85 protein-coding genes, 1 tRNA gene, 1 other RNA gene and 1 pseudogene are annotated in these 101327 nt (G+C 43.4%); 75 read left to right on the top strand and 13 right to left on the bottom strand.

Annotated features, from left to right (window positions below; translation table 11 throughout):
- Positions 1–57: 57 nt before the first annotated feature.
- From GMC92_RS08930 to nrdI, 3 genes are all read left to right on the top strand, one after another.
- Positions 58–1406, top strand: a protein-coding gene (locus tag GMC92_RS08930; protein ID WP_155200200.1) for an IS3 family transposase whose coding sequence is annotated in 2 segments (ribosomal slippage) — positions 58–499 and positions 499–1406 — 1350 coding nt in all. Because the reading frame shifts where the segments join, the coding sequence is not laid out codon by codon here.
- 401 nt (positions 1407–1807) lie between these two features.
- Complete coding sequence (locus tag GMC92_RS08925; protein ID WP_049471796.1) at positions 1808–2320, top strand: ABC transporter permease; 513 nt, start codon at positions 1808–1810, stop codon at positions 2318–2320.
- 61 nt (positions 2321–2381) lie between these two features.
- Entirely contained in the window at positions 2382–2837 is a 456-nt protein-coding gene (nrdI, locus tag GMC92_RS08920) for a class Ib ribonucleoside-diphosphate reductase assembly flavoprotein NrdI (RefSeq protein WP_045760033.1), read from the top strand.
- Positions 2838–3077: 240 nt separating this feature from the next.
- Here nrdI and GMC92_RS08910 read toward each other — a convergent pair whose 3' ends face one another.
- Complete coding sequence (locus GMC92_RS08910) at positions 3078–3323, bottom strand: hypothetical protein (protein WP_023919916.1); 246 nt, start codon at positions 3321–3323, stop codon at positions 3078–3080.
- 144 nt (positions 3324–3467) lie between these two features.
- Positions 3468–5156 (bottom strand): arginine--tRNA ligase, encoded by a 1689-nt coding sequence (gene argS / locus GMC92_RS08905; RefSeq protein WP_155200199.1) that lies wholly within the window; start codon positions 5154–5156, stop codon positions 3468–3470.
- A 104-nt stretch (positions 5157–5260) separates the two neighbouring features.
- On the opposite strand from argS, the gene argR reads away from it, so the two are divergent.
- Entirely contained in the window at positions 5261–5701 is a 441-nt protein-coding gene (gene argR / locus GMC92_RS08900; protein ID WP_023919910.1) for an arginine repressor, read from the top strand.
- 120 nt (positions 5702–5821) lie between these two features.
- A complete protein-coding gene (gene mutS, locus GMC92_RS08895) occupies positions 5822–8371 on the top strand; it encodes a DNA mismatch repair protein MutS (RefSeq protein WP_129824857.1) in 2550 nt (849 codons plus the stop codon).
- A 34-nt stretch (positions 8372–8405) separates the two neighbouring features.
- On the opposite strand, the gene GMC92_RS08890 is transcribed toward mutS, so the two are convergent.
- A complete protein-coding gene (locus tag GMC92_RS08890; RefSeq protein WP_021154102.1) occupies positions 8406–8861 on the bottom strand; it encodes a DUF3021 domain-containing protein in 456 nt (151 codons plus the stop codon).
- Positions 8855–9295: a LytTR family DNA-binding domain-containing protein gene (locus GMC92_RS08885; RefSeq protein ID WP_049503862.1), complete on the bottom strand. Its 441-nt coding sequence runs from the start codon at positions 9293–9295 to the stop codon at positions 8855–8857. The genes GMC92_RS08890 and GMC92_RS08885 overlap by 7 nt, the downstream gene beginning before the upstream one ends.
- A 248-nt stretch (positions 9296–9543) precedes the next feature.
- Between GMC92_RS08885 and mutL the strand changes: the two genes are divergently transcribed.
- Genes mutL through GMC92_RS08870 form a run of 3 tightly spaced genes read left to right on the top strand, consistent with a single transcriptional unit; the run spans position 9544 to position 12674 of the window.
- On the top strand, positions 9544–11487 hold the full coding sequence (mutL, locus tag GMC92_RS08880; RefSeq protein WP_155200198.1) for a DNA mismatch repair endonuclease MutL: 1944 nt from the start codon (positions 9544–9546) through the stop codon (positions 11485–11487).
- A gap of 20 nt (positions 11488–11507) precedes the next feature.
- Entirely contained in the window at positions 11508–12101 is a 594-nt protein-coding gene (gene ruvA, locus GMC92_RS08875; protein WP_155200197.1) for a Holliday junction branch migration protein RuvA, read from the top strand.
- A 9-nt stretch (positions 12102–12110) separates the two neighbouring features.
- Positions 12111–12674, top strand: a complete 564-nt coding sequence (locus tag GMC92_RS08870; RefSeq protein ID WP_155200196.1) for a DNA-3-methyladenine glycosylase I — start codon at positions 12111–12113, stop codon at positions 12672–12674.
- Between the two features lie 55 nt (positions 12675–12729).
- On the opposite strand, the gene GMC92_RS08865 is transcribed toward GMC92_RS08870, so the two are convergent.
- Positions 12730–13767 (bottom strand): S66 family peptidase, encoded by a 1038-nt coding sequence (locus tag GMC92_RS08865; RefSeq protein ID WP_155200195.1) that lies wholly within the window; start codon positions 13765–13767, stop codon positions 12730–12732.
- 377 nt (positions 13768–14144) lie between these two features.
- Here GMC92_RS08865 and GMC92_RS08860 point away from each other — a divergent pair, with 377 nt between their 5' ends.
- From GMC92_RS08860 to GMC92_RS08705, 31 genes are all read left to right on the top strand, one after another.
- Positions 14145–15413: a competence/damage-inducible protein A gene (locus GMC92_RS08860; RefSeq protein ID WP_155200194.1), complete on the top strand. Its 1269-nt coding sequence runs from the start codon at positions 14145–14147 to the stop codon at positions 15411–15413.
- A 119-nt stretch (positions 15414–15532) separates the two neighbouring features.
- Positions 15533–16678 carry a recombinase RecA gene (recA, locus tag GMC92_RS08855; protein WP_155200193.1) on the top strand — a complete coding sequence of 382 codons (1146 nt, stop codon included), beginning with the start codon at positions 15533–15535 and terminating at the stop codon, positions 16676–16678.
- Between the two features lie 87 nt (positions 16679–16765).
- Complete coding sequence (gene spx / locus GMC92_RS08850; RefSeq protein ID WP_003009108.1) at positions 16766–17164, top strand: transcriptional regulator Spx; 399 nt, start codon at positions 16766–16768, stop codon at positions 17162–17164.
- Between the two features lie 135 nt (positions 17165–17299).
- Positions 17300–17896: an SP0191 family lipoprotein gene (locus GMC92_RS08845; protein ID WP_118096155.1), complete on the top strand. Its 597-nt coding sequence runs from the start codon at positions 17300–17302 to the stop codon at positions 17894–17896.
- Positions 17897–18019: 123 nt separating this feature from the next.
- Positions 18020–18286, top strand: coding sequence for an IreB family regulatory phosphoprotein (locus GMC92_RS08840; protein ID WP_003002070.1), 267 nt, complete (start codon positions 18020–18022; stop codon positions 18284–18286).
- Entirely contained in the window at positions 18286–18705 is a 420-nt protein-coding gene (ruvX, locus tag GMC92_RS08835; protein WP_023919889.1) for a Holliday junction resolvase RuvX, read from the top strand. The genes GMC92_RS08840 and ruvX overlap by 1 nt, the downstream gene beginning before the upstream one ends.
- 22 nt (positions 18706–18727) lie before the next feature.
- Positions 18728–19033, top strand: a complete 306-nt coding sequence (locus GMC92_RS08830; protein WP_003001941.1) for a DUF1292 domain-containing protein — start codon at positions 18728–18730, stop codon at positions 19031–19033.
- Positions 19034–19190: 157 nt separating this feature from the next.
- Positions 19191–20423, top strand: a complete 1233-nt coding sequence (locus tag GMC92_RS08825; RefSeq protein WP_338324055.1) for a bifunctional folylpolyglutamate synthase/dihydrofolate synthase — start codon at positions 19191–19193, stop codon at positions 20421–20423.
- Between the two features lie 76 nt (positions 20424–20499).
- The gene (locus GMC92_RS08820; RefSeq protein WP_024055234.1) at positions 20500–20910 is read left to right on the top strand and encodes an SP_0198 family lipoprotein; all 411 of its coding nucleotides are present in this window, start codon (positions 20500–20502) and stop codon (positions 20908–20910) included.
- Positions 20911–21186: 276 nt separating this feature from the next.
- Complete coding sequence (gene cls / locus GMC92_RS08810) at positions 21187–22722, top strand: cardiolipin synthase (RefSeq protein ID WP_338324054.1); 1536 nt, start codon at positions 21187–21189, stop codon at positions 22720–22722.
- A 168-nt stretch (positions 22723–22890) separates the two neighbouring features.
- Positions 22891–24729, top strand: coding sequence for an MFS transporter (locus tag GMC92_RS08805; RefSeq protein ID WP_155200192.1), 1839 nt, complete (start codon positions 22891–22893; stop codon positions 24727–24729).
- A 122-nt stretch (positions 24730–24851) separates the two neighbouring features.
- Positions 24852–27062 (top strand): anaerobic ribonucleoside-triphosphate reductase, encoded by a 2211-nt coding sequence (nrdD, locus tag GMC92_RS08800; protein ID WP_049486300.1) that lies wholly within the window; start codon positions 24852–24854, stop codon positions 27060–27062.
- Between the two features lie 11 nt (positions 27063–27073).
- Positions 27074–27214: a hypothetical protein gene (locus tag GMC92_RS08795; protein ID WP_024055167.1), complete on the top strand. Its 141-nt coding sequence runs from the start codon at positions 27074–27076 to the stop codon at positions 27212–27214.
- 304 nt (positions 27215–27518) lie between these two features.
- Positions 27519–28019, top strand: coding sequence for a GNAT family N-acetyltransferase (locus GMC92_RS08790; protein WP_155200191.1), 501 nt, complete (start codon positions 27519–27521; stop codon positions 28017–28019).
- A gap of 4 nt (positions 28020–28023) precedes the next feature.
- Positions 28024–28629 (top strand): anaerobic ribonucleoside-triphosphate reductase activating protein, encoded by a 606-nt coding sequence (gene nrdG, locus GMC92_RS08785; RefSeq protein ID WP_155200190.1) that lies wholly within the window; start codon positions 28024–28026, stop codon positions 28627–28629.
- Positions 28630–28817: 188 nt separating this feature from the next.
- Entirely contained in the window at positions 28818–30287 is a 1470-nt protein-coding gene (gene cpsA, locus GMC92_RS08780; protein WP_155200189.1) for an LCP family glycopolymer transferase CpsA, read from the top strand.
- The gene (cps4B, locus tag GMC92_RS08775; protein WP_155200188.1) at positions 30284–31015 is read left to right on the top strand and encodes a capsular polysaccharide biosynthesis protein Cps4B; all 732 of its coding nucleotides are present in this window, start codon (positions 30284–30286) and stop codon (positions 31013–31015) included. The genes cpsA and cps4B overlap by 4 nt, the downstream gene beginning before the upstream one ends.
- Positions 31016–31059: 44 nt before the next feature.
- Positions 31060–31755: a Wzz/FepE/Etk N-terminal domain-containing protein gene (locus tag GMC92_RS08770; RefSeq protein ID WP_155200187.1), complete on the top strand. Its 696-nt coding sequence runs from the start codon at positions 31060–31062 to the stop codon at positions 31753–31755.
- 12 nt (positions 31756–31767) lie between these two features.
- Positions 31768–32460 carry a tyrosine-protein kinase gene (locus GMC92_RS08765; protein ID WP_070506022.1) on the top strand — a complete coding sequence of 231 codons (693 nt, stop codon included), beginning with the start codon at positions 31768–31770 and terminating at the stop codon, positions 32458–32460.
- A 19-nt stretch (positions 32461–32479) separates the two neighbouring features.
- Positions 32480–33856: a sugar transferase gene (locus GMC92_RS08760; protein WP_155200186.1), complete on the top strand. Its 1377-nt coding sequence runs from the start codon at positions 32480–32482 to the stop codon at positions 33854–33856.
- Positions 33857–33894: 38 nt separating this feature from the next.
- A complete protein-coding gene (gene cps2T / locus GMC92_RS08755; protein ID WP_155200185.1) occupies positions 33895–35067 on the top strand; it encodes a beta 1-4 rhamnosyltransferase Cps2T in 1173 nt (390 codons plus the stop codon).
- A gap of 2 nt (positions 35068–35069) precedes the next feature.
- Positions 35070–36218 (top strand): glycosyltransferase family 4 protein, encoded by a 1149-nt coding sequence (locus GMC92_RS08750; RefSeq protein WP_070587746.1) that lies wholly within the window; start codon positions 35070–35072, stop codon positions 36216–36218.
- A 1-nt stretch (position 36219) separates the two neighbouring features.
- Positions 36220–36870 carry a DUF1919 domain-containing protein gene (locus tag GMC92_RS08745; RefSeq protein WP_155200184.1) on the top strand — a complete coding sequence of 217 codons (651 nt, stop codon included), beginning with the start codon at positions 36220–36222 and terminating at the stop codon, positions 36868–36870.
- Positions 36871–36877: 7 nt separating this feature from the next.
- Complete coding sequence (locus tag GMC92_RS08740) at positions 36878–37852, top strand: glycosyltransferase (protein ID WP_155200183.1); 975 nt, start codon at positions 36878–36880, stop codon at positions 37850–37852.
- 18 nt (positions 37853–37870) lie between these two features.
- Positions 37871–38899: a glycosyltransferase family 2 protein gene (locus GMC92_RS08735; RefSeq protein WP_155200182.1), complete on the top strand. Its 1029-nt coding sequence runs from the start codon at positions 37871–37873 to the stop codon at positions 38897–38899.
- 36 nt (positions 38900–38935) lie between these two features.
- The gene (locus GMC92_RS08730) at positions 38936–40102 is read left to right on the top strand and encodes a polymerase (RefSeq protein ID WP_338324053.1); all 1167 of its coding nucleotides are present in this window, start codon (positions 38936–38938) and stop codon (positions 40100–40102) included.
- Between the two features lie 50 nt (positions 40103–40152).
- Positions 40153–41565 (top strand): flippase, encoded by a 1413-nt coding sequence (locus GMC92_RS08725; RefSeq protein WP_155200181.1) that lies wholly within the window; start codon positions 40153–40155, stop codon positions 41563–41565.
- Between the two features lie 11 nt (positions 41566–41576).
- Positions 41577–42677 (top strand): UDP-galactopyranose mutase, encoded by a 1101-nt coding sequence (glf, locus tag GMC92_RS08720; protein ID WP_155200180.1) that lies wholly within the window; start codon positions 41577–41579, stop codon positions 42675–42677.
- Entirely contained in the window at positions 42674–43666 is a 993-nt protein-coding gene (locus GMC92_RS08715) for a stealth family protein (protein ID WP_155200179.1), read from the top strand. Before glf ends, GMC92_RS08715 begins: the two co-directional genes overlap by 4 nt.
- 10 nt (positions 43667–43676) lie before the next feature.
- Positions 43677–44729, top strand: a complete 1053-nt coding sequence (locus tag GMC92_RS08710) for a glycosyltransferase (RefSeq protein ID WP_155200178.1) — start codon at positions 43677–43679, stop codon at positions 44727–44729.
- Between the two features lie 144 nt (positions 44730–44873).
- Positions 44874–47579 (top strand): GBS Bsp-like repeat-containing protein, encoded by a 2706-nt coding sequence (locus tag GMC92_RS08705; protein WP_155200177.1) that lies wholly within the window; start codon positions 44874–44876, stop codon positions 47577–47579.
- A gap of 27 nt (positions 47580–47606) precedes the next feature.
- Here GMC92_RS08705 and GMC92_RS08700 read toward each other — a convergent pair whose 3' ends face one another.
- A complete protein-coding gene (locus tag GMC92_RS08700; RefSeq protein WP_155200176.1) occupies positions 47607–48470 on the bottom strand; it encodes an RluA family pseudouridine synthase in 864 nt (287 codons plus the stop codon).
- Positions 48471–48573: 103 nt separating this feature from the next.
- On the opposite strand from GMC92_RS08700, the gene pbp2a reads away from it, so the two are divergent.
- Positions 48574–50808: a penicillin-binding protein PBP2A gene (gene pbp2a / locus GMC92_RS08695; RefSeq protein ID WP_155200175.1), complete on the top strand. Its 2235-nt coding sequence runs from the start codon at positions 48574–48576 to the stop codon at positions 50806–50808.
- A 328-nt stretch (positions 50809–51136) separates the two neighbouring features.
- On the opposite strand, the gene ypfJ is transcribed toward pbp2a, so the two are convergent.
- Positions 51137–52051, bottom strand: coding sequence for a KPN_02809 family neutral zinc metallopeptidase (gene ypfJ / locus GMC92_RS08690; protein WP_155200174.1), 915 nt, complete (start codon positions 52049–52051; stop codon positions 51137–51139).
- Between the two features lie 144 nt (positions 52052–52195).
- On the opposite strand from ypfJ, the gene rpmG reads away from it, so the two are divergent.
- The 3 genes from rpmG (at position 52196) to nusG (ending at position 53258) form a co-directional block, all read left to right on the top strand.
- Positions 52196–52348 carry a 50S ribosomal protein L33 gene (gene rpmG, locus GMC92_RS08685; RefSeq protein ID WP_003009043.1) on the top strand — a complete coding sequence of 51 codons (153 nt, stop codon included), beginning with the start codon at positions 52196–52198 and terminating at the stop codon, positions 52346–52348.
- A 9-nt stretch (positions 52349–52357) separates the two neighbouring features.
- On the top strand, positions 52358–52534 hold the full coding sequence (gene secE / locus GMC92_RS08680; protein WP_003002261.1) for a preprotein translocase subunit SecE: 177 nt from the start codon (positions 52358–52360) through the stop codon (positions 52532–52534).
- Positions 52535–52721: 187 nt separating this feature from the next.
- On the top strand, positions 52722–53258 hold the full coding sequence (gene nusG / locus GMC92_RS08675) for a transcription termination/antitermination protein NusG (protein WP_003002077.1): 537 nt from the start codon (positions 52722–52724) through the stop codon (positions 53256–53258).
- Positions 53259–53452: 194 nt separating this feature from the next.
- Here nusG and GMC92_RS08665 read toward each other — a convergent pair whose 3' ends face one another.
- Together GMC92_RS08665 and GMC92_RS08660 are read right to left on the bottom strand one after the other, a co-directional pair.
- Positions 53453–54211 carry a hypothetical protein gene (locus GMC92_RS08665; RefSeq protein ID WP_155200173.1) on the bottom strand — a complete coding sequence of 253 codons (759 nt, stop codon included), beginning with the start codon at positions 54209–54211 and terminating at the stop codon, positions 53453–53455.
- 145 nt (positions 54212–54356) lie between these two features.
- Positions 54357–54427: transfer RNA gene (locus GMC92_RS08660), tRNA-Cys, on the bottom strand.
- A 264-nt stretch (positions 54428–54691) separates the two neighbouring features.
- Here GMC92_RS08660 and rpsB point away from each other — a divergent pair.
- Both rpsB and tsf read left to right on the top strand, forming a co-directional pair.
- Positions 54692–55474, top strand: coding sequence for a 30S ribosomal protein S2 (gene rpsB, locus GMC92_RS08655; protein WP_003002189.1), 783 nt, complete (start codon positions 54692–54694; stop codon positions 55472–55474).
- 82 nt (positions 55475–55556) lie between these two features.
- Positions 55557–56597: a translation elongation factor Ts gene (gene tsf, locus GMC92_RS08650; RefSeq protein WP_003001949.1), complete on the top strand. Its 1041-nt coding sequence runs from the start codon at positions 55557–55559 to the stop codon at positions 56595–56597.
- 345 nt (positions 56598–56942) lie between these two features.
- Here the strand turns inward: tsf and GMC92_RS08645 are convergent, their stop codons facing one another.
- Positions 56943–57413, bottom strand: a complete 471-nt coding sequence (locus tag GMC92_RS08645; RefSeq protein ID WP_003002130.1) for a COG2426 family protein — start codon at positions 57411–57413, stop codon at positions 56943–56945.
- A gap of 169 nt (positions 57414–57582) precedes the next feature.
- On the opposite strand from GMC92_RS08645, the gene GMC92_RS08640 reads away from it, so the two are divergent.
- From GMC92_RS08640 to GMC92_RS08580, 12 genes and pseudogenes are all read left to right on the top strand, one after another.
- Positions 57583–58104 carry a Dps family protein gene (locus tag GMC92_RS08640; RefSeq protein ID WP_003001978.1) on the top strand — a complete coding sequence of 174 codons (522 nt, stop codon included), beginning with the start codon at positions 57583–57585 and terminating at the stop codon, positions 58102–58104.
- A gap of 491 nt (positions 58105–58595) precedes the next feature.
- A complete protein-coding gene (locus GMC92_RS08635; protein WP_155200172.1) occupies positions 58596–65450 on the top strand; it encodes an Ig-like domain-containing protein in 6855 nt (2284 codons plus the stop codon).
- Positions 65451–65554: 104 nt separating this feature from the next.
- A complete protein-coding gene (locus GMC92_RS08630; protein ID WP_241672899.1) occupies positions 65555–69223 on the top strand; it encodes an alpha-L-fucosidase in 3669 nt (1222 codons plus the stop codon).
- A 260-nt stretch (positions 69224–69483) separates the two neighbouring features.
- Entirely contained in the window at positions 69484–69948 is a 465-nt protein-coding gene (locus GMC92_RS08625; protein ID WP_155200171.1) for a CtsR family transcriptional regulator, read from the top strand.
- Complete coding sequence (locus GMC92_RS08620) at positions 69949–72378, top strand: ATP-dependent Clp protease ATP-binding subunit (protein WP_155200170.1); 2430 nt, start codon at positions 69949–69951, stop codon at positions 72376–72378.
- 9 nt (positions 72379–72387) lie between these two features.
- A complete protein-coding gene (locus GMC92_RS08615; protein ID WP_049485778.1) occupies positions 72388–72876 on the top strand; it encodes a hypothetical protein in 489 nt (162 codons plus the stop codon).
- Positions 72854–73261, top strand: a complete 408-nt coding sequence (locus tag GMC92_RS08610) for a DUF4430 domain-containing protein (RefSeq protein WP_049485779.1) — start codon at positions 72854–72856, stop codon at positions 73259–73261. The genes GMC92_RS08615 and GMC92_RS08610 overlap by 23 nt, the downstream gene beginning before the upstream one ends.
- A 318-nt stretch (positions 73262–73579) precedes the next feature.
- Positions 73580–74296, top strand: a complete 717-nt coding sequence (locus GMC92_RS08600; RefSeq protein WP_125826657.1) for a hypothetical protein — start codon at positions 73580–73582, stop codon at positions 74294–74296.
- A gap of 164 nt (positions 74297–74460) precedes the next feature.
- Complete coding sequence (locus tag GMC92_RS08595) at positions 74461–75522, top strand: AAA family ATPase (protein ID WP_023919820.1); 1062 nt, start codon at positions 74461–74463, stop codon at positions 75520–75522.
- A gap of 10 nt (positions 75523–75532) precedes the next feature.
- A pseudogene (locus tag GMC92_RS08590) lies at positions 75533–75724 on the top strand (hypothetical protein); the annotation flags it as partial.
- Between the two features lie 24 nt (positions 75725–75748).
- Entirely contained in the window at positions 75749–76525 is a 777-nt protein-coding gene (locus GMC92_RS08585; protein ID WP_155200169.1) for an NUDIX domain-containing protein, read from the top strand.
- A 128-nt stretch (positions 76526–76653) separates the two neighbouring features.
- Positions 76654–77340 carry a YoaK family protein gene (locus GMC92_RS08580; RefSeq protein ID WP_155200168.1) on the top strand — a complete coding sequence of 229 codons (687 nt, stop codon included), beginning with the start codon at positions 76654–76656 and terminating at the stop codon, positions 77338–77340.
- Positions 77341–77803: 463 nt separating this feature from the next.
- On the opposite strand, the gene dusB is transcribed toward GMC92_RS08580, so the two are convergent.
- Complete coding sequence (dusB, locus tag GMC92_RS08575) at positions 77804–78781, bottom strand: tRNA dihydrouridine synthase DusB (protein WP_049474202.1); 978 nt, start codon at positions 78779–78781, stop codon at positions 77804–77806.
- Entirely contained in the window at positions 78768–79640 is an 873-nt protein-coding gene (gene hslO / locus GMC92_RS08570; protein ID WP_049483457.1) for an Hsp33 family molecular chaperone HslO, read from the bottom strand. The genes dusB and hslO overlap by 14 nt, the downstream gene beginning before the upstream one ends.
- Positions 79641–79751: 111 nt before the next feature.
- On the opposite strand from hslO, the gene GMC92_RS10945 reads away from it, so the two are divergent.
- Positions 79752–79880 carry a hypothetical protein gene (locus tag GMC92_RS10945; protein WP_003002006.1) on the top strand — a complete coding sequence of 43 codons (129 nt, stop codon included), beginning with the start codon at positions 79752–79754 and terminating at the stop codon, positions 79878–79880.
- A gap of 252 nt (positions 79881–80132) precedes the next feature.
- On the opposite strand, the gene gshAB is transcribed toward GMC92_RS10945, so the two are convergent.
- Positions 80133–82388 carry a bifunctional glutamate--cysteine ligase GshA/glutathione synthetase GshB gene (gshAB, locus tag GMC92_RS08560; protein WP_023024633.1) on the bottom strand — a complete coding sequence of 752 codons (2256 nt, stop codon included), beginning with the start codon at positions 82386–82388 and terminating at the stop codon, positions 80133–80135.
- 296 nt (positions 82389–82684) lie between these two features.
- On the opposite strand from gshAB, the gene GMC92_RS08555 reads away from it, so the two are divergent.
- The 17 genes from GMC92_RS08555 to GMC92_RS08465 form a co-directional block, all read left to right on the top strand.
- The gene (locus tag GMC92_RS08555; protein ID WP_049483459.1) at positions 82685–83977 is read left to right on the top strand and encodes an adenylosuccinate synthase; all 1293 of its coding nucleotides are present in this window, start codon (positions 82685–82687) and stop codon (positions 83975–83977) included.
- Between the two features lie 214 nt (positions 83978–84191).
- On the top strand, positions 84192–84836 hold the full coding sequence (locus tag GMC92_RS08550) for an HAD family hydrolase (RefSeq protein ID WP_003002091.1): 645 nt from the start codon (positions 84192–84194) through the stop codon (positions 84834–84836).
- 541 nt (positions 84837–85377) lie between these two features.
- Positions 85378–86955 (top strand): ATP-binding cassette domain-containing protein, encoded by a 1578-nt coding sequence (locus GMC92_RS08540; protein ID WP_003016812.1) that lies wholly within the window; start codon positions 85378–85380, stop codon positions 86953–86955.
- Between the two features lie 302 nt (positions 86956–87257).
- Positions 87258–87767 carry a tRNA adenosine(34) deaminase TadA gene (gene tadA / locus GMC92_RS08535; RefSeq protein ID WP_173019416.1) on the top strand — a complete coding sequence of 170 codons (510 nt, stop codon included), beginning with the start codon at positions 87258–87260 and terminating at the stop codon, positions 87765–87767.
- A gap of 43 nt (positions 87768–87810) precedes the next feature.
- Positions 87811–87891: signal recognition particle sRNA small type (gene ffs / locus GMC92_RS08530), an RNA gene on the top strand.
- Between the two features lie 579 nt (positions 87892–88470).
- Positions 88471–89820 (top strand): glucose-6-phosphate isomerase, encoded by a 1350-nt coding sequence (locus tag GMC92_RS08525; protein ID WP_003008998.1) that lies wholly within the window; start codon positions 88471–88473, stop codon positions 89818–89820.
- A gap of 288 nt (positions 89821–90108) precedes the next feature.
- Positions 90109–91005: an LPXTG cell wall anchor domain-containing protein gene (locus tag GMC92_RS08520; protein WP_223345558.1), complete on the top strand. Its 897-nt coding sequence runs from the start codon at positions 90109–90111 to the stop codon at positions 91003–91005.
- Positions 91006–91123: 118 nt separating this feature from the next.
- Entirely contained in the window at positions 91124–92212 is a 1089-nt protein-coding gene (locus GMC92_RS08515; RefSeq protein ID WP_155200165.1) for a hypothetical protein, read from the top strand.
- A 107-nt stretch (positions 92213–92319) separates the two neighbouring features.
- Positions 92320–93027 carry a hypothetical protein gene (locus tag GMC92_RS08510; RefSeq protein ID WP_049483074.1) on the top strand — a complete coding sequence of 236 codons (708 nt, stop codon included), beginning with the start codon at positions 92320–92322 and terminating at the stop codon, positions 93025–93027.
- A gap of 5 nt (positions 93028–93032) precedes the next feature.
- On the top strand, positions 93033–93722 hold the full coding sequence (locus GMC92_RS08505; protein WP_155200164.1) for a hypothetical protein: 690 nt from the start codon (positions 93033–93035) through the stop codon (positions 93720–93722).
- 14 nt (positions 93723–93736) lie between these two features.
- Positions 93737–94642: a hypothetical protein gene (locus tag GMC92_RS08500; RefSeq protein ID WP_155200163.1), complete on the top strand. Its 906-nt coding sequence runs from the start codon at positions 93737–93739 to the stop codon at positions 94640–94642.
- A 39-nt stretch (positions 94643–94681) separates the two neighbouring features.
- Positions 94682–95920 (top strand): hypothetical protein, encoded by a 1239-nt coding sequence (locus GMC92_RS08495; RefSeq protein ID WP_155200162.1) that lies wholly within the window; start codon positions 94682–94684, stop codon positions 95918–95920.
- 65 nt (positions 95921–95985) lie between these two features.
- A complete protein-coding gene (dapD, locus tag GMC92_RS08490; protein WP_003016885.1) occupies positions 95986–96684 on the top strand; it encodes a 2,3,4,5-tetrahydropyridine-2,6-dicarboxylate N-acetyltransferase in 699 nt (232 codons plus the stop codon).
- A 53-nt stretch (positions 96685–96737) separates the two neighbouring features.
- Positions 96738–97871 (top strand): N-acetyldiaminopimelate deacetylase, encoded by a 1134-nt coding sequence (locus GMC92_RS08485; protein WP_061591265.1) that lies wholly within the window; start codon positions 96738–96740, stop codon positions 97869–97871.
- A 109-nt stretch (positions 97872–97980) separates the two neighbouring features.
- Positions 97981–98520, top strand: coding sequence for a 5-formyltetrahydrofolate cyclo-ligase (locus GMC92_RS08480; protein ID WP_061591264.1), 540 nt, complete (start codon positions 97981–97983; stop codon positions 98518–98520).
- The gene (locus GMC92_RS08475) at positions 98504–99181 is read left to right on the top strand and encodes a rhomboid family intramembrane serine protease (protein WP_024054928.1); all 678 of its coding nucleotides are present in this window, start codon (positions 98504–98506) and stop codon (positions 99179–99181) included. Before GMC92_RS08480 ends, GMC92_RS08475 begins: the two co-directional genes overlap by 17 nt.
- Before the next feature lie 413 nt (positions 99182–99594).
- Positions 99595–101327 (top strand): C69 family dipeptidase (locus GMC92_RS08465; RefSeq protein ID WP_241672900.1); only part of this gene is annotated, 1733 nt, incomplete at its 3' end.

Below are 101327 nucleotides of genomic sequence, written 5' to 3'. Positions count from 1 at the left end.
TGAACTGCACCCCAAAAGTTAGACAGAAAAAAATCTAACTTTTGGGGTGTTTTTATTATGAAATTAACTTATGAAGATAAAGTTCAGATCTATGAACATAAAAAACAAGGGCGAAGCTTCAAAGAGCTTTCAAATCAATTTGGGATAAACATTTCTAATCTTAAGTACATGATTAAATTGATTGATCGTTATGGAATAGAAATCGTCAAAAAAGGAAAGAATTGTTACTATTCTCCCGAACTAAAACAAGAAATCATTGATAAAGTTCTGCTTGAAAGTCGTTCACAAATAAAGGTATCTCTAGATTATGCTCTTCCAAGTGTTGGAATGTTGCATAATTGGATAGCACAATATAAGAAAAACGGGTATACTATTGTTGAGAAAACAAGAGGAAGGATACCTAAAATGGGACGTAAGCCAAAGAAGAAACCCGAAGAGATGACAGAACTAGAACGTCTTCAAGCAGAAAATGAGTACTTGAGAGCGGAGAATGCGGTTCTAAAAAAGTTGAGAGAACTCCGATTGAGGGACGAAAAAGAGCAAGAAGAAAAACGGAAATTGTCCTAGGATTGGTAACAGAGTTTGCTTTAGAGATTCTTCTAAAGATTATTAAGCTTGCCCGTTCAACTTATTATTATCATTTAAAACAGCTCGATCAAAGCGATAAGGATTATGATGTTAAAGTTGAAATTCAATCTATTTTTACTGAGCATAAAGGGAATTACGGCTATCGTCGAATGACTCTTGAATTGAGGAATCGTGGTTTTGTAGTGAATCATAAGAAGGTCCAACGTCTGATGAAGGTCCTTGGTTTAAGTGCTCGTATTCGTCGTAAACGGAAGTATTCTTCATACCAAGGAGAGATTGGTAAGAAAGCAGATAATCTTATTCAACGCCAATTTGAAGCAACCAAGCCAATGGAAAAGTGCTACACAGATGTGACCGAGTTTGCCATTCCAGCAAGCAATCAAAAACTTTATTTATCGCCAGTTTTAGATGGTTTTAATAGCGAAATTATCGCCTATAATCTTTCGACTTCACCGAATTTAGAACAAGTGAAAGCTATGTTAGACCAGGCCTTTACTGAGAATCATTACACAAATACAATTCTTCATAGTGATCAAGGATGGCAGTATCAACACCAGTATTATCATCGTTTTTTAGAGGATAAAGGAATTCAACCGTCCATGTCACGTAAAGGAAACAGCCCAGACAACGGCATGATGGAATCCTTCTTTGGCATTTTGAAATCGGAAATGTTTTATGGTTACGAGAATACATTTAAGTCACTTAACCAATTGGAACAAGCTATTGTAAACTATATTGACTATTACAACAACAAACGAATTAAGGTAAAACTAAAAGGACTTAGTCCTGTACAATACAGGACTAAATCCTTAACTTAAATTATTTGTCTAACTTTTTGGGGTCAGTACAAAGTCCTTCTGGCTTTTTTGATGGAGTGATGACCAAATAGTTGCGAAAAAGGACAGAATAGTTTATGGATAAGGAACAGAAATGGGTTTCAAAGACTAAATGGTGTTGAAATCAAGCAGAATACAAATAAAGGACTAAAATAGAGGGAAATCCGCTATACTAGTTCTGTTCGAATGAAAGTTTATCGGACTTCGTTAGATCTCTAATCATACAGTTGTGATATCTTTTTCATCTTTTGCACCCATTATTTTCCAAATGAATTTCATTTGAACGTATCAGTGATCAGGCAAGTGCTTCCACGGTTTTGAGGTGCTTGCCTTTCTATCTGTATCGCGATATAATAGGGTGTAAGAAATGAAAAGGAGTTTGTATGAAAAAGAAACCTATCTATCTTTACATCCTGTTATTTTTCTCTACGGTTGGAACCCTAACATCAGCTGTCTCAACCTTTGGAGCTTCAAAGAGTTTTGAGCTGACAGATGATTTTGCGAAACAACTTGGTTTAACAACGGCTCAAGACAAGGCTGACTACGTGACATATTATGAGAAATCGGCCCAACTCAATCAGTCTCCACTAACCTTTTTATTTGTTTCCCTGATTCTGATTGCTTTGCTTGCAACTTTCTATTTCCTCTTTATGAAGCAGGATCTGTTAACAGCCCATTATACTTACATGGGGCAGATTTTATTAAGTCAAGCCTTCTCTTGCTATAATTATTTTGCAGGGCGTCCACTATTAGCTAGTTTTTCAAACCCGTCCCTTCGCCAACGATATTTGGCATCTTCATCCATTGCTTTGTTACTCTTGACTGCTTTATCTCTTCTCTTCCTTGGAATTGTTTTGTATAAAACCTTGCGTTTGAGAAAAGCTCAAGCGGCATAATAGATAAGTTTGAATGGAGCTCTCTTAGAGGATAAGAGAGCTTCTTGATTGGAGAAAAAAGATGAAAGTATCCTTTGTTTATATTAGTCTGAGTGGAAATACAGAGAGTTTTGTCCGTCGCTTAAGTGACTATTTGCTGGAAGCTCATCCCGGACTTGAAATCGAGAAAGTGCATGTGAAAGACCTGGTCAAAGAGGGCCAGCCCTTCTTTGAAATGACCAACCCTTTTATCACTTTTTTGCCAACCTATTTGGAGGGTGGAAATGGTGTTGACAACGGCGATGTGGAAATTTTGACGACAGATGTTGCGGATTTTATTGCTTACGGAGATAACGCCAGCAAGTGCTTAGGAGTGGTTGGATCAGGCAATCGGAATTTTAACAATCAATATTGTTTAACCGCTAAGCAGTACAGCCAACGCTTTGGTTTCCCTATGTTAGCCGATTTTGAAATGCGGGGGATGTTGGGAGATATTAAAAAAGTAGCTGCCATTGTAGAAGATTTGTATCATCTTTAAAATAAAGAGAGTGGGACAGAAATCGGTAATTCGTTAGAATTCGATTTCGTCGTCCCACCTCCGCACAGTTGAGTAGGGCTGTAAAAGCTGATGAAATCAGCGTAGTAGAGCCCACTCAACCACTGCGTCTTGCTCGACAATCCAAAAATAATTGAGAGGCTAGGACTTTTGTCCCAGCCTCTTATTTGTTGCGACTGAATAGAAGAGGAGTCACATTTTATATGACTCCTCTTCTATGGCTTATTTTAATTTTTCAGTGATTTCTTTAGCAAGTAGGAGTCCCAATCGATAGTCTTTGTTGATGGCGTGGATGACATCGTTGATGTTGTCGGTCTCTTGGATTTTTTCCTTGATGCTATCTTTGAAAGCTTGATCTTTCAAGAGTTGCTCTTGTAAGAGCCGTTGTAGTTTTTCTCTTTCGTACTTGTTAAATAAAAAGAGGACCACTAAACTGATGAGGATTAAGATGTAAACGGTTTGATTCATAGATTTCTCCTGTATATAAAGGATCTGAAAATGTAGAGCATTGGGCATGAGAAAAGGAGTGAGAAAGAACTAAATTGAATCTCATTTAGTTTCTCCTCTCACTCCCATAAGAGATGTTCTACTTATCAATCATTAGATAAGAAATTACATTTTCTCAGGCGCATCGACACCAAGTAAGCGAAGGGCTTCTTTCAAAACAACTGCTGTTGAGTAGCTAAGAGCAAGACGGCTTTCGCGTTCTGGGCTTTCATCCAAGATACGAGTGTGTGCATAGTATTTGTTGAAGGCTTGAGCCAAGTTGATAGCATATTTTGCGATCAAGGATGGATCATAGTTTTCAGCAGCACGTTTCACGACACGAGAGAAGTCTTGGAGAAGCTTGATGATTTCCCAGCTTTCAGGATCGCTCAAGCTGTATGTCGCATCTGTAGATGGTGTGAAGTTGGCTTTGCGAAGGATGGATTGGATACGAGCGTAAGCGTATTGAACGTAAGGTCCAGTTTCTCCTTCGAAGGATACCATGGCTTCGAGGTCGAAGTCATACCCGTTGCGACGGTCTGTCTTCAAGTCGTAGAATTTAACCGCACCAACACCGACTGCATGTGCCACTTCTTCCTTGTTTTCAAGTTCAGGATTCTTTTCTTCAATCTGAGCTTTGGCACGAGAGATGGCTTCTTGAAGAGTTGGTTCGAGCAGGATGATATTTCCTTTACGAGTTGACAATTTTTGGCGGTTTTTTGTCACCAAACCAAAGTCAACGTGAACCATATCGTCACTCCAGTCAAATCCCATTTTCTTCAAAACAGCTTTCAACTGACGGAAGTGGTTGGATTGTTCTTGACCTACAGCATAGATGTTTTTCACAAAGTTGTAAGTCCGTGCACGGTAGATAGCGGTTGCGATATCACGCGTGATGTAAAGAGTGGCACCGTCTGATTTCTTAATCATAGCTGGTGGAAGGTTCACATCATCAAGTTCAACGATACTAGCCCCTTTAGATTCTTTCAACAAGCCTTTGTCTTCAAGGATTTGAACCCCTTCATCCATCTTGTCGTTGTAGAAAGCTTCTCCGTTTAAGCTGTCAAATTCAACACCGAGGAGTTTGTAGATACGGTTGAATTCTACCAAGCTTTCGTCACGGAACCATTGCCACAATTCTGTTGCTTCAGGATCTCCATCTTCCAATTTTTTGAACCATTTACGTCCTTCTTCATCAAGCTCAGGATCGTTTTCGATTTCAGCGTTGATCCGAACGTAAAGTTTTAACAATTCATCGATTGGGTTGGCTTCGACAGCTTCCTTGCTACCCCATTTTTTGTAGGCCACCATCAAGAGACCGAACTGTTTACCCCAGTCCCCCAAGTGGTTGATTTTAATCGTGTTGTAGCCCATTTTGCGGAAGATGTTTGAAAGAGCATCCCCGATAACGGTTGAGCGCAAGTGACCAACTGAGAATGGTTTTGCGATGTTTGGGCTTGAAAGGTCGATGGTAATGTTTTGACCTTTACCTTCGTCTTGTTGACCGTAGTCTGCACCTGCTTCGATGACGGATTTGATTACCTGATCAGAGATCTTAGATTTGTCTAAGAAGAAGTTCACGTAAGGTCCAGTTGCAACGACTTTTTCGAAGGCGCTTTGGTCGATCTTTTCAGCAATATCTGCAGCGATTGCTTGAGGAGCCCTGCGTTCCACTTTTGCAAGTGAGAAGGCTGGAAAAGCAATGTCACCAAGATCAGATGATTTTGGTTGTTCAAGCAAATTTAAAATAGCATCTTGGTCAAGAGAGTCAATCACTTTGGCCAATTCACTAGCAATGAGTTCTTTATTGTTCATATTAGCTCCTTAGTCCTTTTAACTATTATTTTAACACAATTCTGAGCGAATTTTCAATTTTTTTGGTATAATTTAAAGTATATTTATTCAAAAGTGGAGGTCCAATGAAAAAGACAGAACGTCACCTTTTGATTCAACAAATGATTCGAAATGAAAAATTGTCGACTCAAAAAGAGATTCAGGATCGATTAGAAGCAAAAGGAATTGCTGTAACGCAAACAACTCTGTCACGAGATTTGCGCGATCTGGGTCTAGTCAAGGTGAAACGAAAAGACCAGTTGTATTATATTTTGCCCAATGAGCCTGAGGTGGCGGAGATTTATATTATGTTGTCCAGCCACGCCAAGTCTGTCTCACGAGCGGAATTCACCTTGGTCTTGCGGACAGAGCTAGGAGAAGCAGCTCTCTTGGCCAATGGTGTAGATGAAATGTCAGATGAGCGTATTTTGGGAACAGTAGCAGGGGCCAATACCCTCTTGATTGTCTGCCGTGACCAAGAGGCGGCTATTGAAATTCAAAATGAAATTTTAGGGATGATGCAGTAGTCAAGCCCCGTTGGAGAGAAAGAGAGATGTCAAAAGGAGGAAGATAGTGAGCTATCTACTCCTGTTTTCATCTATGGAGCTTGTGTCAAGAAACGACGCAACAGTAAGGAATAAAGAAGTATGGCAGTAGAGAAAATATCCCCTGGAATGCAGCAGTATCTAGATATCAAAAAAGATTATCCGGATGCCTTTTTGCTGTTTCGAATGGGAGATTTTTACGAATTATTTTATGAAGATGCAGTGAATGCAGCTCAAATTTTAGAGATTTCCTTAACCTCACGGAATAAAAATGCAGAGAATCCGATTCCCATGGCGGGTGTTCCCTACCACTCGGCCCAGCAGTACATCGATGTTCTCATCGAACAGGGGTATAAGGTAGCGATTGCGGAACAAATGGAAGATCCCAAAGAAGCCAAGGGGGTCGTTAAGCGTGAAGTCGTACAGGTGATCACGCCGGGTACAGTGGTGGATTCGACCAAGCCAGATAGTGAGAACAACTTCCTGGTTGCTTTGGATCGTTCAGGAAATGAGTATGGGCTAGCCTATATGGATCTGGTGACAGGGGAGTTTCAGGTGACGACCCTCAATGACTTTAGCATGGTTTGTGGAGAAATCCGCAATTTACGTGCGCGTGAGGTGGTCCTGGGTTACGAGTTGCCAGAACAGGAAGAACGTGTGTTTGTTAGCCAGATGAATCTCTTGTTGTCACATGTAGAGACGGCGCTTGACGATGTTCAACTCTTAGGGGATCAGTTGAGTGAGCTCGAAAAGAAAACGGCTGGAAAACTTCTCCAGTATGTCCACCAGACACAAATGCGGGAATTGAGCCACCTCAAAAAAGCCCATCATTATGAGATTTGCGATTTCTTACAGATGGACTTTGCGACCAAGGCTAGTCTTGATTTGACAGAGAATGCGCGGACTGGGAAGAAACATGGTAGCTTGTATTGGTATTTGGATGAAACCAAGACGGCCATGGGCGGTCGTTTGTTGCGGTCCTGGATTCAGAAACCCTTAGTCGATTTGAAACGGATTCGAGAGCGCCAGGACATCATTCAGGTCTTTATGGATCATTTCTTTGAACGGAGCGATTTGACCGACAGCCTCAAAGGGGTCTATGACATTGAACGCTTAGCGAGTCGGGTTTCCTTTGGCAAGATCAACCCTAAGGATCTCTTGCAGCTAGGAGATACTCTGGGGCATGTGCCGACGATCAAGTCGATTCTACTGGGGATTGGTGATCCAGTCTTAGATGTCTTGATTGCACGCTTGGATGAACTTCCTGAGTTGCACCGCTTGATTACCTCAGCTATTGCTCCGGAAGCGTCTGCTGTTATTACGGAGGGAAATATCATCCGAACTGGGTTTGACGAGCAATTGGACCAGTACCGTGTCGTTCTTCGGGATGGTACTGGTTGGATTGCTGAGATTGAGGCCAAGGAGCGCGAAGCCAGCGGCATTACAGGTCTAAAAATCGATTACAACAAGAAGGATGGCTACTATTTCCATGTCACCAATTCTCAATTGAGTCACGTTCCTGCTCACTTTTTCCGCAAGGCGACCTTGAAAAATTCAGAACGCTTTGGTACGGAGGAATTGGCTCGCATCGAAGGAGATATGCTAGAGGCGCGTGAGAAGTCTGCTAATCTGGAATATACGATTTTTATGCGGATTCGGGAAGAAGTTGGCAAGTATATCCAACGTCTGCAACAATTAGCTCAGGCGATTGCAACGGTTGATGTTCTACAAAGTTTAGCCAGTGTCGCTGAGTCGCAACGGTTGAATCGTCCCCTTTTTCATGAAGAACGACGAATCGCAATCGACAAAGGCCGCCATCCGGTTGTTGAGAAAGTGATGGGAGCCCAGTCCTATATTCCTAATAGCATCTTTATGGATGAGGAACGGGATATTCAGCTGATTACGGGGCCAAATATGAGCGGGAAGTCTACCTATATGCGCCAATTGGCGATCATTGTGATTCTTGCCCAGATTGGCTCCTATGTTCCAGCGCAAAAGGCCGAGTTGCCAATCTTTGATGCGATTTATACTCGGATCGGAGCTGCTGATGACCTGGTATCGGGTCAGTCTACCTTTATGGTGGAAATGATGGAAGCCAATCACGCCATTCGCAAGGCAACACCCCAGTCCTTGATTTTGTTTGATGAGTTGGGACGGGGAACGGCGACCTATGATGGGATGGCCCTCGCCCAATCCATCATCGAATACATTCACGATCGAACCGGTGCCAAAACCTTGTTTGCGACTCATTACCATGAGTTGACGGCTCTCTCAGAGACCTTGTCCCGTTTGGAAAATGTCCATGTTGCGACCTTGGAGCGAGATGGTCAGGTTACCTTCTTGCACAAGATTGAATCCGGCCCAGCAGATAAATCCTATGGGATTCACGTGGCCAAGATCGCTGGTTTACCAGAAGAATTGCTGAAGCGGGCGGATGCGATTTTGACCAAGCTCGAAGGACAAGCCCAGCAAGTACCGCTTGCAGATGCAACTCCTAAAAAGGAAGTGTCTTCGCAGGTTGCTGAACAAATGTCCCTCTTTGAGGAGGAGGCAGAAAATACAGTGATCACAGAATTGAAAAATCTGGATCTCTACAATATGACTCCCATGGAAGTCATGATGGCAGTCGCCGAATTGAAAAAGAAATTATAATAAAAGATCCTCGTGATGGCGAGGATCTTTTATTTTAGTGGTTAGTAATGCTTTGATTGATTTCTTGGACTTGTTTTTTATAAAAATGATGGGAGACCAACCAGATGATCACGTAAACGAGGGTGAATTCGACAACGAGTGAGAAGTAAAATCCGAGTCGTGCTGGAAACCAGCCGGCCAAGGTAGCTAGGGGAATAAACCCAAGTAACATGAGTAGGTAATGGCTCAGAGTAGCCCGTAAGAGGCTCCAGTCTTTTTGAAAGAGGAGACTTCCGAAGCTAAAGAGGACCCCAATCGCACCCCAAACGAGAGCACAATAGAGCATGACCAGTGAGCCGTGAACATGATGCAAGAACATCCAGCGACCGACTGCAGAGTTGGGACTTAAGGGAAGGTACAACTCAGGTGAGAAGAGATAGGAAAAGAAGATGGATAAGATGAGCCCGATGAAAATCCCTTTTAGGGCGTCAGAAAAAGATTGTTTTAGCATGATAATTTCTCCTTAATGGCTTTCAAGTAACGACGGGAGGAGTAGGTCAGACTCCCGTTTTTAAGATAGATTTGCACCGATCCTCCACTAGTAAAGTGCAGGTGATCGATTTCTTTTGTGTTGATAATTTCAGATTGGGAAATTTTGAGAAAGCAGGTCGGTAAGTCTTCAGATAACTGATAGAGTGGCCCAGTCAGAATAAATTGATCTGTCATGGTCTCACCAATTACTTGCCGATTTTCAATGTAAAAACGTTGGAATAGCTGGCTTTCGATCAGGTAAGCTTCCCCATCCTTTTTGGCACGTAAGCGTCCTTTTTGATCCAATTCTTCCACAAAGTCACGGATTTTCTCTACACGCGCAGATAGTGCAGGTGCTGTGATCATCACCGCTTCTTCTTGGAAGTGGGAATCAATGTGTACTTCAACTTTCATAAGATCGTTTCTCCCTCCTTTGGGTAAAGTCGGTTGGCCTGCTAGCCCGGCTCCTTCTTTACACTACTATTAAACACTTTTTCCAAAGGGAAGACAAGGAGATTTGTCTATGTGGTCGTTTTCTTTGCCTATGCGGTTTTTAAGGAAGAAGATGGGACTGGCCTCTATTTTTTAAGAAAGGGAGTCTTGTGGATCTGTGGTATAATAGAGCTACATGTATCGGTGAAAAAATAGGTAAAGGAGCAGACATGTCACAGATTATTGAATTGCCAGAAGTCCTAGCCAATCAGATTGCGGCAGGTGAAGTGATTGAACGACCTGCTAGTGTGGTCAAGGAATTGGTTGAAAACTCGATCGATGCTGGAGCTAGCCAGATTGTTGTTGAAATCGAAGAAGCAGGATTGAAGTCGATTCGGATTACAGACAATGGGGAAGGAATTGCGCACGATGAGGTCGCTTTGGCCCTCCGTCGACATGCGACCAGTAAGATCAAGAGTCAAGCGGATCTTTTTCGTATTCGAACGCTTGGTTTTCGTGGTGAGGCCATGCCTTCCATTGCTTCTGTCAGTATTCTAACCCTTCTAACGGCGCAAGAAGGAGCTGCTCACGGGACCAAATTGGTCGCAAAGGGTGGCGAAATTGAGGAGTTGGAGCCAGCGACAAGCCCTGTCGGGACCAAGATCACAGTGGAAGATCTCTTTTTTAATACCCCTGCTCGTCTCAAGTATTTAAAGAGCCAGCAGGCAGAGCTATCCCATATTGTGGATATTCTCAATCGCTTGAGCTTGGCCCATCCTGAGATTGCCTTTACCTTGATTAATGATGGAAAAGAAATGACCAAAACAGCGGGGACTGGCAATCTCCGGCAAGCGATTGCGGGTGTCTATGGCCTTGCGTCTGCTAAGAAGATGGTGGCCATTGAAAATCGTGACCTAGATTTTGAAGTGACGGGCTTTGTGTCTTTGCCTGAATTGACTCGTGCCAATCGCAATTACATCAGTCTCTTTATCAACGGCCGTTACATCAAGAATTTCTTGCTCAATCGAGCTATTTTAGACGGCTACGGCAGTAAACTCATGGTGGGGCGCTTTCCGCTTGCGATCATTAATATCCAGATCGACCCTTACTTAGCGGATGTCAATGTTCACCCGACCAAGCAAGAGATTCGTATCTCCAAAGAACGGGAACTGATGGCCTTGATTTCCCAAGCGATTGCGGACGCTTTGAAAGAGCAGGACTTGATTCCGGATGCTCTAGAAAATCTAGCCAAGTCGACCATTCGCCGAACAGAAAAGCCAGTTCAGACAACCCTGCCTTTAAAAGAAAACCGTCTTTATTATGATCGAGAAAGTCAAGATTTCAAACTTCGACCAGAAGTGGCAGATCCTCAACTGCCTCTAACAGAAGAGGTAGCTACTGATTCTACAAGCCAAGGAAACCCAGTAGAAAAACCGACAAGCGCGATTAAGTTTGCGGAAAGAAAGGCTGTGGTTTATGATGAATTGGATCACCCAGAGTTGGATCTGGCTAGTCTAGACAAGGCCTATGATAAGTTGGATGGGGAAGAACATTCGACCTTCCCAGAGTTGGAATATTTTGGTCAGATGCATGGAACCTATCTCTTTGCCCAAGGCAATGGGGGCCTTTATATCATTGACCAGCACGCGGCCCAAGAGCGCGTCAAATACGAAGAATACCGGGAGAGCATCGGGGACGTGGACGGCAGTCAGCAACAACTGCTAGTGCCTTATATTTTTGAATTCCCTACAGACGATCTGATCCGCCTGCAACAGCGCAAGCACCTCTTAGAAGAAGTGGGCGTCTACTTAGAAGAATACGGAGCTAACCAGTTGATCTTGCGGGAGCATCCGATCTGGATGAAGGAGGAAGAGATCGAGTCGGGTATCTATGAAATGTGTGACATGCTCCTCTTGACCAAGGAAGTGTCCATCAAGAAATACCGGGCTGAGTTGGCCATCATGATGTCCTGCAAACGCTCCATCAAGGCCAACCACACACTGGATGATTACTCCGCACGGGATCTCATCTACCAACTGTCCCAATGTGACAACCCTTATAACTGCCCCCACGGCCGTCCCGTCTTGGTCAACTTTACCAAGTCGGATATGGAAAAGATGTTCCGACGCATTCAGGAAAATCACACCAGTCTACGGGAATTGGGCAAGTATTAAACAAACAATAAAGGAATCTTATGTACGAATACATTAAAGGAATTTTAACGAAAATCACCGCTAAATACATTGTGGTAGAAACAGCTGGGATCGGCTACCTTTTGCATGTGGCTAATCCCTATGCCTACTCTGGCAAAATGAACCAAGAGGTGCAAGTCTATCTACACCAAGTGGTCCGGGAAGACGCCCACCTTCTTTATGGTTTTGAAACCGAAGAAGAGAAACAGCTCTTTTTAAACTTGATCTCAGTCTCTGGGATTGGACCTGTCTCAGCTCTGGCTATCATTGCTGCGGATGACAATGCAGGCCTTGTCCAAGCCATCGAAAGCAAGAACATCACTTACTTGACCAAGTTTCCGAAGATCGGCAAGAAAACAGCCCAACAGATGGTCTTGGACCTAGAAGGTAAGATCAATCTTGATCTAGAAGATGCACCGGCTCAGTCCAAAGCCAAAGTTGCAGAAGAAAACCAAGCCTTGGAAGAAGCCATGGAAGCCATGTTGGCATTGGGCTACAAGGCAACGGAACTTAAGAAAATCAAGAAGTTCTTTGAAGGAACGACAGATACAGCAGAGAACTATATCAAGTCTGCCCTTAAGATGTTGGTGAAATAGGAGGTTCCTATGCCAAAACGTTGTGGCTGGGTTAAAATGAATAACCCGCTCTATGTAGCTTACCATGATGAAGAATGGGGTCGGCCCCTCCATGATGACCAGGCGCTTTTTGAGTTGCTCTGTATGGAGACTTATCAGGCCGGTCTATCTTGGGAAACGGTGCTCAATAAACGGCAGGCTTTCCGAGAATCTTTTCATGGTTACCATCTTCAACGCGTCGCAGAGATGACCGACTCTGACCTGGAAACTTTGTTAGACAATCCAGCCATCATCCGCAATCGTGCAAAGATTTTTGCGACACGGGCCAATGCTCAAGCCTTTCTACAAGTCCAGGAGGAATTTGGATCGTTTGATGCTTATCTTTGGTCTTTTGTCAATGGGAAAACCATCGTCAATGATGTTTCAGATTACCGACAGGCTCCAGCGAAGACAGCTCTTTCTGAGAAGCTAGCCAAGGACCTCAAAAAGCGTGGTTTTAAGTTCACCGGACCAGTCGCAGTTTTATCCTACCTACAAGCAGCAGGCCTGGTCAATGATCATGAGAATGATTGTGAATGGAAAAACGGTGATTAGTGAGTATAGGTAACTAGAGTATCTGAGAATATAGAAAAAAGCTGAGAAATTTTTCTCAGCTTTCTTTGTTATAGTCAAAGCGAATGACTTGCTCCGTTGCATCTACATGGGCGTGTACTCCGAAGGGGACAATGGCTCTTGGAGTTGCGTGTCCGACATTCAGATTATAGACAATCGGGATATTGCTATCAATGATATCCAATAGTGCTTCTTTATAGTCGTCATAGAAAGTTTCATCCATAGGTTTTCCGACTAATAGTCCACTGATGACCTCGAATATACCAGTGTCCTTTAAAGTCTGCAACATTTTTTTGAAATCATCAGGTTCAGGCTTTTCTTGACTTGTTTCTAGCAATAGAATCTTTCCTTCCCAGTCGGATAAGTCAGGGAAAAGTTTGTATTTTTGGCAGAGGTCTGTGCTATCTGCGTGTAGAGAGTTGTCAAAAATATCATAGAGAGACTCAAGACAACCACCGAGGATTTCTCCCTCAAACTGAGCATTGCCTTGTAACAAGTCAAAACCTGTATTTTCATGACTAACACGAGGTGTTCCCAGAGCCTTGGGACTAAAATCAGTCCGTTCCTCGTACCAAACGTTACTAGGGCGAATTTCTGAGATTTTTCCAGTCTCAATCAATTCTTTAAAGTAGTGGCGGCTATATGGCAACATTTCCTTGTCTAATTCACAAATATCTGCAAAAAAGGATTGCCCATAAAAAGTCTTGATTCCTAGTTTATGCAACATGAGATGGTTCATGGTCGTATCCGAGAAGCCAAGAAAAATCTTTTGTTTGATAACCTTTTGTAGTTGGTCATTTTCAAAAAGATAAGGTAGCAAGCGATAGGTATCGTTTCCACCGATGGCGCATAATATCATGTCGATACTATCATCAGAAAAGGCCTGAATCAAATCCTCCGCACGAGCTTCGGGATGTTCTTTGATAAAGTCTAAGCCTTTTAGTGAATGAGGTAAAAAGATAGGATTGAGTCCCAGGTCTTTGAGTCGTTGGATCCCCAAGTCCACTTCGTGCTTGACAAAGTCCTCTCCGATAATCCCACTAGATAAACTTATAATACCAATAGTAGAAACCATATCTCATCCTCCTAGAAAAAATTGATGCTATTGTATCACAAAAGATGAGGGGAAACAATAAGAATTAGAGTCAGAAGAAGGCTTTTAGATCAAGAAAGTAGTAAAAAAGCAACCACTCGATATGGTTGCTTCAGAATATAGATAAGCTCTATCAACAATAGAAAATAGCCCTTTTAGAAGTTGGTTACTACGTAGTTAAATCTCTTAGGAATGCTGATGTAATAGTATTTCTAAGAGTTTTTTACTTTATACTCTAAAAGAAAAAGATTGAAGAAAGTTGTCCAAAATGGACTTTATCTTCAATCTGTTTTTTAAATAATTTAGGAAATTGTGTTAAAATGAAATGAAAATTACGAATAGTATAAGTAGGAGGCCCCATGAAGGCGGAAATTATTGCAGTTGGAACAGAAATTCTAACAGGACAAATTGTCAACACCAATGCTCAATTCTTGTCTGAAAAATTGGCTAGTTTAGGAATTGATGTCTATTATCATGTGGCGGTAGGAGACAATGAAGGCCGTCTCTTCTCGACCATTGAGACAGCTTCAAAACGCAGTGATTTAGTGGTTTTATGTGGTGGACTTGGGCCAACAGAGGATGATTTGACCAAGCAAACCCTTGCTAAGTTCTTAGGGAAAGAACTGGTTTTTGATCCGACAGCGCTTGCCAAACTCGACACCTTCTTTGCTAGTCGCCCTGATTATGTCCGGACGCCCAATAATGAGCGACAAGCACAAATGATTGCTGGCTCAATCCCCCTTCAAAACCGTACAGGTCTCGCGGTTGGAGGTTTGATTGAAGTCGATGGTGTGACCTATGTCGTTCTTCCTGGTCCTCCAAGTGAGTTAAAACCTATGGTTAACGAACAATTGGTGCCTCATTTGACAACAGGGGAACAGCTCTTTTCTAGAGTTTTGCGCTTCTTTGGGATTGGGGAAAGCCAGCTGGTTACGATCCTAGCAGATATCATTGAAGAGCAGAGTGATCCGACAGTGGCTCCTTATGCCAAGACGGGAGAAGTGACCTTGCGTCTGTCTACAAAGGCGAAGGATCAGGCAGAAGCAGATGCGAAGCTCGATGTCTTAGAAAAGGAAATCTTATCCCGCCACACCTTGGACCATCAACCCTTACATGAACTGTTTTACGGTTATGGAGATGACAATTCGATGGCCAAGGTGGCCTTTGATCTCTTGAAACAGACTGGTAAGACGATTACAGCTGCAGAAAGCCTGACGGCTGGCCTCTTCCAAGCGACCCTGGCAGATTTTTCAGGAGCGTCCAGCATCTTCGCGGGTGGTTTTGTCACCTATAGTTTGGAAGAAAAAAGCAAGATGTTGTCTATTCCAGCTCAAGAGTTGGAGCAACATGGAGTAGTGTCTCATTTTACAGCTCAAGCCATGGCTTCACAGGCCCGTAAGTTAACAGGATCCGATTATGGTGTTAGCCTGACCGGAGTTGCGGGGCCAGATAGTCTGGAAGGGCATCCAGCAGGGACCGTCTTTATCGGACTTGCAACTCCAAATGGAGTAGATAGTGTCCAAGTCAATATCGCCGGACGTAGCCGGACGGATGTCCGCGAAATTGCAGTTCTTCATGCCTTTAATTTGGTACGCTTGGCTGTATTAAATGGTGAAAATTTGGTATAATGAAGCTTGTGCCAAATGAAGAATAATTCTAAAAATGGATAGGAAATGTGCCTTTCAAATGACGGGAAACGTCGGTGAGTTGCATGCATTTCCTGTATAGTAAAAAATAGGAGAAAAGAATGGCGAAAAAACAGAAAAAATTAGATGATATCTCTAAGAAATTTGGAGATGAGCGTGAAAAAGCGCTCAATGATGCCCTGAAGTTGATCGAAAAAGACTTTGGTAAGGGATCGATCATGCGTCTGGGCGAACGTGCAGAGCAAAAAGTACAAGTCATGAGCTCTGGTTCCTTGGCGCTTGATATTGCCTTGGGTGCTGGTGGTTATCCAAAAGGTCGGATCATCGAAATCTATGGTCCAGAATCATCTGGTAAAACAACCGTTGCCCTCCATGCAGTAGCGCAAGCACAGAAAGAAGGAGGCATTGCTGCCTTTATCGATGCGGAGCATGCCTTGGATCCATCTTATGCAGCAGCTCTTGGGGTCAATATCGACGAACTTCTCTTGTCTCAACCAGACTCAGGGGAACAAGGACTTGAAATTGCTGGTAAATTGATCGACTCTGGTGCGGTTGATTTGGTGGTTGTCGACTCTGTTGCGGCCTTGGTACCTCGTGCGGAAATCGATGGAGATATCGGGGATAGCCACGTTGGTTTGCAAGCGCGGATGATGAGCCAAGCGATGCGTAAACTCGGAGCTTCGATCAATAAGACCAAGACCATTGCCATCTTTATCAACCAATTGCGTGAAAAAGTTGGGGTCATGTTTGGGAACCCTGAAACCACACCTGGTGGTCGTGCCCTTAAATTCTACGCTTCTGTCCGTTTAGATGTTCGTGGAAACACTCAAATCAAGGGGACTGGGGACCAAAAAGATACCAACGTTGGTAAGGAAACCAAGATCAAGGTTGTGAAGAACAAGGTAGCTCCACCGTTTAAAGAAGCCATGGTCGAAATCATGTATGGGGAAGGAATTTCACGTACAGGTGAATTGGTGAAGATTGCAACAGATTTGGATATCATCCAAAAAGCGGGCGCGTGGTACTCATATAATGGCGAAAAAATTGGTCAAGGATCTGAAAATGCTAAGAAATTCTTGGCTGACCACCCAGAAATTTTTGACGAAATCGACCACAAGGTTCGGGTTCATTTTGGTTTGATCGAAGAAGACGAAGCAGTGAAAACCCCTGATAAAACTGAAGAAGCAGCTCCTGTCGTAGAAGAAGTAACTCTAGATTTAGATGACGCGATTGAAATTGAAGATTAATTTTTTTCAAAATAGGTCGCTAGACTGATGGTTTTTGTGTTATAATTTAATACGATAGTATTATCGTGTAGCGAAAGGAGTGCATGCATGATTAAAATTTATACAGTGTCAAGTTGCACCAGCTGTAAAAAAGCAAAGACTTGGCTCAACGCTCACCAGCTAACTTATAAAGAACAAAACCTCGGTAAGGAAGGAATCACCAAAGAAGAATTATTGGATATCCTTACAAAGACTGAAAATGGAGTGGCAAGTATTGTCTCTTCAAAAAATCGATACGCTAAAAATCTAGGAGTGGACATCGAAGACTTGAGTGTCAATGAAGTCATTGACATCATCATGGAAACACCTCGTATTCTTAAAAGTCCGATCTTGGTAGATGACAAACGTCTCCAAGTGGGCTACAAAGAAGATGATATTCGTGCCTTCTTGCCACGATCAGTTCGAAATGTAGAAAATGCAGAAGCGCGGATGCGTGCAGCTCTTTAAAGCGATTGAAAATCAGAAACAATTTGTTTCTGATTTTTTCTTGTTAAAAATCGGAATGAAAAGCAGTTTACTGCGCCATTTTACGAAATCTATGATACAATATTTTAGAAAACAATAACTAGTAAGGAATGGAAAATGAAAAGGAAAATCTTCTTATTGGGTGCGCTTGCCTTGTGTTTGACGGGATGCGGTCAAAAAAAACAAGCGAAAACGCCAAATTCAAGTGAACAAAAGGCAATCCAAGCAAAAGCAGAGCAACTGCAAAAGGATAATAAGAGTATCCTGCAAAAAGCTGAAGAAAATAAAGTCATCACTAGAACCTTTGTCTTTCCAAAAGATGACAAGGGGACACAACAGACGCAAATCGTCACCTATGTGGGGAATACCTTTAAAAAGTTGGAGACCATCAATGTGACGGCAACCGATGAGGAGTTGAAAAAAGGGATCCAACAGGTTGGAATAGAGGAAGCGCAAAAGCAATTGAGAGAATCCTTTAACAAGGACGATGCCTTTAAGGAAGCTTTGACAGTGCCAGGTTTCACAGCTGATTTAACCTTGGAAAATGAGAATGAATACAAGGTAACCATTACCTATGATTTTGAAGCGATGGATGTGAAGAAGGCCGAAGGCATGACTTACTTCAAAAACAATCACTTACCAGAGTTGTTGAAGCTGACACCGAGTCAATTTGCGGATAATCTTATCAATGCTGGAGCAAGTGAGCAAAAATAAAAAACAGTTTAGCTAAAATAGCTCAAAAATGCTTGAAAAAGCCGTAAAATCAAGGGCTTGGCCGTTGTGGAAAACTCTTAATTATGGTATAATAGTAATATTCTAAGGAAAGAGGGTGTTCTTGTGGGATTTACAGATGAAACAGTACGTTTTAATCTTGATGATTCAAATCGTAAGGAAATTAGCGAGACCTTGAAAGATGTTTACTTGTCACTGGATGAAAAAGGCTACAATCCAATTAATCAAATCGTAGGATACGTACTCAGTGGTGATCCTGCCTATGTACCTCGTTATAATAATGCACGGAACCAAATTCGTAAATATGAACGAGATGAGATCGTGGAAGAATTGGTACGTTATTATTTGAAAGGGCAAGGAATAGACCTCTAATGAGAATTATGGGATTGGATGTTGGCTCAAAGACCGTTGGGGTTGCTGTGAGTGATCCTCTCGGCTTTACAGCTCAGGGTCTTGAAATCATCCAAATCGATGAAGATAAAAAAGAATTCGGTTTGGAGCGCTTAGCTGAATTAGTGGCTCAATACAAGGTGGACCGTTTTGTTGTGGGCTTGCCGAAAAACATGAACAACACCAGCGGACCGCGTGTGGAAGCCAGTCAGGCTTATGGCGCCATGATTGCTGAAAAGTTTGGGTTGCCAGTCGACTACCAAGATGAACGGTTGACAACAGTTGCTGCAGAGCGGATGTTGATTGAGCAAGCAGATATTAGCCGTAGCAAACGTAAAAAAGTTATTGATAAGTTAGCAGCGCAGCTTATTTTACAAAATTATTTAGATCGCAATTTTTAGAAAGAAAACGAGGAAGAATAGTATGGCACATGATCATAACCACGACCATGAAGAACGTGAATTAATCACATTGGTGGACGAACAAGGAAATGAAACCTTGTTTGAAATTCTTTTGACCATTGATGGCAAAGAAGAATTTGGAAAGAACTATGTCCTTTTGATCCCTGCAAATGCAGAAGAAGATGAAAACGGCGAAGTTGAAATCCAAGCTTATTCATTTACAGAAAACGAAGACGGAACAGAAGGCGACCTTCAACCAATCCCAGAAGACTCAGATGCAGAATGGGATATGATCGAAGAAGTCTTCAACAGCTTTATGGAGGAGTAAAAACATCCAGTGGATGTTTTTACCTCAACTCCTAGAAACTAGAAAGAGTTGGTAAGTCCGATGGACTTGCTGTAAAAATGAGAAAGAAATAACTACAAAAGAAAGGAGCGCAAACGTCAGAAGAGGTTTTGTCGCTTTTTTCTTTTAGGAGGAAGATGTGAATAAGATTGAGCAATGGATGAATAGTCGGATCGGTCTGAATTTTCGATCGGGACTGGATCGTATGGAGAAGGCAGTGAGCCTTTTAGGAAGACCGGATAAGGCTTATCCGATCCTTCATGTGACAGGAACCAATGGGAAGGGATCCACAATCGCCTTTCTGCGTCAATTGTTGATGGCTCATGGGAAGAAGGTTGGGACCTTTACTTCTCCTCATATGATCAGTATCCATGATCGGATTTGTATTGGGGATCAGCCGATTTCAGATGAAGATTTTACTCGGATTGGCCAAGAAGTCCAACAAATGGAGCAGACCTTGCTTCAAACCCAGGACCAACTCTCTTATTTTGAGATTATCTGCCTCATGGCCCTCTTGTATTTTAAGGAACAAGCTGTGGACGTGGTCTTATTGGAAGTTGGTATCGGTGGGCTTCTAGATACCACCAACGTAGTGACGGGAGAGATCGCAGTGATCACTTCGGTTGGTCTCGATCACCAAGAAACACTGGGAGGGACGATTGCGGAAATCGCCCAGCAAAAGGCAGGAATCTTTAAGAAGGGCAAGAAAGCTGTGGTGGGTCCCTTGTCGGATGATGCTGTAGCTGTTTGTCAAGAAAAAGCGGAGCAATTGGCTGTGGGTCTCCACGCCTTCCAGAAAGATTTTGGCATAGAGCAGGATCGCTTTTGGAATGAAAGCGTGGAACTTGTCTTGCCGTCTCTAAGCTTGAAGGGTGATTACCAACGGGAAAATGCTGCAGTAGCTCTGGAGGCCTTTTTCCTCTATATGGAGGGCCTAGATGAAGAAGTGGATATGGAGCAGGTCAAGCACGCCTTGCAAGAAACGCGGTGGCCGGGACGTCTAGAGTTGTTTGGTGACCAGGTGTATCTGGATGGCGCTCATAATCCTCATGCTATGTTGCGCTTGATCGAGTTTGCCAATAGCTTAGCAGGAAAGCGCGTGAAGATTTTATTTGGGGCCCTCAAGCGAAAAGATTATAGCGGGATGCTCCAAACGCTTCAAGCGGGATTGCCAGAAGCTGAATTGATTTTGACGACCTTCCATTACGGAGAAGTGGTGGCACAAGGCGACCGACAAGACCTGCCCTATGTAGCAGACTACAAGGCCTATATCAAAGAATTTATGGATCAGAGTTACCCAGATGAAGTCTTATTTGTCACAGGATCCTTGTATTTTATTTCGGAAGTAAGGGCATTTTTATTAGAGGGGTAAACAATTGACCTAAAGACTTTCTTGGCGTATACTGGTGGTAGATAGTATACGGTTATGGCGAAAGGAGCCGATCTTAATGAAAAAAATCATGTCTATACTGACCTTGGCAGTAGCCCTTTTCCTGACTGCTTGTAGCCAGCAAGAACAAACGCCAAAAGCCTCAAGTAGCGCTAGCTCACATTCATCTGAGACAGTGGCTTCGACCAGTGAAAAGTCAGAGCAAGGGGTGTCCATAGATGGCAGTTATCGTGGACAGGACGAGGAAAATACGATCCTCTTAGTTGTGACGGGTCAAAAAGGCACGTTTACGGTGCAAGATGCTGATGGAGAAGAAGAGACCAAAGAGGTCAGCATTGATCCGGTCAATCAATCCATGCGTATCGGGGATGAGCCTTATCGCTATCGGATCGAAGGAGATCAGTTGTCGCTAGAAGACCTGGAGCAAGCAGAGGATGATCAAGGGATTATCGTTTTGACCAAGCAATAAGGGACGAAACAAAAGAGAGTGGGACAGAAATAGGTAATTCGTTAGAATTCGATTTCGTCGTCCCACCTCCGCACAGTTGAGTAGGGCTGTAAAAGCTGATGAAATCAGCGTAGTAGAGCCCACTCAACCACTGCGTCTTGCTCGACAATCCAAAAATAATTGAGAGGCTAGGACTTCTGTCCCACTCTCTTTTTGTTTGTCTAGAAGGGGCTTGGTTGGTCGTTGCAACGGGTAAAAAGAATTGGTATACTAGTAGAAAGAAACAAGGAGGATGCTGTGACCTTTAGAAAATTACGTCTATTAATGTCCAAATATGGATTTAGTATTTTGTTTATGGGCTTTGAACTATGGGCATCCTTTGCGGCCTTCTTTTGGCTCAATAGATGGTTCCCTCATTGGCTATCTGTTGCAGTCATTGGGCTCTTATATGTGTCGACAATCTTAGCTATTGTTAATCGAAATACCCCGCCTGAAAATAAGGTGACCTGGCTCTTAATTGCCGTCATTCCTGTCTTTGGATCGCTTTTATACCTCATGTTTGGCGAGCGGCGTTTGTCCAAAAAGGAAATGATCCAGCTGAAAAATATGGAGTCCATGAAGTTTCGAGAGGACAATAGTCATCAGTTGCGTAAGGAGCTCAAGCAAGAAAGCAAAGCGGTTTATGGCTTGGTCAAGTCGATTTTATCCATGGACCACAATGCGGATCTCTATAATGGGACGGCATCGACCTTTTACCCTTTAGGGGAGGACATGTATGAGCAATTACTTGAGGATCTAAAAGCAGCGAAAAAATTTATCTTCATCGAGTTTTACATCATTGACGAGGGCTTGATGTGGAACAGTATCCTAGAGATTTTAGAGCAGAAAGTGAAAGAGGGGGTCGAAGTCAAACTCCTTTATGACGACATCGGCTGTATGGCAACCTTGGCTGGGAACTATACCAAACGATTGCGAAAGATGGGGATTGATGCCCATAAGTTTAACAAGGTGATCCCCCGTCTAACAGTGGCTTATAACAACCGAGACCACCGTAAGATCTTGGTCATTGATGGCCAGATCGGCTATACGGGTGGTGTCAATTTGGCAGACGAGTACATCAACCACATTGAGCGGTTTGGTCACTGGAAGGACAGTGCCATTCGTTTAGATGGACGAGCTGTTAAGGCCTTAACGCGACTCTTCCTCATGAACTGGTACATCAACCGTGGGGAAATCGAGGATTTTGACCGCTACCATATTGAAAATAAGGCGGTCGAAGGAGAAGGGCTCTACATTCCCTATGGGAGTGGACCAAAACCGATTTACAAGTCGCAGGTTGGAAAGACAGTCTATCAAAATATGATTAACCAGGCGACGGATTACGTCTATATCACGACTCCTTACTTGATCATCGATTATGATTTGACAGAAGATATCCGCAATGCGGCCCTTCGTGGGGTGGATGTTCGCATCGTGACCCCGTATATTCCGGATAAAAAATTGATCCAAATCGTAACCCGTGGGGCATACTTGGATCTGATGGACGCTGGTGTGAAAATCTATGAGTACACACCTGGTTTTGTCCACAGTAAGCAAGTTCTTGCCGATGATGAAATGGCGGTTGTAGGGTCGATTAACTTTGATTACCGCAGTTTGGTCCATCACTATGAAAATGCTGTCTGGATGTATCGGACGCCTGCCTTGAAAAAGATTCGTGAGGACTTTGACCATATCTTTGAAGTGTCTCAAGAAATTACAGAGGATACCTTCCGCTTTACATGGCACCAAAGCTTAATCAAGGAAATTATGCAATTGTTCGCACCGATGTTGTAAATGTATAAAAACGAAAATCAGAGTCAGGAATCGAGATGCCTGACTCTTTTTCCATAGGACTATGTGGCAAGAGGCTGACATGGTCGGCAGAATTTGGTATACTAGAGAAGATAATGGGCTTTTTTCTAAAAGGAAAGAGCAGAGGAATAGCGAAGAAAAGGAAAAAGAATGAGCGAAAAAGAGCAAGAAATGACTTCGAAAAAGTTAGGGCTTCACGTGGGAGACAGTTTTCAGGATACACGTGAAATTCGCGAAGTGCTAGATAAATCAGTCTTTCGTGAAGAAGAGCCGACTCATAGCCAGCAGGCAGAAGTCTTGGAGGAGCCGGTTGCAATGGAGGCATCAGAGGAAATTAGTGATGCCAAGCCAGAAGCAGTAGCAGAACCTACACAAGAATCTGAACAGGAAGCGGAGCAAACGCTCAGTCGGATGAGTCGTCGTTCGCGTAAGGCGGGAGTTGAAGCGGCAAAAGCGGAAGCATCTAAGGTAGAAGAGAATACGGAAGAGCTAGAAGCAGATGTGGCAGTTGAGCCGATCCGTCGTCAATCCAAGCGTCCAGTGCCCCTAGCGATTCCTTTTGTGTTGAGTCTCTTGATTAGTTTACTGCATGTCGGGGTGCCATTTTTAACCCGTTTTGCAACCAATCAACAATCTCAAAACTTGTATGCTGGCTGGGCAATGACCAAGGGTCAAGTACCGTTTGGTGATTTTTACGGAACCAATGGTCTGCTCTATTATGCAATCAACTGGTTGGGAAGTTTAGCTGGTGGACATTGGATCTTGATGATCCTTCAAGCGATTGCCCTCTTCTTTGCGGGTACTTACCTCTATCGGGTTGTGCGCTTGCTGGTGTCTGATAAAGATACAGCGAAGAATGTCCAGTTGCTCTTTTATTTCTTGGTGCTAGGCCTTGGTTTTGGAGGGACTTATGTGACCTTCTTTAGCCTTCCAATCCTATTTGCCAGCATGAATTTCATTTTGGCTTATTTGATTGGGCATCGTAAGGATGAAGGCTTTATCCTTTATGGTGCGATTGCTGCTGTGGCTTTCTTGATTGATCCGATGACCAGTGCCCTGTTTTATTTGTTGGCCTTCCTTGGATTAACAGCCTTTAATATCAAGCGGAAGAGATGGGCGCGTGGCTTTTATCAACTGCTGGCAGCTCTCCTTGGTTTTTCACTTGTCTTTTATCCAATTGGCTATATCACCGTTTGGAATCAGACTTTTGGCTATGCCATTAACCAAGTAACCTATGTCTTTAATGCCTTGAATTTTAGCAATGGACAAACCTTCAGTAATGCCATTTATTATGGACTGTTGGCGCTTGCCTTTGGCCTAGTCTCTGCCTTTTTAATGTCCTTTACGAAGCAAAATAGCAGTGCTCGACGGATCTTCCGCTTTATGGGATGGGCAGGTAGCCTGGTAGTCCTCATTGTGTCGATTGGTCTTCCTGAACAGGGAGCTTACCAATTGTTACCGATGTTGCCATTTGTTCTTCCTTTGTTTGCGATCTGGTTCTCACGAGATGGGGAAGAAAACGATGGGATCGAACGTCGTGGTCGGAAGAAGAAAAATAAGGAAGTTTGGGCCGCTTACTTTACGAGCCAAGTTTTCTTACCGCTAGTAGCCCTCGTCTATCTCTTGGCGAATCCAGTGGTTCAAGATGTCGTGCTTCAGTCTGGTCAATCCAGTGAACGGAGCGCTATTGCCAGCTACATTAAAAATCACACCAAGTCGAAAGATACCATTTATGCTTGGGATACGACAGCTACTCTCTATCAAGATAGCGATCGTTTGGCAGCTTCTGCCTTATTGACTCCGACGTCTTATCTGGGAATTAATGAAAATCGGACCAATGTGATCCAACAAATCGATCGGTCTGAACCTAAGTATATTGTGGTCAACAATCAGGTAGAGTTGACCTCCAATATGAAGGACTTGCTCAAAGAAAATTATCGTCTAGTTGAGAAGAAATACCGTCATTTCAAACTCTATCAACGCTCTTAAGAAAATCAATATCTTGTGTTTTAGAAAGTTTTTTAGAATTTTCACCACAAGATATTGATTTTTATTTTTGGAGTGGTATAATACAACTTGTATGTAAATAAATGAAGAGAGGCATGTTTGGTATGATCACCTTGAGAGAAGAAAAACTGAGAATGGCCCCGGATATTTTTGTTGAAAAACGAGATGGCCGTCGTGTTCAATTCGATGTTGAAAAAATTTATAAAGCCTTGTTGAAGGCGACAGAAGAAGTGACTTCTCTCACTCCAGTGATGGAAGCCAAACTAGAAGCCATTGTCGATCGTGTGATCGCAGAGATTTTGGAACGTTTTCCAAATGGTGTGAAGATTTATGAGATCCAAAATGTGGTCGAACATGAATTGCTTCAAGCCAATGAATATGCGATTGCTGAGAGCTACATTACTTATCGGACGCAGCGGGATTTTGAGCGCTCAAAAGCGACGGATATCAACTTTACGATTGGAAAACTCCTCAACAAGGACCAAGCGGTTGTCAATGAAAATGCTAATAAGGACAGCGATGTCTTTAATACGCAACGGGACTTGACGGCGGGGATCGTTGGTAAGTCTATTGGTCTCAAAATGTTGCCCAAACACGTAGCCAATGCCCACCAAAAAGGGGACATCCACTACCATGATTTGGACTATAGTCCTTATACACCAATGACCAACTGCTGTTTGATTGATTTTGAAGGCATGCTCAGAAATGGCTTTAAGATTGGGAATGCAGAAGTAGAAAGTCCTAAGTCCATCCAAACTGCAACGGCTCAAATCTCGCAGATTATTGCCAATGTAGCTTCTAGTCAGTACGGGGGGTGCTCAGCTGACCGGATCGATGAAGTCTTGGCCCCTTATGCAGAAAAGAACTACCAAAAACACTTGGCAGATGCCAAAGAGTGGGTGCTTCCTGAAAAGCAAGAGGACTATGCTTGGAGCAAGACTCAAAAAGATATCTATGATGCCATGCAATCGCTGGAATATGAGATCAATACGCTCTTTACCTCGAACGGACAAACTCCCTTTACTTCGCTTGGTTTTGGTCTTGGGACCAATCGCTTCGAACGGGAAATCCAAAAGGCGATTCTGGAAATTCGGATTAAGGGTCTTGGATCGGAACATCGGACAGCTATCTTTCCAAAACTGATCTTTACCCTCAAGCGGGGGCTTAACTTGGAACCTGGAACGCCCAACTATGATATCAAGCAATTGGCCTTGGAATGTGCGACGAAGCGCATGTATCCGGACGTTTTGTCTTATGACAAGATTGTCGAGTTGACAGGCTCCTTCAAGGTACCGATGGGATGTCGTTCTTTCCTTCAAGGTTGGAAAGATGAAAATGGTGTGGAAGTTAATTCTGGCCGGATGAACCTCGGAGTTGTGACAGTCAATTTACCTCGGATTGCCTTGGAATCAGGCGGAGACAAGGAGAAGTTCTGGCAAATCTTTAATGAACGGATGAATATTGCTGAAGATGCCTTGGTTTACCGCGTGGAACGTACCAAAGAAGCGACACCAGCCAATGCGCCGATTCTCTACCAATATGGGGCTTTCGGGAAACACTTGGGCAAGTATGACCAGGTAGATCAGCTCTTCCGTCATCGCAGAGCAACCGTTTCTCTTGGCTATATCGGACTCTATGAAGTCGCAACCGTCTTTTATGGTCCAAATTGGGAACACAATCCAGAAGCCAAACAATTCACGATCGATATCATCAAGGATATGAAAGCGCGCGTGGAAGAATGGTCTGACCAGTATGATTACCACTTCTCCATCTATTCGACACCGTCAGAAAGCTTGACAGACCGCTTCTGTCGCCTAGATACGGAGAAATTTGGTAAGGTTCCGGATATCACAGACAAGGAATACTACACCAATAGTTTCCACTACGATGTTCGTAAGAACCCAACGCCATTTGAGAAGTTGGATTTTGAGAAAGTTTATCCTGAAGCAGGTGCGTCTGGTGGCTTTATCCACTATTGTGAATACCCTGTGCTCCAACAAAATCCAAAAGCCCTTGAAGCGGTTTGGGATTATGCCTATGACCGGGTCGGTTATCTCGGAACCAATACGCCGATTGACCGTTGTTACAAGTGTGATTTTGAAGGAGATTTCACGCCGACTGAGCGCGGATTTGCTTGTCCAAACTGTGGTAATAGCGATCCGAAAACGGTTGATGTGGTCAAACGGACCTGTGGTTATCTAGGAAACCCGCAAGCTCGTCCGATGGTCAATGGCCGTCATAAGGAAATCGCTGCACGGGTCAAACACATGAATGGATCCACTATCAAATCAGCTGGACACCAAGTGACAGATTAGAAAAGGACATTATGGGAAAATACCAATTAGATGATAAAGGCAAGGCTCAGGTTCAACGATTCCACGAGAAGCATTCAAAGGGTGGAATCAATAAAAAAGACCGAGTAGCCAGCCTGAGAGAACAATTTCTAAAAAAGGCTAAGAAAAAATAAAAGTGAGAGTTCTCGCTTCATATTGAAGATGAAATTCTCTTTTGAGACTTTCCTTGGGTGGGTACGGACGTCAGCGAACTTCGAAGAAGTTCCATGACTAATTATTGAGCCTAGGGTCTCAATAATTCCGGATGCCTGAAACTTGTTAGTTTCAGGCATTTTTCCCACGGGATTCTAAAAAAAGTTTAATAAATAAGCGTCACCTTATTGATTCAGTATTTATTAACTCATTTTATTAAAAATGATTGTTTATGTTGTGAAGTGAGAGTCCGCTCTCGCTTTTCTCGTATGGGGGGAGGTAAAGATGGAACTACGTAGACCAACTTTAGCAGATAAAGAAACCATTCTAAACATGATGGCAGAGTTCGAAGAGACCCAGTCGGCCCACGACGGCGGCTTTTGGGATGCTGAGAACTTTGATTATGAGGAGTGGCTAGAAACTAACCTTAATAAAGAAATGGGAATAAACTTGCCTGAAAATCGCGTTCCATCAATTCAGTTCGTATTGTTTGATGAATCAGGTCATGCTTTAGGTTTTTTGAATCTACGGTTGAGACTAAATGAGGGATTGCTGAATTATGCTGGTCATATCGGTTATTCCATCCGCCCTTCTGAAAGAGGCAAGGGGTATGCCAAGGAAGCTCTCCATCAAGGTCTGCGAGTCGCTAAGGAGAAGAACATCCATCGTGCTCTAGTGACATGTAGCGCGGAAAATCCTGCCAGTCGAGCGGTTATCTTAGCTAATGGCGGTCAATTTGAAGATGTTCGAAATGGAACGGAGCGTTATTGGATAGAAGTGGAGTAGAAGGATGACATGGAATACACCTAAACCAGGCGAATGGAAGAGTGAGGAACTGAGTCAAGGACGCATCATCGACTACAAGGCCTTTAACTTTGTGGATGGAGAAGGGGTGCGCAACTCCCTTTACGTAGCAGGCTGCATGTTTCACTGTGAGGGTTGTTACAATGTAGCGACCTGGTCTTTCAATGCAGGTATTCCCTACACCAAAGAGTTAGAAGAGCAGATCATGGCCGATCTGGCCCAACCCTATGTCCAGGGCTTGACCCTGCTTGGGGGGGAACCCTTTCTCAACACCGGCATCCTTCTGCCCTTGGTCAAGCGCGTGAGAAAAGAGTTGCCCGACAAAGACATTTGGTCTTGGACCGGCTACACCTGGGAAGAAATGATGCTAGAGACACCAGACAAACTAGAGCTTCTCTCACTGATTGATATTCTGGTCGATGGCCGCTATGATAAGACCAAACGCAACCTCATGTTGCAGTTCCGTGGCTCTTCTAACCAGCGGATCATCGATGTTCAAAAATCCCTCAAAGAAGGAAAAGTCGTCATCTGGGACAAGCTCAATGACGGTAAAGAAAGTTTTGAGCAGGTCAAACGAGATGATCTTTTGTAGGATCTTCAAAAAACCGGGTTTTTCACCCGGTTTTTTTGGGTTCTCTGCATAAGTATACAAGGGATTTCGCCTGTTTCAGAAAACGCTTACTTTTTAAATGTACATAATGGACAAAAAAGTGATAATTAATGCATTTTTTACTAAAAATATGTTACAATAAATATGATTAGGACTAATTGGAGGTATTTATGTCACAAAGGAGACGGAGTCGTCGTTCAGAACATAAGTGGGGGCAATTGCGAATCATTAATTCCGTATTGCTTATTTTTTTGCTTATGACTGCAAGTTGGGCGACCTATACCATGTTGGCCAATAACATCTTGGCTTTTCGCTATGTCAATGTTCTCGTGATGGCACTACTAGCTCTTCTCTTGCTCTTGTCAGCTTGGTTTGTGATCAAAAATCAGGCCAAAAAGACAACTTTGGTCCTGCTTCTTGTCGGCTTATTGACTAGTTCAGGAGTTTTGTTTGCTAGTCAACAGCTTTTGAATCTGACCAGTAATGTCAACGGCCACTCTAACTATACAGAGTTTGAGATGGCTGTCTATGTCAAGAAAGACAGTGACATCAAAGATATCAAAGAAATCAAGGAAGTGGTGGCACCAAAGGGCAATAATAACGAAGCCAATCTCACTGCCCTCTTGGACAACATCAAAAAGACCAAGGGTCAGGAAATTTCTGTAGTGGATGCCCCGACTTATCTAGATGCTTATAAGAGCCTGCAAGAAGGGAATGCTTCTGCTATGGTCCTCAACAGTACCTTTGAGGATACCATTGCAGCAGAAGATGCGGACTATGCGAAGAAGTTGAAGAAAATCTATTCCTACAAGATTCGAAAAGAAGTGGCAGCGACGAGCAAGGTGTCTGCCAATGCGGATGTCTTTAACATCTATGTCAGCGGGATCGATACCTATGGTCCGGTAACCTCGGTTTCTCGTTCAGATGTCAATATCATCATGACGGTCAATCGTAAGACCAAGCAAGTCCTATTGACAACGACACCACGGGATGCCTATGTACCGATTGCAGATGGTGGTAACAACCAAAATGATAAGTTGACCCACGCGGGGATCTACGGAGTGGATGCTTCGATCCATACCCTTGAGAATCTCTATGATATCAAGCTCAACTACTACGTTCGTCTCAATTTCACCTCCTTCCTCAAGTTGATTGACCTTCTAGGGGGAATCGATGTGGAAAATGACCAAGAATTCACGAGCCTTCATGGCAAGTTCCATTTCCCAGTTGGAAAGGTTCATTTGAATTCAGAGCAAGCCCTCGGTTTTGTCCGAGAACGCTACTCTCTCCAAGGTGGCGACAATGATCGTGGGAAAAACCAAGAAAAAGTCATTGCGGCCATTATCAAAAAGTTGACCTCTACCAAGGTCTTAAGCAACTACAATGAGATTATCGGAAACCTCCAAGATTCTGTCCAAACCAATATGCAGTTGCCGACTATGATGAACTTGATCAATACCCAGTTAGAAACGGGTGGTTCTTATGAGGTGACATCTCAAGCGATTACCGGTCAAGGACGAAATGACTTGCCGTCTTATGCTATGCCTGGTTACAACCTCTATGTCATGGAGTTGGATCAAGCCAGCTTGACCAAGGCTAAGGAAACCATTCAAAAAGTAATGGAAGGAAAAGAAAAATGATTGATATCCACTCGCACATCGTCTTTGATGTGGATGATGGACCAAAGACAAGAGAAGATACGCGTGCCTTATTGGAAGAAAGCTATCGTCAAGGGGTACGGACCATTATCTCCACTTCTCATCGTCGCAAGGGGATGTTTGAAACTCCCGAAGAAAAGATTTCTGAAAATTTTCAAGAAGTGAAAAAAATTGCGGCAGAGGTCGCACCAGATTTAACGATTCATTACGGGGCAGAGATCTACTTTACCAATGATGTCTTGAAAAAACTGGAAGACAAGATCATTCCACGTTTAGCTGAGACGCGCTTTGCGCTGATTGAATTCAGTATGGGAACGCCTTACAAGGAGATTCATACGGCCTTGGACCGTTTGCTCCATCTAGGCGTGACACCGGTGGTGGCCCATATCGAGCGCTACAAGTGCTTGGAGAAAAACGAGGAGCGTGTGCAAGAGATGATTGACATGGGCTGCTACATGCAGATCAATAGTTCCAGCGTTCTCAAGCCTCGCCTCTTTGGGGATGAGCAAAAACAACTGAAAAAACGAGCTCGGTACTTTTTAGAAAAAGACTTGGTCCACTTTGTTGCCAGCGATATGCACAATGTGGATAAACGGCCGCCTTATATGGCAGAAGCCTATCGCTTAATCAAGGAAGAATACGGAGAACAACGAGCACAAGCTCTCTTTGTCAGCAATCAGGAACTCTTGTTATCGGATGAATTAATCTAACCAGGAAACAGGTGGAGAGATCCACATGAAGGAGTAATTAGGAAATGAACAATCAAGAAAATCAAGCAGTGGAAATTGATGTTTTCGCTATGCTGAAGACCCTATGGAAACGCAAGTTTTCGATCGTTTTGGTCGCTCTTGTCTTTGCCATTGCAGCATTTGGCTACAGTGCCTTTTTAGCCAAGAAAGAATACCAAAGTACTAGCCGGATCTATGTGGTCAGTCGTCAAAACCAAGACAACAATGCCTTGACAAACTCTGATTTGCAGGCTGGTTCATACTTGGTTAAGGACTACCGTGAGATCATTCTTTCTCAAAATGTCTTGAGTCAAGCCATCGAAGAATTGAAACTCGATATGACACCTGCTGAGTTGTCCAAAAAGATCAGTGTATCCGTTCCAACAGATACTCGTATCCTTTCGATCACGGCTAAGGACGGAAATCCAAAAGAAGCGGCTCGTATTGCCAATGGGCTTCGGAATGTAGCAGCTGAAAAGATCATTGCTGTGACCAAGGTGTCAGATGTTACGACCTTGGATGAAGCAGAAGTGCCTCAAACACCTTCTTCACCAAATATCCGACGCAATGTCCTTCTTGGTTTTATTGCTGGAACAGGCCTCATGGTGGTTCTCATGGTCGTAGTAGAAGTCTTGGACGATCGTGTTAAGAGACCAGAAGATATCGAAGAGTTGATGGGCTTAACCTTGCTTGGTATTGTGCCAGATATTAAGAAATTGTAGACTGGGGATCGCATGAATACGTTAGAAATTTCAAAAAACAAATTGCAAGAAGTTCGGAAGGCAGAAGAGTACTTCAATGCCCTAGCGACCAATATTCAATTGAGTGGGGTGGACTTAAAAGTCATCGCTATCTCATCTGTTCAAGAAAATGAAGGGAAATCAACCACTTCAACCAACTTGGCCGTTGCCTTTGCGCGTGCGGGTTACAAGACCCTTTTGGTAGACTGTGACATCCGGAACTCTGTCATGACAGGGATTTTCCGTAGCCGTACTAAGATCCAAGGCTTGACCGACTTCTTATCCGGTCGTAGTCAATTGGACCAAATCTTATATGCGACTGATTTTCCAAACTTGGATATCATCGAGTCTGGACAGGTCGCGCCAAACCCAACAGGTCTCTTGCAAAGCAAGAACTTCACTGTGATGATGGATGCTCTGCGTGAGCATTTTGACTACATCATTGTCGATACGCCTCCAATCGGGGTCGTGATTGATGCGGCCATTATCGCCCAACGCTGTGATGGAACTGTCTTGATCACAGAATCTGGTGCCAATGGACGCAAGGCTGTCCAAAAGGCTAAGGACCAATTAGAACAAACAGGCACACCTTTCTTGGGAGTAGTGCTTAACAAATTCAACATTAAAGCTGCTGAGTATGGTTCATATGGTGGATATGGATCTTACGGAGAGTACGGGAAAAAGTAAAGAATAGGATTGAGGGAAAATGGGAGAAGAAAGAATTGAACTGGAAAAACTAAATATTGTTCTCTTTCAAAGTTTAGCTGTCCTATTTTCAGCTTACATTGTGAGTCTTTTTAAGGATGCAGAATACACGTCACAGACGATCGCCATTCTCTATCTCTTGCATTTTGTAGCCTTTTACATTAGCAATGTTGCCTATCGTTTTTATAGCAGAGGCTATCTAGATGAGCTCTTTCAGGTCTTGAAATACAACGTATTTTTCGCTGTTGGGATCACCTTTACCTCTTTTATGCTCGATGGGGTCTTTTCCATCTCTCGTCGGGGGATGATTTACTTCTTTCTTTTCAATACGTTTTCCGTCTATATCATGGATCTCTTGCTTAAGAGATACCGGAAGTCTGTTTCACCGCGGCGGAAGAGTTCGCGAAAGATTTTCTTGATCACAGCGACCAGTCGGATGGAAAAGGTATTTGATATTCTGCATTCGCCTAGCCTCTATCATGGGGAATTGATCGGTGTCACCGTCATGGACGATACGGATTTTACCCATTCGGGTGTACGGGTGGTGCAGCCGGACCAAATGATGAACTTTGTGACCAAGGAAGTGGTGGATGAAGTGTTTATCAATCTGCCAAGTGAGGACTACAATATTAGTGATTTCGTCTCGGAGTTTGAGAGTATGGGGATCGATGTATCGGTCAATCTCAATGCCTTTAACTTCGCTTCTTTGGGCAATAAACGGGTTCGAGAAGTCGGGGGACTAAGTGTCGTCACTTTCTCAACCAATTTCTACAAACCGAGCCACGTATTTGCCAAACGTCTCTTGGACATTGCAGGAGCCCTCTTTGGTCTCTTGATTTGTGGACTAGTGAGTATCGTTTTGGTCCCTCTAATCCGCAAAGATGGCGGACCTGCCTTCTTTGTACAGAAGCGGGTCGGAAAGAACGGACGGTATTTCAACTTCTATAAATTCCGCTCCATGCGCGTGGATGCCGAAGAGATTAAAAAAGATCTCATGGATCAAAATACTATGACAGGTGGGATGTTTAAGATGGAAAACGATCCACGGGTAACACCAATCGGACGCTTTATCCGTAAGACCAGTCTGGATGAATTGCCACAATTTTACAATGTTCTGATCGGTGACATGAGTCTAGTCGGAACTCGTCCTCCAACGGTAGACGAATACCAAGACTATACGCCAGCCCAAAAACGTCGCCTCAGCTTCAAGCCAGGGATTACAGGCCTTTGGCAAGTGAGCGGACGCAGTGAGATTACAGATTTTGACGAAGTGGTCAAACTCGACGTTGCATATATGGATGGTTGGACGATCTGGAGAGATATTCAGATCCTGCTCAAGACCGTGAAGGTTGTACTTAGAAAAGAAGGAGCGAAGTAGGAAAATGCCTACTTCGTCCTTTCCATGTTAGGAGAAAAATGACACAATCAATTTATATCGTTGGTTCCAAAGGGATTCCAGCAAAATATGGTGGTTTTGAGACCTTTGTTGAGAAGTTGACAGAATTCCAACAAGACAAAAATATCCAGTATTATGTGGCTTGTATGCGGGAGAATTCAGCCAAATCAGGGATTACTGCAGATACTTTCGAGCATAACGGCGCAATCTGTTACAACATTGATGTCCCTAATATTGGTCCTGCGCGTGCCATTGCTTATGATATTGCAGCCCTCAATAAGGCGATTGAGATCGCAAAAGAAAACAAAGATCAAGCACCAATCTTTTATGTCTTGGCTTGTCGGATTGGTCCCTTTATTTCAGGTATTAAAAAGAAAATCAAGGCTATCGGAGGAACTCTGATGGTCAATCCAGATGGTCATGAGTGGCTTCGTGCGAAATGGAGTCTTCCAGTCCGCAAGTATTGGAAGTTTTCTGAGCAACTCATGGTTAATCATGCTGATCTTTTGATTTGTGATAGTAAGAACATTGAAGCTTATATTCAGAAGGACTATGCTAAGTATCAGCCACAGACGACCTATATCGCCTATGGAACCGATACAAGCAAGTCTATCCTGAGTAAAGAAGACGAGAAAGTACGGACTTGGTTTGCAGATAAGCAAGTTACTGAAGGGGATTACTACCTTGTTGTGGGACGTTTTGTACCGGAAAACAACTATGAGGCCATGATTCGTGGCTTTATGCAGTCAAACTCCCAAAAAGATTTTGTTCTGATTACCAATGTAGAACAAAACAAGTTCTATGAACAGTTGCGTAAAGATACTGGATTTGATCAAGATCCTCGAGTGAAGTTTGTAGGGACTGTTTATGACCAAGAATTGCTCAAATACATTCGTGAGAATGCCTTTGCTTACTTCCATGGTCATGAAGTAGGTGGTACCAATCCATCCCTTCTTGAGGCTCTTGAGTCTACTAAGCTCAATCTCTTGTTGGATGTTGGTTTTAACCGTGAAGTCGGTGAAGATGGGGCACTTTATTGGAAGAAAGATCAATTGGCACATGTCATCGATCAAGCTGAACAATTAGACGCTCAAGCAATCGAAGATCTCAATCAGAAATCAAGTCAACGGATTGCTGAAGCCTTTACTTGGGAAAAGATTGTCACAGACTACGAGAAAGTATTTAAAGGTTAGAAATGCAGAAAATATTATATCTCCATGCTGGTGCCGAAATGTATGGTGCTGACAAGGTTTTGCTGGAGCTTATTAAGGGTTTGGATAAAGATGCTTTTGAAGCACATGTTATTTTACCCAACGACGGTGTATTAGTGGGTGCTTTAGAAGAGGTCGGTGCAAAGGTTAAAGTTATTGATTACCCAATTTTGCGCCGGAAATATTTTAATCCAAAAGGGATTCTTGAGTACTTTGGCTCCTATAACCGTTACTCCAAACAAATTGCTAAATATGCTAAAGAGAATGGGATTACTCTCGTTCACAACAATACAACTGCGGTACTTGAGGGGATTTATCTTAAACGTAAGTTGAAATTACCTTTGATTTGGCATGTGCATGAGATTATCGTCAAGCCAAAAGCCATTTCAGATTTTATCAACTTTTTGATGGGGCGCTATGCGGATACGATTGTGACAGTTTCAAATGCTGTTGCTAATCACGTCAAGCAGTCTCGTTTTGTAAAAGATGACCAAGTTCAAGTCATCTATAATGGTGTTGACAATGCTGTTTATCAGGTGATGGATGCTAGTGCGGTCCGTGATCAGTTTGGTATCGCCCAGGATGCTTTGATTATCGGAATGGTTGGTCGAGTGAATGCTTGGAAAGGGCAAGGCGATTTCTTAGAAGCTGTGACTCCAATCTTACAAGCTAATCCAAAGGCAGTAGCCTTTTTGGCAGGAAGTGCATTTGAAGGTGAAGAGTGGCGCGTGGGTGACTTGGAAAAAGCTATTTCAGAATCACCAGTAGCTGAACAAATCAAGCGTATCGATTATTATAGTAAGACAACAGAGCTCTATAATATGTTTGATATCTTTGTCTTGCCAAGTACCAATCCAGATCCACTACCAACAGTCGTACTAGAAGCTATGGCTTGTGGTAAACCTGTAGTCGGCTACCGTCATGGTGGTGTCTGTGAAATGGTCAAGGAAGGTGATAACGGCCTTCTTGCCACGCCAAATGAGCCAACAGGATTGTCTAAGGCTATCCAAGAATTAGCAGAGAATACTGAGAAGAGAGAACAATTTGGTAAGGCCTCTGTCCAACGTCAAAAAGAACTCTTCTCATTACAAAGTTATATTCGGAATTTTTCGGAGTTGTATAAGAAATATTAAAATGAATACTGAAAAAATTAAGAATAAATTAAAACCAATCATTTATCCAATTATTAACTTTATTCCTAGACGAAGACTCAAGAATAAAAATTTTACGATCATTTGTGATAATTGTTGGGCTGGAAAAGTATATCAGGAGTTGGGCTTGCCTTATCAAACACCATTTGTAGGGATGTTTGTCTTTTCGCCTGATTATATCAAGATGCTCAAGAATTTAAAACACTATTTGAGTGGAAACATCCCCTTGAAATTTGTTCAGGAATCGAAATATATCAAAGACTTTGATAACGCCTACCCTCTTGCAATTCTTGATGATATTGAACTTCATTTTTTGCATTATGCAGATGAAGAAGAAGCAACTCAAAAATGGAACCGCCGTTTGAAGAGAATGCATTGGGATAATTTGTATTTCAAGTTCAATGACAATGATGCTTGTACTTATGAGCTGATGAAAGAGTTTGAAGAGCTTCCATATAAGAGTAAGGTGATTTTCTCTTCAAAGAATTATAGTGACCTACCTTCATTGGTCCGCTTTAAATCAGCTGAAAAGCAAGGACATGTTGGAATCGATTTAAAAACTTACCACCGCTATTTTAATGCTGTAGCTTGGTTAAACAAGGGTGGAGAAGACTTAACATCATTAATTGGGTAAATAATCTATGAAACCACTTTTAACTGTCGTCATTCCAGTTTATAATGTCGAAAAATATTTAAAACGTTGTATTGAGAGTATCCTCGTTCAAGAGTGGAAGCACTATGACATCTTACTTGTAGATGATGGAAGTACTGATCATTCTCCTCAAATTTGTGATGACTATGTTAAAGCATATGATTTTATCTCGGTTATTCACAAGGAGAATGGCGGACTTTCTGAAGCTCGTAACACTGGTATTTCTCATGCTAAAGGAGAATATGTTTATTTTCCTGATTCAGATGATTGGCTTGAATCAGATACCTTTCTAGCGTTAGCAGAAGCGTTAGAATCTCAAGAGTTTGATATTATTTCTTTTAATCGTGAGTTTGTGAAGGGTGAAGAAGATGCTATTGTTTCAGAACCAGAAGTGACTCAAGTATTTGAAGGTAAAGATGCCTTTGTTCAAATGCTGAAGCACAGTTATATAACTGGTTTCGCTAATGACAAAGTCTATCGGAAATCCTTATTCACTGATCATAACATCCAGTTTCCAATTGGCAAATACTATGAGGATCTTGGCACCAATTACAAATTATTTCTTTCAGCTAAGAAAGTCTATGCGACAAATCAAAAGTACTATCACTACTTAATCGATAACCCAGATTCTATTACACAGTCTTGGAATGAGAAAAAGTTTAGAGATATGTTTGGGTTCTATAAAGAAATGTTTTATTCAGATTTTGTACGTTCGCAGTTAAATCAAGAAGAGTTGCATATCTCACAATTTTATTATGTAAATGGTTTGGTTCACATACTAGCAAGTTTGTATAAGTCTAAATTAGATCGTCAATATGCTGAAATAAGAAATGATGTCAATCAGGAATTAAGAAAAAATAAAATAATGTATAGTGAAATAAAATACCTGCCAAATAGGACGAAATATTTGTTATACCGTTTGAACTTGTTGAAGATGGCTTTTACTATACAAAGGATGAAGTAAGAGATTTAGGGGATTATTTTGAAGTACTCAGTTATTATACCGGTGTACAATGTAGAGAACTATCTTCATCGTTGCATCAATAGTATACTTATCCAAGAATATACTGATTTAGAAATTTTATTGATTGACAATGGATCTACTGATAGTAGTGGTATTATTTGCGATACTTATGCTAGTGAGTACTCGAATATCTCAGTCTATCATATTGAAAACCACGGTGTCAGTTCAGCTCGAAACTTTGGTTTAGCAAAAGCTCAAGGTGAATTTATTTGTTTTGTAGACGCGGATGATTATCTAGTAGGAAACCTGTTTTCTGATATGGAAAATCAGTTGGATTCTAGCTTAGATTTATTGGTATTTAGCTACTATAACTCTCTTGAAAAGAATTTATCGGAAACGGCTAGATCAGCAAAAATTCTTCCTATTGAAGGAAAAAAAGATAGGAATCAGTTCATCGCTCTCTTTACAGAATTATTTTTATCAGACATGATGTATACTGTTTGGAATAAAATTTATCGTAGAGAGTTCTTGGAAGACCAACGAATAACATTTGAACAGTATGAATTAGGGGAAGATGTTCGGTTCAATCTGAATGTATACGAGAGTGTTCATACAATTTCCTTTTCACAAACTTGTTATTATGTTTATATTTCGGGTAGAGCAGGATCTGCGATGGGACAGTACAATCCCAAACGAATGAGCTATCAATTGGAAGAACTTGGTAAAATTAGTCAGTTGATGGTGAGATGGGATATTCATAATGATCAATTTATTGATCAAATAAAGGCTCGTATTTTAATGAGTAATATACAGAACATTTCGATTCAAAACATATCGTTGTTTTTGAAACGGAGATATGTTGAGGCATTGTGCAATAATCCAGAGGTGACTGCTTTATTAAATCAAGTGGATTCTTTCCTTAATCCGCTTGTTAGATTTTTATTGTATTGGAGAATGTACATTGCAGTGATTTTTCTCAAAAGGTTGCAAATGTTGTTGAAGTGGAGGCATACATCATTTCATAATGGTGTGCCATATAAATATTAATCTTATTCTAATGAATGAAAGGTTTGGAAGACTATAGTGGTGAACAATCGTTTTATCTCAGAAAAAATTTACATATTTACCTTATTTATATGGGTTGTTGTTGCTTCATTAGTCACAACCACTTATTTTATTCGATTAGATGGTTTTTTATCGCTTTATCGTTCATTACTCTATTTTACGATTTTCGCACTGTTGATAAAAGAGTTGATGAACTTGCCTAGAACTCTATATTACTTTAGATTTCATTGGAAGCAACTACTAGTCGTAATAGCTTTATTCATTTCGATGTTGATAGTTGCAAAGAATCGTGATGGAATACTGGATATAAATGTTCTACTTCTTGTTTTCTCTGCTAGAGATATCGATTTTAGAAAATTATTAGGGACTTTCTCTCTAGCTACATTTCTTGTACTTTGTTTGACGATTTTTGCAAGTAGAAAAGGTATCATCACAAATATGTTCATGAATGCAGATGGTGGTTATCGTTTTAGTTTGGGGTTTAACTACGTTTCATTTGCTTCACAGAGAATGTTTTTTGCCTTATGTAGTTATCTGATGTTTCGTGGCAAAAAAATTACATACATGGAATTGTTGGCCTTGCTTTTGGCTACGATTTATATGTATCAACAAACTTCGACATCCAGTCCATTTTATTTGAGTATTTTGATACTCACCTATGCATTGTTTAGTCTTAAAATTATTAAAAAAGGCTTTATTATTGAAAACTTCTGGTTGAAAAAGATTGCAAATTATGGTTTTATTCTTGCTTTAATCATTACTTTATATTTCTGTTTTTACTCATCTGGAAATCTCTTCCATTTAGTAGACCAGTTTACTCATAATCGATTGCGGTTAAGTGTGGAAGGTTTTAGAAATTTTGGAGTATCTTGGTTAGGGCAACACATTATATTTACAACAATGGACATTTTTGGGAATTTTACTAGTAATTATAATTTTATTGATAGTTCTTTTGTTCAGCTATTGGTTATTGATGGTTTGGTCGTCAGTGCCTTCATGTTGATTGCTCTTACTAAAGTTATGAAATATTTTGTATCAATTCGAAAAGATATTGTACTTGCCTGTTTAGGAATTATGATTATCCATGGTATGTTTGATCCTCAGATGTTGGTTCTTCGCTATTCTCCATTAATTTTATTCATTAGTCGATTGTTTATTATGAATTCAGATAATAACATTGAATAAAAAAGAGTTTAGTTCAGTTAAAAAGAAAGATTAAGACGAGTTACATCCCTATGAAAGTTCTTAAAAATTACGCCTATAATCTCTCCTACCAGTTGCTGGTGATTATCTTGCCGATTATTACCACTCCTTATGTGACACGGGTCTTTAGTTCGAATGACTTAGGAACCTATGGTTATTTCAACTCCATCGTCACCTATTTTATTCTATTAGCGACCTTAGGAGTGGCTAACTATGGAACCAAGGAGATTTCAGGACACCGCAAAGACATCCAAAAGAATTTCTGGGGGATTTATACCCTCCAGTTAGGTGCGACCTTTGTTTCCATCCTGCTCTATGTCTTGCTGTGCTTGGCGCTCCCTTCTATGCAAAACCCTGTGGCCTATATCTTAGGGCTTAGTTTGGTTTCAAAGGGACTCGACATCTCCTGGCTCTTTCAGGGGTTAGAGGATTTTCGTAAGATTACCGTTCGAAATATCACCGTCAAACTGGTTGGAGTCATCTCCATCTTCTTGTTTGTCAAATCTGCCAATGATTTGTATCTCTATGTATTCTTACTCACTATCTTTGAGCTCTTAGGTCAGCTAAGTATGTGGCTACCTGCTCGGGAGTTCATTGGGAAAGCCCATTTTGATTTAGCTTATGCACGGGTGCACTTAAAACCGGTCATTCTGCTCTTTTTACCGCAGATTGCCATTTCCCTCTATGTCACCTTGGATCGAACCATGCTGGGGGCTCTCGCCTCTACAAAGGATGTGGGGATTTATGACCAGGCTTTGAAATTGGTTAATATCCTATTGACCTTGGTGACGTCTTTAGGAAGTGTCATGCTTCCGCGCGTGGCGAGTCTCTTGGCTTCAGGAGACCACAAGGCTGTCAATAAGATGCACCAAATGTCCTTTTTGATCTATAATTTGGTCATCTTCCCAATCATCGCGGGTATGCTGATCGTCAACGATGACTTTGTTCGATTCTTCTTAGGGAAGGATTTCCAAGATGCTCGCTATGCCATCGCTATCATGATCTTCCGCATGTTCTTCATCGGATGGACCAATATCATGGGGATTCAAATTCTCATCCCGCATGATAAGAACAAAGAATTTATGCTGTCAACTACGATTCCTGCTATCGTCAGTGTCGGGTTGAACCTGCTCTTCTTACCCCATTTTGGTTTTATCGGTGCAGCCATTGTATCCGTCTTAACAGAATCCTTGGTATGGCTGATTCAACTGTACTATACCCGTCATTATCTCAAGGAAGTTCCAATTATCGGGTCTATGACAAAAATTATCTTTGCATCTGCTGTGATGTATGGCCTCTTGCTACTTGTAAAACCCTTCCTACATTTCACCCCTACTCTGAATGTATTCGTGTATGCGGTGCTTGGTGGGATCATTTATCTGATCGCTATCCTATCTCTGAGAGTGGTAGATGTAAAAGAATTAAAACAAATATTTAAGAAATAATGGAGTCTACTATGTACGATTATCTGATTGTTGGTGCTGGTTTGTCTGGAGCCATTTTCGCACATGAAGCTACAAAACGTGGTAAAAAAGTAAAAGTGATTGACAAGCGAGATCACATCGGTGGAAATATCTACTGCGAGGAGGTTGAAGGCATCAACGTCCATAAGTACGGTGCCCACATTTTCCATACGTCCAACAAAAAGGTTTGGGACTATGTCAACCAGTTCGCTGAATTCAACAACTATATCAACTCACCAGTAGCTAACTACAAGGGCAGTCTGTACAATCTTCCCTTCAACATGAATACTTTTTATGCTATGTGGGGAACTAAGACTCCTCAAGAAGTCAAGGACAAGATTGCCGAGCAGACAGCTGACATGAAGGATGTTGAACCGAAAAACTTGGAAGAACAAGCTATCAAGTTGATTGGTCCGGATATCTATGAAAAGTTGATTAAGGGCTACACTGAAAAACAATGGGGACGTTCTGCCACAGACCTTCCACCCTTTATCATCAAACGTCTTCCGGTTCGTTTGACCTTTGATAACAACTACTTTAATGACCGTTACCAAGGAATTCCAATTGGTGGTTACAATGTCATCATTGAAAACATGCTGGGTGATGTAGAAGTAGAACTTGGTGTTGACTTCTTTGCCAATCGTGAAGAGCTAGAAAGCTCAGCTGATAAAGTTGTCTTTACAGGAATGATTGACCAGTACTTTGACTACAAACACGGTGAATTGGAGTACCGTAGTCTTCGTTTTGAACACGAAGTCTTGGACGAGGAAAACCATCAAGGGAATGCGGTTGTCAACTATACAGAGCGTGAGATTCCTTATACTCGGATCATTGAGCATAAGCACTTCGAGTATGGTACACAACCGAAGACAGTTATCACCCGTGAGTACCCAGCTGATTGGAAACGTGGAGATGAGCCATACTACCCAATCAATGATGAAAAGAACAACGCCATGTTTGCCAAGTACCAAGAAGAAGCTGAGAAAAATGACAAGGTTATCTTCTGTGGACGTTTGGCAGACTATAAATACTACGACATGCACGTGGTCATTGAGCGTGCTCTAGAAGTCGTTGAGAAAGAATTTACTAAATGACACAAGAAAAAATTGATATCGTTGTTCTCTGGGTAGATGGAAGTGACCCAGAGTTTATCCGTGAGAAACAGACTGTGACTGGTAAAATTTCTGATTTAAATCAAGAAATCGATGGTGAGCAACGTTATCGTGATTATGGTATTTTTAATTACTGGTTCCGTATGATTGAAAAGCATGCTCCTTGGGTAAATAATGTTTATTTGATTACCAATGGGCAAAAGCCAGACTGGTTGAATTTGGATCATCCAAAACTCAAATTGGTCACTCATAAGGAATTTATGCCTAATGAATACCTACCTACCTATAATTCAGCAGCTATTGAGCTTAATCTTCATCGTATTGAAGGATTGTCGGAAAACTATTTGTATTTCAATGATGATATGTACTTGATTAGAAATAGTCAACCTTCAGATTTTTATAAAAATGATCAACCCAAGCTTTTAGCAGTATACGATGCTTTAGTTCCTTGGTCACCATTTACGAATACTTATCACAATAATGTTGAATTAATCTATCGCCATTTTCCTAGTAAGAAGGCTTTAAAATCTTCGCCTTGGAAATTCTTTAATTTCCGTTATGGTTCCTTGGTTTTGAAAAACTTGTTACTCTTGCCTTGGGGTCCGACGGGATACGTGAATCAACATTTACCTGTTCCAATGAAGAAAAGCACTTTGGCACATTTATGGGAAATTGAAGGAGAAACTTTAGATAAAACATCACGTAATCAAATTAGAGATTATGGAGTAGATGTTAATCAATATATCTGTCAACATTGGCAAATTGAAAGTAATAAGTTTTACCCTATGTCGAAGAATTTTGGAGAGTCGATAGATCTAAATCAAGTTGATAGGTTAGTGAGTATCTTTAAAGATAAACGTAAAAAACTGCTTTGTGTCAATGATGGCATTGACTTTAAAGAAGAGTATATCATTCGTTTGAAGGAAATCTTGAAAGAACGCTATCCTGAAAAATCAGCTTTTGAAAAATGAGAAATAAGAGATGAAATACTATTTAAAAGAAGAATTTTTACACGATAACAATGTTAAAAATGCAGGAAATAAGGCTCGTAATGATGTTGAAGAAATTGTAAAGAGAGAGGGCTATCAAGCCTTGGTTCTTTCAGTTGACAATTGGTACGAGATGAGCACTATTAAAGCACAGCTTCATAAATCAAAGGCTTTTGGTCAGGCTTTGGATCAATTGCAACAAGGAGATGAATTACTTATTCAATTCCCAATGCTTCATCATAGCTTTTTCACAACGCATCATGTAAAGAAAGTTCAGAAAAAAGGCGTAAAGGTTCATTTTATTATCCATGATTTAGAAGCACTTCGTTATGTCAATGTTGAGAATTTCCCTTTAAAGCACAAGATTCGTATTCAGATTCAAGAATCAGGTCTTCTTGGTGCAGCTGATGGGATCATCGCCCACAACCCAGTTATGAAATCTGTCTTGGTGGATAAAGGGGTTGCAGAAGATAAGATTGTCAGCCTTGGTATTTTTGACTATTTGATTCCAGATTTTCAAGAAAAGAGTGGCCAAACAAAAGATCGGCCGATCATTGTGGCAGGTAATTTGGCCCAGGAAAAAGCTGGTTATCTCTATGCTCTTCCTGCAGAACCTGCCTATAATCTCTATGGTGTTGGTTTTGATGAGAGTAGAGCTTTAGAGAATGAAACTTACTTTGGCTCCTTCCTACCTGATGAGCTTCCAGCAGCCCTTGAGGGTGGTTTTGGACTGGTCTGGGATGGGGATAGTGCGGAAACCTGTAGTGGTGTTTTTGGCGAGTACCTTCGCTACAACAACTCTCACAAGGCGTCGCTTTATCTAGCATCGGGCTTCCCGCTGGTGGTGTGGAAACAGTCAGCCTTGTCTCACTTTGTGCTTGAGAAGGGCTGTGGGATTGCAGTAGAGTCTCTTCATGACTTGAAGGAGACCATCGACAATCTTTCAGATGCCGATTACCAAGATTTGGTAGACAATGCCAAGCGTGTTGGGCAAGAAATCCGAGATGGTCACTACTTAAAGACAGCCTTAAAGCATTTATCATAAGATCAAAAGAAGTCAGACAGACTTCTTTTTTTAGTTTTTCAAAAAAATATCACTAATTTTAAAAATTTGCCCAATAAAACTTTTCATTGCTGAAACCGTGTGGTAAAATGATTAAAGTATAAAATTTGTATAAAGGGAAGATACATGAAAAAGAAAGATTTAATTTTATATGCGAGTGCGGCGGTACTATTAGCCTTTTCAACGCAACAGGCTAAGGCTGATGAACAAACTTCATCTGACCAGACATCTGAAAATACTGCTGCAATCGTTTTAAAGGCAGATACCTCGTCAAATACAGAAGCATATCGGAATGAAACTACTCAAAATAACGTTGAATTTGCGGAATATGTTACTGAAGAAAAGATCGAGACAGAATCTCCATCTTCTGCTGTGTTTACAAGCCTCTCTTCTAATAGAAAGGAAGAACAAACAAGAGCGGCAACAAGTGGAACGATTCCCACTACAGAAGCAAAAGCCAGTGGTACGCTTTCAATCGAGAATAATAATCCAGTGGCAGGAACGTTTGATGCAGTTGTTCGTAATGTTGAAGCTCCTAATGGTTTAAAAGAAGTTCTTGTCCCAACCTGGAGCCTTGAGAACGGTCAAGATGATCTGATATGGCATAAAGCTATGAGAGAACCTGATGGTTCTTATCGTGCGAAAATTAAAGCTTCAGATCACAAAGATTCCACTGGAAACTACCGAGCAGATGCTTACGTTGTTGATACCTTGAACAATCGTCACTATGTTGCCGAAAAAATAGTTGCTGTTGATTATGCACGACCAAGTGGTACCCTTTCAATTGAGAACAACAATACTGTAGCAGGGACATTTGATGCGGTTGTTCGAAACATTGTCGCTCCAAATGGTGTGAAAGAGGTATTGGTTCCGTCATGGAGCTTAGAGCATGGTCAAGATGACCTTATCTGGCATAAAGCGACTAAACAAGGAGATGGTAGCTATCGTGTCACTATTAAGGCCAGTGAGCATAAAGGAAATAAAGGAAACTACCGAGCAGATGCTTATGTTGTTGATAACTCGAATAATCGTCACTACATTGCTGAAAAAGTAGTAGCTGTTGATTACGCAAGACCAAGCGGTGTTCTTTCAATTGAAAACAACGATACTGCAGCAGGGACATTTGATGCAGTTGTTCGAAATATTGTCGCTCCTAATGGAGTTAAAGAAATTTTGGTTCCATCATGGAGTCTTGCTGGTGGTCAGGACGACCTCATCTGGCATAAGGCTACTCTTCAATCCGATGGCTCTTACCGCGTGACGATTAAGGCGACGGATCATAAGAACTCTACAGGGAAATACCGAGCGGATGCCTATCTTGTAGATGATTCTAATACTCCTTTTTACCTGACCGAAAAAGTGGTAGAAGTTATCCAAACTCGTCCGACTGCAAGTCTCATTATTGAAAATAACAATGCTGAGTTGGGAACTTTTGATGCGGTAGTTCGTAATATTTCTGCGCCAAATGGGATTAAAGAGGTATTAGTCCCATCGTGGAGTCTTGTGAACGGCCAGGATGACATTATTTGGCACAAAGCAACTAGACAATCAGATGGTAGCTATCGTGTCACCATCAAGTCCGATGAGCACAAGAATTCACTTGGCAATTATCGTGCTGACCTTTATATCGTAGATAACACAAATCAGCGTCATTATATCACTGAAACGGTGGTAGATGTTAAGCATAACAAACCAATTGGTACGATTTCAATAGTTAACAACAACAAGGACACGGGCACCTTTGACGTCATCATCAAGGATGTCTATAGCCCTAAAGGGGTGCGGACTGTGAAAGTTCCAACTTGGTCTGATAAGGATGGCCAAGATGACATTCGCTGGTATGAAGCAACCCGTCAAGCGAACGGAGACTATAAAGTATCGGTCAAAGCGAGTGATCACAAGAATTCTACCGGTAAGTACTTTGTTCACCTTTACTACATTCAAAATGATGGTTCACTAATCGGTGTTGGTGGCACTAGTACAGAAGTTGAATTCCGTAATGCAAAGACTAAGACACAAACAGGGATCAAGAATGTCAATTCTGGTGCTGGAACCTATACGGTAACGGTGGATCAAGCACCTCAGGGACGTCGGATTAAGAACATCCGTGTCGCAGCCTGGTCTCAAGCACATCAGGAAAACCTCTTCTGGTATTCAACAGCACCTTCTGGAATGCATACAGAAGTGCAGGTCTCTGCAGCAAATCACCAGTACCAATCAGGCAACTATACCACTCACGTCTATGTGGATTATGTCGATGGTGGCGTTGAAGGCTTTAACCTTGGTCAAACAGCCCTTCATCCCCGTGCGACAGTAGATCAAACTGCTTTTAGTCCTCGTGTAACGAATGGACAACGGGACCGTGTCTTACGGGCAGCAGCTAGTCTAGTGGGCGTTCGTGTCGGCACTGCAGCTCACCATCAATTGGTCAATGATTATAACAGTGTTAAACCACTTCCGGTTGGTTATGCAGTGAAGACGACCGATGACTGGTGTGATATCTTTGTCACAACAGTCTTCCAGCGGGAAGGTTTGAGCGGTTTGATTGGTCGTGAATGTGGAGTCGAACGTCACATCCAGATCTTCAAACGCTTGGGCATCTGGAATGAAGATGGTACCACTACACCAAAAGCAGGGGACATCATCACCTTTAACTGGGATCAAAATAGCCAACAAAACAATGGCTTTGCGGATCACATCGGAATTGTTGAGAGCGTCTCAAATGGAATCATTCATACCATTGAAGGAAACTCCAACAACCAAGTCCGTCGCAATACCTACCGAATCGGACATGGCAATATCCGTGGATTTGCAACTCCTCGCTATCAATAATAAAAAAAGAAGCCACAGGCTTCTTTTTTAGTCTCTCAACCCTTCTTCGAAACTCTTAGAAGGGGCCTCGACGTGGATGGTTTCAAGGGTTAATGGATTGGTGAAGGTCAAGCGGTGAGCATGGAGCATGAGTCGCTCTCCGCGTGCAGGGTTATAGAGAGGATCCCCGACAATCGGGTGGCCATGATGGGAGAGATGCACCCGGATCTGATGGGTACGCCCCGTCTTGAGCTGGCATTTGACCAGGCTGTTTTGCCTGATTTTTTTCAGTTGCGTCACCTGAGTTTCTGCATACTGTCCTTTTCGTGGATCGACCAGGCGCTTGCGCCGATCGTGGCGATCACGTCCGATTTTATCCTTGTAGACGATGGTTTTTTGTGCTAAGCTACCTTGGATCAAGGCCCAGTACTCGCGTTGGATGTTTTTATCTTCTAAAATGCGGTTGAGAATGGGCAGGATAAAAGGATTTTTGGCAAATAAAATCGCTCCGCTGGTTTCCTTATCTAACCGGTGCACAACGTAGCAGGTGGATCCAACATAGCTGGAAACATGGTTGAGAAGAGCAATTTCTGTCGGCTCATTGGCATGGGTTTTCATACCTTCGGGCTTATTGACGATGATGACATGCTCATCCTGATAGAGTTCTTCAACCAGACTCGGGTCTCCGGCTGGGAGCTCTTTTTCAGGGTAATCGTCCGCGTCAAAGATCAGCTGGATCTGGTCTCCTTTTTGAACGGGGCTCTGCCAGTTGATGGTCTCGCCATTGACCAAGACGTGCTTCTTGGTTCGTAAAAAATGCCGGATCTTACGGGGAATGAGGAAGTAGTCCTCAAGCAACTCTTTCACAGTCATCTGGGGAAAGGATTGTGGAATGGTAAATTGATAGTTCATGACCCTATTGTAGCAAAATCTAAGCTTAAAGAAAACTAAATGGGAGAAGGGGATGAGCTATCTTTTCTTGCTAGGACAAGGATAAGGTGTTACAATAACAGGTATGAATAGAATAAAAGAATTATTTGAAAACCTGATCACTTTTTTTAGAAAGGATCATCCGCCCAAAGCGGTGGCAGAAGAAGTGCCAGACACGGAACTACCGGAAGAGACAGTAGAGCCGACCTATAGTCGCTCAGGCAAGCACAGAAGCAAGCCTCTCTCTCAGCATCCCTTCCGTCGTTTTTGGCGCCGCTTCCATTTGACCAAGATTCTCCTGATCATTGGGCTAGGCTTTAGCCTCTTGACAGGGGGCTATCTTTTCTACCTTGCTAAGACGACCAACGTCAAAGATTTGCAGAATGCACTGAAGGCGACCACCATTATCTATGATAAGAATGGGGACCAGGCGGGAAGTTTGACCGGGCAAAAAGGAACCTACGTCGAACTCGATGCCATTAGTGAGAATCTGCAAAATGCCGTGGTCGCAACAGAGGACCGGAGCTTTTACAAGAATAGTGGGATCAACTATGGTCGCTTCTTCTTAGCCATTTTGACTTTGGGTCGCTCAGGTGGTGGATCGACCATCACCCAGCAGCTAGCTAAAAATGCTTATCTGTCCCAGGACCAGACGGTGGAGCGCAAGGCCAAGGAATTCTTCCTGGCACTTGAAATCAATAAGAAATACAGTAAAAAAGAGATCCTCACCATGTACCTCAACAATGCCTATTTTGGAAATGGGGTTTGGGGAATTGAGGATGCTTCCAAGAAGTATTTTGGGGTTTCAGCCAGTCAATTAAGCCTGGATCAGTCTGCTGTTCTCGCCGGTATGCTCAAGGGACCTGAAATCTATAACCCGCTCTATTCGGTAGAGAATGCGACCAATCGCCGCAATACGGTCCTCCAAAATATGGTGGCGGCTGGTTATATTGACCAGAAAACGGCTGATCAGTCGGCGGCTGTGGATATCCATGGTCAGCTGGTCGATGCCTATGAAGGCAAGTCAGAGGACTATCGCTACCCATCCTATTTTGATGCGGTCATCAATGAAGCGGTCAATGAATACGGCCTGACCGAAGAAGACATTGTCAAAAATGGCTACCGGATCTACACCGAGCTGGATCAAAATTACCAAGCAAGCATGCAGGTGATCTATGACAATACGGCCCTCTTCCCAGTGGCAGAAGACGGCACGCGCGCGGAATCTGGTAGTGTCGCCCTTGATCCTAAGACCGGAGGGGTTCGGGCTCTCGTAGGGCGTGTCGGAAGCGATCAAAATCCAGGTTTCCGTAGCTATAACTATGCGACCCAGGCTGCCCGTAGTCCAGGATCAACCATCAAACCTTTGGTTGTCTATAGCCCAGCTGTTGCGGCAGGTTGGTCGACAAATAAGGAATTGGACAATAGTACCACCCAATATGGAAGCTATGAGGTCAATAACTATGCGGGAATCCAGTCTAGTCCAACGGTACCGATGTACCAGGCCTTGGCAGAATCCCTTAACCTTCCAGCCGTAGCGACCGCTAATGATTTGGGTCTTGATACGGTCTTTGAGTACGGGAAAAAATTCGGACTCAATATGGACAAGGTAGACAAGTCTCTTGCCGTTGCCTTGGGAGCTGGTGTGACAACCAATCCGATGCAGATGGCTCAGGCCTATGGTACCTTTGCTAACGGCGGGGTCATGAATGATGCTCACCTCATTACCAAGATCGAAAATGCCAGTGGTCAAGTGGTCAAGAGCCACAGCCAGAAATCAACCCGAGTGCTTAGTGGTTCAACGACAGATAAGATGACCAATATGATGCTGGGTACTTTCAGTAATGGTACAGGGGTTAACGCTGCGCCTTATGGCTATACCATGGCAGGGAAAACCGGTACGACAGAGACCAGCTTTAACAAGGACCTCTCTGGAGACCAATGGGTGATCGGCTACACACCAGATGTGGTCATCAGTCAATGGCTTGGTTTCCCAACGACCGATGAAAATCACTACCTGACGGACAGTAGTGCTGGAACGGCGTCCGAGATCTTCCGCAATGTTGCCAACAGTGTCCTGCCTTATACAGACGGTACCCAGTTTGACTCGGTGAAGAACTCTTATGCTGAAAACGGCATTGCACCAGTCGGAGAAGAAACGACAGAAACAGATAGCAAAGAAGACAAAGGTTTCTTTGAGGATGTCAAAGAAAAGGCGTCGAATATGGTCGATGATGCGAAGAAAGCAATCGACGAGGCCGATATCCCAGGAAAAGCGAAAAACGCTTGGGATACCTTCAAAGGCTGGCTTGGTTTCTAATCAAAAAACGATTCAGAAGAATTTCTGAATCGTTTTTTGCAGATTGAAGATAAAGTCATCTTAGCAACTTTCCTTAGGTGAGTACGGACGTCAGCGAACTTCGAAGAAGTTCCATGACTTAGTTTTGGACCTAAGGTTCCAAAACTCCCGAGTGCTAGAAACAATCCTGTTTCTAGCACTTTTCTCACGGCGGAAAGTTTCTGTTGAGATGATCCTAATAGTATTAATTATTTTAATTTTTCAACGTCACTTAGGTTGTTTTATGTAAAATGCAATTTGTATATATTCTAAAAGATCTATTCAGAAGGATTTCCGAATAGATCTTTGTTTATAGTTCACTATCTGACAAGCTAAAGGTATCGCCGTGTTGGAGATCCCCGTACTGGTAGCCCCGTTTGAACCAGCGCATGCGTTGCTCTGAAGTTCCGTGGGTAAAGCTATCTGGCACCGAGTAGCCGTAGGCTTGCTCCTGGAGTGTGTCGTCGCCGACGGCATGGGCTGCATTCATGGCTTCTTCGATATCGCCGATATCTAGAAGATTTCGGTCTTGAATGGAGCGGGCCCAGACACCTGCTAGGTAATCGGCTTGTAGCTCGATGCGGACACTGATAGCATTTCGTTCCTTTTCAGAAAGGCCTTGTTGCATCCGATGGTATTTGCCAAGGATTCCCAGCTCATTTTGCACGTGGTGGCCGACTTCGTGGGCGATCACGTAGGCCATGGCAAAGTCCCCGCTTGCCTTGTATTTGGTTGTCAATTCCTTGTAGAAGCTCATATCCAAATAAATCTTTTTGTCGGTCGGACAGTAGAAGGGACCAGCCGATGCTTGCCCAACCCCACAGCCTGTCTGTGTCCGTCCAGTATAGAAGACTAGTTTGGGCTCCTGGTAGGTCCGTCCTTCAGCTTGAAAGACCTTGTGCCAATGATCTTCTGTTGTGGCAAGGACCTTGCTGACGAACTCAGCATCTGCATCATCGACATGGGTCTTGTTGGTGCGCGTGATTTGGGTGGATTGGTAAGGTTGAGAAGAAGTCCCATTTCCAAAGAGTCCACCAAGACTAGCGCCACCACCTCCTAGAAGAACCAGAAGAAGGATGAGGATGATCTTACTCTTGAAGCTTCCAGGAGATAGCAAGATTTGTAAAATGCCCCCGCCAAGGTTACTGTTGCCTGAAGACTGAGAGTAGCTTTGCCCTCGACGGTCTTCGATATTTCTACTTTCCTTTAGGTTATCACTTTTCATATTCGTCTCCTTTTGTTTTATTTTACCAAAAATGAGGAAAAAACCAGAGTGATAACGCTTTAGATTTGCTTTTTTCTTGACAGGAGATTTTCTGTTCTTGTCAAAATGTGGAAAACTTGCTATAATGGGGTGAACGGAGGCGTTATGGCATTAAAAAAAGCAAGTCTAGCGTGTACGGTTTGTGGGTCACGCAATTACTCCATTAAGTTGAGTGGGACGCCAAAACCAACACGTCTAGAAGTCAATAAATTCTGCAAGCATTGCAGCAAGTATACCATCCATAAAGAAACACGATAGGAGAGAGTTGTGAAATTCATTAAAGATATTTTCGTCTTACTAAAAGATACAACTTGGCCAAATCGCAAGGAAAGATGGAAAAACTTTATCTCAGTGATTGAGTACACCGCTTTCTTTGTGGCATTGATTTATTTGTTCGACAAAGTCATTGCACGTGGCCTATTGCACATGATCAATTTCTTTTAAGAAAAGAAGCCATGTGGGATCCCCAGGGTCCCACTTTTTGTAGTCTTTTCTTAAAAATAAATCAGCAAACCTCTTTGCATTCCTGCAAAATGTGGTATAATGAAGCTAGGAAAAGGAAAGCCAAGAGGCTTTTTTTAGTATGTTCACAAAAGCTCGAGCAGGCTAAACAGAAAGAAAGGATGCCCAAATGGACAGTTTTGATAAAGGCTGGTTTGTACTACAAACCTACTCAGGATATGAAAACAAGGTAAAAGAGAATCTTTTGCAACGTGCGCAAACTTACAATATGTTAGAAAACATCTTGCGTGTAGAGATTCCAACTCAAACCGTACAAGTTGAGAAAAACGGTAAAACAAAAGAAATCGAAGAAAACCGCTTCCCAGGTTATGTCTTGGTAGAAATGGTCATGACAGATGAAGCTTGGTTTGTCGTTCGGAATACACCGAACGTTACTGGTTTCGTCGGATCCCACGGGAACCGTTCAAAACCAACTCCATTGTTGGAAGAAGAAATCCGCAGCATCTTGCTCTCTATGGGTCAAACTGTTCAAGAGTTTGATTTGGATGTCAAGGTGGGCGACACAGTTCGCATCATCGACGGTGCCTTCACAGACTATACTGGTAAGATCACTGAAATTGATAACAACAAGGTGAAAATGGTCATTTCTATGTTCGGTAACGATACGGTTGCAGAAGTGAATTTGAACCAAATTGCTGAATTGTAAGAAAGAGAGAGTGGGACAGAAATCGGTAATTCGTTAGAATTCGATTTCGTCGTCCCACCTCCGCACAGTTGAGTAGGGCTGTAAAAGCTGATGAAATCAGCGTAGTAGAGCCCACTCAACCACTGCGTCTTGCTCGACAATCCAAAAATAATTGAGAGGCTAGGACTTTTGTCCCAGCCTCTTTTGATTGCTTATTATTGATTTTTATCCAGGCCAGTGATCTTTTTTAACTGCTTGGTTTCTGCAGTAGACGTAACATTGAAGATCTTATTTCCTTGTGTAGAGAAGCTAGATTCATCTCCGTTGCTATCTTTATAGACATAGCTGGTCCCATTTTCTGAACGCATAATGGCATAGGGTTTTCCGAGACGTTCGAGGGCCGTTTTTGGTGTATCGGATTTGGAAATGCTGCCAGTAGACTGGTGGTTGGCATCGCCCCCTCTTAGTCGGAAGGTGATATCTGTTAACACATTATTGCGGAAGAAAGCCATGATATCGCCATTGTCTGTTGCCCATACATTGACTCCATCACCAGGATTCGCACTGTCTGTGCTACTTACGGGTTGACCAAAGGCTGCAACTACGTCATCGTAACTGCTTCTTTCTTTTGGCCCACCAACCTCTTGTCCATCTTCGGTTCTTAATACAAAACCGGTGGTAGGGTGGAGGTTCTTGAGCTTTTCGATCTCAGGAATGGATGCAGCTCCTGGCACATATTGGAGAGATGCGCCATCATCTGGATCCAAGCTGAAGCGACCTGAAAAATCATCTGAGCTACTGCTGTCTGAAGAAGTGCTCGACGATTTACTAGATGATGTTTTGGTAGAAGATTGTTTGATCGGTTTTCTAGAACTAGAAGCTGTTTTTGCTGATTGCGCAGAATTGGCGGGTGAGCAAGCTGCTAGTGTCACTAGTGAAAGAAGACCGATCGTAAAGAAACGAATGTTTTTCATAAATACCCTTTCTAATGTGCTTCGCCGATCAGGCGAGGTTTTATTATATCAATAATCAAGGAATGGGGCAAATGGCAACAAAAAAAACCCCCTATTGCTAGGGGAATTTTTAAAAGATAAAAGATGATAAAAAATTTTATTATCAAGGCGGTAGACGGATTTGAACCGACGATCAAGCTTTTGCAGAGCCGTGCCTTACCACTTGGCTATACCGCCATAACATATAATATTGTAACCTAAAAATAAAGATAGGTCAAGAAAAACTTTTTACGTCAAACAACTTTAGAAAACCATTTCATCGTAGGGATTGAAAAAATCTCTCAAATAGCTTGCGAATTCTAGTGATTTCTGCTATACTTATAGAGTTGTCTAAGACAGCAAATACTCATCTCGGATCCATTGTGGCACCGTTGCCCTTGTGGTCGTGCTGCAAGTTGACGTCTGAGAGAGGAGAAAAAAACAAAAAAGGAGAAACTACTCATGGCAGTAATTTCAATGAAACAACTTCTTGAGGCTGGTGTACACTTCGGTCACCAAACTCGTCGCTGGAACCCTAAGATGGCTAAGTACATCTTCACAGAACGTAACGGAATCCACGTGATCGACTTGCAACAAACTGTAAAATATGCAGACCAAGCATACGACTTCATGCGTGATGCAGCTGCAAACGATGCAGTGATCTTGTTCGTAGGTACTAAGAAACAAGCTGCTGATGCTGTTGCAGAAGAAGCTGTTCGTGCAGGTCAATACTTCATCAACCACCGTTGGTTGGGTGGAACTCTTACTAACTGGGGAACAATCCAAAAACGTATCGCTCGTTTGAAAGAAATCAAACGCATGGAAGAAGATGGAACTTTTGAAGTTCTTCCTAAGAAAGAAGTTGCATTGTTGAACAAACAACGCGCTCGTCTTGAAAAATTCTTGGGCGGTATCGAAGACATGCCTCGTATCCCAGACGTAATGTACGTTGTGGATCCACATAAAGAACAAATCGCTGTTAAAGAAGCTAAGAAATTGGGTATCCCAGTTGTAGCGATGGTCGACACAAACACTGACCCAGATGATATCGATGTTATCATCCCAGCGAACGATGACGCTATCCGCGCTGTTAAATTGATCACTGCGAAAATGGCTGACGCTGTTATCGAAGGACGTCAAGGTGAAGACAGTGTTGCTACAGTAGAAGCTGAATTGGCAGCTACTGAAGGTCAAGCTGATTCAATCGAAGAAATCGTTGAAGTTGTAGAAGGCGACAACGCTTAATTTCATTCAATAAGTAACGAACCTAAGAGGGCAGGGCTCAGCCCGACCCTCTTATTTTATTAAAAAATATAGGAGAACAAAAATGGCAGAAATTACAGCTAAGCTTGTAAAAGAATTGCGTGAAAAATCTGGTGCCGGTGTCATGGACGCTAAAAAGGCATTGGTTGAAGTTGAAGGTGATATCGAAAAAGCGATCGAATTGCTTCGCGAAAAAGGTATGGCTAAAGCAGCTAAGAAAGCTGACCGTGTTGCCGCTGAAGGTTTGACTGGTGTTTATGTCAATGGTAACGTTGCAGCAGTAGTTGAAGTAAACGCTGAAACTGACTTCGTTGCGAAAAACGCTCAATTCGTTGAATTGGTAAACGCAACAGCGAAAGTGATCGCTGAAGGTAAACCAGCTAACAACGAAGAAGCTCTTGCTTTGACAATGCCTTCAGGTGAAACTCTTGAAGCTGCATACGTATCTGCAACAGCTACAATCGGTGAAAAAATTTCATTCCGTCGTTTTGCCTTGCTTGAAAAAACAGATGCACAACACTTCGGTGCTTACCAACACAACGGTGGACGTATCGGTGTTATCTCTGTGATCGAAGGTGGAGACGAAGCACTTGCTAAACAAATCTCAATGCACATCGCTGCAATGAAACCAACTGTTCTTTCATACAAAGAATTGGATGAACAATTCGTGAAAGATGAATTGGCACAATTGAACCACGTCATCGACCAAGATAACGAAAGCCGTGCAATGGTTGGTAAACCAGCTCTTCCACACTTGAAATTCGGTTCAAAAGCACAATTGACTGACGAAGTGGTTGCTCAAGCTGAAGAAGATATCAAAGCTGAATTGGCAGCTGAAGGTAAACCAGAAAAAATCTGGGATAAAATCATCCCAGGTAAAATGGATCGCTTCTTCTTGGACAACACAAAAGTTGACCAAGCCTACACTCTTCTTGCACAAGTCTACATCATGGATGACAGCAAGACAGTTGAAGCTTACCTTGAATCAGTAAATGCTTCAGTTATCGAATTCGTTCGTTTTGAAGTTGGTGAAGGTATTGAAAAAGCTTCAAATGACTTTGAAGCAGAAGTTGCAGCTACAATGGCAGCAGCTCTTAACAACTAAGAATAAAAAAATAAGAGGTTTCGAAGGAAACCTCTTTTTTGTAAGATAAATTCATCTAAATAACTTTCCTTAGGTGAGTACGGACGTCAGCGAACTTCAAAGAAGTTCCATGACTTAGTTTTGGACCTAAGGTTCCAAAACTCCCGAGTGCTAGAAACATGATTGTTTCTAGCACTTTTCTCACAGCGGAAAGTTTTAGTAGATGACTGAGTAATTCTAATAAATAAATTTTTTTGTTTTATAGAATTTATTAGATTTTAAAAAAAATAGTTTGTCTATACTCTTAGAGGAACGGAAGCATCTTTTTTGCATGCAAAAACTGAAGCCGTTGCTTCAGTCTTTTGCTTAATGTGCGAAGGTATCGATTCCTAGAAGCAGGGACAGGGTTCCCATGATGAGGCCAGCTAGAATCACTCCGAGCATGACTGCGAGGCTACTGCGTTTGAAGTCCCAGTCAAGGATAGAAGCTGCAAGGGCACCGGTCCAGGCACCAGTTCCCGGAAGAGGAATTCCCACAAAGAGCAATAAGGCCCAGAAGATTCCCTTGTCTCCTGCAGCTTTTTCTAATTTCTGTCCGCCCCTATGGCCCTTATTGAGACACCAGCTAAAAAAGCCTCCGATAATTGGTTTTTTTGCGCCCCAAGTGAGGATATGGCGGGCGAAGAAGAAGATCAGAGGGACGGGGAGAAGATTTCCAATCACTCCGATCAGGAGCGCTGTCCATAAGGGAATACCATTTGCAATGGCAAAAGGGATGGCCCCGCGCAATTCAACGAGGGGAACCATGGAGATCAGGAAGGTAAAGATATATTTCATTGGTCAAGCCTTTCGATTAGTCTTCTTCATTCTATCGTATCTTCCTTCAATTGACAACTATTCCAGCTTTGGGATGAACTTTTTAAATCTTTTATCTTGACTTTCTGGTGGAGGAAGCATATAATAAAGACATAGTTAATTAGAATCATTATAAAAAAGGAGAAATGACATGACAACTATGAAACATGAAGCAGCTACTGATGTAGCAACTTTTGCACCTTCAAATAAAGAAACTCTTCCAGAAACAAAAGCTCTCTTGAACCAAGTCGTAGCAGATCTCTACGTGGCTCACATTGCCCTTCACCAAGTACACTGGTATATGCGTGGACGTGGCTTTATGGTTTGGCATCCAAAAATGGACGAATACATGGACAGCTTGGATGCAACCTTGGATGAAGTGAGCGAACGCTTGATCACTCTTGGTGGCGCTCCTTATTCTAGCATGACTGAATTTTTGGAACACAGCAATATTGAAGAACGCCGTGGAACATTTACGAAAAATGTAGAAGAAAGCTTGACACGTGTTCTTGAAATCTTCCATTACCTTGATGGCCTTTACCAAAAAGCTTTGGATGTTACCGATGCTGAAGGCGACGATGTAACCAACGATATCTTTGTTGGGGCTAAAGCAGAACTTGAAAAGAACATTTGGATGGTGGCTGCTGAACTTGGTCAAGAACCAGGATTATAAGATCATAAAAAAATAGAAGCCGTTGGCTTCTATTTCAGACTGAAGACAAAGTCTTCTTAGAAACGTTCCTTAGGTGAGTACGGACGTCAGCGAACTTCTACGAAGTTCCATGACTAATTATTGAGCCTAAGGTCTCAATAATTCCGAGTGCCTGAAACTGAATAGTTTCAGGCACTTTTCTCACAGCGGAAAGTTTCAGTAGATGATTGAATAATTCTAACGAATAAATTTTTTTATATTATAGAATTTATAAGATTTGTAAAAAAGAACAGTTTGTCTATGCTCTCAATAGAAGCCGTGGGCTTCTATTTTTTTGATTTGTAGGAGATTTCCACTAATTAAAGGAATTCTTAATCTAACTATAGTTGGGGTGAAATCGAGGTCTATTCCTCCTATTTTTTTGGTATAGTTAATATGTGATTTTCTGTAAGTGTTCACAGGCATAAGAAAGCGCTTATAAAATAAATAGTTAATCCTAAGAGGAGGTTTTTATGGGAAAGTCTTTTTTTGAAAAGCGTCCTGTTTTTAGTATTCGTAAGCTCTCAGTTGGAGCTTGTTCTGTTGTGATTGGGCTTTCTGCCTTGGGTCTTTCAAGGGTCCATGCGGAAGAAAAGCCAGCCCTCGAAAGTGAACCGACTTCGATTGAGACACCAAGTGTTGTGACGGAAAATTCAGAAGCGGAAGTTCCTGGAGCTGGTGCAAGGGTTTCAGAAGCTCCAGCTATCATCACCCCTACCAGAGCTGAGGAAAAGCCAGCGCCTCAAGGCGAAGGCCAGCCTGTTTCTACTTCATCTGAGCGTGCTACAGGAACGGAAGCAACAGCTGCTCCAGATCAAAATCGTGTAGCGGAGGATATTGTGCAAGATCGAGAACGTGATTTTAATAAAGATTGGTATTTTAAATTAAATGCAGCTCCTGGTGCAGAAGGGCGTCAAGTGGATGTCAAGGATTGGAAAAAATTAGATCTTCCTCATGACTGGTCTATTTTCTTTGATTTCGATCACAACTCTCCTGCTCAAAATGAAGGGGGGCAATTAAACGGTGGGGATGCTTGGTATCGTAAGACCTTCCGTTTGGACGACAAAGATCTAGATAAGAAGGTTCGCTTGGAATTTGGCGGGGTTTATATGGATTCCAAAGTCTATGTAAACGGACAATTCGTCGGTCATTATCCAAATGGCTACAATGCCTTTTCTTATGATATTACTCCTTATTTGAATGCGGATGGAAGCGAGAATACCATCGCCGTTCATGTGGTCAATCAACAACCAAGTAGCCGCTGGTATTCTGGTAGCGGGATTTACCGGGATGTTAAGCTGAGTGTAACGGACAAGGTTCATTTAGCGCAGTATGGGACTACGATTACGACCCCTCAGTTGGAAAAACAGCAAAATGGTGCAGTGGATACAGTGGTGAAGAGCCGCATTGTCAACCAGGATGATCAAGCCCATAGTATTTATGCGGAATATGAAATTGTCGATCAAAATGGCCAAGTGGTGAGCGAAAAAACGCGCAGTGAAGCACAAGCTGTTTTAGCAGGTCAAGAGATCAACCTATCTCAAACCTTGCATGTTGAAAAACCAACCCTCTGGGATGTGAAAACGGATCATCCAGCTCTCTATACCTTGTATACGCGGGTTTATCGGGATTCGCAGTTAGTGGATGTGCAAAAGGAACGCTTTGGTTATCGCTATCTCAACTGGACGCCAGAAGGTGGCTTCTTTCTGAATGGGGTGGCGACGAAATTCCACGGGGTATCCCTTCACCATGACCACGGGGCTCTTGGAGCTGAGGAAAATTACAAGGCTGAATACCGTCGTCTCAAACAGATGAAGGACATGGGGGTCAATGCGATTCGGACGACCCACAACCCAGCCAGTGAACAAACCTTAAACATTGCGGCTGAGTTGGGCTTGATGGTCCAAGAAGAAGCCTTTGATACCTGGTATGGTGGTAAGAAACAATACGATTATGGTCGTTTCTTTGAAAAAGATGCCACTCACCCAGAAGCTCGTAAGGGGGATACTTGGTCCGATTACGATCTACGGACCATGGTAGAGCGGGGCAAGAACAATCCAGCCATTGTCATGTGGTCAATCGGTAACGAAGTCGGTGAAGCAGATGGTTCAGACAAATCTGTCGCAACTGTTCGTCGGTTGGTCAAGACCATCAAGGACGTGGATGCAACCCGCTATGTCACCATGGGAGCTGATAAATTCCGCTTTGGTGATGGATCAGGAGGCCATGAAAAGGTAGCAGCAGAGCTTGATGCGGTTGGCTTCAACTATTCAGAAGCCAACTATGAAAGCTTACGGGCGAAACATCCAAACTGGCTCATTTATGGTTCGGAAACCTCTTCTGCGACGCGGACACGGGGTTCATACTACCACCCTGAAAGAGAATGGGTAGGAAGCAACCAAGAAGACCGCCACTATGAACAATCAGACTACGGCAATGACCGGGTTGGTTGGGGTCGGACAGCAACCGCCTCTTGGACCTTTGACCGTGATCATGCCGGTTATGCAGGACAATTTATCTGGACCGGTACTGATTATATCGGTGAGCCAACACCATGGCACAACCAAAATGACACACCTGTGAAAAGTTCTTATTTCGGTATCGTGGATACTGCCGGCCTTCCAAAGAATGATTTTTACCTTTACCAAAGTCAATGGGTATCGGCAGAGAAACATCCGATGGTCCATCTCTTGCCACATTGGAACTGGGACAATCCAGAATTAGCCAATCGTGTCATGGACGAAGAAGGCCGGATTCCTGTTCGGACCTTCTCTAATGCCCACAGTGTGGAATTGATTGTCAATGGGGAATCACAAGGAGTCAAGACCTTTACCAAGAAGACCACAGCTGATGGCCGGACCTACCAAGAAGGGGCAAATCCGGATGAACTCTATCTAGAGTGGTTGGTCCCTTATGTACCAGGTAAAGTAGAAGCTATTGCGCGCAACGAAGCGGGAGAAGTGATTGCGAAAGATCAAGTCGAAACAGCCGGCAAGCCTGCGGGTGTCCGTTTGTTGAAAGAAGAACACGCGATTGCAGCGGACGGCAAAGATTTGACCTATATTACCTACGAAATCGTCGATGAAGAAGGTCGTGTCGTACCAACTGCCAATAATTTGGTACATTTCCATTTGCATGGACAAGGCCAAATTGTCGGTGTCGATAATGGGGAACAAGCCAGCCGTGAACGCTACAAAGCGCAGGAAGATGGCTCATGGCAACGCAAAGCCTTCAACGGCAAAGGGGTTGTGATTGTCAAATCAACTGAGCAGGCGGGTGCCTTTACTCTGTATGCAGACTCAGATCGCTTGCAATCAGACCAAGTCAGCCTCTTTACAGGTAAGAAGGACCAAGCAGAACGCACTGTATTAGGGGTGGAACCTGTTCGACAAAGTGCTTATCTAGGAGAAAAACCAACCTTGCCAAGTAAGGTCAATGTGGTCTATAGTGATGGCAAGGCTCAAGAAGAAGCCGTTGAATGGGATGCGGCAGACTATAGCCGTGCTGGCCAAGTCCGTGTGACAGGTCATGTTCAAGGACGCACGGTCGAAGCTCTGGTCGATGTGATCGGCGTGGAACAAGTCCTTCCAGTCATCAAACAAATCCCACAGGGAGCAGATCTAGCAACAGTGGATAAGGCTGTGCAATTAGTCTTCACTGATGGGACCACTGCCCACTATGAGGTCGATCAATGGACCTTGGAAGCTGGTCAAGAAGATCAGTTGTCCACACCAGGTGCACGCTTGAAGGCGACAGGACTCCTAGGCAATGGGGAAACGGTCCAAGCGACACTAGTGGTTGCAGGAGGAGATGTAGCCAAGGCTAAGAAACCAACGGTTCAGCTAGATGGAGTAGCTCTTCCAAAATTTGGTAGTGGCAACCATACTATTTTCCGTCCCCTCGCTTATGGTCAAGAGCCTGGTCAAGTCACAGCAAGTGCAGAAAATGCTCAAGTGACAGTTCTACAAGCTAACCGTGAAAATGGTTTGAAAGCCCAAATCTTTGTGACTGCTAAGGATACGGGAGCTGTACAGACCTATGTGGTTCAATTCCAAGAAGAAAGTCCACAGATTGAGCGTTTGGAATTGCGTCTGCCAAAAGGACAGGAACTCAAGGAAGACCAAACGGTACCACTTGAAGTCATTGCCCATTACCAAGATGGTAGTGTGGCTAGCCTCCAAGCAGATCAAATCGATGTGAAGACAAGAGCTGGTAGCCAAGGAAAAGCCGTCGCAACCAAGAAAGGTTTGGAATTGCGGGAAGCAGGATTGGTTCATTTAGAAGCCAACTACCAAGGACAAACGGGAGAAGTCACCTTTACCATCACGCCAAATCCAGAAGAAAAAACGGTTGTGAAGGTGCGTCCTGTACGGATCAGCACCGATCGAAACGTGTTGCCAGCTCTTCCAGAAACCGTCTTGGTCGAGTATGACAAGGGATTCCCGAAAGAAAAACGCGTGACCTGGGATGCTGTAACCGCAGATCAAGTCAAGGATTACCATAGCTTTACAGTCACAGGTCATGTAGAGGGTGTGGAAAAAGAAGCCCAAGCTCAAGTGACGGTTGAAGGCATTATCGCTGTAGAAGAAGTCAGCACCACCACTCCAGTCGGCGAGAAACCAGCTCTTCCAGAAAGCGTGCGGACCTATCACTCTAATGGTAAGACCTATACAGCTAAGGTGACCTGGGATGCGGTCGATCCGCAACTCTTGGCCCAAGAAGGAGAAGTTGTTCTCTCTGGTCGTGTAGAAGGAACGGATCTTCCAACCCGTCTTCATATTCGTGTTTCTAGCAACACGGTCAAGGGAGCCAATGTAGCAGAGCAATGGACAGGATCTGTCTTGCCACTCGCTTTTGCAAGTGACTCTAACGATGCAGATCCAGTTGCTAAGGTCAATGACAAGGTCATCTCCTTTACCGATGCTCCAGCTAACCGTTGGACCAACTGGGGTCGTGACAATGCGGAAGATTCTGTCGGTATCTTGTTTGGGGACTCTGGTATCTTGACCAAGCGAGCAGTGGACAACCTCCATGTTGGTTTCCACGAAGACCACGGCGTTGGGGCTCCAAGTGAATATGTGATTGAGTACTATACAGGGGAACAAATCCCAACAGTTCCAAGCAATCCAAATCGTGTTAAAGACGAAACAGACCATCCATTTAACAATCCAGCTAACTGGAAAGAAGTCAGCAACCTAACCGTTGAAGAACCGGTAGCAGCTGGTAAGATGAACCATTTCAGTTTTGATAAAGTCGACACCTATGCCGTTCGGATCCGCATGAAGACACCAGAAGGCAAGCGTGGAAGCTCTATTTCAGAGATTCAGATCTTTGCCAATAAGGTTGCGGCAGAAGAGAAGAGCCAGTTGACCATTCGTGTCAATGGCGATGTCTTGCCAGGTGTCAACCCAAGTGTGACCGATTACTACATCGATGCGCGTGATCGGGCTTATCCACAAGTGGAAGCGACAGCCAGCCATCACGGCCTTACAACGGTTGTGCCAAGCGTTCATGAAGGGGAGCCAATCCGTGTCATCCATAAAGCGGAAGATGGTACTATCTTACAAGAATACCGCCTCCATCTCACAAGTGATGCAGAAAAACTGAAACAAGCTGCCCCAGTAGCAGTAGAAGCAGGCAGACGTTTTGTGAAAGTCGGTCAAGATCTAGTTCTACCATCTACAGTAGGTGTCTACTTCCAAGGGGACACAGGTTATGAACGCAAGGAACTGACGGTGGACTGGCAGGCTATCCCAGCTGATGCACTTTCTCATGAAGGCAGCTTCACGTTAGAAGGAAAAGTCATTGGCTATGATCTGACAGCTCAGCTGACCGTCCGGGTGTCAGAAAAGACAGGAGAAAACCTCTCTGTGAACCGTGACTACAATGCAGAAGATACCAGGGCATTTGCTAGTGAAACCAACGATCTCGATCCAAATCAAATCGACTATATCGATTACATCAACGATGGTGGCTACAATGAGTACTACCGTTGGACCAACTGGAAGAGAGAGCCGGATCAGACAGAAGTGTTTGCTGGTCTCATCTTCAAGAAAAATGGTCAAGTAACAGAGCGCTTAGTCAATAAAGTAGCGGTCGACTTCTTTGCAGATCAGGAAACAGGTCTGCCAACGAAAACGGTTCTTGAACGCTATATTGGTCCAGACTTTGATGTCCCAGATGATTACGGCAATTTGAAAAATCTTCCAGATCATCCATTTAACCAAGCCTCAAACTGGGAAGAAATCCCGTATAGCTTGGATTATGCCTTTGAGCCTGGTTATATCTCTAACCTCAGCTTCAACGAAACCAGAACGAAAGCCATCCGTTTAAGAATGGTCCGTGATGAAAATCTTAAAGGAATTGGAATCATTGAATTGAGCGCCTATGCCCCAACAGAAGAGGCTCAGGCAACAACTGACGTTACGATCCAAGTGAATGGCAAAGACCTAGAAGGTTTTAAACCAGATGTGACAGATTATCATCTAGAGTATGAGGGAGAACGTCCAATCGTTTCAGCACAAGGCAAGAATGGAACAGCCGTTACGGTCATCGATGCTAAAAGTGCCAATGCTCCGGTTCTTGTCAAGGTTGTCTCAGAAGATGGCAAGCTCGAAAAAGTATATCAACTTTCTCTATCCGCAAAAGCACCTACAGGCTCAGCCATTCCCGAAGAAGGGGTTAAGAATCTGGTCCACACCAAACCAGAGTTGGTGATTGAGCCAGAAGAGATGGATTTTGAACGCCTAGAACGTCCAAATGCGGATCTTCCAAAAGGTGAGAAACGTGTGGTTCAAGAAGGTCAAAAAGGCCGCAAATTGCGCTTGGTGGAAGTTTCTCAAGAAAATGGTGTGGAAAGCCGGAAGGAACTGGATGCCTTTGTAGAGCTAGATCCAGTGGCAGAAATTACAGAGGTGGGCACTAAAGAAGTACTTCCAGACACTCCACAACCAGAGCCACAGCCAGAACCTCAGCCACAACCAGAGCCACAACCGCAACCACAGCCAGAGCCGCAACCGCGGCCAGAGCCACAACCGCTTCCGAACCCAGAACATCCTCATGGCTCAGAAGGACCAGTAGCTGCCGCAACTCCTCAAGCATCTCTTGAGGTCAAAGCGGTACGTCAGGAAGGGACAGATGCAGCAGGGAAGGAAGTCGAGAAAACAGCTCAAACACCAGCAGTTTCAACTGCTCCAGTTTCCGAAGGTAGATTACCAAATACAGGAACGGAAGAAAGCGTCGCAAGCCTCGTTGCTGGAATCCTAGCGGCAGGCCTTGCCAGTGCTGTGCTGGACGATCAGAAAAAAAGAGCCAAAAAGGCCAAGTAAAACAGCTAGAGAAACTAGTAAAAAACGGTGAAAAGTTCACAGGTAAAAAGAAGGAGGATGGGGAAGCCCCACCCTCTTTACCTGGTGACATAAAGGAATGGAATATGGGAAAAAGATTAGTTGATCAGAGAAATCGATTTGGCATTCGTAAACTCTCAGTAGGTGTCTGCTCGGTAGTCGTAGCGACTTGTTTTTTAGGAACTACTACCAGTTACGCAGAGGAACAAGCTGAGAGGAGTGAAACTCGCGAAGAACGGGTTGAAACAAGCAATGCAGGAGATCAAGGAAAGGAGGAGAAAACTGTGAACGAGCACCAAGAACAATCAGAACAGCCCTCAGCAGCTACTAGTGAGAAAGAAAATCGCACAGCCAGTCAAGGGACAGAAGCCACTCAACCAGCCACTTCTCTAGATGAGGAGACTGAGATTGCGGATTACGGACCACTTCCAAGCAAGGCTCAGATGCAATACCACCGCGAAGAACTAGCAGCTTTCATCCACTTTGGGATGAATACTTACTACGATCGTGAGTGGGGAGATGGACAAGAAGATCCTTATTATTTCTATCCAGAGCATCTGGATACCGATCAGTGGATCAAAACCCTGAAAGATGCTGGCTTTAAACGGACGATCATGGTCGTCAAGCACCACGATGGCTTCCTCTTGTACCCTTCCAAATACACCGACCATACCATTGCCAAAAGTGGTTGGAAGGAAGGAAAAGGCGATATCCTAGCCGAGGTTTCTGCTTCTGCCAGCAAGTATGATATGGACATGGGGGTCTATCTCTCTCCTTGGGATGCCCACAGCCCGCTCTACCATGTGGATACAGAGGACCAATACAATGAATACTATCTCAACCAGCTTAAGGAAATCCTTGAAGATCCAAAATATGGGAACAAGGGTAAGTTCGTAGAAGTCTGGATGGATGGAGCGCGTGGCGATGGGGCTCAAAAAGTAACCTATACCTTTGACAAGTGGTTTGAAGCCATTCGCAAGGCCCAAGGGGATATTGCTATCTTCTCAGCTGAGCCGACCAATGTTCGTTGGATCGGAAATGAGAAGGGGATCGCTGGAGATCCAGTTTGGCATAAGGTCAATCCGGATAAGATCCGCAACAATCCATCCAACAGCTACCTCAATCACGGGGATCCGGAAGGGAAGCAATACTCAGTGGGAGAAGCCGATGTCTCTATTCGCTCCGGCTGGTTCTACCATGACAATCAAGAGCCTAAGTCCTTGCGCGAATTGATGGACATTTACTTCAAATCGGTCGGCCGTGGAACTCCACTCTTGCTCAATATTCCACCCAATCAAGACGGAAAATTTGCGGATGCCGATGTGGCCCGTTTGAAAGAATTCCGTCAGACCTTGGACCAACTCTACAGTGTGAACTATGCGGCAGGAGCTTTGGTAGAAGCTGACTCGACACGACGCAATCCTCTCTACAAGGCCAGCCATTTGACAGATGGTGATGAAAAGACCAGTTGGGCCCCTGCAGATGATGCCAAGACCGGATCTTTTGTCCTCGATCTTGGAAAAGAACAGCATTTTGATGTGGTAGAGCTCAAAGAAACCATCGAGAAAGGCCAACGGATTTCTGGCTTCACCATTGATGTGGCTGTGAATGGCCAATGGGTTCCTTATGGGGCTGGCTCAACTGTAGGATACCGCCGATTGATCAAAGGGCAACCAGTTGATAGTCGCTATATCCGGGTGTCCATCACCGATGCCCAAGCTACTCCAATCTTGAACGGAGTCTCTGTCTATAAGACGCCAGCCAGCATTGAAGAAACTGATGGCTATCCGCTTGGTTTGACTTATCATTCTGACCGGACTGCTGACCGGGCCAATGGTCAGTGGAATGAAGAGGGAGAAGGCGTTCGAGGTACCTCTATGTGGACCAAGGAAAAGGGAGCTTCGGTGACCTATCAGTTTGAAGGCACTAAGGCCTATGTGGTCGCAACTGTCGACCCTGGTCATGGGGAAATGGATGTCTATGTCGATGGGCAAAAGCTAGCGACCGTCAATACCCAAAGCCCAAGCCGCAAACGCAGCCAAAAGGTCTATGAAACACCGGACTTGGCAGCAGGATCCCACACCTTGACCTTGGTCAATAGCAAGGGAGATGCGATCGCAACGGAAGGGATTTATGCCCTTAACAACCAAGAAAAGGGGCTCTTTGAGTTTGCTCAGCCAACCCTAGCTGTTAAGAAAGGCGACCCAGCGCAAGTCGTCGTCAAGAGAAAAGGTGGCTCTAAAGGAAGTGCCAGTCTCAAATTGATCACAGAACCAGGAACAGGAGTTCATGGCAAGGTCTACAAAGATACCAACGTCACCCTTGAGTTCGCAGATGGAGAGACGGAAAAAACAGTCCAAGTTCCAACCCTTGATTTTGCAGGAAAAGCAACCGATGTCTATGACTTTAAGGTCAAATTGTTGCATCCGGATCAAGGAAGTCTGGTCGGCTTTATTCCAGAACTGACAGTCCAAGTGATGAACGAGGACCTGCTTCCAGAAAATCGCAAAGAAGTAGATGACCAAGATCCAAAACTGCATTACAGTGAGGGTTGGCAGCACGAGACAGACAATCCAAACTTCTCAAATGGCACAGAATCTTGGTCTAGCTTTAACCAAGTGACCGATGAAGAAGGCAAGAAACACATTGAAGTGACCATTACCTTTAAGGGCACCGGCGTGGAGGTCCGAGGAGTGGTTGATCCAAGTCATGGGCTCTACAGCGTCACCCTGGATGGAAAAGAAATGGCCTTCGAAGAAGGTCGGGGCCATGATTATGAGATCGAAGGCGATCATTATTTCAGTGGCTACGGAGATCAACGCAAGCTCGACCAGAGTTTGGTCAATCTACAAGGCCTAGCAAAAGGCTACCACCAGCTACGCCTGCATCTGGATCCAGCCCTCAATGATCCTCAGTCATCTAGAGCCATCCAGGTGGACCGATTTGTCCTCTCAGGGAAAGATAGTCAGCTGCTCAGTCAAGAAGAGCTGCAACAGATCATCAGAGAAGGAGTAGAAAAGATCAAGGCTACTTCTCTCGATCGCTTGAAAGCAGACCTCAAACCGACGGTTCAAGGACAATTGACGGACTTGACTCAGTTGTTGGATCAAGAGCGACCAGATTTGGTTGCTGCAGCTAATCAAGTCGAAGCCCTTGAAACCATCTTAGAAGATGCTCACAATTATGAACCCCTGACGCAGACACGGCCAGAAGAAGGTATTCGGGATTTGATTCTTGAAAAGCCAGAACTTCTCATCGAAGCGGAGGAGATTCCATTTGAGAGTCAAACACGTGAGAACAAGGACTTGGCCAAGGGCGAAAGCCGGATCCTTCAAGCAGGAAAGGTCGGACGCCGGTTGAAATTGATCGAGGTTCGACAAGAAGAAGGCAAAGAAATTCGGACAGAAGTCGATGCCTTTGTCGAAGTGGAGGCCCAGGACCAGATCACAGAAGTCGGAACGAAGGAAGCGGAAAAAAGTCCGTTGATAGCTGATATGCCGACTCCAACCACTCCTGTCACCCCAAGTAAGGAGCAGCTAGAAGTTGCGACTCTTTCTCAAGCAGATGACAAAAAAGAAAAAGAAACTCCAGTGCTCCTACAAGCATCGACTCCGCCAGCAACTCCTAATTTGACGGCAGACCATCCAGTAGAAGAAAAGGTAGAAAGCCCTTCTCTTCAACCGGAAGGAAAACTACCTCAAACCGGTACGAAAGAAGGTGGTTTGTTCGCTTGGTTCGGACTGCTTGGTCTCTAGGTTTCTTGGGTGGAGGTAAGAAATTCGCTCGTCGCAAAGAGTAGTTGATTCTTCTCATAAGAGGTTAGTTCTCACTAGCCTCTTTTATTTTGTCTTCTTAAGAGATTCCTATTTCCATAGAGTCTTTGCTTTATTTACAGCCATAAAAATTGTATAATAGTCAAATAAGGTCAATGATCAAAACAAACACTCCAAGGGCATCTTTATGCGCTAAAGAGTAGAGCATCTATCTAGAAGAAAACAAGTCAGAAAGGAGCATCATGGCAAATAAGAACACATCTGATAGCATTGAAGCTTATATCAAGGCCTTGCTGGCTCAAGCTGGCATGGCAGAGCTCAAAAGAAGTGAGTTGGCAGATGTCTTTCAGGTCGTCCCTAGTCAGATTAACTATGTCATTAAGACCCGCTTTACCGAGAGTCGAGGCTATATTGTAGAAAGTAAACGCGGTGGTGGCGGTTATATCCGCATTGGCAAGGTCCAGTTTTCAGATCACCATCAGATGCTTCAAGACTTGGCAGCCAATATTGGAGAGACCATCAGCCAGCAGGTCTTCCATGATATCCTCCAGATGCTCCATGAAGAAAAATTATTGACAAAACGTGAGACTCAGCTGTTCTTTGCGACAACCTCCGATGAGGTTCTAGGTCGAGATGCTCTCATCATACGAGCAAATATGCTGAAAAAAATCATTCAACAAGTAGATAGAAAAGGAAATACCGACTAGATGAACTATTCAACAGCACTGTTAGAAAGTATAGAAGCGGCCCAAATACTAGCAGGCCACTATCAAGGGAATACCTTAGATACTTGGCATCTTTTGACGGCCATGGCCAATAATCCCTATAGCGTGGCAGGTTCTGTACTCAACGATTATCCTATGCAGATTGACGAATTTCAGGATGCAGCGGAGCATATTACAGGCCAGGCTTTTCAAAGCGACAATCGGTATGAAATCTTCCCATTTTCTTATCGGATGGAAGCGATGATGAAGCACGCAAAGGAGATTGCCCAGGTCCTTCATGCCAAGACCTTGGGAACAGAGCATGTGCTCCTCTCTCTTTTAGCGGACCGTGGGACCTTGGCTAGCCAAGTCATGGAGTTTGCCGGCTTTGCCTTTACAGAGCAAGACAAGGGTGTTCCCGTTGCTTCCCTTCGAAAGAATCTAGAAGACAAGGCAGGCTGGGACAAAAATGATATTAAAGCTATCCGGAGTCTTTATCGGGCCCAAAACCCTAACCGCCAAACTATGGGGAATATGATGGGCATGCCCCCAAGTACAAGTGGAGGTCTTGAAGACTATACCCGTGATTTGACAGAAATGGCGCGTGCAGGTCAGCTCGAGCCGGTGATCGGCCGGGATGCAGAAATTTCACGCATGATCCAAATCCTCAGCCGCAAGACGAAGAATAATCCTGTATTGGTGGGAGAAGCAGGGGTCGGGAAAACCGCTCTTGCATTAGGTCTGGCCCAGCGGGTCGCTAGCGGCAATGTTCCAGCTGAAATCGCTCAAATGCGTGTTCTTGAATTGGATCTCATGAATGTGGTGGCAGGGACGCGCTTCCGTGGGGACTTCGAAGAACGTATGAACAATATCATCCAGGATATCGAAGAAGACGGTCACGTGATTCTCTTTATCGATGAACTGCATACCATTATGGGGTCAGGATCGGGCATTGATTCGACCTTAGACGCAGCCAATATTCTAAAACCAGCCCTGGCACGGGGAACCTTGCGTACAGTTGGGGCCACGACTCAAGATGAGTACCAAAAGCATATCGAAAAAGATGCAGCCCTCTCTCGGCGTTTTGCGAAAGTCACCATTGAAGAGCCAAGTGTTGCAGATAGCATCCAAATTCTCCAAGGCTTGAAAGAAACCTACCAGGACCACCATCATGTGACCATTACTGATGAAGCGATCGAAACAGCTGTCAAATATGCCCATCGCTATTTGACCAGCCGTCAATTGCCAGATTCAGCCATTGATCTCTTGGATGAAGCGGCAGCTACCGTACAAAACCGCGATTCCAACGGTCACGTAAAAGAAGAGTTGACCGCCTTAGACCGGGCCTTGATGGACGGCAAGTGGAAGAAAGCAGCCCAGCTCTTAGAAGTAGAGGCCGCTCCCATTGTCTACAAAAAAGAAGTCACTGACCAAGATGTCTTGGTGACCTTGAGCCAATTATCCGGTATTCCAACTCAAAAACTGACCCAAACCGATGCCAAGAAGTACCTAAACTTAGAAGCAGAATTGCATAAGCGCGTGATTGGTCAAGACCAAGCCGTTTCGAGTATCAGTCGGGCTATTCGACGCAATCAATCAGGTATCCGTAGCAATAAACGTCCGATCGGTTCTTTCATGTTCCTAGGACCTACCGGTGTCGGAAAAACAGAGCTAGCCAAAGCTTTGGCGGAAGTTCTGTTTGATGATGAATCGGCCCTCATCCGTTTTGATATGAGTGAGTACATGGAAAAATTCGCGGCCAGCCGCCTCAACGGAGCCCCTCCAGGCTATGTGGGCTACGAAGAAGGAGGCGAGTTGACCGAGAAAGTCCGCAACAAACCATATTCAGTTCTCTTATTTGATGAGGTGGAAAAAGCCCATCCAGATATTTTCAATGTCCTTTTGCAAGTCTTGGATGACGGAGTCTTAACCGATAGCAAAGGCCGGAAGATCGACTTCTCCAATACCATTATCATCATGACCTCAAACCTGGGAGCTACAGCCCTTCGGGATGATAAGACAGTTGGCTTTGGTGCCAAAGATATCCGCTTTGATCAGGCCAATATGGAAAAACGCATGTTTGAAGAGTTGAAGAAGACCTATCGTCCAGAGTTTATCAACCGGATTGATGAAAAGGTGGTCTTCCATAGTCTCTCCAGTGAGGACATGCAGCAGGTAGTGAAAGTCATGGTCAAACCGCTCATCGCGACCTTGGCCGAACAAGGCATGACCCTCAAATTCCAGCCTTCAGCGCTCAAGTTGCTAGCAACCAAAGGCTACGATCCAGAAATGGGAGCTCGCCCACTCCGTCGTGTCTTGCAGACCGAAGTGGAAGATCAGTTAGCAGAGCTATTGCTGAAAGGTCAAGCCCAAGAAGGGCAAACGATCAAGGTTGGAACGACAGCCGGAACGATCAAGTTCGAGATTGTCTAGGAGGACGTCATGACGCTTCAGCGATTAACCCGTATTTCGCTTTTGGCAGCCCTTTGTGTCGCTCTACGTCAGGCTTTTGCCCCTTTTCCAAATGTCCAACCTATTTCGGCCATCTTTTTTCTCTTGGTGATATTTGAAGGGTATAGCTTTGCTTTTCTTGTGATGATGATCACCATGTTTGTCTCCGCCTTTTTCCTGGGGATGAGCTTGATTGTGTTCTTTCAGATTGTCGCCTTCGGCTGCTTGATGCTCCTTTGGCGTATCTGTTACAAGTGGTTGCCCTTTGTCTTTCAGATCTTTTTTGTGGGGCTACTGTCCTTTGCTTATGGGGTCTTGATCGATAGTGTTTATGCCTTGATTTACCATATTCCTTGGTGGACCTATGCTTTGGTCAATGGTTTTAGTTTTAACCTTGCCCATGCTCTGTCGACGATCGCTTTTTATCCCATTATTTATCATATTTTTAGGAGATTTTATGTTAAAAAAAACCATTTCTAGCTTGATGACCTTACTTGCAGCTCTTCTTTTAGCGAGTTGCGCTCCGTCTCATAGCACAAACAATCAAACAACTACTTCTAGCACAGAAGTTGCCAAGAAAAACGAAATTTCGATTACAATTAGCGTGACGCCAGAAGGTCAAAAAGCGCAATTGAAAACCTTGAAAGTAGCAGAAGAGAGCAACCTTATGAAAGTGCTCAAAGCCAACTACAAGATTGAAGAAAAAAATGGCATGATCACCTCGATTGACGGTCACAGCCAAGATGAAGCAAAAGGTCTTTACTGGATGTACAAGATCAATGGCGAAATGGCTCCAAAAGGTGCTGCTGAAACCACCGTTAAAAAAGGGGACAAGATCGAATTCTATCAAGAAGTGTATAAATAATGAGGAGAGAGTGGGACAGAAATCGGTAATTCGTTAGAATTCGATTTCGTCGTCCCACCTCCGCACAGTTGAGTAGGGCTGTAAAAGCTGATGAAGTCAGCGTAGTAGAGCCCACTCAACCACTGCGTCTTGCTCGACAATCCAAAAATAATTGAGAGGCTAGGACTTTTGTTCCAGCCTCTTTTTTGCTAAAGTTTAGAACTTATCTAAAACTTCTTTCAAATTAGAAAAATATTTGAGAAACTATTGACAGCCTCATATAACAGTGTTACAATAACGTTACAAAATATTACAAATGTTACAAAAAGAGGTTCTGTTATGAAAAACAAAAAAATCATTTCCCTAGCAGCCCTAGCTTTGACAGCTAGTCTTTTCCTAGGAGCTTGTGGCGGGAATAAAGAAGAAAAAACTTCAGAAGCAAGTAGTTCAAAGACCAGTCTGGTTAAACAAACAAGTTCTTCTTCTAAGAAAAAAGTGATCACTAGTAAAGATCCCATTGCCTCTTCATCCTCTGATAGCAAATCAGAAGAAAGTCATACCGTTGGTAGCAAAAATAACCAAGCTGCAGCTAGTCAAACACCTGCTCCAGCTAAAGAAGCGACACCAGCAGCACCCGTAACAAAAGAAGTAGCCACTCCAGCAACACCAGCGAAAGCAAAATTGCCAAGTCTAGAAGACGGCCATGCCCATGCTAAGAAGCAAGCTTCTGCTACAGAGAATGCCCAATACAAGGGAGTCTATTCTGTAGCAGCAGGGGATTTCTCTGCAGCAGCTGGGAATTGGTCTGACAAACGCGACACTGGAGTCACCATTGGCCAAGGCGGTCAAGTGACCATCCAACTTCCTGGGGGCCAACCCGTAGCCTATGGTATCAGCGCTTATAACTATACTTTGGATGATGGTCATTACCATGCTAATCTCTCAGCAGGCGATGGGTCTGCGGCGACTCTAGATATCGTAGTTGGAAAAGATGGCTCTGTATCTAGTGTGACGGTTCTGAAAGACGGTGTCAGCCACTCCCTCACTCGTGAATAAAATTCGAAAGATCTGAAAGGATAAACTTCTCTTTTCAGATCTTTTTTTGTTGGTTTGAAGAAAAATATATTTTTTTATAAAAAATTATTGACAGATAGAAAATATAGTTTATAATAAAAACATAAAGAAAATCTATTTATAAAAAATTATAAAAAGGAGTTTATATGAAAAAAGAAAGAATTGCCCTGGTTTTTGGAACCTTTGCGCCTCTTCATCAAGGGCATATTGACCTGATCCAGCGGGCCAAGCGTCAGTGTGATCGCGTTCGTGTCATCGTATCTGGTTATGAAGGGGATCGTGGCGAAGAAGTCGGGTTGACTTTACAAAAACGCTTCCGTTATATCCGCGAAGCCTTCTCTAATGATGAGTTGACCCAAGTCTATAAGCTAGATGAAACAGAACTTCCTCGTTATCCCTTGGGCTGGGAGCCTTGGTTACAAACAGCCCTTGACACCATCCAGTATCAAACAGAGACAGAAGAGTTGATCTTTTATGTAGGGGAGAAAGCCTACAAGGAAGAGTTGGAAGCTAGAGGGTTTGAAGTTCACTTAGAAGAGCGCCGCTTCGGGATCTCTGCTACCATGATCCGGGAAAATCCAAGCAAATACTGGAAATACATCGCTCAGCCCTTCCGTCGCCAGTTCACGAAAAAAGTCTTGATCATGGGGAGCGCCAGCAACGGGAAAACGACCCTTGCAAAGGACTTAGCCCGCTTTTACGATGCACCTGTTAGTCTAGAGTATGCCCGTGAATACCAGATCAAGAACAATGTTCGAGATGATGAGCTCACGCCAAAAGATTACTATTACCTACTCTTAGGACAGTATGATCAAACCTCTAAGCTCATCGATAGTAGTGCCAATCGAGGCCTTGTCATCGCCGATACCAATTCCCTGGTAACCAAGGGTTATTACGACTACTACATGGAGGTCGAAGGTCAGGATACCAGCATGACCGATACCTTCGACAACCTCTTTGTCAGTATTCTCTCCAAAGAAAAATGGGATTTGATCCTCTTTGTCCAGCCGATCGGCTCTTATGTCAATGATGGTTTCCGAGACATGACCATGGCTGACGAAGAGATCCGCACCAGCTTTTCAAATTACCTGGACCAATTGCGCCAGCAATACCTAGGAAACATTCCGACCACTTTCCTCGCATCAGACTACCTCGGCAACTACGAAGAAGCCAAGAAGGTGATCGATGCCATTTACCAAGCCGACTAAGGAGCAGCTTATGAAAAACCTATCTGAAAAATTCACAACCTTTATCCAAGACTTTAAAAATGTTCACCAAGAAGCGAAAAAACAAGGCTTTGTCAATATTATGAAACTCCTGTGGAAGGACCTTTTTGTAGGACGCACAGCCTTTCAATGGATCTATCTCCTGCTTCTTTCCAGCGTTCCCTTCTTCTTAGAATGGACCAAAGCCCTCAAGAAGGAGGTGGCTTAGATGGCAAGTCTCTCAATTCCAGCAGGAATGACGGAGAAAGAGTATTTTGAGACGGTCGCTAGTGAAGCAGACTTTCTCAAGTGGTACAAGGAGCAAGACCTGTCAACTTATGAAACTCCAAGTGTCACAGCGGACATGGTGGCCTACTGTTTTGTTGATGGACAGCTCAAGCTCTTAGCCATTCGCCGCAAGGCCCACCCTTATCAACACCGCCTCGCCTTGGTGGGGGGCTTTGTGAACAAGGATGAAGATGCGACTCATGCCTGTATCCGAGAAGTCAAAGAAGAAGTTGGGCTCGATCTGCCAGTGAATAAGGTGGAGCAGCTCATGACAGTTTCCACCCCTGGGCGGGACCCCAGAGGCTGGGTCATTACCATCGCCCATCTGGTCTATCTGCCGGCAGAAGCAGTAGACTTAGCCCATGCAGGTGACGATGCCAAGGAAGTTGTTTTTCTCGATGTCGACTTCAAAAAGTCCCAGTGCTTGCTAGAGGGAAAGGTTTTAACTGCTTCTGATTTTGCTTTTGACCACTACCAGATTATTCAAGAATCGATCAAGCGGATTCAGGGACGTCTCGACTGGAATCCAACCTTCCTCTATCTGTTAGAGGAGCCTTTCACCGTTTATGAAGCAACCGAATTGGTCAATTTGATCAATCCAGGACGTCCCATCGTTAGCAATAACTTCCTCGTAAAATTCGGAGAATTCGTGGAAGAAGTGGGTCTCAAGCGGGTACCTAAGAAAAAACCACGCAAGACCTATCGCTTAAAACAGTAGATCGAGCGGGGTTCATTCTACCAGCCCTTAGTTACTAGTAGTAGCCAAGGGCTTTTTCTGATTTTTCCTGCTCCACTTGTGTGCAAAGTGGTATAATAAACATAATTGAGATCAAAAGAGACAAGACTATGGAAGAAAAAATAATTTTACCACAAAATACACGACTGATGGGGGCTCTGCTTGGTTTTATAGGAGGAGGCCTCGATGTCTTTTGCCACATGCACTATCGGAGTTTGGTCGCGACCCAAACGGGGAACCTACTGCTTCTCATCGCTGATTGGCACGATCCCCGTGTCGAAAATACCATCATGCGTTTTTCATCTATTTTATTTTTCTCGATCGGCTTTGTGGTTGCCCTCCATATCAGAGAGTATCGCAAGACAGCCTTTTGGCGGATCAAGATGTTGATTCCTTTGTTTGTGGTGACACTCCTGATTCCCTTGGTGTCTGTCATACCACCTGTAGAAGTTCCCTTTATTGCTTTTGGGACAGGGATGATGATGTTGACCTTTACAGGAAGCTTGATTGAAACCCATCCTTACGTGATCTTTATGACTTCCGGAAATTACCGCAAGATGCTGACGGCCTTGTACCGAATCACTCGAGGAAAGGGAGATTTGGACGAGTATCGCAGACAAGCGATGAATTACGGGATTGTCGTTGGAAGCTTTATTGCGGGAGCTATTAGCGTAGCCATCCTCATGCATTTCATTCACCAATGGGCCATCTGGCTGATCACAGCCAACCTCTTTTTGATCATGACCTACTACACCGCCAGAGTCAAACAACTCGGCCTGCAAACAGACAATCTATAGAAACAGGACCCCGTGTGAGGTCCTGTTTTAGATTAATGACAAAGCCATCTTAGAAACTTTCCTTAGGTGAGTACGGACGTCAGCGAACTTCGAAGAAGTTCCATGACTTAGTTTTGAGCCTAAGGTCTCAAAACTCCCGAGTGCCTGAAACAATCGTGTTTCAGGCACTTTTCTCACAGCGGAAAGTTTCGGTATTTTTTTGATTCGCTCAAAAAATTAAAACATATTTATATTTCTTTGCAGAATTGCTTAACTTATTTTATTTAAAAATAGTACAGAGAGTGGGACAGAAATCGGTAATTCGTTAGAATTCGATTTCGTCGTCCCACCTCCGCACAGTTGAGTAGGGCTGTAAAAGCTGATGAAATCAGCGTAGTAGAGCCCACTCAACCACTGCGTCTTGCTCGACAATCCAAAAATAATTGAGAGGCTAGGACTTTTGTCCCAGCCTCTTTTTGTATTTCTATACTTTTAATTGTAAGAGTTCTTCAATCTCAGCCAGAGTGCTAGCTTGGGAGATGGCGCCGCGTAGTTTAGCTGCACCTGAGGTACCACGGAGGTAGTGAGGGGCGAGACCACGGAATTCACGAACGGCAATGTGCTCACCTTTGAGATCGATCAAGCGTTTCAAGTGTTCGTAAGCAATCTTCATTTTGTCTTCAAAAGTCAAATCAGGCAGGATTTCTCCTGTTTCAAAGTAGTGATTGATTTGGTTGAAGAGATAAGGATTGCCCATAGCAGCGCGACCAATCATGACCGCATCAGCACCGACTTCTTCGATCCGTTGTTTGGCGTCTTGAACCGTACGGATATCTCCGTTTGCGATAAATGGAATCTTAGTTAGGGCCTGTGCAACCTTGTGAAGGGTCTCAAGATCCGCATGCCCCGTATACATTTGCTCCCGAGTCCGTCCATGCATGGCAAGGGCAGAGACACCCGCAGCTTCGGCAGCGAGCGCATTTTCAACTGCTAGAGAAGGGTCTGACCAACCTGTCCGCATTTTGACAGTCAGAGGGATATCAAGGACGGATTGAACCTTATTGATGATGGAGTAGATCTTGTCTGGGTCCTTGAGCCACATCGCACCAGCCTCGTTCTTGACGATTTTATTCACCGGGCAACCCATGTTGATATCGACGATATCGGTCTTGGTATTTTCTTGGATAAATTCAGCTGCGCGTGCCAGGCTATCTTCGTCACTTCCAAAGAGTTGGATCGATACAGGGTTTTCTCCTTCATCGATATGGAGCATGTGAAGCGTCTTTTCATTGTTGTACTGGATTCCCTTGTCAGAGACCATTTCCATCACAACGAGCCCTGCCCCCAGTTCTTTGGCAATGGTCCGGAAAGCTGAGTTGGTCACTCCGGCCATTGGGGCTAGGACGGTACGGTTAGGGATTTCGACATCCCCGATCATAAATGGCGTATTAAGATTTGTCACGAATGAGTTCCTCCAAGTCATTTTCGTCAAAGTGGTAGTGTGTTTGGCAGAATTGGCAGGTAATCTCTGCACCGTGATCTTCATCTTTCATCTCTTCTAGATCACTAGCTGGCAGACTTGCTAAAGCGTTCAAAAAGCGCTCACGGCTGCAGTCGCACTGGAAGCGAAGTTCTTCTTCAGAGAGGCGTTTGAAAGGTTCATCCCCATAGATAGCAGAAAGAAGAGCTTCAATATGATCTTCAGATTCCAAAAGTGTTGAAATAGCAGGCATTTCTTGGATGCGTTTTTCAAAGCGCGCGATTTCTTCTTCCTTGGCATTTGGCAAGACCTGAAGCAAGAAACCACCAGCCACCTTGACCTTGTCTTCGTCATCCAACAGAACATTGAGTCCAACTGCAGAAGGTGTTTGTTGGCTTTCCGTCAGATAAAAGGCCAGGTCTTCTCCGATTTCACCTGTGACAAGAGGGGTCATGGAGTTATAAGGATTGCCCGTACCATAGTCAGTGATGACCAGGAATTCTCCGTTTCCGACAAATGGTCCCACCAGGACTTCACCAGTTGCTGTCTTCTTGATATCCACTCCAGGATTTTGTACGTAGCCTTTAACATTTCCCTTGGTGTCTGCCACGGTGATGATGGCTCCGAGTGAGCTAGTCCCAAGGACTTTGACCGTAATTTTAGTATCTCCTTTCTCGTTTGCTGCCAAGATTTGACTGGCAATGAGGGTACGGCCAAGTGCGACCGTGGAGCTAGCTTGTGTATGATGTTTTTCTTGGGCTGTTCGTACGGTTTCTGTACTGTCTAGTACATAGGCACGAAAAGCGCCGCTTTCTGAGATAGTTTTAATAATTTTGTCCATATCTACTATTTTAGCACAAAATAGAAAAACAGGCGCAGGCCTGCGCTTGTTTTTTGGGGTTAGGAAGAATTTTAAGACCAAAAATAGTATAATAAAACAAAGGAGGCTAGCATGAACCAATCTTTGAAAGCGGCAGTCTATGGTTTGGCGGTAGCTGATGCATTAGGGGTTCCGTATGAATTTTTAACCCGAGGCAGTTTTAAAGCGATTGAGATGGTGGGCTATGGAAGCCAACAGTAACTGGCTGGAACTTGTTCAGATGATACTAGCCTTGTATTCGCGGCCTATGATTCTTTTTGGGAAAAAGGGAAGATTTCCTCTGCTATATGCAGGAGAGGTTTGAAATTTGCTTGTTAGAGGATGATTTTACAGCAAATGACTTGCTATTTTAAACTTGTAGGAGGACCATGCTTAATCTTTTTAGGTTATCATCTAAAACTCTACCTCGGTTACAAAACAAAAACGCAGAGACATCTTCTGCGTTTTCTTACTTTATAGGTCCATTTCTGGGAAAAGTTTAGCTAGTATTTTCGGAGTAATGCTTTGTCCCGGCCCCTCAGCACAATAGGTGTGCATATACATAGAAGGATTGAAGTTGAGCTCGATGCAGGTACAGTTGGGATTTTCCTTTGTGGAAATAGCAGAGCTGTCAGGGATGATGAGATCAACGCCACAGGCCCAGGCTCCCATAGCCTTTGCCATGTCCGCAGCGAGTTCCTTATAAGATGGGTGCATGCTGTCTGTGACATCAATCGAGTCTCCGCCAGTAGAAATGTTGGAATTGCGCCGCAAGTCAACCTTGACTCCAGCAGGCAGGATATCATCTGGTCCATAGCCTTGCTGGTCCAGCATGAGCAGTTCAATGTCCCCCAGTTCAATGATTTCAAGCGGTGAACGATGATCTCGGCCCCGCAGAGGATTGTCATTTTTGATGGCAATCAATTCTCTCACGGTATGCTGACCGTCTCCGACGACATTGGCCGCCACTCGCAAGAGGACTGCTTGGCATTGTCCGTCTAAGACAAAGAAGCGGTACTCCGTTCCAGCGATAAATTCCTCCACTAAGACGGCGACATCTTCTGAAAAAGCAATCTCCAGAGCCTTGTGATAAGCTTCCAGGCTAGCTGGCTCTTGGAAGATAGAGATGCCCAGTCCGAAGTTAGTTGACTTGGGTTTGACAACAATTTCTCGGTTCTTAATCAAAGGGTAGTAGGCCAGTCCCTCTTCTAGAGAAGAAAATTCTGCTCCAGCCGGAACGGGAAAGTCAGCTGCTGCCAAAATCTTTTTGGTGACTGTTTTATTGGCCATGGCCAAAGGGATGACATAGTTATCCTTGGAGGTCATATTGCCGTTCTTGACATATTCTACATGACTACCATGCCAAAGCTTGAGAAATTGGTCCTTTTCATCTAAAATTTCGACATTTAGCCCCTTTTGAATAGCATCAAAGAGTAGCATCTGGGTGGACAGTTCCATATTTTCGTAGCCTTTGAGGGCATAAGGAGCAGTCCAGGCATAGCGGTGGTATTCTTCTGCTTTTTCTAGACCAAAAGCTGTTAAGGAATCTTGCTGGATATGGGGCAGGAGCTGTCCTGACAGTGTCAGCTGAGGATGTAAGAGAGCCTCTCTCATCTGGTCCAGCAAAGTTTGATAGTAAGTTGGCAGTTCAAAATGCTGGATGAGCTCTTCCATGGCTTGGAGAAGGGCTGAGCTGTCTGCCTCATCTGGCAGGGCAGTCAGCGGGTGGCTACAAGCAATTTTCTGGTTCAAATCATGGGCAGCTTTTAATACTGCATCAACATTTTCTACATCATCTAGCCAGAGCAGGCCCAGTAAAAAGAGATGGACAGTATCTAAGGTCTCTTGGCTAATGCCCAAATGGTCAAAAGGATTGAGATCGAAGCAGCGGAATTCCAGATAGGTGATACCCTGCTCCAGATAGGCGCGATTGTGCTTCTGTCCACGGAAGCGAACGGCTGAGTAAAATTCTTTTTCAGCACTGAGCTCGCCAGACTGAACGTAGTTTTCAATATCGGTTACATATTGCTCCAAAGAAGTGTAGGACACCTGAATATTCTCGTCATTGACATAGCCATAGTCGCTGTTGCGAAAAGAGCGGATAGGCTGCGGGTATTCCTGACTGTAGAAGCCGGCTTCTGCCAGAGGAGCAGCACCGTAGAGATAGGTTAAGAGCCATCGGAAACGCAGAAAGTTTCGAGCCAGTTTGAGATAGAGGTCATTTTTAAAGTCCTTGAGTAAATGATAGGAGCTGACTTGAAAGAGAGCAGCGACCAGATCTTTCCCTAGCTCCATGTTGTAGTGGATGCCAGAGATGGCCTGTAGTTTTTTGCCATATTTTTTCGCTAAACCCTCTCGGTAGTGGCGTTCGTATTCGTTTTCCAGACGGGCGATGATAATATCTTCTTCAGTCAGCTGCGGTGGCATGGACAGAGGCCACAGGCATTCACTCTGGTCAATTGAGCGGCCTGCCACATCGCTGATAGCTCCCAGTAAGCGCCGCGCTTCCTTAGTAGAGTGAGCAATAGGTGTAATTAGTTCCAGTTGTTGTTCGCTGAAGTCTGTTTGGATGGTCGGGTGGAAATTGCGGGAACCAAGCTGACTCGGATGAGCAGTTTGAGCTAAGTGTCCATCAGTTGTCACTCGCAGATTTTCCCTCTCCAGACCAAAGGTCGCTTGGAGAATAGGGCTTGATGTATCCAGTTTCTGCAGTAATTGATTAATCGTCATCGTTTCACCGTCCTATGGTAGTTATTTTAGTCTATTACAAACGGAAAAAGAAAGCAAATTTTCGCTACGATTTTACAAAAATTCCGAACTTTTATTTTAAATTAAGTACTAAAATTCAGAAAATACATATTTTGTAAAAATGTAATTCGTCTACATAAGAGAAAAAACAAATGAAATGATGAACCCTCCTTGAAAAATTGTCAAATTTTTCATATAATGAGGTATAAAACATAATCGCAGGTGAGATTCCTGCCTGCTTTTCAAGAAAGGACGAGCTATATAGCTCAGACAAAGATATGACATCAGTAGTTGTTGTAGGAACCCAGTGGGGAGATGAAGGAAAAGGGAAGATTACAGACTTCCTATCAGCCAATGCAGAAGTCATTGCTCGCTACCAAGGTGGGGACAATGCCGGTCACACCATCGTGATTGATGGCAAAAAGTTCAAGTTGCACTTGATTCCTTCTGGTATCTTCTTCCCTGAAAAGATCTCTGTGATTGGAAATGGGGTGGTTGTCAACCCGAAATCATTGGTCAAAGAGTTGGCTTATCTCCATGAAGAAGGGGTATCAACAGACAGTTTGCGTATTTCAGACCGCGCCCATGTCATCCTTCCTTACCACATCGAATTGGACCGTCTCCAAGAAGAGTCAAAAGGGGACAACAAAATCGGAACGACGATTAAAGGGATTGGACCAGCTTACATGGACAAGGCTGCGCGTGTGGGAATCCGGATCGCGGATCTTTTGGACCGCGACGTTTTTGCAGAACGCCTGCGCATCAACTTGGAAGAAAAGAACCGTCAATTTACCAAACTCTATGAAGCAGAGGCTCTTTCCTTTGACGATATCTTCGAAGAATACTATGAATATGGTCAACAAATCAAACAATATGTAACCGATACTTCTGTTATCTTGAACGATGCTTTGGACAACGGCAAGCGCGTGCTCTTTGAAGGAGCCCAAGGGGTTATGTTGGATATCGACCAAGGAACTTATCCATTTGTAACCTCTTCAAACCCTGTTGCAGGTGGGGTGACCATCGGATCAGGTGTCGGTCCAAGCAAGATCGACAAGGTTGTCGGTGTATGTAAAGCCTATACCAGCCGTGTCGGAGATGGCCCATTCCCTACGGAACTCTTCGATGAAGTGGGTGATCGGATCCGTGAAGTCGGCCATGAGTATGGGACAACAACCGGTCGTCCTCGTCGTGTTGGTTGGTTTGACTCAGTTGTCATGCGCCATAGCCGTCGCGTGTCAGGAATTACCAACCTTAGCTTGAACTCGATCGACGTTCTGTCCGGCTTGGATACAGTGAAAATCTGTGTAGCCTACGACTTGGATGGGGAACGCATCGACCACTACCCAGCAAGCTTGGAGCAACTCAAACGTTGCAAACCAATCTATGAAGAATTACCAGGCTGGTCAGAAGACATCACAGGTGTCCGCCACTTGGATGAGCTTCCAGAAAATGCCCGCAACTATGTCCGCCGTGTCGGTGAATTAGTTGGTGTGCGCATTTCAACCTTCTCAGTCGGACCAGATCGTGACCAAACCAATATCCTTGAAAGTGTGTGGTCTAGTTTATAAGCAAATGAAGATAAGAGAGTGGGACAGAAATCGGTCATTCGTTAGAATTCGATTTCATCGTCCCACCTCCGCACAGTTGAGTAGGGCTGTAAAAGCTGATGAAATCAGCGTAGTAGAGCCCACTCAACCACTGCGTCTTGCTCGACAATCCAAAGACAATTGAGAGGCTAGGACTTTTGTCCCAGCCTCTTTTTGAAAGCAGAAAGAGGAAAAAATGTATCAAACGATTTTATTTGACCTAGACGGCACCTTGACCAATTCAGAACTAGGGATTACCAACTCGGTGGCCTATGCCTTAGGAAAATATGGGATTCAAGTGCCAGACAAGAAAGCATTGAGAGTTTTCATCGGTCCGCCCTTGCAGGAGTCTTTTGAGCGCTTTTATGGATTTTCTAAGGAAGAATGTTTAAAGGCCATTGACTACTATCATGAGTATTTTTCCGAAAAAGGCCTTTATGAAAATGAGGTCTATCTAGGCGTTCCTGACTTGCTGGCTTCTCTCAAGCAGGCTGGCAAACAGTTGATTGTAGCTACGTCAAAGCCTGAAGAATTTTCCATTCAAATTCTCAAACACTTTGGTTTGTATGATTATTTTGACTTTGTCGCTGGTGCGACCATGGATAGAAAACGTAGTAAAAAAAGCGATGTTATCCAGTATGCCTTGGAGCAAAATGGGATTACAGATTTGGCGCATACCATCATGATTGGAGACAGGGAGCACGATGTGCTTGGCGCTCAAGCGCAAAAGCTTGATTCTATCGGTGTCCTTTATGGCTTTGGAAGCAGGGAAGAATTGGAAGAAGCCGGCGCCACCTATATTGCTCAAGAAGTTGGCGAAATTGCAGCTTTTATAGGATAACCTTTTCCAAAATATTAAAAGTTGGAACTTTTCTAATCTGCTGAATATTGCTTTATTTAATATTTCTATCGGTGTATACTTACTGTAGGTTAAGTCACACAGATTAAGAGGTGATAATATGAATTTGTCACGATATATATTAAAATATAGTACTGATGATGGTACGTTGTATTTTAATACTAAAACCAATCATTCATTTTTTCTTACGAATGAATTGAATAGAGTAGTCGACAGCAATGATGTGATTAGGAAAGAGTTTCATGCTTATCTTGATAAAAATAAATATTTAAGTGAGGGTGAGTATGAGGTCGAAAAGTATCTATCTAAAATAAGCGATACAGATGCTGAATTATTGGAACTAACAATTTTGACACATGGAGATTGTAATTTTCGGTGTAGGTTAAAGTGAATAACAAATTCGATGACAAAATGAATGCTAAACCTAGAGTATTTAACTATAATTGTGATTGTAAATAATCACGATTTTAAATAAATTAGAGAAGAGGGTTGTGCTAGCCCTCTATTTTGATGGATGATAATTATGAGAAATATTTATAAGTACATTGATAAGAAGTATCTTTTTCCTATTTTTTTAGGGCGTATTGTGAATAGTGGTTTGGTGTTGGCGCAACCTCTGATTTTAACGAAGGCCTTGAAGTTAGATCAAGACGGCCTTTCTTATGGAAAAATTCTCAATTTTGTTTTATTTGGTTTGTCTGTCTATCTTGTTATTTATAGTCTGATGCTGTTTTCAAACTATTCGCACAATATATTCCGAAGAGAAATCAACAAAAGTGTCCGTGCCCTTTTATTTAAGAAAGTCATATTGAATCCTAAATTTTCCAATGATGAAAAAGTTAGTCTGCTAACTCAAGATATGGAATATGTGGGCGATAATTATTTGGAAAATATAAATGTTATGGTGAGTTGGGGATTTGTCGCCCTTGTTACAGCCATTTATATTGTTTCACAAAATTTTCTCTTAGGACTTATTTTTGTCATTTTTACGATTATGAGACCTATTCCTCAGTTCATCATGAATCGTCGTTTACAAGATTCGGGAGACAGCTGGTCCAAGCTTAGAACGAAATTACATGGGCTTGTCTCGGATAGTATGCAAGGCAGCCAAACCTTACGGATTAATCAGGCCATGAGGCTGAATGAAGAGCGCGTGAATGATTTAAACGGAGAATATCAAAAAGCCATCCAAAGATTTTGTTTCACACATAATATTATTTTTTTCTTTAATGGATTTATGGTCTTTTTTAGTCAGGTTGTTCCTCTTGCTTTAGGCTTTTATTTGAGTTTACAGGGAAATTCTATTTCTATTACAAGCCTCATCTCTATGTATGTTGCTGCGGGGATGCTGGTAGAACCGATCCAAACTCTGATGTACAGTGCAGCCAATCTCCAAGGTGCCTTGCCGACTGCGAACCGCCTGTTTAAGATTATCGAGGAAGAACCTGATTTCGAAGAGACAAAGGATCAATTTGTTGAAAATCTCGAATCGTTGCGCTTAAATCATATTTCAAAAAGTTTTGCTGAACGTCAGCTTTTTTCTGATTTGACGGCGACGATTTCAGTAGGTCAGAAGGTCTTAATCAAAGGACCGAGCGGGTCTGGAAAGACGACTCTTTTTCGCTTGATTTTAGGAGAAGAAGTATGTGATGAGGGTGACATTTTCGTTCAGTATGATGGAAATCAAATAACGAGTCATTTCCAAGGGAATATCGGTTTAATTAGCCAGCATCCCTTCCTGTTTAACGATACTATCCGCTATAATCTAACTTTTGGTCAGCCTTTTCAGGACCATGAATTATTGGAGGTATTGGACCGAGTTGGCTTAATAGATGAATTTCAGGATATTTTGAATGTAGAAATTCATAATAATGGTGAAAACATTTCAGGAGGTCAGCGTGTCAGATTAGAGTTGGCTCGTTTTCTCTTACGCGAGAAGGATATTTTATTAGCGGACGAAGTGACATCAGCTTTGGACGAAAAAAATAGTCGTCTGGTTAGAGACCTAATCTTTTCTTTGCCGATCACGGTACTAGAAATAGCCCATCATATTGATGAAGAAGAGCGCTATGACCAAATCCTTGAGTTACGTAAAGGATGAGCGATGCCACAATAGTTGGTTCTGCGACAAAGCGGATAGTAGTAAGCCAGCAATTTGTCAGATATTTTTGAGATTCTAAGTGGTGATATTTCCAAAATCATCAATACTCAGAGAACTTAAGCTTTATTTAAGATAGGCCAGCTATACTAGAAGCATAAACAAAGACCTCCTAACTTTGTTTAAACCTCCTAAACTTTTTCATAATAATCTCCCATAAGAGTCGCCCAATCGGCGGCTTTTTTTGTGAGTCGTAAGCTGCCTATGGTATAATGAACAAAGAAACTAAAAGGAAGAAGGAAGAGATGGACTACACGATAGAGGAAAAAGCGATGTTTATGAGGGAAGCCCTGAAGGAGGCGGAGATTGCCCTCGCCAATGATGAAATACCGATTGGCTGTGTCTTGGTCAAGGATGGTCAGATTATCGGGCGTGGACATAATGCGCGTGAGGAGCTGCAGCGGGCGGTCATGCATGCGGAAATCATGGCGATCGAGGAGGCCAATCAGCGTGAAAATAGCTGGCGCCTGCTGGATACGACGCTTTTTGTCACGATTGAGCCCTGTGTCATGTGTAGTGGTGCCATTGGTCTAGCTCGGATTCCCCAGGTGATTTACGGGGCGACCAATCAGAAGTTCGGTGGAGCAGGTAGTCTCTACGACATTTTGGCAGATGAACGCCTCAATCACCGAGTCGAAGTAGAAACAGGAATCTTGGCAGCAGAATGTGCAGCCATCATGCAGACCTTCTTCCGACAAGGTCGGGAACGAAAAAAACAAGCCAAGCTCGCAGCCAAGGCCGAAACACAAGAATAAAAACCGGACCTTTGCAAATCGAACAAATTATGATATAATACCTATCGGAGCAACAGTTCTGCGTGAAGCGGGTCAGGGGAGGAATCCAGCAGCCCTAAGCGAAGTGAACTGTGTGCTCTTTTTTCTATAGCTCTTAGTGAGGTAAGCCTGTAAGGCGCAACCGAGCTTAGAGATATTGATCCTGAGGAGCAAAGCGACGTGAGGGCTATAGCGTAAATAAATTAAGCCTGTAAGGCGCAACCGAGCTTAGAGATATTGATCCTGAGGAGCAAAGCGACGTGAGGGCTATAGCGTAAATCAGTCAAGCCTGTAAGGCGCAACCGAGCTTAGAGATATTGACCCTGAGGAGCGAAGCGACGTGAGGGCTATAGCGTAAATCAGTCAAGCCTGTAAGGCGCAACCGAGTTTAGAGATATTGATCCTGAGGAGCGAAGCGACGTGAGGGCTATCATTCACCAGAGTCATGTAGAAATGACTTTCATATCCAAAGAATAAAAGAAAAAAAATAGAGTTTCGTGAGAAGCTTCTTTTTTTGATTTTTTAGCCCAAAATAGTACAAATATGCAAACGATTGCTATTGCGTCGTTGCTTGATTTGTGAAAATAAAAAAATTAGCAAATGAAAACGTTTTATAGATTGGTTTCCCTTGATTTAATCCGTGTAAAGCGATATCATAGAGAAGAACAAAATTTGGAGGAATAACATGTCTCATATTAAATTTGACTACTCAAAAGTTTTGGGTAAATTTGTTGCCCCACACGAAGTGGAATATATGCAACCACAAGTGACTGCAGCAGACGAATTGATCCGCAAAGGAACAGGTGCTGGTAGCGACTTCCTAGGATGGTTGGACCTTCCTGAAAATTATGACCGTGAAGAATTTGACCGCATCTTGAAAGCTGCTGAACAAATCAAATCAGACAGCGATGTTTTGGTCGTGATCGGTATCGGTGGATCATACCTTGGTGCGAAAGCAGCTATTGACTTCTTGAACCACCACTTTGCAAACTTGCAAACCAAAGAAGAACGCAAAGCGCCACAAATCCTTTATGCTGGAAACTCAATCTCATCAACTTACCTTGCTGACTTGGTAGAGTATGTTTCAGATAAAGATTTCTCAGTCAACGTGATTTCTAAATCCGGTACTACAACTGAACCAGCGATCGCTTTCCGTGTCTTCAAAGAACTCTTGGTGAAGAAATATGGTCAAGAAGAAGCCAACAAACGGATCTACGCAACAACTGACCGTGCCAAAGGTGCTGTAAAAGTAGAAGCAGATGCCAATGGTTGGGAAACATTTGTAGTTCCAGATGATATCGGTGGACGCTTCTCAGTCTTGACACCAGTTGGATTGCTTCCAATTGCTGCATCAGGTGCTGATATCAAAGCCCTTATGGAAGGTGCGAATGCAGCCCGTAAAGAATACACTTCAGACAAACTTTCTGAAAACGAAGCTTACCAATACGCAGCTGTTCGTAACATCCTTTACCGTAAAGGATATGCTACTGAAATCTTGGTAAACTACGAGCCATCTCTTCAATACTTCTCAGAATGGTGGAAACAATTGGCTGGTGAGTCAGAAGGAAAAGACCAAAAAGGGATCTACCCAACTTCAGCTAACTTCTCAACAGACTTGCACTCATTAGGTCAATTTATCCAAGAAGGAACTCGTATCATGTTTGAAACAGTTGTCCGTGTGGACAAACCACGTAAGAACGTGATCATCCCTACTTTGGAAGAAGACCTTGACGGACTTGGTTATCTTCAAGGAAAAGACGTTGACTTCGTTAACAAAAAAGCAACTGACGGTGTTCTTCTTGCCCACACAGACGGTGACGTACCAAACATGTACGTAACTCTTCCTGAGCAAGATGCCTTCACTCTTGGTTATGCCATCTACTTCTTCGAATTGGCAATCGCCCTTTCAGGTTACTTGAATGCGATCAACCCATTTGACCAACCAGGTGTTGAAGCTTACAAGAAAAATATGTTTGCCCTTCTTGGTAAACCAGGATTTGAAGAACTTGGAGCAGAACTCAACGCTCGTCTTTAATCAATAGACAAAACGATCTCGTAAGAGGTCGTTTTTTTGTCTGCAAAATAGTTTCATAAAATTTCCCCTTAGATTCAACTATAAAAACACTAGCTAGTTATTTCTCCTGATCATATGGTTATCTCATTGCTAAACTACTGATACTATAGGGTTTCTAGAAGAGCAATAGTTACCGGCACGGATTTTATACTCAAATCCTTTAATATAAAAAGTTATTTGAATATAAAAGTTGTCATTTGTTGTTTCATAATATAAAATAAAAGATGAATGAAAATAATTGAAAAGGGAATGAAAATTATGAAAAAGAACTTGGCTAAATTCTTGTTACTTTCATCTATGCTTGGTGGAATGGCTGTTGCTCACCCGGTTTCTGCGAATACAAAAGCTGCGATTTATGAGTACAAAAATGGTCAGCTAGACCTTGTTCAACAACCAACTTATGAAGGTTTTGAATCGAATCAGCTTTCTTTGAAATTGAAAACAGGTCGTGTCGATGTAGTGGGAGCGCGTGAAGGCAAGAAAGAAAGTGCGCATGATGCAGGAGCCTACCAATTTGCATTGATTTACAAATCTGAAGGTGGCGAAGAAGAGACCGTTGCTAAAGGGCAAAATACAGCAGATGGGACGATCGAATTTGATGATGTGGATCTCTCTGGACTGAATTCTGGAACTGTTAAACTCTACATTCGTCAAACCACAAAAGATGATGGTCGCTTTAAACAGTTGGATAATGGAGAAGGGGAAGTAACAGTGTCCCTTGCTTACGATGGGTCAGGACGCTTGATGGTGGATTCACTTGCAAGTTCAAACCCAATTTATCGTAATTTCATTGCAGGCTATAACGGTTCTGAGACAGGAGGATCCACTTCACCAAGTACAACAAGCCCATCTTCAAGCTCAAGTAGCTCATCTTCTAGTTCAAGTAGCTCAAGTAGTTCGTCTTCTAGCTCAAGTAGCTCATCGAGCTCATCTTCAAGCAGCTCATCTTCAAATTCCTCAAGTTCAACTTCTTCATCGAGCTCAAGCTCTTCTTCTAGTTCTTCCTCAAATTCAAGCGACTCAAGCAAATCTGTCGTTGGCCGTTTATTGCCAAAAACAGGTCAAGAAACAGGTGTCGTTTTGGCAACATTGGGCTTGCTCTCACTTGCAGGGCTTGCTATTGTCTCCCTTCGCAAGAAATTTTAAGATAAGCATCTAAAAGGTCGGATATCTCTCCGATCTTTTTTAGTCTATCAAGACAGGAGTTGGTCCTTGCTTGGTTTTATGTTATAGTAGAAGAGAAGAATAAAAAGGAGAATTCGAAATGTCCGAGAAAGATCAAGAACAATTTATGAAACATACTCCCGTAGAGGGTGCGCCTCAATTTGATGTGGCTGCGCCAGCCTTTGTCCCAAAAGAAGAAGCCGAAGACTTGGTCGTTCCAGAAGCTAGTGGCCTTTCAGTGACGGAGATGGAAGCAATGAAAGAAGAAGCAGACGAGCCAGCTGTTTCAGAAACAGTGGAGCCTCCAAAGATGGATGAAGCAACTGTTGGAGAACATCCGGATGTAGTTGTTGCTCCCCAACCGACTCCTCCATTCCAGCCTGCACCACAAGCTCCTCAAAATATGGCAGCTGAACCAATTGGTCCGCAGACAGTGCCTGTTCCTGAGACACCTATTCCACAAGCTCCTCTTTCTCCTGTTGGAAGACCGATGGATACTGCAGACAAGAAGGCGATTCGTTTTGCCCTTGGGATTTTAGTTGGGATTCTTATCGGTGGTGTCAGTGGCTATTTGATTGGTCATGCTAGCCCTAGTACGTCACCATCTAGAAAGCAGACTTCTTGGTCAGGCAACCAATCTGGTTCTTCTTCCAATATCGATTTGGAGCAATTGACTTCTGAAGACGCGGAAGCCAATTTTAGCTGGGAACAATCTGATATCGAGCAACTTCAGTTTTTGACGGGAAAGGATTCTGGGGAGACTCCTGAGGAAATGGTCGACGCTTATGGAAAGGCTAGTTCCGTTCAATTTGATAGTGGGGAATTGAAATTATTCTGGGATGATAACTCTTATAATAAAGAGGTAAAAGCGACCTACTCTAAGAGAGGAAAAGAATTACAGCTTGTCAAATTTGAATTTAATCAATTTGGGAAAAATCTTACGGTTGAGGACAACTTTGCAGATGGATTCAAAGTTGGAAATAGTGAGACCGGTGCTGGAGGAACCTCTTACAAAGAGCTTTTAGAAAAATACGGTGATGCGGTCAATCTGACGGTGAGTTCATCTGATGATTCAGACGAGATAGAGTTGGTCATGGACTTCCAAAAGAAAAACGGGGACTATGTAGATTTGACCTTTATTCGCCAAGAAAATGGAGATTTCCTCTTGAGTAGTAAAGACAGCTATTAAAAGGATAAGACAAGAAAGAGGCAAGCGCCTCTTTTTTGGGATAAGACGAGACAAATACGCTAATTTTCTATACAATAGAAAGAGTTTGAATAGAAAGAGCATGAAGGATGGAAGAAATGAAACAGTGGATAGAACGTCATAAGCGGATCCTCCAAAAAGCTGCAGGGGCTTTGCTAGCTTTTGTCGTTGGGGCTTGCTTGGTGTTTATGATTCATCCGGTTAAAACCTTACCAAAAGACCGTTTGCTGAGCCTATCTCGAATGCAAGAAGCAAGCCAACAATTTGTCGCTCCTTCTTCAAAAGAGCCGGCTCTAGAAGACTTGTTGTCATTAGAGCTTGCAAGGGGAGAAGGAAAGGTACAAAAAAGTTGGGTGACTTTGTCTGCATTCGTCAAAAAATTTGGAAAAGCAGCGAGCTTTACACAAGAAGATACGAGTTTTGGAGCACAAGTCCAGTTAGGCTATGGGGCTTCTGTGAAGGGGCTCTATCCTTATACCATAGAATTTCAAAAGCAGGATGATGATTTTTATTTGAGCTCGATTCAAGGATTTGCACCAAAGTCGTCTCACTATCAGAGCAAAAAGAACGTAAAACTGGTAGATTTTACAGGCTATCAGACACTAGATGGAAAAAAGGAAAAGGGGACAGCAGTAGAAGATGTCTTGAAAAAATCAGGTCTTCCCAATTCTCTTAGTTTGACCTCTGAAAAGGACAAGCAAGTCCTAGCCCTGTCTTATCAGGTGACAGATGGACTGGTCTCTTTAACCTTTGAACGTGACCAGACTGGTCAGTATCGTTTGACGAAGAAGGGGTGAAGCAGATGATCGAGTGGATGAAAAAGAATCGAAAAGAACTCTTGCTGCCGTTTTTGTGTTTTGTTTTAGGAGTGTTACTTGCGATTGCAAGCATCCAGGTGCAAGAGCAAGGAACCGATACCAAGGAGGACCAAACACTTGCCCATTTCCAGCCAAAGGATTATCAGAATTTGGTCAGCAAGGAACAAGAAATCAAGCAGTTTAAATGGACCATCGAAGCTGTGGCGAATTTGAAAGTTCGTCTCAAGCAGACTCAGCAACCAGGAACCCGCTTGGAAACAGTTGTGACGGAATGGGGGAAAGCCCAAAAAGTTAAGTATACAAAGACAGCTCAAGGGGATAAAACGGTTCTCGTCTTGACCTATGCGGCTAAGCAAACCGATCAGGGAAAGAAAAGTGTGACCTTGTGGTTTGAACAGGAAAGAGACCAGGGGTATCGCTTGACGACAGTGGATGCGACGAATTTGTTGGACGCAAAAGAGAAGACAAGCAGTGAGAAAGAAATCACTACTGAAAAAGAGAAAAAAGGTACAGAATTCGCCCAGCTTATTCAGCAACTAGGAAATCCTCAACGCTTGGTCTGGGGGGAAATGCCAGATGGCGGAATGGGCTATCGCGCGACTTACCAGCTACCAGGGCAGCCAGAAGTGGTGATGGAATTCAAGAAAAAAGCCAAGAAATTAGTGTTGGTATAAGAAAGGAGATATCATTGGACGATCAACGGACAGACATCAAGGCAGCTTCCTCTCACCAGGGTGGGAGCCGCTTGATTTCAGAAGCTGACCTTGCTTCAATAGGGATGGACAATCATCAGGATACTAGAAGCCATTCAGATACAATGGCGTCTTCCCCTTCTTCCTCAAAAGAGGGGATTGGTTCGCTTTTGCGATTTTTTGGGTGGTTCGCCTTGTTTATGGCTTTTGTGTTTGTGCTTCAAAACGAAGTTAATAAAAGCTCTTCTTCATCTTCTTCGAGTGAGGGGATCAATGGTTTATCACGTGATGGTATCAGAACGGAATATCTGACCAGTGAAAATAGTTCTTATATCGCCTCAGCTAATGAATTTCAATTTCAGCCAACCTATGAAAAGGCCATGTCTCTCATTCCTAATTTTGCAGTGGAAGAAAAAAAGACCTCTTTTGGGACGGTAGACCCACAAGATGTCGTTGCAGCATTAGGTAAAGCGAGGAGTGGGGAAGCAACGTATAGTGATAGCAGTTCCAGTCCCTTTTTGCTGACATTAGATTACCAATCAAAGGATGCAGATGGGAAGGTTCTTCTTGAAAAAACAGGTGCCTTTTACAGGATCTCTCTTTTAAGTTTGAAACACTTAAAAAGTGACCGATTTGCGAATAAGAATGGGAGCTTGACGAAGGACGATTTTGCCACTATCAAGGTCGGAATGCCTTATTTAGACCTACTCAATACGGTAGGGATTCCGGATGAAATATATGTATCTGGGCTTTTAGGTTACGGGGAAGCGCCTTCCTTTACCTATCGATTATCGGATTCTCAAACGGTTCAAATCCATTTTGATGGCCGGCAAACCATCAAGGATATCAAATCGAAAGAGGTAGCGACCACACCAGCTTCCTCTACATCTACAGCACAGTAAAAAAATCAGCCGAAGCATTTTAAATAAAAGGAGAGGACAATGGGAAATAAAGACTGGTCGCATCTACGAAATGAGCACCAGAGTCGGTTTTCGAAAGGCCAGCCGAAAGAAGCACCCTTAGAAAAAGGAAGTCCTGAGAAGCTAGAAGATACGCTCGCAAAAGAGCCAGAAGTGCTAGAAGTCCCTGCTTTTCAGGAAGAGGTGAAACAAGAAGAGGAACGAAAAGACGAACCAGCGATTGGTGTGAAGGAGGAATCGTATGATCCAAAGGAAGGCTCATTTGCTACACCTGAAGACGAATCAGCTCAGGTCGTTCTTGCTACACCACTAACAGAAGAAGCAAGGTCAGAAACACCAGCACAAGATACAATAGGTCAGTCTCCTTCAGCTGAGAAAAAAGTAGAGCACCAGGGTGGGAGCCGCTTGATTTCAGAAGCTGACCTGGCTTCAATAGGGGGAGGCAGGCGCCCAGAACCAAGACAACCTGTACTAGACTCCCAATCGAATAGGGCGAAGAACTACGCTCCTTCCTCTAATAGTGGAGGGTCTTCGCTAGCAGCCTTTTTTGGATTATTGGCCATGCTGGGATTATTTGCCTATCTAGCTTCAGGAGGTATCCATAGTGAGGAAGCTCCTTCTACTACTAGTGAATACGGAAGCACTGGCCGGTCTTATGGAACCAGAAAGGAAACCTTGAGGAGTGGCACGAGTACCTTGATTGCTCCGGAGGGGGAATTTCAGTTTCAAGTGACCTATGAGAAGGCGATTTCCCTGATTCCTGGTTTAAGTGAGGGGGATCAAGGCCGTACCTCTTCAACTTATCTGTCTCCGCAGGATGTGGTAGCTGTACTGCGCAAGGCTAGTAGTGGGGAAGAAACCTACCAAGAGGGTAGTGTCGGTCCTTTCATGACAAGCTTGGATTATGAGGCTGAAGGATCTCCTTCTTCCGTAACAGTTTTACTTTCAAATATGATTGGTAGCCGTCTATCTTCTCTTAATTTTGAGAACTTAAACAGTGAGCGATTAGCCAATAAAAATGGCAGTTTGAACAGAGAGGATTTTGCCAATATTAAAATAGGAACCAGCTATGCAGATCTTGTGAATACAGTCGGAATTCCTAGCCGTGTTTCTTGGTCGAGTATGATGAGTTCAGAGTCCTTCTTAATCTTTTACTATAAACTTTCTGATTCGCGATCAGTCATTATTCGTTTTGGAAGTAATCGAACTATTAGTGAAATCAAGGGTCTCGAAGATCCGGCGACATCCACATCGCCTTAGGTATTCATCTCTTTGGGATTGTGGTATAATATGGATACCTTTAATTGAAATGAATGGAGAATCTCATGACTGCACAAAAAATGTCTGCACAAGAAATTATCGCTTTTATTGGAAATGCAGAAAAGAAAACAAATGTGAAAGTAACCTTTGAAGGGGAATTGGCAACAGCTGTTCCAGCTTCTGTCACAAAACTAGGTAATGTGTTGTTCGGTGATTGGAAAGATATCGAGCCGCTTCTTGCCAACTTAACAGAGAATAAGGATTATGTGGTCGAACAAGATGGCCGTAATTCAGCTGTTCCCTTGCTGGATAAGCGCTATCTAAATGCACGTATTGAACCAGGTGCTATTATCCGTGACCAAGTGACCATCGAAGACAATGCTGTCGTGATGATGGGTGCTGTCATCAACATCGGTGCTGAAATCGGTGCAGGAACCATGATTGATATGGGGGCTATCCTTGGTGGCCGTGCAACAGTTGGTAAAAACAGCCACATCGGTGCAGGTGCCGTTCTTGCGGGTGTCATTGAGCCAGCTTCTGCTGAGCCTGTTCGGATCGGTGACAATGTATTGGTCGGTGCCAATGCAGTTGTGATTGAAGGGGTTCAAGTAGGGAACGGTTCTGTCGTTGCCGCTGGCGCTATCGTTACTCAAGATGTCCCTGAAAATGTGGTTGTAGCTGGTGTCCCAGCTCGTATCATCAAGGAAATCGATGAAAAAACACAACAAAAAACAGCACTCGAAGACGCCTTGCGTAATTTATAAGATATTGATAGTAGAGGCCGCAAGGCCTCTATTCTAATAGAAAGAAGACGACGATGACATTGGATTTAATCAAAATCAGACGGGATTTGCACCAAATCCCTGAAATTGGCTTGGAAGAGTTTGAAACCCAAGCCTACCTCTTAGAGAGAATCGCAGAGATCACAGCGGGCAAGGAATTTGTAGAGCAACGGACTTGGCGGACCGGGATCCTGGTTTATCTCCATGGGTCTGCTCCTGAAAAAACCATTGGTTGGCGGACAGATATCGATGGCTTACCGATCGTGGAACAAACGGGCCTTGATTTTGCCTCCAAGCACGAAGGACGGATGCATGCTTGTGGTCACGATATGCACATGACGACAGCCCTTGGACTTTTGGATCAACTGGTCCAAGTACAACCAAAAAATAACCTGCTCTTTCTCTTCCAACCAGCTGAAGAAAATGAGGCTGGTGGAATGCTCATGTATAAGGACAATGCTTTTGGCGACTGGCTCCCTGATGAATTTTATGGTCTGCATGTGCGCCCTGATTTGAAGGTGGGGGACATTGCGACCAATACGGGTACCCTTTTTGCGGGGACCTGTGAAGTCAAGATCACCTTTACAGGAAAGGGAGGGCATGCCGCCTTTCCACATGAGGCCAATGACGCTCTTGTAGCAGCCTCTTACTTCATTACCCAAGTCCAATCGGTCGTGAGTCGAAATGTCGATCCGATTGAAGGGGCTGTGGTGACCTTTGGTTCCATGCATGCAGGAACAACCAATAATGTAATTGCTGAGACAGCCTTCCTTCATGGGACCATTCGGACCTTGACCATGGAGATGAACCTTTTGACTCAAAAACGGGTCAAAGCCATTGCAGAAGGAGTTGCAGCAGCCTTTGATGTGAAATTGAACCTGGAACTCAAGCAAGGGGGCTACCTGCCTGTGGAAAACCAACCAGAATTGGCCAAAGAACTCATGGACTTTTTCACAGCTGAGAAAGACGTGAACCTGATTGATATTCTGCCTGCGATGACAGGAGAAGACTTCGGCTTTCTCTTGAGCAAAGTCCCGGGTGTCATGTTCTGGCTGGGGATTGATACCCCTTATGCCTTGCACCATCCGAAGATGAGCCCAAATGAAGCAGCCCTTCCCTTTGCTGTGGAAAACATTGGTAAATTTTTGAAAATGAAGGCCAACCAATAAAGGAATGATTCAACTCCGTCTGGAGTTGGATTTTTTCTTTGTTGTAAAAAAACTGTTCGGATCTTTCCTAAAAAATGATACAATAAAAGCTAGACAAAAGGAGTAGGGAATGAAGAAAACACTACGAAAAGAAACCATTGCAGCTATGAAAGCACTGCCGCAAACTATAAAAACTCAAGCAGATGAAGAGCTGACTCAGCGCCTCTTGGAGTTACCAGCTTTTCAGGAGGCAAAGACCCTTGCGACCTATCTGTCTTTTGGCCATGAAGTTTCCACAGCTGGCTTGATCCAAGCTGCTCTTCAACTTGGAAAACGCGTCTGTGTTCCCCGTACCTATCCACAAGGGCGGATGGAATTTGTGGAATACGATCCTGACATTTTAGAAAAGACACGCTTTGGTTTGTTGGAGCCCAATGAAAAAGGAAGGGTTGTGGAACAGTCAGAGATTGATCTGATCCATGTACCAGGCGTGGTCTTCCAGTCAAAAGGCTACCGAATTGGCTATGGTGGTGGCTATTATGATCGTTATTTAGCAGATTTTACTGGAAAAACGGTTAGTACGATTTATTCCATCCAGCAGAAGGAGTTCCAGCCAGATACGTTTGATCAGGCAGTTCAGGAGGTGCTAGTCTATGAAGTTGCTCTTTGATCGTCGTTATCCTGTGACCAGCATCTTATTGCTCGTCACAACGGCAGTCTTTCTTTCCATGTTTATCCGATTTGGAAGTGACTACCAAACGGGTGCTGCTGTTTACTATAGCGGTGGGATTATCGGAGAAGTTGTGGAAGCTGATCCAAGCCAGTTATGGCGAATCGTGACAGCTACATTTGTTCATATCGGCCTAGAACATTTTGTGCTCAATATGATCACCCTCTATTACTTGGGACGTCTGGCAGAAGATCTCTTTGGATCGAAGGCTTTCTTAGCTCTTTATCTCTTATCAGGAATGATGGGCAATGTTTTTGTTGCTATTTTTACGCCAGATGTGATTGCGGCAGGAGCTTCTACAGCCCTCTTTGGACTGTTTGGGACCATTGGTGCTTTGCGTTTTATTGTCCAAAGTCCCTATATTCGCCATTTGAGTCAGTCCTATACCAGCTTGATTGTGGTCAATTTGATCTTTAGCTTCATGCCAGGAATCAGTATGGCGGGGCACATCGGTGGTTTAGTAGCTGGGGTCATGTTGGCTTATGTCTTTCCAGTAAGAGGGGAAGCTCGTTTTATGAACCGAACCTATCAGATGAGTGCTGCCCTATCTTATCTCTTACTTTTGCTTTATTTCTTAGGTAAAATCTTGAATCTATTTTAAGAAGAGGCTAGGACAAAAGTCCTAGCCTCTTAATTGTTTTTGGATTGTCGAGCAAGACGCAGTGGTTGAGTGGGCTCTACTACGCTGATTTCATCAGCTTTTACAGCCCTACTCAACTGTGCGGAGGTGGGACGACGAAATCGAATTCTAACGAATTACCGATTTCTGTCCCACTCTCTTTTTTTCCTAAAAAATGTAGTGCAATCGTAAACTAACAGAAAATTGTTTGAAATCTCAATAAATATATATAATTTACATAGAAATGAGTTGATAGAAAGATAATTTAGGAAATAATAGAATAAAAACAAGTCTGGTAAGCGTTTGCAAAAATAACTAAAAAGAGGTAGACTAGGAGTATAAAAAATCAGGAATAGTGCCTTTTTTAAAAGGGACATTCGAAAAGGAGATTTGCCATGAAGAAATGGTTGTTTAAACTTTCATTGGTAGCAATGACATTTTTGCTCCTACCAGTTCAAGCAGTTCAAGCCTGTTGTGGCTTTATCATTGGTCGTCAATTGACCAAGGATGGGACCACTCTCTTTGGTCGGACAGAAGACTACCCTTACTATCCAAATGGTGGCAAGCACAACAAGAACTATGTGGTTGTTGATGCGAAGAATTATAAGGAAGGGGATCAACTGGAAGACGAATCCAATGGTTTTACCTATCCACATGCTGCTAGTGAAATGAAATACACAGCGACTTATGACTCTGCTCGTGGAGATGGTAGTAACGGTGCTTTTGGTGAACACGGATTTAACGAAGCCGGTGTTTCTATGACCTCAACTGTTACAGCAATTCCAAACAAAAAAGTCTTGAAGACTGACCCGTTGACAGAAAACGGAATTCCAGAAGCTGCTATGTTGGACGTAGTGTTACCACGCGTTAAGTCTGCTCGTGAAGGGGTTGAATTCCTAGCTAAAGTCATTGAAGAAAAAGGATCGGCAGAAGGGAATGTTGTCGTTTTTGCAGACCAAAATGAAACTTGGTATATGGAAATTCTTTCTGGACACCAATATGTAGCGGTAAAAGTCCCAGAGGACAAATATGCAGTCTTTGCAAATACCTACTACCTTGGTCATGTGGATTTGAATGATAAGGAAAACGTGATCGCTTCGAAAGATGTCGAAAAGGTAGCTAAAGAATCTGGTAACTACAAGACAGACAAAGATGGGAACTTCCATATTGCTAAATCTTATGGACCAGAAAAATATGCTGAAGGAGACCGTTCACGTACTTACGCAGGAATCACTCTTTTGGATCCAAACTCAAAAGTGACTTATGAAGATGATGAATATGAACTCTTCCGCTCACCAACAGATCCAAACAAGAAATTTACTTTGGAAGATGCTTTTGCATTGCAACGCAACCGTTTTGAACACTTAAATGGTCGTTTTGTTCCAGATGATCAAATTGGTGTCAAGAAACAAGGGGATAATGGTAGCAACGATACTGTTCGGAAAGACCAATACAAGTATGCTTTAGGAAACGAAAACGTCATCGATGCCCATGTCTACCAAATCAATCCAAACCTTCCAAAATCATTTGGTGGTACGTTATGGCTTGGTATGGGACCATCTCGGAACACTCCTTATGTTCCTTTCTATGGAAATGTAAAGGATACCTATAAAGCTTTCAAACCTCAAACTGCTACCTATGATCCGAATTCATGGTATTGGACAGTATGGCATATTGACCAGATGGCCATCAATAATCAAGACCTCTTTGGAAAATCGATTCAAAATCACTGGAAAGCTCTCGAAGAACAATTGATCATTGAACAGAAGGTTAGTGATAGCAAATATGCAGCCTTGAAAGCGGATGAAGCTGCAGCAAAAGCAGTTGAAGATAAAGTGACTGAGGATGCTTTAGCTCGGTCTGAACGTCTCTTCAAACAATTCAAGCAATATGAGTCTGAATTATCTGCAACTCTTAAAGAAGCAGGTCGTACAGATGATCCATACCGTGCATCTTTACCAGATGACTACAAGGATCCAACAGAATCAAGTACCGAGCCAAGCAAGGAAGAAACAAAGCCAAGCACAGAGTCAAGTACAGAACCAAGCAAGGAAGAAACGAAGCCAAGCACAGAGTCAAGTACAGAACCAAGCAAGGAAGAAACGAAACCAAGCACCGAAGCAAGTAC

Origin of the sequence: Streptococcus parasanguinis, from assembly GCF_009717775.1 — a bacterium.
GTDB lineage: Bacteria > Bacillota > Bacilli > Lactobacillales > Streptococcaceae > Streptococcus > Streptococcus parasanguinis_AG.
This window is presented reverse-complemented; position numbering and strand designations above follow the sequence as displayed.

What these genes read in the sequence shown, in the direction of transcription:
- GMC92_RS08925 (WP_049471796.1), top strand. Translation starts at nt 1,808, where the DNA reads ATGAAAAAGAAACCTATCTATCTTTACATCCTGTTATTTTTCTCTACG.
- nrdI (WP_045760033.1), top strand. Translation starts at nt 2,382, where the DNA reads ATGAAAGTATCCTTTGTTTATATTAGTCTGAGTGGAAATACAGAGAGT.
- GMC92_RS08910 (WP_023919916.1), bottom strand. Translation starts at nt 3,323, where the DNA reads ATGAATCAAACCGTTTACATCTTAATCCTCATCAGTTTAGTGGTCCTC.
- argS (WP_155200199.1), bottom strand. Translation starts at nt 5,156, where the DNA reads ATGAACAATAAAGAACTCATTGCTAGTGAATTGGCCAAAGTGATTGAC.
- argR (WP_023919910.1), top strand. Translation starts at nt 5,261, where the DNA reads ATGAAAAAGACAGAACGTCACCTTTTGATTCAACAAATGATTCGAAAT.
- mutS (WP_129824857.1), top strand. Translation starts at nt 5,822, where the DNA reads ATGGCAGTAGAGAAAATATCCCCTGGAATGCAGCAGTATCTAGATATC.
- GMC92_RS08890 (WP_021154102.1), bottom strand. Translation starts at nt 8,861, where the DNA reads ATGCTAAAACAATCTTTTTCTGACGCCCTAAAAGGGATTTTCATCGGG.
- GMC92_RS08885 (WP_049503862.1), bottom strand. Translation starts at nt 9,295, where the DNA reads ATGAAAGTTGAAGTACACATTGATTCCCACTTCCAAGAAGAAGCGGTG.
- mutL (WP_155200198.1), top strand. Translation starts at nt 9,544, where the DNA reads ATGTCACAGATTATTGAATTGCCAGAAGTCCTAGCCAATCAGATTGCG.
- ruvA (WP_155200197.1), top strand. Translation starts at nt 11,508, where the DNA reads ATGTACGAATACATTAAAGGAATTTTAACGAAAATCACCGCTAAATAC.
- GMC92_RS08870 (WP_155200196.1), top strand. Translation starts at nt 12,111, where the DNA reads ATGCCAAAACGTTGTGGCTGGGTTAAAATGAATAACCCGCTCTATGTA.
- GMC92_RS08865 (WP_155200195.1), bottom strand. Translation starts at nt 13,767, where the DNA reads ATGGTTTCTACTATTGGTATTATAAGTTTATCTAGTGGGATTATCGGA.
- GMC92_RS08860 (WP_155200194.1), top strand. Translation starts at nt 14,145, where the DNA reads ATGAAGGCGGAAATTATTGCAGTTGGAACAGAAATTCTAACAGGACAA.
- recA (WP_155200193.1), top strand. Translation starts at nt 15,533, where the DNA reads ATGGCGAAAAAACAGAAAAAATTAGATGATATCTCTAAGAAATTTGGA.
- spx (WP_003009108.1), top strand. Translation starts at nt 16,766, where the DNA reads ATGATTAAAATTTATACAGTGTCAAGTTGCACCAGCTGTAAAAAAGCA.
- GMC92_RS08845 (WP_118096155.1), top strand. Translation starts at nt 17,300, where the DNA reads ATGAAAAGGAAAATCTTCTTATTGGGTGCGCTTGCCTTGTGTTTGACG.
- ruvX (WP_023919889.1), top strand. Translation starts at nt 18,286, where the DNA reads ATGAGAATTATGGGATTGGATGTTGGCTCAAAGACCGTTGGGGTTGCT.
- GMC92_RS08830 (WP_003001941.1), top strand. Translation starts at nt 18,728, where the DNA reads ATGGCACATGATCATAACCACGACCATGAAGAACGTGAATTAATCACA.
- GMC92_RS08820 (WP_024055234.1), top strand. Translation starts at nt 20,500, where the DNA reads ATGAAAAAAATCATGTCTATACTGACCTTGGCAGTAGCCCTTTTCCTG.
- GMC92_RS08805 (WP_155200192.1), top strand. Translation starts at nt 22,891, where the DNA reads ATGAGCGAAAAAGAGCAAGAAATGACTTCGAAAAAGTTAGGGCTTCAC.
- nrdD (WP_049486300.1), top strand. Translation starts at nt 24,852, where the DNA reads ATGATCACCTTGAGAGAAGAAAAACTGAGAATGGCCCCGGATATTTTT.
- GMC92_RS08795 (WP_024055167.1), top strand. Translation starts at nt 27,074, where the DNA reads ATGGGAAAATACCAATTAGATGATAAAGGCAAGGCTCAGGTTCAACGA.
- GMC92_RS08790 (WP_155200191.1), top strand. Translation starts at nt 27,519, where the DNA reads ATGGAACTACGTAGACCAACTTTAGCAGATAAAGAAACCATTCTAAAC.
- nrdG (WP_155200190.1), top strand. Translation starts at nt 28,024, where the DNA reads ATGACATGGAATACACCTAAACCAGGCGAATGGAAGAGTGAGGAACTG.
- cpsA (WP_155200189.1), top strand. Translation starts at nt 28,818, where the DNA reads ATGTCACAAAGGAGACGGAGTCGTCGTTCAGAACATAAGTGGGGGCAA.
- cps4B (WP_155200188.1), top strand. Translation starts at nt 30,284, where the DNA reads ATGATTGATATCCACTCGCACATCGTCTTTGATGTGGATGATGGACCA.
- GMC92_RS08770 (WP_155200187.1), top strand. Translation starts at nt 31,060, where the DNA reads ATGAACAATCAAGAAAATCAAGCAGTGGAAATTGATGTTTTCGCTATG.
- GMC92_RS08765 (WP_070506022.1), top strand. Translation starts at nt 31,768, where the DNA reads ATGAATACGTTAGAAATTTCAAAAAACAAATTGCAAGAAGTTCGGAAG.
- GMC92_RS08760 (WP_155200186.1), top strand. Translation starts at nt 32,480, where the DNA reads ATGGGAGAAGAAAGAATTGAACTGGAAAAACTAAATATTGTTCTCTTT.
- cps2T (WP_155200185.1), top strand. Translation starts at nt 33,895, where the DNA reads ATGACACAATCAATTTATATCGTTGGTTCCAAAGGGATTCCAGCAAAA.
- GMC92_RS08750 (WP_070587746.1), top strand. Translation starts at nt 35,070, where the DNA reads ATGCAGAAAATATTATATCTCCATGCTGGTGCCGAAATGTATGGTGCT.
- GMC92_RS08745 (WP_155200184.1), top strand. Translation starts at nt 36,220, where the DNA reads ATGAATACTGAAAAAATTAAGAATAAATTAAAACCAATCATTTATCCA.
- GMC92_RS08740 (WP_155200183.1), top strand. Translation starts at nt 36,878, where the DNA reads ATGAAACCACTTTTAACTGTCGTCATTCCAGTTTATAATGTCGAAAAA.
- GMC92_RS08725 (WP_155200181.1), top strand. Translation starts at nt 40,153, where the DNA reads ATGAAAGTTCTTAAAAATTACGCCTATAATCTCTCCTACCAGTTGCTG.
- glf (WP_155200180.1), top strand. Translation starts at nt 41,577, where the DNA reads ATGTACGATTATCTGATTGTTGGTGCTGGTTTGTCTGGAGCCATTTTC.
- GMC92_RS08715 (WP_155200179.1), top strand. Translation starts at nt 42,674, where the DNA reads ATGACACAAGAAAAAATTGATATCGTTGTTCTCTGGGTAGATGGAAGT.
- GMC92_RS08710 (WP_155200178.1), top strand. Translation starts at nt 43,677, where the DNA reads ATGAAATACTATTTAAAAGAAGAATTTTTACACGATAACAATGTTAAA.
- GMC92_RS08705 (WP_155200177.1), top strand. Translation starts at nt 44,874, where the DNA reads ATGAAAAAGAAAGATTTAATTTTATATGCGAGTGCGGCGGTACTATTA.
- GMC92_RS08700 (WP_155200176.1), bottom strand. Translation starts at nt 48,470, where the DNA reads ATGAACTATCAATTTACCATTCCACAATCCTTTCCCCAGATGACTGTG.
- pbp2a (WP_155200175.1), top strand. Translation starts at nt 48,574, where the DNA reads ATGAATAGAATAAAAGAATTATTTGAAAACCTGATCACTTTTTTTAGA.
- ypfJ (WP_155200174.1), bottom strand. Translation starts at nt 52,051, where the DNA reads ATGAAAAGTGATAACCTAAAGGAAAGTAGAAATATCGAAGACCGTCGA.
- rpmG (WP_003009043.1), top strand. Translation starts at nt 52,196, where the DNA reads ATGGCATTAAAAAAAGCAAGTCTAGCGTGTACGGTTTGTGGGTCACGC.
- nusG (WP_003002077.1), top strand. Translation starts at nt 52,722, where the DNA reads ATGGACAGTTTTGATAAAGGCTGGTTTGTACTACAAACCTACTCAGGA.
- GMC92_RS08665 (WP_155200173.1), bottom strand. Translation starts at nt 54,211, where the DNA reads ATGAAAAACATTCGTTTCTTTACGATCGGTCTTCTTTCACTAGTGACA.
- rpsB (WP_003002189.1), top strand. Translation starts at nt 54,692, where the DNA reads ATGGCAGTAATTTCAATGAAACAACTTCTTGAGGCTGGTGTACACTTC.
- tsf (WP_003001949.1), top strand. Translation starts at nt 55,557, where the DNA reads ATGGCAGAAATTACAGCTAAGCTTGTAAAAGAATTGCGTGAAAAATCT.
- GMC92_RS08645 (WP_003002130.1), bottom strand. Translation starts at nt 57,413, where the DNA reads ATGAAATATATCTTTACCTTCCTGATCTCCATGGTTCCCCTCGTTGAA.
- GMC92_RS08640 (WP_003001978.1), top strand. Translation starts at nt 57,583, where the DNA reads ATGACAACTATGAAACATGAAGCAGCTACTGATGTAGCAACTTTTGCA.
- GMC92_RS08635 (WP_155200172.1), top strand. Translation starts at nt 58,596, where the DNA reads ATGGGAAAGTCTTTTTTTGAAAAGCGTCCTGTTTTTAGTATTCGTAAG.
- GMC92_RS08630 (WP_241672899.1), top strand. Translation starts at nt 65,555, where the DNA reads ATGGGAAAAAGATTAGTTGATCAGAGAAATCGATTTGGCATTCGTAAA.
- GMC92_RS08625 (WP_155200171.1), top strand. Translation starts at nt 69,484, where the DNA reads ATGGCAAATAAGAACACATCTGATAGCATTGAAGCTTATATCAAGGCC.
- GMC92_RS08620 (WP_155200170.1), top strand. Translation starts at nt 69,949, where the DNA reads ATGAACTATTCAACAGCACTGTTAGAAAGTATAGAAGCGGCCCAAATA.
- GMC92_RS08615 (WP_049485778.1), top strand. Translation starts at nt 72,388, where the DNA reads ATGACGCTTCAGCGATTAACCCGTATTTCGCTTTTGGCAGCCCTTTGT.
- GMC92_RS08610 (WP_049485779.1), top strand. Translation starts at nt 72,854, where the DNA reads ATGTTAAAAAAAACCATTTCTAGCTTGATGACCTTACTTGCAGCTCTT.
- GMC92_RS08600 (WP_125826657.1), top strand. Translation starts at nt 73,580, where the DNA reads ATGAAAAACAAAAAAATCATTTCCCTAGCAGCCCTAGCTTTGACAGCT.
- GMC92_RS08595 (WP_023919820.1), top strand. Translation starts at nt 74,461, where the DNA reads ATGAAAAAAGAAAGAATTGCCCTGGTTTTTGGAACCTTTGCGCCTCTT.
- GMC92_RS08585 (WP_155200169.1), top strand. Translation starts at nt 75,749, where the DNA reads ATGGCAAGTCTCTCAATTCCAGCAGGAATGACGGAGAAAGAGTATTTT.
- GMC92_RS08580 (WP_155200168.1), top strand. Translation starts at nt 76,654, where the DNA reads ATGGAAGAAAAAATAATTTTACCACAAAATACACGACTGATGGGGGCT.
- hslO (WP_049483457.1), bottom strand. Translation starts at nt 79,640, where the DNA reads ATGGACAAAATTATTAAAACTATCTCAGAAAGCGGCGCTTTTCGTGCC.
- GMC92_RS10945 (WP_003002006.1), top strand. Translation starts at nt 79,752, where the DNA reads ATGAACCAATCTTTGAAAGCGGCAGTCTATGGTTTGGCGGTAGCTGAT.
- gshAB (WP_023024633.1), bottom strand. Translation starts at nt 82,388, where the DNA reads ATGACGATTAATCAATTACTGCAGAAACTGGATACATCAAGCCCTATT.
- GMC92_RS08555 (WP_049483459.1), top strand. Translation starts at nt 82,685, where the DNA reads ATGACATCAGTAGTTGTTGTAGGAACCCAGTGGGGAGATGAAGGAAAA.
- GMC92_RS08550 (WP_003002091.1), top strand. Translation starts at nt 84,192, where the DNA reads ATGTATCAAACGATTTTATTTGACCTAGACGGCACCTTGACCAATTCA.
- GMC92_RS08540 (WP_003016812.1), top strand. Translation starts at nt 85,378, where the DNA reads ATGAGAAATATTTATAAGTACATTGATAAGAAGTATCTTTTTCCTATT.
- tadA (WP_173019416.1), top strand. Translation starts at nt 87,258, where the DNA reads ATGGACTACACGATAGAGGAAAAAGCGATGTTTATGAGGGAAGCCCTG.
- GMC92_RS08525 (WP_003008998.1), top strand. Translation starts at nt 88,471, where the DNA reads ATGTCTCATATTAAATTTGACTACTCAAAAGTTTTGGGTAAATTTGTT.
- GMC92_RS08520 (WP_223345558.1), top strand. Translation starts at nt 90,109, where the DNA reads ATGAAAATTATGAAAAAGAACTTGGCTAAATTCTTGTTACTTTCATCT.
- GMC92_RS08515 (WP_155200165.1), top strand. Translation starts at nt 91,124, where the DNA reads ATGTCCGAGAAAGATCAAGAACAATTTATGAAACATACTCCCGTAGAG.
- GMC92_RS08510 (WP_049483074.1), top strand. Translation starts at nt 92,320, where the DNA reads ATGGAAGAAATGAAACAGTGGATAGAACGTCATAAGCGGATCCTCCAA.
- GMC92_RS08505 (WP_155200164.1), top strand. Translation starts at nt 93,033, where the DNA reads ATGATCGAGTGGATGAAAAAGAATCGAAAAGAACTCTTGCTGCCGTTT.
- GMC92_RS08495 (WP_155200162.1), top strand. Translation starts at nt 94,682, where the DNA reads ATGGGAAATAAAGACTGGTCGCATCTACGAAATGAGCACCAGAGTCGG.
- dapD (WP_003016885.1), top strand. Translation starts at nt 95,986, where the DNA reads ATGACTGCACAAAAAATGTCTGCACAAGAAATTATCGCTTTTATTGGA.
- GMC92_RS08485 (WP_061591265.1), top strand. Translation starts at nt 96,738, where the DNA reads ATGACATTGGATTTAATCAAAATCAGACGGGATTTGCACCAAATCCCT.
- GMC92_RS08480 (WP_061591264.1), top strand. Translation starts at nt 97,981, where the DNA reads ATGAAGAAAACACTACGAAAAGAAACCATTGCAGCTATGAAAGCACTG.
- GMC92_RS08475 (WP_024054928.1), top strand. Translation starts at nt 98,504, where the DNA reads ATGAAGTTGCTCTTTGATCGTCGTTATCCTGTGACCAGCATCTTATTG.